Origin of the sequence: Chitinophaga fulva, from assembly GCF_012927205.1 — a bacterium.
GTDB classification, from domain to species: Bacteria; Bacteroidota; Bacteroidia; order Chitinophagales; family Chitinophagaceae; genus Chitinophaga; species Chitinophaga fulva.
On the sequence record NZ_JABBGC010000001.1, the window covers coordinates 3793824 to 3909166 of the forward strand.

Consider the following 115343-nt stretch of genomic DNA (forward strand, 5'->3'; position numbering starts at 1 on the left):
CCTGCATGTTATTGAAGGCCGGGAAAAACATATTACAGAAACAGAAGTGGTAAGGCAACCGCTGCCTTCTATGCAGTTCCGTTTTGCCAGTCCGTTTATTGTGCTGCACCATATGCCGGCAAAATACTACGAGCCGGGTGCTCCGGCGGAAAGGCTGCATCCGCATCCCCACCGCGGCTTTTCACCGGTAACTTTTATGCTGCAGGGACAGGGTTATCACCGCGACAATGCAGGTAATGCGATGACCGTTACCGCAGGTGACGTACAATGGATGTTTGCCGGCAAAGGTATCCTCCATAGTGAAGGCCCTTCTGAAGATTTTCTCCGTAAAGGCGGCAACTATGAATTGCTGCAGCTGTGGTTCAATGCTCCTGCTGCCCGTAAAGGCGACGACCCCTACTATCAATATGTAAAAGGCGAAGACATGCCTCCCGTGGCCCAGGCCGACGGAGTTCAGCTGACGCTCGTCAGCGGTAACTATGAAGGCAAAACCGGTCCGCTGCAAAACTTCACGCCCATTATTGCGGTCTGGGGCTCCATACAGGCCGGAAAATCCGCCACCCTCAAAGCTACGCCAGGCTACTGGACACTGCTATATGTGGTGGACGGACAACTAACGGTCAATGGTACTGCGGTCAACGGCTATCACCTCGTAATATTTGACAAAGACGATGCCGGGGAAGACATACAGATCACCTGCGGAGAAACAGCCCGCATACTTTATCTCTGCGCAGAACCGATCAATGAACCGGTAGCGGCCAAAGACAATTATGTCATGAATACCGCTACAGAAGTGGACCAGGCCATCGCGGACTACAAAAATGGTCTCTTCGGTACCCTGGAAGCGTAATGAACGTACAGTCATTCCTGTTACAACGTAAAGGAAATATCCTGGAGCGCATAAAAAAAGCCCTGACATCGTCAGGGCAAAAGGTCACATTACATGATCATGTCTTTTTTGCCGGAACTATCTTTTTGATGTTTCTTCATCTCTTTCTTTTCTTTCTTTGCTTTACGCGCAGGACTGATAGTGTCTCTCGCCTTCGGAGGGAATGTATCCTGTAATAGTTCCTGATAACCGGTCTGTTTCACCAGCTCATCCTGATTCGTGGGATTGGCCTGCACAGTATGGTCAGTGTTGCTCTGGAACAGAAAGAATGCAATCAATACGATCATGAGTCCGATTGTAGCAGGAAGATTCTTCATAAAACCTGTTTTTGTCAGCAAACAGATGACCAATATCATGCTGGAATTTTAAACGGTCCGTACAGAAAGACATAAGCCATTGAGAATAGCATCCTTGTGAAAAGGGTCTGTAATACGCTTGCAGCGGCTGATCCCGGCCATAGTGTGGATTTTGGCCGTCATTCAGGGGAAGGGTAGTGACAATGACGGAGCTGCTATATTGTTATCTGTGGGAAATCAGGCACTAAGGCACTGCATTTGTGGCACATTCTGTATTACTCACCTCAAAATACGGGTTATGAAAACTACAAGAAGTGAAAATACCCATCAGAGCAAGCAGATGCCTTTGAGCAATATGCCCAAACCTGAAATCAGAGATAACCTTGACAGCCGTAAAAATGAAGAACAGGATTTTAAAGGTTCAGATACAACCCACAATCGCAAGGAACATAAATCATCGAAACATAAAAGGTAGCTTATGAAATATATACAGTACCTGTTGACCGGCTTTTGTTTACTGTTGATGATGACTGCCTGCAATAACCTGAGAAAACAAAAGAAAGATCATGGCAGAGGTCCTGCTACAGCGCCTCCTGCGGAGAATAAAGTCAATTTCAGCATGGACACTGTCTTCCGGGATTATCGTTTCAGTGTTTTTACCCGGGGGGATGCTTCCATGCGTAATCTCTTCATCAGTATTGGGTCTGTGAAGGATACTATCCATGCTGATACTATCGTGGAAAAGGATGTGATTGGGTTTGTTTCCGGTGTGACGGTCTCTGATCTGGATGGTGACGGGCAACCGGAGCTATATGTATTCAGTACTTCTGCAGGCACCGATCAGTATGGAAAAGTGTATGGTTTTGCGATAGTACCAAAAGGAGCGGTGAAAATCAATACTGCTGCGCTGGACAGCCTGTCCGGCAATGACTATAAAGGCCGCGATTCTTTCTATGTGCAGGGCAAAGAACTGGTACGCTCTTATCCCGCCATGCAGGAGGGCCAGGAGGACGTGCTGGCAACAGATACCCGTAAAACGATCCGTTATCATCTGGTGAAATCCGGTAACGCCTATACGCTCAAAAGCCAATAAAAACTTGATTTACGGATTTTGGAATTTTTTGATTTTCAAATTTTGATAGAAATGATCAGTCAGCATAACATGATCTTCGAATGCAAATCCCTAAATCAGAAAATCCCAAAATCCGTAAAATGTTTAATTATCTGTGATAGAAGATACTGTTTTCGCTCCAGCGGGCATAAAAGTTTGCCAGCGCCTTCTCAAATTCACGGTAGTTCTTATTGGCAGGTAATGTCCAGCCGTCTTCTGCATAAGCGGCAAGGCGGGGATATACTTTTTCTTCCATGGACATTTCATCCGGTATCCATTCTCCCCACATCTGGCAACCGGTGCCCAGAATTTTGCTGTGGTATTTTGCATCCAGCCCTGCGGGGATGGGGTCGAAGGCATATGCCTTTTCCAGCGGTATCTGCTCGTAATTGTAGTCCAGGTAAGTAGCGGCATGGTAGGAATTGACAACATCATATCCTTTTGATACCGCATCGTTGATCAGTTTAAGTTCGCCTTTCCAGAAATGCACGATGGTGCCGGGGGCCAGCTGCGTAGTGCTGACGTCTTTATTGTCATTGTACTCATGCAGTTTGGCGCCCATGATCTCGTTCCAGCCCATCATGCGGCGTTGTTTGCCGGCAAGGTAGGCAGAGATGGCATTGGTGAAATAAATCTGAAGATCGGCTGGAGTAGCCAGTTGATTCGCTTTCATATATGCCTGTACACCGGCATCGGCTTTCCATTGGTCGTATTTCACTTCGTCGCCGCCGATATGGATCACTTTGGAAGGGAAGAGCTGCATTACTTCATCTAGTACATCATGCAGGAAGGTGACTACCTTGGGATCAGCTACGTTGTATACATCGTAGTGCACGCCAAATTTCCCTGGTACTTTGATAGGTGTATGTTGCGTGCCCAGCCAGGGATAGGAGGCGATGGCAGCTGCAGAGTGGCCAGGCATCTCTATTTCGGGAATAATGGTGATGTGACGGGCGGTGGCATAGGCAATGATGTCCCGGATCTGGTCCTGTGTATAAAAGCCATCATGCGGTTTGCCGTCATATACGGTGCTGTTCCAGCTGCCGGTCTGCGTAGAATCGCGGTGACCGCCTACTTTGGTCAGCAGGGGATATTTTTTGATCTCTATCCGCCAGCCCTGATCATCGGTCAGGTGCCAGTGGAAGGTATTCATTTTCAGTGCGGCCATCTCATCCAACAGCTTTTTAACGGCGGCAGCCCCTTTAAAGTGGCGTCCTTCGTCCAGCATAAAAGAGCGCCAGCCAAAGCGGGGCTTATCTTTTACTTCAACACCGGAAATAGTGAAACCGTTGGTCTCATTGTAGCGGATGAGCTGTTGCAGGGATTGTATACCATAAAATATTCCGGCATTGGAAGCTGCGGTGATGGTGGCGCCGGCAGGTGTCACTTTCAGGAGATAGCCTTCTTTACCAAGGGTAGAGTCCAGCTTTGCATTGAGTGATAAACGGATATAGTTGTTCTGGGCGGCAGGTTGTAACGGAAGCTTCAGGTGGATACGGTTGTTAAAAGCTTCCTGGAGGTATTTAGCCTCTCCGGCACTATTGCCACCTACGATGGCGGTAGTACCGGAGAGTTTGAAAACGCCGGTGGTAGCGGTTACCTGCGTTGGTTGCGGTATTAGGCGTTGTGCCTGCAACTTTTTGGCAGTCACGGCCAGCAGCAGGCAACTACTGATGACCATGGATTGAAATCTGAGCATATATGCATTTTATTGTTCACAAATCTAACGAACGATAAAATACAAAAAAAATCTCATATTTAAATACTTCAGGCCACTTCTACTTTTTCCCGGGAGATGGCGATATCGGTAATCGCCTCGGAATAGAATACCGGCGGTACATGGCCAAGTGGCATCAGGCAGTCATCGGTTTCTTTATCCGGGTTTCTGGACCAGCGTTGCCGCACCTTGGTTTTATCTACAAAATAAAGGGTGCCCAGCTTGTACCGGAAACCTTCTTCTTTATAAATGCTGCTCATTTCCACGATTACTTCCAGCTGATTTTCGTCATCTGTTTTGTGGTAGGTGTATACATATTTGCCTTCCGCGCCCTCCGTGAGTTTCCAGCCTTTTTGTTCCATGTGTTTATTGAGCAGCGTGCTTTCGAGGGCAATATCCTCAAAATCATGCACCAGCGTGGTATCGGCCTGCTGCGGTGGAATAGCTGCCACAGGCCTGTCCAGTTGCGGGAATACGGCTTCAATGCCGTCTTCGGCAAAGCGCTGTTTCCATTGGGAGATCGCTTCGCTGCTGAGATACAGCGGATGCAGCACCCGGATGGAAGCGCCGGCCGGAATGGTGACCGGCTGGCCCTGGAGGTCAGTCAGACTGCTATTGCCGTGGCACTGGAAACCGGTGATCAGCTGGTCCTGCGCGTCATACAGGGCCCACAGTAACCGGGTGGCATATACGAACATGATCGGGTGATGCAGAAAACACTGTTGCCATTGTGCCGGTTCCCATTTGCGTTGCACTACCAGGAAGTGTTCGAGCCTGGCGGTTTGCAACTTCACGGTTTCGGTTATTGCTTTGCCCAGTTGTTTGATCCCTTCTTTTGTTTCGGCCGAAATGGCGACCGGAACGGATTTCAGCTTCCGTTGCCTGTTATTGATAACGGCAAGTTTGAACTGCTGGTCGATATATAAATGATAGATATCGCCTTTTACATCAAAAGGCAGGAGCATGTCTTTAAAGCCAAAGTCAGGGATGATACGGTCGCCCAGTTCATGCATGCTGATGCCCAGTTCGGCTGCAGCCTGCTGCATGCCGGCTAACGCGGCCGCCCCTACGTTGGATTTACGGACACGGTATTTGCGGGACAGGAACTCTACCGTACGCAGTGCCTGTTTGCTGCCATGCATGGCCAGTGCGGCCACGCCATGTTCGGCCATGCGCAGTCTTTTTTCACCGATCCACTGGTAAACAGCCTGTTCGAGGGTCCTGGCCAGCTGATCGTCGCCGGTAAGGCCAGCCAGTGCCAGCAGGTATTTCGCTTTAGCGTCGCCATTGCGCGATAGATACAGTTGGAAAAGCTGCATCGCGAAATCGCCGCTGCGGGTACGGTCTATCAATCGCAATAGCGGCCTGGCCTCCATATCGGTGACCATTTCTTTCACGCGCGACATACGGTAAAGGAGAAAACGCGTCATGTCCTGCGTGAGGGCGGTACCGTTGAGCAGGTATGCAGGTGGCAGTATACTGTCGTCCAGCCATTTTTCGAGCGGGCGGTTAAGTTTGTTTCTCTTTTTGGCAAAGGTCACCAACTGTTGTGCAGTGGTGGTATCGTCTTCACCTTCAAAAGTATGGCCCAGTGTTTCCAGCATCAGGTCACGGGCGTCATCATTGATTTCCTGCTGAAGTGCCTGTTGCAACAGCCGTTTGGCTTCGGGTGTATCGAGCCTGCAAAGTATCTGCGCGGCGGTAAGCCTTTGTTCTGCTTTCTTATGCTGTAGCAGTTCTCCGGCGCGTTCGAGTGCCTGCGGATGATCTGCCAGGATAACAGCAACGAGCGTACGTACGGATTTCAGTTTGTGCAGGGTGAAGTCCCAAAGTCTTTCGGCATACAATGATGCGTCCAGCTGTGTGAGCAGCGGGAAAATATATTTGGCTTCGTAATCGTTGTCAATGGCTTTGAGCAGCAAGGGAACTGCCTGATTGCCCAGTTCCTGCTGTACCAGCTGAAACACTTCCGGATGCAGGTATTTCCTTTCGTCCAGGTGGGTGTCGAGATAGCGGAGCGCCTGTGGCCTCTCCTGGGAAAGTAACTGTCCCACTGCTATTACATCGGGTGCGGGCATCGTGGAGGCGCTTCCCATGGCCATCTGCTGCTGGCGGAATGCCTGGCTGGTCATACTGCTGTTGTATTCCTGCAGGTAGGCATAGGCGGCTTTCAATAACAGCGGTTGATATTGCGTTGGTTGATATTGGGTCAGCAGATAATACCCACACAGTTGCGCAGTGTAGTCGGGCAGCGTGGCCAGATGGGCCACTGATTTTTCTATCAGTGGCTGATATTTGTCGGTATTGATCTGTAGCAGTACCCGCGACAGTTCCACGTTGACAAAACCTTTGTCCGGTTGGGCGAGGACATACTCGAGGTATTCCATTTCGCGTTCCGGATGTCCTTTGGACAGGAGCCGGAAAAAGAGGGAGTTCCATCCCTGTTCTTTCCAGGTACGGAGGTAGGCATCAACAGTCTGCCATTCAGCGCTCTTGATCAGGTCCTGGAGGAACTTGCGCAGTGGTGTGAATTTCAGCGGCGTCAGGTCGAAGTTGTTACCGTCGCCGGAGTAGATGATCAGGATAGAACCAATGTCTTCAGTACTGCAGCCTCTCTGTTGCAGGTAGCTGGTAAAGTAACTGAAGCGCATGACGATGGCGGATGCGGAACCGGGTGTGTCCAGCATCGGCACTACTTGTTGAAGGAACCTGTCCCTGCACTGCTGCCAGACGAGGGGATCTGCGAGCAGTTGTAATACCAGCCGGTCATTGTCATCCCATTGGTCGGGCAGTTTCAGCAGCTGTACAAAGACGCCCATTTCGCGGGCGATCGTTGCATCGGTGCATACAGGTGGTTGAATGGTTTGTCCGGTAAGGAAAGCTACCCCATCCTGCAGCTGCGCATAATGGCCGCTGTCTTCATAAAGCTGTTGCTGTCGTTCGATAAAAGGTAGTATAGTTTCCTTAGTATATGGCATAAGGCTTAAATAGGTTCTTTATTTTTTCAGGACAATTTCCTCTCGGGCAGCCCATTGGGCGATGTCCTGTTTGCTCAGCGCCATGGCCATCATATCCGGGAATTTGTCTGGTGTGCAGGCAAATACCGGGATACCAAGACCGGCAAGGAACTGTGCATTTTCATGATCATATGAGGGGGCGCCTTCATCATTGAGGGCCAGTAATACCACTACCTGGACGCCACTGGCGGCCAGGTCGGTAAAGCGTTTGCGCATGCCGGCTTCATCGCCGCCTTCAAACAGGTCGGTGATGACTACCAGCACGGTATCTGCCGGTCTTGTGATCAGCTGCTGGCAATATTGCAGGGCGAGGTGAATATCGGTACCACCGCCCAGTTGTACGCCAAACAGCAGTTCCACAGGGTCCTGCAGTTCCTCCGTCAGATCGGCGACGGCGGTGTCAAAAACCACCATCTTCGTTTGTACGGCAGGGATAGAGGCCATCACCGCGCCGAAGATGCCGGAATACACTACAGAGGTGCCCATGGAGCCGCTCTGGTCCAGGCATAACACCACATCTTTCAGCGCCGACCTTTTACGGCCATATCCGATCAGTGTTTCCGGTATCACTGTTTTATACTGCGGTTGATAATGTTGTAAGTTTTTTCGGATGGTCAGGTCCCAGTTGATTTCCTGGTGACGGGGCCGCCGGTTGCGTATGCTCCTGTTCAAACTGCCGGTAATGGCCTGTTGCATGGGCTGCGACAGTTTTTTGAGCAGCTCGTCCACCACCTTTTTCACCACCTGTCTGGCGGTGTCTTTGGTTTTCTCCGGTATCACACGGCTGAGCGTCATCAGGGTGGCTACCAGATGTACATCGGGTTCCACGTTTTGCAGCATTTCCTTTTCCAGCAGCATGGAGGTGAGGTCCAGTCGTTTGAGGGCGTCTTTTTGCATCACCTGTACTACGGAAGAAGGGAAATAGCTGCGGATATCGCCCAGCCAACGGCTGACATTGGGCGATGATGCACCCAGTCCGCCTTTGCGGTTGCTGTCGTAAAGGGCTTCCAGCGTTTTGTCTACCTGAAGGTCGTTTTTGTTGAGGGTAAAACCTGTACCGTCATTGTTATCGCCTCCCAGGATCAGCCGCCACCGTCGTATGTTTTCTTCCATTATTCTGCCTGGTTTTCAGGGTGAAAAAATCCTAACATCCGCATCACCACCGGGATGCCGAGTGCCGCCCGCATATCGTCTATGCCGCTGGCCACGGTGGTTTGCACCGGACCATTGCTGGTACCTGTTCTCACTTTTTCCCCCAGTTTTTTCCTTTCCGGGGCGGTAAAGTTAGAAAAGGTGCGGCGTAATAATGGCAATATCTGCATGAAAATATCATTTTCCAACTGTCCTACCCAGCTGCACACCATATTCCAGAGGGTATCGTCGAGCAGCAGGAGGGTGCCGCTACCTTTGAGGAACCCTTCCAGCCAGGCTGCTGCTACGGCTGGTGCGTTGGCTACGGACATGGCTATGCTGAAGCGGCTGAAAAGAGTTTCGCTGTCCAGTATTTTAAAGTCAAACAGGAGGCGGGAGGCATAGCCGGCTATCACCGGGGCCGACTGACTATTGGCGGAAATAGCCTGCAAAGTGCCTGTCCACGCAGTGGTCAGGTCCGGATGCTGCAACAGGTTGATGGCATCGTTCATGGCCTGAAACTGCTGCAGGAGTTCCAGCGCGGCATCTTCTCCGACGGCGGTACAGGCGGCAGGTAGACTGATACATACCCGGCTGATCATGCTTTCCACGATGTTCATCACGAGGTCTGCATCTGTTTTGCGCACGTTGCCATAGCGGGTGATGTTCACCAGCGAAGGCACCACTTCCAGCAGTTGCAGTACGTCGCCGGCGGCAGCGGCGAGGTTGTTGATACGAAGTATCAGTGCGTCCACCACTTTGGGTAGTTCTGCCGGCAGGGCGGATTCCAGCATCTGGCAAACTTCCCGGAGGGTAGCTGTTTTGCCGGATACGTCCAGGATGTATTGGGTCACGGCTTCCAGGACGGTATTGCCCCAGCTGCCTTTTTCAATGATGTCTACAGAAAATGAGGGGTCCCATTGCAGGCGCCATTGTTCCTTAAAGGTGCCTTTGCCGGAAGTCTCCTGACGATCACCCCAGCGGATGCCCAGCAGTTCCAGCCTATGCAGGAAGATGCTGCGCTCCAGGTCCGTGTCTTTACGGAGGTCCAGTACATAATCTTTAAAGTCCGCCGTTTGCGGCAGCCGCAGTTTTTTCTGCAGCCGCTCAATATCGGCTTGCAGCGGCGGTTTGGGAATATCTGAAGGTACCTGCCCGATGCGGTTGCTTACGATCAGCTCATCCCGTATCAGCTGCATCAGCACCTCTTCGCCGTTGCATAAGATGCTGAGGGTGGCTTCGTTGAGCTCTTCGAGGCCGGGGCGGGAATACTGCCGCAGGGATGCCAGCGCATTGGCCAGCCGCACTGCTTCCAGCACGTGTGCCACGGAAGTGTCTTTCTGCTGTTCGCGGAATAGTTTGGCTACCAGCGCCATCCAGCGGGTGCCGTCATCGGCGGGGTGGTCCCAGACATGCTGGTACCATCCGGGCGAGGGCACACCGGCGCCATAACCGCTTTCGTAACTCAAACGGCTATACGTCCATGGTATCCAGGTACAATCTATTTTAACTTTAGGCAGCCCTTTCAACAGATCGTTGTCTGTTTTCTGGGTGGGCATGTTTTTAAGGGCGGGCGCATGCCAGGCGCCGCATATCACCGCTATGCGGGTGAACATTTCCTTCTCCGCCTGACGGATCATTTTACGCATCCAGGCTTCCCGCAGTTGTTCCATGCGGCTGTCGCGGGAGGGCAGTTCCTCACGCAAGGCTTCCATGGCGTCGCTCACGGCGTCGAATACCTGATCATCTTCCTGCCGGTATTCAAACATATGCTCCCACCATCTTTCACCATCGTCATGCCCTGCGGCTTGTGCGAGGTAGGCGATAGGATCGTGCCGGAAAGTGGCCTGCGTTAGCAGTTGGGCCGGAAGATCTTCATCCTCCTCGTCAGATACGGCCACGAGGTCGCCGGTTTCTTCAGGCAGGGGAGTAGCTTTGGCGGCGGACAGTTCCGGCACAGGGCCATCTGTTTCGATGGGGTGCTCTGCTGCTTCCTGTTGCCGGAGCGCTGCTTCAGCGGCGGCCCGCTTTTCCTTCTCGATGGCAAATACATGTGTCAGCGGCAGGTCCATAAACCGCACGGGGATATGCTGCCGTTGCGCATAACCGAGCGCCTGCCATTCGGGAGAGTATTCGGCGAACGGATAAAAGCAGGAGTGCTGCGGGTTATCGGGCTGGTACACCAGTATGGCCACTGGTGGTTTCAACGCTTCATGGCTGGCCCACGGAAGGATGCTATCAGCTTCCGGCGGGCCTTCCACCAGCACAATATCGGGTTGCAGTGCCTCCAGGAAATTTTTGACGTTCCTGGCGGAGCCGGGCCCATGGTGCCGGATTCCTAGTATATGAACAGACATGATTACATGGTTAGGTTATTGCAAATCGCGGCAGGCACGGTATACATCTTTCCACTCATCGCGGGTTTTGACAACGGTTTCCAGGTATTCCTGCCATACCAGTTTGTCCTGCACCGGGTCTTTCACCACTGCGCCGATGATGCCGGCGGCAAGATCGGCTGCTGTCAGCCGGCCGTCGCCGAAATAGGCGGCGAGGGTCAGGCCGCTGTTCACAACAGAAATGGCTTCTGCGGTGCTGAGGGTGCCTCCGGGTGATTTGATTTTGGTTTTGCCGTCTTCTGTAACGCCGTTGCGCAGTTCGCGGAAGATGGTCACGATGCGGCGTATTTCTTCCAGCGCCGGTTTTTCTGCCGGCAGCTCCATTACTTTCTCAAAGCTCTCCACTCTTCTTTTTACGATATCGATCTCTTCTTCCATGGTGCCGGGCACGGGCAGTATCACCGTGTTGAAACGGCGTTTCAGCGCGCTGGAGAGTTCATTAACGCCTTTGTCGCGGTTGTTGGCGGTGGCAATCACGTTAAAACCTTTGGCTGCTTGCACTTCGCTATTCAGTTCCGGAATAGGGAGTGTTTTTTCAGAAAGGATGGTGATCAGTGTGTCCTGTACGTCTGCACCGATACGGGTCAGCTCTTCAATACGGGCGATTTTGCCTTCCTGCATGGCGCGCATCACAGGTGTTTCCACCAGTGCTTGACGGGAAGGGCCTTCAGCCAGCAGGCGGGCATAGTTCCAGCCGTAACGGATGCTCTCTTCGCTGGTGCCGGCGGTGCCTTGCACGATACGGGTGGAATCGCCGCTGACAGCAGCAGCCAGATGCTCGCTCACCCAGCTTTTAGCGGTGCCGGGCAGGCCGTACAGCAACAGGGCGCGGTCTGTGGCCAGGGTGGCCACAGCGATCTCCATCAGCCTCTTACTGCCGATGTACTTAGGACTCACCTCAAATCCGTTTTTCAGTTTGCCGCCGATCAGGTAGGTGACTACGGTTTGTGGCGACAACAGCCAGTTGTGTGGCCGTTTGCCGCTGTCCTGCTTTTTCAGCTCTTCCAGTTCGGTGGCGTACAATGCCTCTGCGTGTTGGCGTAAGGTGTCAGACATGGTATATAATGATTTAGCTGTTTTTTGTGAATGATTGTTGTATAAATGTTTTGATCTGTAATAGTCCTACCAGGTGCATGGAAATAGATTTCCAGTAAGTCTGGTAATTTTCGTTCTCGGTGGAAATCCCGTCCAGCGCGGATTTCACGGAAGAGGGGATGAGCGTGATAAAATCGCCCATGGTGCGCTGTGAATAGGTGTAAGGATTTTTAGCGCAGAACCGGAATATCTTCATGGCCAGTTCTTCGCTCCATATCTGTTGCAGTTGCCCTACATAGTTCATCACCAGGCTGCTGTGGGCATCAAAGTGTTGCAGGATATAGGTGTCCTGCTGATCGGACGGTAACAATGGCAACAGCGTCATATGGAAGGTATCACTGTGCTGCACGAACGAAAGGGCGCGTTTTTCATCGGCAAACCAGCTGATAGCCTGTGCCAGCGCCGGTGCGAAGGGTTTGAGCGCTTTCTCGTGGTGGAAGAAGTCCACTACGTCTTCAAATGAAGCCTTAAAATGTTCTTCCCACATTCTTGGATGCACCAGCGCCACCAGTTGTGACAGGATGTATTCATCGTCCGAAACGCGCGCGTTGTTGCTGAGCTTATCGATGCCGGTTTTGAATATCTCTGCATCCGGTGGGATGGACGGCGTTACCGTTATTTTTCCTTTATGGTCTATGTTGATGGAACTTTCCAGCAGCTGCCAGTATTGTTCATGCAGACTGCTGCCGGGAATTTTTTTCAGCAAGGTGAGGGCTGCTTCTTTTACCTGTTTGCTTTTTTCCTGTAGCAGTGATTCCAGCCATGGTGCGTCGTTCATGCTGATGCCGGTGGAGAGGGCGCTGAGCAGTTCTGCTTTTACCGCGGCGCTTTCCTGTGGCCAGGTGGCTTGCAGCAGGGTGCGTGCTTCAGCCGGTTGAGTTCCGCGGATGCGGGAGAGTGCTTCCAGTCGCTGTGCCGTGGTGCCGTTCTCCCACATCTCTTCGGTGGAGTCTACGGCTACGGAGAAGTTCCATTCCCGGTTGAACTGGGCCAGCCATTCGCCGCGTTTGCCGCAGCAGGCTGCCGCCAGGTTACGCAGGGATTTATGGCGACTGGCGCTTTCCAATATGCGCGGCAGGTATTCGGGCGGAAGCACCTGGTTGTTGCGCATGCACAGCTCCAGCCAGAGGTGGAGCAGCGGAATATTTTCGCTGTCAAGTGTATGGTGGAGGGCCTGGATGGCGGTAGCGCTGCAATAGGGTTTTGTTTCCGGCGCGCATACCGTCATGGTGGATGGCCCGCCCGCCACGGCCATAGCGCCGCTTTGGCGGTAGTTGAAAACCAGGGACGCCAGTTGAAGGAACTGTTCTTCCCGGTCTGTTCCCGGAGCGGCTAACACCGTTCCCGCTGCTGCCTGCAAAGGGGCGGGGAGGCCGCCGGTATCCAGCTGCTTTTTGGAGGTGCCCAATAAGGCTATATTAATAATGTCGTTCCAGGACTGCATCGTCGTTTGCTTAAAAGTTGTTCATGGGCCGGGTTGTCTTAAAGTTTTTCTTTAGGCAGATCGCCGGGCCTTTAGCGGCAGGTGTTCTTTAAAGTCGGATCGCCTGCTGTTGTGCCGGGTTGTCTTAAAGTTTTTCTTTAGGTAGATGGCTGGGCCTTTTGTCCGCATCTGTACTTTATAACCGGCACGCCTATACCGGTATTTGTTACGGGTTACAGCACTTTATATTCCTGCTGGTACCAGACACCGATGGGCTCGTATTGTGTTTCGCGGCCGATGACAACCATGGGCAATGGTTGGCCGCCACTGAGAGCGAGCAGTTTCCAGAGGCTGCGGAAATCCGGCCGTAGCTGCATTTCCTGTTCCTGTTCGTCGCGCAGCCACCACTGGCCGTTGCGCTGTACCGGTGTGAGTGCCGCAATCGTATATACCTGGTCGTTATAGAGCGGCCACTGGCTGCTGACCTGTGTTTGAGCGGCCATTACGTCTGTCCAGCCGGCATGGCCGCGGAACTGATAGTCTGCCGGTGCGGCCTGCTGTGTTTTGATCAGTGCCCGCATCGGAGCGGCCGATGGGTAATAGACCAGTTCTGCCCGTACACAGCTGCCTGGTGCAGGCATCAGCTGTGTCTGCGGCTGATGGCGGATGGTAAATTGCAGCACCAGTGCCGGACGGCGCGTAGTAAGGCCGTATAGCCAATACCGTTCGGTGATGAGGCGGTCATCTTCGGTGCTTTGTTTACCGAGTACCAGCCAGGTGTCTGTTACGCCGATTTGTGTTTTAAGTTCTTCCTGTGACTGGGAGTAGCCGATAAGTGTCCGGATGTCTTGCTGGAGGGAAGGTTCCAGCTTGTCCAGATGACTATAAGCCTGCGCGGCCAGATACAGCCGCAGCAGCTGGTCCATAAAGGTCTGTTGCCAGCCTTCGCTGTAGTAGCTGATTTCAGCCATCTCCCGAAGTATGGCTGCCAGTCCGGATGCCTGTGCATCGACCATGCGCCGGGCCATGTTTTCGCACATGTCAGCGCCTTTGTCAGGCAGACCGATAATCCCGTTGCGGATGAGGTCTTTCGTCCAGCGTACCAGCTCTTCCAGGCCATCGCTCACTTTCCGGTGCCGGGCGTCCATTCTTTTGTTTTGGGCGGCTTCATCCACCGGTTTGGCTTCTGTGGTCTGTTGCGCTTTTTTCTCTGCCTTCTCTGTGCGCTTGCTGATCCATTCCGTTACCCAGGCGGGTTGTTCCTGTTGCACAAAGGAGGCTTTCTCCCTGGCATAATATAATAAGAGGCCAACGCCATGTTTACAGGGGAACTTACGGCTTGGGCAGCTACAGCGGAAAGCCATGGCGCCGGTGTCCACCTGTGTCTGATAGGGCTTACTGCCGCTGCCCTGGCATTCACCCCACAGGGCCGCCTCACTGAAGCCCGTACTGACCCACTTGGCCGGCTTGGCCAGCTCTTTCCCCGCTTTGCGGGACGATTCATCGGGTGCCATCGCCAGCACCTGTTCTTCCGTTAGGTCCAATTATTTAGTTATTTTATTATTGGTTATCTACTTATTTAATTTAACGGGTGGCATGCATCAAAATAGCCTAAAGTGGTTGTTGATGAACAATGCTACAAATTAAATAATTTCATAAAATAAAAGTCAAATATCGGTGAATACTACGCAATGTATATAGTAACCGCACATTTCCCGCTTAAAAATAGTCTTCTAAAGAAAAGGTCAACGGTGATACCAATAGTTTAGATAGTGTTTGCAATTTATTCATTATCAAATATATATGATTTGTATTTAAAGTTTAGCAGTAAGTGAAGTCTTAGCGCTAGGTTAGCAGGCATGAGCGTGCGGTAAAAATTTTCCTGTGAAAAGGAACCTGATGGCAGGAAAGCAAAAATGATGAACAGACCAGGGAGTCAAGGCTGAGAATCTAATAGCCGGGAATCTCTCCGCCCAGATGCCTGATCGTTGCATGCAGTAACTGTACACGCTTCAACAGATGGCTGATAGCCTCCAGTCCTTCCATATTAATCAGCAGATCGTAGTGTAAACGCATATATTTTTCAAGCAGGGGCAATTGGCCATAATCGAGGTAAGCCGTATTTTCCTCATGTGTCAACACAATCAGGCCGTGATCATCGAGGTCAAATAGGAAGGAAGTAGCTATATTGTAGTATTGACTACATTGTTCTACCGTTATTTTGTCATTGTTTTCCATACAGCATGATTTTATCGTTCTTCAGATAATTGCTGGAATAGTTCTTTTTCTTTCCCGGAAAGGTTGGTGGGCAGTTTGATTTGCCAGGTAATATATAAGTCGCCAAATGCTCCTTCTTGTTTGTATACGGGAAAGCCTTTTCCTTTAAGCCGTACCGTTACCTCATTCTGTGTTTCAGGGGCGATCTTCAGTTTTACTTTTCCACCAAGTGTCTCCACTACCTGCTCCCCGCCTAACATGGCCTTGTACAGGTCCAGTGGCACGTCGCAGTAGAGGTCATTTCCTTTGCGGGTAAAATTTGTATCGTTTTTGATCCCGATGGTGATATACAGGTCGCCTTTAGGCCCGCCATTCACGCCCGGCCCGCCATAATGGGCCAGTTTGATCTCCTGGCCGTTTTCGATGCCTGCCGGTAAGGTAATCCTGATGTTTTGCCCGTTTACGGTAAAGGTCTGTTTATGCGTTGAATACGCTTCCGTAAGCGTTACTTCAAGCTTCGCATGTATATCCTGTCCCCGGAACCGGCTTTGCCTTCCACCACCTCTGCCACCGAACATGGACGAAAAGAAATCGGAGAAATCATCACTATCCCCACTATAGGTATAGTGCTGCCCACCTCCAAACGGATTGCCCTCATACTGAGCGTGACTGCCATAAGCACTTTGCTGCCTTTTGGCTTCTTCAAACTGTTCTGCATGTTTCCAGTCCTTACCGTATTGGTCATATTTTTTACGGTTTTCCGGATCGCTGAGCACTTCGTTGGCTTCGTTGATTTGTTGAAAAATCCTGCCAGCCTCCGGATTATCCGGGTTCAGGTCAGGATGATGTTTTCGGGCGAGTTTCCGGTATGCCTTTTTTATCTCCTCTTCAGAAGCATCTTTGTCTACACCTAAAGTTTTGTAGTAATCAATGTATTCCATATCATCCCGTATTCATTTTTTAAGTTAATGGTGCTCTGTAAGCCGTGATCAGTCATGATGGTATTGAGCGGATATCTTTTTCTGTGTACTGCCGGCTTGCGATTAATAATTTACAGATAAAAATGAACTTAAGCAAAACAGATTGTCATCAATGGAAACAGTAACACGGTAACGGATCTCAATTGTTTTTGGTATTTTTATAGTACTTCAGAAAATACTCCCGAAAAGTATACTATGACCTACTTTCCGGAGACGAATGTGCTGGTTTCCGTTAATAATGTAGTCAGGGAAAGTAATATGCCGGCTTCAAAATGTGTAAAAATAAAAATCAGGAAACATCATCCTGATGTATAAATGCAAAGCAGTTTCTATGACAGCATCTCAAAATGTTCTTGACTATCAGGGTAATAATACAATATTTTTGGTATGGCTTTTTAAGCCGCAAGTGGAACCCAAAGAAGCGTTTATGCGCGTTTGCGCGCTGGTAGAAAATCTAAACAATTCGGGGCAGACCCGTTTTCCGGATTCCGGGGCTACCTGTGTAATGGCTATCGGACATGATGCCTGGCTGAGGCTTGGTTTGCCGAAGCCGCTTCCGAAAGAACTTGAAAATTTTCAGCCTATTGTCGGCGCCAAACACAGTGCAGTGGCCACTACCGGCGATCTTCATTTTCATATAAAAGGTAGTGGGCCGGCTATTTGCCTTGATATGACTGCGGCAATTACGGAAGTGCTTAGTACAGTTGCTGATTGCACGGAAGAGGTACACGGTTTCAGGTACTGGGACGGGCGGTCGATACTGGGTTTTGTAGATGGTACAGAAAACCCTCACGGTAAAGAGCGGGTTGAGTTTGGCTTAATCGGTGAGGAAGATGCTGCCTATGAAAATGGCAGTTACCTTTTTGTACAGAAGTATATACACAATCTAACGGCTTTTAAGTCTTTAACTGTTGAAGAGCAGGAGAGGGTGTTTGGCCGTTACAAGATGAGCGATATAGAAATGCCGGATAATATCAAGCCGGCCAATTCGCATATTGCGCTGGCCAATGTGGGGGATGATCTGAAAATTATCCGTGATAATATGCCGTTCGGCAATATGGCGACAAATGAAATGGGGACTTATTTTATTGCCTATGCGCGCACTTTTAGTACGGTAAAGAAGATGCTGGACAATATGTTTGTAGGACTGCCGCCGGGTAATTATGACCGGTTGCTGGACTTTAGCACCCCTCAGACGGGCACCTTGTTTTTTGCCCCATCAGCTACTTTTATTTCCGCTGTGGCAGCTGGGGATATATAAAAAAAGCATTTCCAGGGAGAATAATAAACTACCTGGAAATGCGTATGGATTTAAAGAAAACCAAGTTCCAGTTTGGCTTCTTCGCTCATCATTTCTTTGGACCATGGTGGATCAAAAGTAAGGTGTACATCCACCTCTGACACGCCTTCGATATTGCGTACTTTTTCATCCACTTCGCGGATGATATCACCGGCAACAGGGCATCCGGGAGCGGTGAGCGTCATATCAATGCCGATGCGGTTGTTCTCTTTGATCTTGATGGCGTATACCAGCCCCAGTTCCCAGATGTTGACAGGGATTTCCGGGTCGTATACGGTTTTCAGCTGTTCTTCTATCTTTTCCCTTAATGTTGCTTCTTCGCTCATGACTGGTTTGTTTTTGCCTGGTAGGCTACTGCATAAAGTTTCATCTGTTTGAGCATGCTCAGCAACCCGTTGGAGCGGGTGGGAGAGAGGTGGCTGCTCAGGCCGATGTCATTGATAAAGTAGATGTCCGCGGTGGCTATCTCTTTGGGAGTATGTCCGGAAAGCACATAAATCATCAGGCTTACAAGTCCTTTGGTGATCACGGCATCGCTATCGGCGGTGAACAACAGTTTTCCGTCCCTGAGCTCAGTGTGCAGCCACACGCGTGACTGACAGCCTTTGATCAGGTTTTCCGGTGTCTTGTATTCTTCTGCAATAAGCGGCAAATCCTTGCCCAGTTGGATAATATATTCATACTTATCCTCCCAGTTGCTCATTACTTCAAAGTCGGACTTTATTTCATCCTGTCTTTCATTGATCGTCATAATAATAGTCTCCTTTTACCGCAGCATGGACACAGCCCGATTGATACCGGCTACCAGCTTGTCAATGTCTTCCTTCGTATTATAGAAGGTGAGCGATGCACGAACAGTGCCGGGGATTTTAAACTCATCCATCAGCGGTTCGCAGCAGTGGTGCCCTGTTCTTACGGCTATCCCTTGCTGGTCCAGTAATTCACCGAGGTCAAACGGGTGAATGTCGTGTATCAGGAAGGAGATGGCGCCGCTTCTGCGGGCGGCATCGCCGATGAAGCGGATACCGTCTATCTGCCGCAGTTGCTCCAGTGCATAGGCCTGCAATTGTTCTTCCCATTGCTGGATTTTGTCGAGGCCTACCTGCTGCAAGTATCTGATTGCTGCCCCTAAACCGATGGCGCCTGCGATATGTGGTGTGCCGGCTTCAAATTTATAAGGCAGTTCGTTATAGGTAGTTTTGGCAAAAGTAACGGTCTTGATCATATCACCGCCACCCTGGTAGGGAGGCAGTTTGTTCAGCCATTCGGTGGTACCGTAGAGTACTCCGATGCCGGTGGGACCGTAAATTTTATGTCCGGAGAAAACGAGGAAATCCACCTGCAGGGCCTGCACGTCGATGCTCATATGCTGGATGGCCTGTGCGGCGTCCAGCAGTACGGGGATCTTACGGGCATGCGCCTGAGCAATGATTTCTTCTACCGGGTTGATGGTACCCATCGTATTGGAAACATACGTTACTGCTATCATTTTCACCGTGTCGTCGAGCAGGGCGGAGAACGCGTCCATTTTCAGTTCACCCTTTTCATTGATAGGGATCACTTTCAGGGTAGCGCCACTTTCCTCACAGGCCATCTGCCAGGGAACGATGTTGGAGTGGTGTTCCATGGCGGAGATGATCACACTGTCGCCTTCCTTCAGGAAACGGCGGCACATGGTATTGGCCACCAGGTTGATCCCGTCGGTAGTGCCTTTGGTGAAGATCACCTCATGGCTATGCGCTGCATTGATAAAGCCGGCAACAATTTCGCGGGCTTTCTCGTAGGCGTTGGTGGCTTCCTGGCTCAGATGGTGAACGCCGCGGTGCACATTGCTGTTATATTCTTCGTAATACCGGGCTTCTGTTTCTATAACCGTCAGCGGTTTCTGCGTGGTAGCTCCGTTATCGAGGTATACCAGCGGTTTGCCGTGCACCAGTTCCTGCAGGATGGGGAAGTCCCTCCTGACCTGCTTTACGTCCAGGGCTGTGGTTTCTATGTTAGCAATATGTTCCATTGGATCGGTAATTAGTTGTTCATGATGGCGGCAATCTGTTCCTGCAGGTAATGTTGCAGGGCAGGTACCTTCACTTCGTCTGTAATATCATGGGAGAAGGCATTTACCATCAGTGCTTTGGCAGCATCTTCTCCGATACCACGGGAGCGCAGGTAGAACATGGATTCTTCGCTGAACTGTCCGGCGGTGAAACCGTGGCTGCATTTTACGTCGTCCGCATAAATTTCCAGCTGCGGTTGAGAGTTGATATCTGCTTTGGCGCCCAGCAGCAGGTTGTTGTTCTGCTGGAAGGCGTTGGTTTTCTGCGCTTCCTGGTGTACAAGGATCCTGCCGGTGAAAACGCCGTCGGCGCTGTCGAGCAGTACACCTTTGTACAGTTCGTTGCTGTTGCAGTTAGGCATGATGTGGTCCATGAAAGTATGGTTGTCTACATGCTGACTGCCATTGGCAATGTACAGGCCGTTCAGGTTCGTTTCCGTATAGCTGCCATTGAGTGCCACGCTCAGGTTGTTGCGGGTGAACGGGGTACCGGGCAGGGTAAAGTTAAAATGATGGTAACGGCTGTTGGCCTGTTGCTGGGCGGCGGTAGTATGCACTTCACGGAAGTGCTGGTCGCCCTGCTGAATATTGTAATGCCACAGTTCCGCGTTGTCTTCCACTACTGTTTCCAGTACGCTGTTGGCGAAAGTCACCACGTTGGCGTCCGGATGAACGGAGCTTTCGATGATGGTAGCGGCAGCATTCCTGTTCAGCACCCACAGGTGGCGGGGCTGGATAAAGGCATGCTGTGCGGCAGTGTATACATGAACGATATGTACCGGTTTATCGATCACCGTGTTGGTTGCCAGTTCTATAAACAGACCGTCAGCGAAGAGGGCTGTATTAAGGGTGGCCAGTGATTCCTGGGCCAGGTGGTGTTGTTTGTTGAACCACTTGGTGAAACCGGGTGCTTGTGTGTGGGCGCTGAGGGCACCGATGGTAATACCTTTACCGGTGGGCAGTTCGGAATGATCTGCCTGCAGCTGGCCGTTTACCAGCACAATGCGGTAGCAGTCCAGCTCCGGGATGGCAGCCTGGGCTACCACGGAGGCAGGTACTGTAGTGGTGGCATACAACAGTTCATAAGGGAATTCCTTAAGATAACGTTGTATGTTGGAATAACGCCATGCTTCTGTTTTCAGTGTGGGAAGACCCAACACAGAGAAGCGTTCCAGAGCCTCCCGGCGGATGCCTTGCAGATCGTCCTGCGCCTGGCAGGTCGATAATGCGTTCACATCGGTGGTTAACGCCTGGTAAAAAGGCAATGTAATATCACTCGTCATAATGGTATGCTTCTTATACTGATTCTTTCAAATGTAACTCTTCCTTCAGCCAGTCGTAGCCTCTTTCTTCCAGTTCCAGGGCCAGTTCCTTGGTACCGGTTTTGATGATACGGCCGTTGTACAGTACGTGTACAAAGTCAGGCACGATGTACTCCAGCAAACGCTGGTAGTGGGTGATGACTACGAAAGATTTTTCTGCGTCGCGGAGTTTGTTCACGCCGTTGGAAACGATACGCAGCGCGTCGATATCCAGACCGGAGTCTGTTTCGTCCAGGATGGCCAGTTGAGGGTCCAGCATGGCCAGTTGGAATATTTCGTTGCGTTTCTTTTCACCGCCGCTGAAACCTTCATTCAGGGAGCGGTTCATCAGGTTGGCGTTAAAGTCTACCAGCTGTTGTTTCTCTTTGGTCAGTTTCAGGAAGTCACGGCCTTCAATGGCAGGCAGGCCTTTATAGGTCCTGATTTCATTGAGGGCTGTTTTCAGAAAGTTCAGGTTGGATACGCCCGGAATTTCAACAGGATATTGAAAAGCCAGGAATACGCCTTCACGGGCACGGTCTTCGGGAGACAGGTCCAGCAGGTTTTTACCATTGAACCATACTTCCCCTTCGGTAACGGTATAGTTTTCACGGCCTGCGAGCACGGAGGCCAGGGAACTTTTGCCGGAACCGTTAGGGCCCATGATGGCATGTGTTTCGCCTTTACCTATTTCGAGGTTAATGCCTTTCAGAATTTGTTTCCCTTCTACTTCTGCGTGCAGATTTTTAATCGTCAGCATGATTGTTTTATTTCGTTCTGTATGTAGTTAATTGGATAAGCGAATTATCCAACGCTTCCTTCAAGTGTGATAGATAATAATTTCTGTGCTTCCACGGCAAATTCCATGGGGAGCTGGTTCAGTACTTCCTTTACGTAGCCGTTTACGATCAGGGCTACGGCTTTTTCCGTATCGATGCCACGGGCGTTCAGATAGAAGATCTGATCTTCCCCGATTTTGGAGGTAGTGGCTTCGTGTTCGATCATCGCGGTTTTATTGCGTGATTCGATATATGGGAAAGTGTGGGAGCCGCACTCATTGCCAATCAGCAGGGAGTCGCACTGGGTAAAGTTACGGGCGTTATCGGCACGGGGGCCAACGGCCACCAGTCCGCGGTAGCTGTTATCGCCTCTGCCGGCAGAGATACCTTTGGAGATGATACGGCTTTTGGTGCCTTTACCGATGTGGTGGATTTTGGTACCGGTGTCTGCAATCTGTTTGTTGCGCACTACTGCTACGGAGTAGAATTCACCTTCGGAGTAATCGCCCTGCAGGATCACGCTGGGGTATTTCCAGGTGATAGCGGAACCGGTTTCCACTTGTGTCCAGGAGATTTTGCTGGCGTTGCCTTTGCAGATGCCTCTTTTGGTCACGAAGTTGTATATACCGCCTTTACCGTCTTTATCGCCGGGGTACCAGTTTTGTACGGTAGAGTATTTGATTTCCGCGTGGTCCAGGGCTACGAGTTCCACTACTGCGGCGTGCAGCTGGTTTTCGTCGCGCATGGGGGCGGTACAGCCTTCGAGGTAGCTCACATAGCTGCCTTCATCGGCGATGATGAGGGTACGTTCAAACTGGCCGGTGTTCTGGGCATTGATACGGAAGTAAGTGCTCAGTTCCATCGGGCAGCGTACGCCTTTAGGTATATAGGTGAAAGAGCCGTCAGAAAACACAGCGGAGTTCAGCGCGGCAAAAATGTTGTCAGAGTGGGGTACTACCGTGCCCAGGTATTTTTTTACCAGGTCAGGGTATTCCTGTACCGCTTCACCAAAAGAGCAGAAGATAACGCCCATCTCTTTCAGTTTGCCTTTAAAGGTAGTGGCTACGGACACGCTGTCAAATACGGCGTCTACGGCCACACCGGCGAGGGCCTTCTGTTCGTTGAGCGGAATGCCCAGCTTTTCGAAGGTGGCCAGCAATTCCGGATCTACTTCATCGAGGCTGTTGAGTTGTACTTTCTTTTTAGGAGCGGCATAATAGGAGAGCGCTTGCAGGTCCAGCTCCGGCATTTTGAAGTGTTGCCAGGAGGGGAACTGCATTTTCTTAAAGGCGGCAAAACCTTTCAGACGCCATTCCAGCAGCCATTCCGGTTCATTCTTTTTAGCGGAAATAAAGCGGATGATATCTTCATTCAGCCCCGGAGGAGCGATATCCATTTCAATATCGGTGGTAAAGCCAAACTCGTACTCCTTATTGGCTATATCATCTATTATTTCGTTACTGTTTATCATACGATTTTGATATTTATACTGCGAAGCTTTCGCCGCAGCTGCATGTTCTCGTTGCATTCGGGTTGTTGAAGAAAAGGCCTTTACCATTGAGGCCGTCGGAGTAGTCCAGCTCAGTACCATACAGGTAGAGCAGGCTCTTCATCTGTACGACTACCTTTACGCCTTTGTCTTCAAATACCTGGTCTCCTTCCTGTTCTTCGTTTTCAAACTTCATCACATATTCGAGGCCGGAGCAACCGCCGCCTTTCACCCCTACTCTTACAAAAGTGCCAGGAGCGTGATGTTCGGTCTCCATCAGTGTCTTAATATATACTCCAGCTTTTTCTGAAACGGTTATCATAATTCAGAATTTTTTAATTGGTAAAACTGAATGGGTGGCTCAGATTGCTGACCCTGCTGCCACGTGTGACTGGGCGGCAGAGAGCAGGGATACCATCATATCCAGCTTGGTTTTATAAAATGCAGTAAACCCGCTGGTTTGCGGGTCATAAAGATTATTTTTCAGGATAGGCAAAGAATAGGGCAGTACCCAGGCCCTCAATGCTTTGGCTACGGCATCCATGGCGTTTATTCCCTGCATGGCTTGTGTGCCGTCAGCCCAGGAGAGCAAAGCTACAACCTTTCCGGTTAAATATGGCCGTTGGTGCTTGCTCGTCAGCTCCAGCCAGTCCAGGCAGTTCTTCATGGCCCCTGTCATGCTGCCATGATATAAAGGCGTCATCCATATCTGAAGGTCCGCCTTACAGAACGACTCACACATGGCTGCTACACTCTCCGGCTTTTTGGCCGCTTCCGACATGGAAAAAAACGGGATCTGTTTTTCGGCCAGGCTGAAAATCTCGGTCGGTAACCCCTTTTCTGTTAAGGCTTCTGACAGGTATGCTGCCAGCCTGTTGGAGGTGGCTTCAGGGCGGGTGTCAGTAGCGCCGTTAAATATGAGTACGTTCATTAATACCTAAGATTTAGAGATTTAAAAGATTATGAGATTTAATGGTGACGAAAATGGTCTCAAAATCATCTAAATCCCAAATTTCTTTTTTTTAGCTCCCACAAAATTACGACATTTACAATAAAACAAGTAATAACTTGGAAAAATATCCAACACGAACCAAAAATGCTGCTGACAGGTTTTTGATGCTGATCAAGACCAAGGGCCCCCTGTCTGCTGCCGAACTGGCTGGTGAATTGGGTATCACCACGGAAGGCGCCCGCCTGCAGCTGGTAAAGCTGGCTGAAGAGGGCTTGTTGCAGTTTGAAAGTATATCCAAAGGCGTCGGCCGCCCCATGCAAATATGGAGCCTGACCCCGCTTGGCAATGCCCGCTTCCCGGACAGTCATACCGAACTGACGGTAGACATCATCCAGACCATTAAAACGGTGCTGGGTCCCGAAGCATTGGCCAATGTCATCCTGGCACGCGAAAAGAATCAACAGGAGAAATATAATACCGCCCTGGAGGGTGTTAACGGCATCGAAAACAGGTTGACTGCCTTTGCGGCCATCCGCACCGGCGAAGGATACCTGGCAGAATGGAGAAAAGAAGGAGATGTATTCCTCTTCATAGAAAACCACTGCCCGATCTGTTGCGCCGCCGCTACCTGCGACAATATCTGTACTTCAGAGATGAATACCTTTATCAGTGTTATTGGTGAAGAAGTACAAGTGACACGCCTGGACCATATCATCAATGGCGCCCGCCGCTGTGTCTATAAAATCAGACAAAACACTGTTCCTGCCATTTAATCAACCCGGCATTGAATGATTTGATATGTATTAGATAGCTGACTGAACAACCAGCTATTTAATGATCAATACCAGTGTGCCTGAAATTATCAGTAGGGCACCAATCGCCGTTTTCCACGTAAGCGCTTCATGCAGGAAAATAGCCGACAAAACAATAGTCAACGCCACGCTTAACTTGTCCACCGGCGCTACCTGCGACACCTTGCCTATCTGCAAAGCCTTAAAATAAAAGATCCACGAAAAACCAGTCGCCAGACCAGACAACACCAGAAACACCAGCGTATGCCTTGTCAACGTCACTCCTTTATATTCTCCTCTCGCCAGCACAATACCCCACGCAACCAGTAAAATGATAATGGTACGGATACCCGTAGCCAGATTGGAAGGCACGTCCGCCACGCCTATCTTGGCAAAAATTGCTGTCAGCGCCGCAAATGCAGCCGATAATAAAGCATATATCCACCACATAAAAACTACGAATTACGAATTAATGATGTCTACACTTTAAGGCCTAATATCTTCAACGTCCGGGCCTGCCCGTCCAGTATCGCTACATCGGGCAGATGGGCCCACTCCGCAAATCCTTTGGCATGAAACAATTTAAGGCTGGGAATGTTGTGCGCGAAAATAAAGCCTAACAGGGTATGTATCCCGTACTGCGGCGCCACATCGATGGCATGCTGCAGCACCACTTTGCCATAACCCCTGCCACGGACGCTTTCTGCCAGGTAAATGCTCACCTCCACCGTGCCATCATAGGCCGGCCTGCCATAAAAAGAGGAAAAACTGATCCAGCCTACCAGCTCCGCACCGTCATACACCATCCACAAAGGACGGCGCTCCGGATTGTGCGCCTGGAACCAGGCCAGCCGGCTTTCTACGGTCACCGGCGAAGTGTCTGCCGTCACCATCCTGCCCGCCACGGTGCTGTTGTAAATGCTGACAATCTGTGGTAAATCCTCCGGGACTGCATCCCGGTACTGCAAATGCATCATATGTCTGATAAAGAAAATTATTGCCAGATAGTCTCCCGGTCATATTCCCGGCGAAGTAAACTGTAGAGGTCCGCATCCACAAACTTCCCTTTTTCAAAGAAAGCATCCCGCAACATCCCTTCATGGCGGAACCCCAGCCGCCCCAGCAAACGCGAAGACGCTTCATTCAGCGGGTCTACGAAAGCCTCCACGCGGTTCAACTGCAACTCGTCATACACAAACTTCAGGGCCACGGGAATAACGGAAGTCATAATGCCCTTGCCCCAATAAGCGGGCAACAGGTCGTAACCCAGTTCTATCTTATAATGGGTTTTATTCCAGTGATGGAAACCACAGGTGCCCACCAGTTCATCTTTATCTTTAAAAGTAATCGCCCAGCGCATCCCTTCCTGTTTTTCCCAACGTTCACGGAAATACGTAATGATCTGGGTTGCCTCGGTAATATTGGAGAAAGCGTCAATGTCCATGTACCGTGTCACTTCTTCTTTGGAAAAGAGGGAGAACAAAGCAGCGGTATCTTTTTCTGTAATAGGACGGAGCACCAGTTGTTCTGTGCTGAGTATGGGTAGTTGCATGAAACGGTGCCTGTTTAGGTTGTCTGCAAAACTAATCCAATTTTAAAATTTTAAAATTTTAAAATTTCCCCATTTTCTATGTTTTAATCTCCCTTTAATGCCCGCCAACGTAAACATTCCTACTTTTGCATAGATCATAGTAGAATAATACCTCAAGTATGAAAATATTGGTTATAGAAGATGAGTCCAAAGTAGGTGCCTTTATTAAAAGAGGACTGGAAGAACATCACCATCAGGTGGACGTATATACTGACGGACTGCTGGGGCAACAGGCAGCACTGGAGCAGGACTATGATCTGATCATACTCGACATCATGCTGCCGGGGATCAACGGTCTGACCATCTGCAAAAACCTGCGTACCCGCGACATCACAGCGCCGGTGCTGATGCTCACGGCACTGAGCGCTACCCACGATATCGTGGACGGCCTCAATGCAGGCGCAGATGATTATCTCGCCAAACCTTTTCATTTCTCCGAACTGGTGGCCCGTGTCAATGCCCTGTCACGCCGTAAGAACAACTTCAAACAGGAAAAGGAAATACTCACCCTTGCGGACCTACGCCTGGACACCACCTCTAAAACCGCCAGCAGGGAAGGACAGGAGATCACCCTCACGGCCAAAGAGTACGCCTTGCTGGAGCTGCTGCTCAAAAACACCGGCAAAGTGTTGTCCCGCGCCCTTATCTCCGAAGCGGTATGGGGACTGGAGTTCGATACCGGCACCAACACCATCGATGTATACGTGAACTATCTCCGCAACAAAATCGAAAAAGGCTTCAGCGGCGAAAAGCTGATCCATACGGTAGTTGGGATGGGATACGTTATGAAAGTTAAAAGTACCTGGCAGCAACAATTATGAAGATAAGGCACCGTTTATCATTACAGTTTACCCTCATCACCGGTATTATTCTTGCCGGGGTGTTTGTATTGATATACCTGTTGTCTGCCCAATACATCCGCAACAGCTTCTATAAACTGCTGCAGGTAAGGGCGCTGGTCACCGCCCAGGTGTACCTCGAAAAAGATGAACTGACCAAAAAGAAATTTCTGGAGATCGAAAAGAGCTACCAGCAGAGCATCCCTGACGAGTCCAGCAATATTTATAATCAGGACAACCAACCTGTTTTCCTGGAAAAAGTAAAGTATAACTGGCCGCCATCATTGCTGAACACCATCCGTAAAAACAGTACCTACCGCTTTACGTTTGGAGAAAAGTATGGCATGGGCATGTTTTACCCTGACAACCAAGGCGACTTTGTGGTGATCGTGACGGCCCGCAATAAAGCCGGAGAACAACAGCTGCAATACCTCGCATTGATATTGGTCATCATACTTTGTATATCCCTGATCGTTACCTTCCTGCTGGGCCAATGGTTTGCCAGCAAAGCGTTACAGCCTATCCAGAGCATCAATAAACAGGTGAAGAAAATACGGTCCAACAATCTGCACACGCGGGTAGAACAGGGGCGCAACAAAGATGAGATTGCCGAACTGGCCGGAAATTTTAATGAGCTGTTGCAACACCTGGAGCAGGCTTTTGAAATGCAGCGCTCCTTTGTGTCCAACGCTTCTCATGAATTAAGGACGCCGCTGACCACCATCATCGGTGAGATAGAGGTCACCCTGCACCGCGAACGCAGCCAGGCCGAATATATCACTACGCTGGATACCGTGCTGGACGAATCGGAAAAGCTGAAAGTGATCACTGACGGACTCTTACAGCTCACCCGTGTAGAGGTGATCCTGACGCCTGCCAATACCGAAGCCGTGCGGCTCGACGAGCTGCTGTGGGAGATACAGGAACACTGGCAGTATAAAACACCACCCTGCCAGGTAGACGTGGTGCTGAGCGATCTCCCCGAAGAAGCCTCCCGGCTGGCCATCCGCGGCAACCGGCCCCTGTTGATGCTGGCCTTACAGAACATCGTCCGCAACGCTTTCAAGTTTTCACATCATCAGCCTATAGCCCTCCGTCTTACCTACAGCTCCAATTGCCTCGTTATCGCTGTCAGCGATAAGGGCATCGGTATCGCGCCGGGAGAACTGGATAAAATATTCCTGCCACTTTACCGGGCAGACAACGCTTATACGTTTGCCGGCTACGGCATCGGGCTGGCCATGGCCCAGCGTATCTTTCACCTCCATCAGGCTTCCGTTACGGTGAGCAGTGTCCTGGAACAGGGTACCACCTTTAACATTTTTTTCCCAACAGACATTAAAATCTAATTTTGTTTTAACTTCATTCTAATTAGTGCTTAATAGCCTATCGCCATCTTTGCAACGAAAAATCAGTTGTATGACGATTAGACTAGCATTACAAACCTTTCCTGTACTGTTGGGCATCCTATGGAGCTGTTGCGTACGTGCGCAACCGTTGGATACCCTGAAACTCACACTACCGGAGGCAGAACAGCAGCTTCTTCAGAAGAATATCCCGCTGCTGGCACAGAAATTCAATATCGACGCCGCCAAGGCGGAAGTGATCACCGCCCGGTTGTGGGACAATCCCCAGGTGACTTTCGAAAATGTATTGTACAGCCATACTGCCAAAAAGTGGTTTGATTTCTCCTATGATGGTGAAAACTCCCTCCAGGTACAACAGTTGTTCAAGATGGCCGGTAAGCGCAACAAAGCCGTGAAACTGGCCCAAAGCGGTGTAAAGATGACTGAATACCAGTTCTTCGATCTGCTGCGCACTCTCCGTTTCTCCCTGCACGACAACTTCTTCGATCTCTATTACAAACAACAATCGCTGCAAACATTTGGCCGCCAGATTACTTTTCTGCAACAGATCGTCAAAGTGTTTGAGCAGCAGAAAGTCATGGGGAATATCGCTCCCAAAGAGATCATCCGTATTAAATCACTGCTGTACGACCTGCAACACGATGCGCTGGAACTAGAAAAAGACATTCAACAAACACAGTCCGATCTGGCATTGCTGATTCGTGTGCCCGCTACCGTTAGCATACAGCCGCAACTGCCGGACTCGATGGCCACCATGCCCGCAGCAGCATTGTCTTTCCAGACATTACTGGATACCGCTAGGGCCAACCGGTACGATCTTAAAATTGCCCAGGAAAACGTACAGTATAATAATCTGAACCTGCGATTGCAACGTTCCCTCGCCGTACCCGATGTGCAGTTGGGCCTTTCCTATGACAAGCAGGGCAACTTCGAAAGAAACTACAACGGCCTTAATATCTCCATGCCGCTGCCTTTCTTTAACCGCAACCAGGGGAACATCAAAATAGCGAAAGCCGGACTGGAGAACAGCAAACTACAGCTCAACGGTACACAGGACCAGCTGGAGCATGATGTCATGAACAGCCTGCAGCAGGCGCTGAAGACGGAGAAGCTGCTGCAGGAATTTGATCCCGGATTTGAGCAGGAATATACGACCATGATGCGCGAAGTGGAAAAAAATTACGGGCTGCATAATATAGGACTGCTGGAATTTATTGACCTGTATGATGCTTACCGCAACAACGTGCTCAAAATGAACGAGCTTAAATACGACCGACTCAACGCACTGGAGCAAATCAACTTCGCTACCGGCGCTTCCATTTTCCATCTTTGATCAAACACGCCAGAATCATGCAAAACATTAAAAAGCTTTATATACCTGCAGCTGTTTTTATTATATCCATCCAGGGCATCATCCTCACCGGCTGCGGCAGCAAAACGGTTCCTGACAAAGCCGCCCAATGGGCGCTCAGCGACTCGCTGCTTCGTACGCTGGTGGTGGATACTGCCGTTACCGCGTCTGTGGACAATGAAATTATGCTGACCGGAAAAATCAGCGAAAACGAAGACAAAACGGCCCGTATCTTCCCGATGGTGAGTGGTATCGTGACCGAAGTGAAAGTGCATTCCGGCGATTTCGTCAAAAAAGGACAGGTGCTCGCTGTGATCAAAAGCCCTGAAATGGCGGGCTTCACGGCAGATCAACGTATAACCGCCAGCGATATGGCCACTGCCAAACGTAATATGGAGGTAGCGGAATCTTTCTACAAAAGCGGGTTGAACTCCCGGAAGGATTATGAAGAGGCTAAAAGCAATTACGATAAAGCGGTAGCAGCCTACAATAAGTCCAGCGCCGTACTGGAAATAAACGGCGGCGCGCATCAAACCAGCTACATGGTAAAAGCGCCGGTACCGGGATTTGTGATCAATAAAAGAGCTGCTGAAAGCATGCAATGGCGGCCCGATAATTCAGACCCCATCTTTGTAGTGGCCGATCTCAATAACGTATGGGCCATGATCAATGTGTTTGAATCTGATATATCCGGTATCCGTGAAGGAGACCAGGTACAGATGTCCACCTTGTCTTATCCCGACAAAACATTTACCGGTAAGATAGATAAGATTTATAATGTGCTGGACCCCGAGACGAAAGTGATGAAAGCCAGAGTAGTAGTGGACAACCCGGGCTTTTTCCTGAAGCCGGAAATGTTTGTGCGCGCCAAAGCCAAACGCCACGTAGATTCCAACCTGGTCAGCATCCCGTCACGCGGTATCATCTTCGACCATGATAAATACTATGTGCTGGTGCTGACAAATGCCAAACCGGGCGTGGCTATCCGGGAAATACACGTTGCCAAAACGGTGGAAGGCCGTACCTACATCGCCTCCGGGTTGAAAGAAGGGGAGCATATTATCGCTTCCCGTCAGGTATTCATTTATGACACACTGAGCGATCAGCAGTAAACCCTAAAGGCCAGCATTATGAACAGATTCATTAAGCAGATACTTGCTTTCTCCCTGAAGAATAAATATTTCATTTTTTTTGCCGCCGGCGTGATGGCCATTGCAGGCTATCTCAGCTTTAAACAGATAGGGGTGGACGCTTTCCCGGACGTGACCAATACCACGGTGACGATCATCACCCAATGGCAGGGGCGCAGCGCAGAAGAAGTCGAAAAATTCGTGACCCGTCCCATCGAAATAGCGATGAACCGGGCGCAGAAAAAAACACATATCCGTTCCTCCTCCCTGTTTGGGTTGTCGGTCGTGAAAGTGATCTTTGACGATGATGTGGACGATACTTTCGCCCGGCAACAGATCAACAACAACATCGCGTCGGCCAACCTTCCGGAAGGGGTGGACCCGGAGATAGAACCACCTTACGGGCCTACCGGCGAAATTTACCGTTACACGCTCGAAAGCAGCAAACTGAATATTGAGCAACTGAAAACCCTGCAGGACTGGGTGGTGGAACGCAACCTGCTGGCCGTGCCTGGCGTGGCGGATATTGTGAGCTTCGGTGGTGAAGTGAAAATTTACCAGGTGACAATGAACCCTGATAAGGCCGTGCAGTACGGCATCACCGCACAGGAAATGTTTCAGGCGCTTTCCAAAAGCAATATCAACGTAGGGGGCGACGTAATCGTCAAAAACGCGCAGGCATACGTGGTGCGCGGTATTGGGGTGCTCAATAATGTGGAGGAAATCAAAAATGTGATCGTAGACCATATTGGCGGCACGCCCATCCTCGTAAAAGATGTGGCCGATGTATCGGTGGCCGCGCTGCCACGTCTGGGGCAGGTGGGCCGCGATCGCGACAATGATATGGTGGAAGGCATTGTGGTGATGCGCAAAGGGGAGAACCCTGCCAACGTGATCGTGGAGCTGAAGAAAAAAATAGAAGAACTGAATACCCGCATCCTGCCCGACGATGTGAAAATTAAAACGTTCTACAACCGGGAAGACCTGATCGATTTCTCCACCCATACGGTGTTGCACAACATGATCGAGGGCATCATTTTCGTGACGGTGATTGTTTTCATTTTCATGGCCGACTGGCGCACAACGGTCATCGTGGCGGTAGTGATACCATTGGCATTGTTATTTGCCTTTATCTGCCTGAAGTTGAAAGGCATGAGTGCCAACCTGCTCTCTATGGGCGCTATCGACTTTGGTATCATCATAGATGGCGCCGTAGTGATGATGGAAGGGATTTTTGTGGTGCTGGACAGGAAAGCGCACCAGGTGGGCATGGAGCGGTTCAACCGGCTGAGCAAGCTGGGCATGATCCGCAAAGCCTGCATGGAAAACGGTAAAGGCATTTTCTTTGCCAAACTGATCATCATCACTGGGTTGCTGCCCATCTTTACTTTTGAGAAAGTGGAAGGGAAGATGTTCTCCCCGCTGGCGTGGACGTTGGGTTTTGCGCTGTTGGGCGCACTGATACTCACGTTTACGCTGGTACCAGCTATGGCTAGTGTGCTGCTGCGTAAAAACGTGAGAGAGAAAGAAAATTTCTTCCTGAAATTTGTAAACCGTACTACATCGCGCCTGTTTAATTATACCTTCCATCACCGCCGGCTGGTGTTCACCTTTTCGATGATTGTATTGATAATAGGACTGTACTGTTTCCGTTTTCTGGGGACGGAGTTCCTGCCGCAGCTCAATGAGGGCGCCATCTATATCAGGGCAACCGGCCCGCTGAGCACTTCCCTGGAGGAGTCGGTAAGAGTGGCCAATGAAATGCGCAAAAAAATATTGGTGTTCCCGGAAGTGAAACAGGTGATGTCGCAAACGGGCCGCCCCAATGACGGTACCGATGCTACTGGCTTTTATAATATTGAGTTTCATGTGGACATCTATCCGCAGGACGAATGGAAGAGCGGGATCTCCAAAGAAGAGCTCATTCGCAGGATGAATGCCAGGCTGGACGGGACGCCCGGCGTGACGCTCAATTTCTCGCAGCCTATTATGGACAACGTGGAAGAAGCGGTGTCCGGTGTAAAAGGTTCCATTGTGGTGAAGCTTTTTGGAGATGATTTTAAGACCGTCGAAAAACACGAAGAGCAGATCGAGAAAATCCTCAAAACCGTGAAGGGCATTGAAGATTTGGGTATCATGCGCAATATTGGCCAGCCGGAGCTGCGTATCAACCTGAACCAGCAAAAGATGGCGCTCTATGGCGTTACCACAGAAGACGCCAACTCAGTGATCGAAATGGCGATCGGTGGTAAGGCGGCCACCAAAATATATGAGGGCGAAAGGAACTTTGATCTGCGTATCCGTTACCCGGAAGGCTTCCGGGAAGATGAAGTGGCTATTGGCAATCTGTCCATTCCCACGCTGCGGGGCAACAAAATACCGTTGAAGGAGATTGCCGATATCAGTCATATTATTGGTCCGAGTATGATTTACCGCGACAAGCACCAGCGTTACGGGGCGATCAAGTTTTCCGTGCGTGGCCGCGACCTTGGCAGCACTATTGCCGAAGCCCGGCGGAAGGTGGACGAGCAGGTAACGTTGCCTAAAAATTACTTCCTGGAGTGGGCCGGTGACTTTGAAAACCAGCAGCGTGCCACCAAAAGGCTCACGCAGGTGGTACCTATCAGCCTGTTCCTGATTTTCCTGTTTCTCTTTATCCTGTTTGGACGGATGAAAGATGCCCTGCTGGTGCTGAATAACGTACCGTTTGCGATCATTGGTGGCATCTTCTCATTGTGGCTCACGGGCATTAACTTCAGCATTTCCGCTGGTATCGGGTTTATCGCTTTGTTTGGTATCTGTGTGCAGAATGGTGTGATCCTGCTTACCAAGTTCAAAACGAATATCAGAGGGATGCACCAGTATTCAGACAGCCTTTTGGCGCAGGCCATACATGATGGGGTAGAGTCGCGTATACGGCCTGTGATCATGACGGCCATGATGGCCGCCATTGGGTTGCTGCCGGCTGCGATGAGCCATGGTATTGGTTCAGAGACCGCGCGGCCATTGGCCCGTGTGGTGATCGGAGGTTTGATCACCGATACCTTGTTCAACCTGTTTATCTTCCCGATTGTGTTTTATTGGGTATATCGCAGGATGTTGAGAAAAGCAGAAGCGTAATAGTCTGGTTGGTTGTTTTATAAATGAGAAAAGCCGCGGAGCGTTCGTCTCTCGCGGCTTTTTTGTATATAGTATGTTTTGTTATTATTTTTTTTCGGGCGATTCAGGAGCCTTTGTGAGATCGTCCACGCCAGGCTGTCCTTTTTGTTCGGCTATCTGGTTCACCGTTTCAGTTTTCTCTTTTTGTTCATCTCCCAATAGGATAGCCCACGGGTTCATATAATCCACGCTTTCACATACTATTTTGATGATGGCGATGATCGGGATAGCGAGGAACATACCGGGGATGCCCCATAACATGTTGCCCATTACCACGCCGATGATGGTCACCAGTGCGTTGATCTTCACTTTGGAGCCTACGATGCGGGGGAGAAGCACGTTGCTGTCCAGCAGGTGAACGAGGAACAGGGAGATGCCTACCTGTAAAGCAGCTATAGGCGTGCCCGTAGTGAGGGTGACCAGCATGCTGATGATCAGGGCCGTAAAAATGCCGATATAGGGGATGATATTGAAGATGGCTGCCATTACCCCCAGCAGGATAGCGTATTTGATGCCGAGAATCAGGAATACGGTGGTGTTGAGAACGGCCACCACGACCATTTCTATCATCAGGCCGCCCACATAGCTTTTGATGATAAAGCGGGTACGGGCGAGCACGTCGAGCAGGGTGTCGCGGTGTTTGTCCTGGAACAGTCTTACGAGGAAGGTCACCAGCAGTTTGCGGTAAAACAGCATAAAGAAGGAATACAGCAGGACAAAAACCACGAAGATGATCAGGGAAGACACTGATAAAAAGGTCTGGCTGATGAAGCTGGTGGCTGTGCCCAGTGTTCCGAGGGCGGCCTTTTGCAGGTAGCTGAGCTGAGCGTTGGAACTGATATGGAATTTATGGTCAATCCATTCCTGCAGGGAGGTGACCGTGTCCAGCAGTTTCTTTTCGAGCTGCGGGAAGTCGGCGATGAATGCCTGCATCTGTGTGCCCATGGCGAGCATGATCAGGAGGATGACGATCACAAACAGCAGTACAGCGATCGCGGCGGCCAGTCCACGGGGAAATTTGTGTTTTTCCAGGAAGTAGGTTACCGGCAATAGCATAATGGAGATGAGGAATGCAAACAGCAGGGGGATAATGATCCCACTGGCTGTATGGGCGATATACACCAGTAAAATAAGCGATAAAAGGGTAAAGGTAAGCCTCGCGGTAAAAGGGAGCTTAAACTCGGTCATGGGTTTGCGTTTACTCAAATTTATTAAAAATCATATGTTTTTGCATGTGAAATTATCTAATGCCGGATTTCACTACCTAAAAAGCGATGCATTTGTTATTTTGTTGCAAACGCTGGAAAAAAATTGCCCTTTATGAAAAAACTATTGACCATGCTATTGCTGCTGTTAGGCAGCGCTGTACTGTTCCCGTCTTCTTCCACCGCCTTACCGAAAGATACGTTGCCTGTCCGTGGTTTTTGCATCGCTGCACCCACGGGGGCCGGACTGGCGCCATTCCTGAAATTTATCCGGGAAGAGCTGGCACCGCGGCATATCAACACGCTGGTGCTGCGGGTGGATTTCAACTATGAGTATACCTCTCACCCTGAGCTGCGCGACCCTGGCGCGCTGACGAAAGCCCAGGTAAAGGAGCTGGTGCAGGTATGCCGGCAGCACCAGATACAGCTGATCCCGCAGATCAACCTGTTGGGCCATCAGTCCTGGGCCGGTACCACGATGAACCTGTTAAAGGTGTATCCTGATTTTGATGAAACCCCCTGGGTGAAAATGCCGGCCAAATATGAATGGCCTAATGCCGATGGCCTGTATTGTAAGAGTTATTGCCCGTTGCATCCGGGTGTCCACAAAGTGGTATTTGAGCTGGTGGACGAAGTCCTGGACGTGTTTGAGGCTACCGCGTTCCATGCTGGCATGGACGAGGTGTTTTACATCGGGGAGGATAAATGTCCGCGTTGCGGCGGCCGCGACAAAGCAGAGCTGTATGCTGGTGAAGTATGGACCATCCGCAACCATCTGGCGCAGAAAGGCCGTACCTTATGGATTTGGGGCGACCGCCTGCTGGATGGCAAAACAACCGGTATGGGCATGTGGGAAGCCAGTATGAACAATACACACCGCGCCGTGGACCTGGTGCCTAAAGACATTATGATCTGTGACTGGCACTATGAGCGTCCTGACAAGTCGCCGGTTTATTTTGCGTCCAAAGGATTGCAGGTGATCACTTGTCCGTGGCGGATGCCGGATAATGCGGTAGCGCAACTGAAAGACATGTATGATTTCCGTAGTACCGCCACCAAGGAGATGAAACCCCGTTACCAGGGTATGATGCAGACCGTATGGTCAGATGCCGGCCATTTCCTGGATGAGTTCTATGGCCGTGGCAAACCGCAGAAAGATACAGTCAACACAAGCGCCAACTGCTTCCGTGCCATATTCACGAAATAAGGAAAACAAAATCATAAAAAGCTCAGGGCTGGTCAAAAGATCAGCCCTGTTGCATTTCAGTATCTTTGTCGCTGCTGAAGAAAACAGCATAAATACCTATTCGCAAATAAGCAACGAAAATCACAAGGCGGCCAAAAAAGCCGCCCCTGTTGCATTAATATCTTCTTTTGCCGTGATAGAAAACTGAACAATATCGTAGCCCAGGGCTTCAGCCCTGGGGACTAATAATGTTTGCGAAGCAACGGAATATAAATTTCGCAGGCGGAGGTGCCATTGAGCACCATAAAGAAGTGGTTGCCGCTCATTTTGAAATTTCCTTCCTTACAGTTCTGGTTAATGAAATTGTACATGGGGATGCCTGCTGTGGCAAAGTCCATGGGGACGGGGAGCCGCAGGTAGGTGCCGCCGGGGATGCGTTTGCGCATCAGGTAGCCGTAGTTGTCGTCCATGTATTGGTGTGCCACGGCAGCATGGAGCGGGATGCTAAGGCCGGCGTAGATGGATATTTTTTCGTAGTCGGTGACTGGTACTGAGTCCAGCGTGCCGGTGATGATTTTAGCGGTAGCTATTTCTATTTGTCCCAGTATTTTGTTGAAGGCGTTGTAGTACTGGTTCATTTTGGCGATCATTTCACCGATCGGGTTCTGGCCGCGGGACAGCAGGGAATAGTACAATACGGAGTCGGGGAGTTGTACCCTTTCGCCGCGGTCGTACCGGAAGAAGTTTCCGAATATGTCTGTACCTGCCGTGGTGGTGATGGTTTCAATGATCTGGATGGTCCTTTTTTCGTTGGGTAGTTCAGCGATGCGGCGGAACTCTTTGGGGCTTTCCTTAAAATGTTGTTTGAAAGCCTTGCTGAAAGCTGCCGTGGTAGCGTATCCGCAAAGGTCGCTGATGATGCCGATGGAGTGGCCGCTATGGCGCAGGAGGCCGGCGGACAGTTCCAGGCGGTGGCGTTTTACGTAGTGCCAGAAAGGTTCTCCCATGTAATCGGCGAAGTTGTGATAGAAATAGGAGTAGGAGATACCAAGGCGGTCGGACACATCTTTGATACTGAAAGTATCGCCTACGTGATCGTCCGCAAAGGACATCCCCTGCAGGGCAAGATGCTCCAGTTGTTGTTTGGTGATAACAGCAGTTTTTGACATACTCGATTTTTGGTTACTTCACGGGATGGGTGATTCGCTTACTTCCTTATTAAAAATGGGCACGGATGTATTAAAGTTATCTTCCAAGTTAATTTTTTTTGACCGTAACCCGTTTGTTTTTTTGAGAAAAAAAATTACAGGTTGATAACCAATATTGTATGATCTAAAAAGTGAAACTATTTTGATCATATGGAGATTTTCTGCTATTGATTTACCCCGATTTTACCCACTGGTTGATTCAAAAAAAGCCAGAATGGACAACTTTTTGTCCGGTTGATTTGATAATTTTAGGCATAGGGCTATATCCAGCTAACCACGATTAAAAGACATTGCAACGCTTTATTTCCATCCGATCTTCCTTCTTATCAATCCTGTTATCGGGTTGTGCCGGCCGTGACGCCATCCAGCAGGGTGCCGCGTCATCACAGACTGCCGGCAGCGGTACGTCATGGGCACTGTATATACTGGTGCCCTTGTTTGTATTGCTGGCAACTGTGTTGCTGATATGCTGGATGGTGATGGTACGCCAGCGCAAAGCCTTGTTGCTGGCGGAGGTGAACCTGCATCAGCAGGAGATACGTTCTGCCTCACTGGTATTTCAGCTACGGGAAGCCACCCGAAAGTGCAAAGCGTTAGAGCATAAAACGGCTACCTCTCAGCCACATAAAAATTCCGGCAGGTCCCAGCCGGAAGATGACGATGATTTCCCCGACATGTAATGACAGCCATCCATCTATTTTTTGGGGTATATTTACCTGTATTTCAGTAGGTTTGTTGCCATGCAAGTCATTTTCCAGATTACATCTGCTGCCCCGGATGCCCAGAAAGCTTTGTTGGGCCAGCTTAATAACCTGTTACAATATTATACCGACCGGCAATCCCGTATAACCGTGGAGGTAGCCGTGCACGGCGACGCTTATCCGTTATTGTTTACGGCTGATAATCCATTTGCAGATAAAGTAAAAGACCTGCATACCCGGTCAGTACGCTGGCTGATTTGCCAGAATACGATCAATGGCAAACAGCTGAAGATGGAGCAGTTGCTGCCTTTTGTGGAGGTAGTACCGGCGGCTGTAGCCCATCTGGTGGAGCGGCAGACAGAGGGTTGGTCCTATATCCGTTGCTGATGTTATTTTCCGGATTTGTTTTTCACAGCGTATTACTTAATTGGTTTATTAGTTTATTTTTACATCTTTAATAGTTTATTGGGAGAGAAGACTTTATTTTTGAGAACTGTTCACCAAATAAAACTGTTCATTAAAACGTTAAATAGATCAGGACTAACCTCTTAAAACCAAAATACTTTGAAATTCAGAAAATTTGCCGGAATACTGTTGTTATCCATGGCAGTACCCTTTTTTAGCTTTGCGCAGGATTGGCATATAGGTGCTTTTGCCGGTATTTCCAACTACAGTGGTGATCTTGTTCAACAGAAGGTAGACCTGAAATACACCCGGCCGTCACTGGGTCTGTTGGTAAGAAAAGATATTAACCGTTACCTGACATTAAGGGCCGGTTTCACATGGGGCATTGTTGCCGCCGCCGACAGTACCAATGCTGAGCCTAGTCTGGTAGCGCGTAACCTCAGCTTTAAAAGCAATGTTTTTGAAGGCAGCCTGATTGCTGAAATCAACTTTCTGGACCTCGATGAAAAAGGGTTTACGCCTTTTGTGTTTATCGGTGTAGGTGGCTTTGGATTTGATCCTACAGCCAAAGACATATCCGGTAACGTGGTACGTTTACGTCCGCTGGGCACAGAAGGGCAGGGCCTTCCCCAATATCCGCAACGCCAGCCTTATGATCTTTTTGCCTGGTCTTTCCCGATGGGCGCTGGTGTAAAAGCGATCCTCAACGACAAATGGACCCTCGGGTTTGAAATAGGGCTGCGTCCTACTACGACGGACTATCTCGATGACGTGAGCACCAATTACGTAGATCAGAACACCTTGCTGGCATACCGTGGCCAGAAGGCGGTTGATATGGCTTTCCGCGGTGATGAGCTGACCGGCAAACAAACACCGGGTGTGTATCCGCCGGATGGCACTAAACGTGGTTCCGCCAAATATAAAGACTGGTATGCTTTCTCTGGTCTCACCATTACCTATCGCCTGGGCGGTGGTAGCGGATGGGGTAAAGTAAAGGCAACAAGATGTCCGATATTACGATAACCGTAACTGTGATGGCCATGATTATTGCTGATTCACCTGATTCACGAAGACCTGAGCGATAACAAGATTTAGGATTAACGAATTTATTATACACTTGAAGCCTCTGTGATTTTTTATCACAGAGGCTTTTTTTATACAAAAAAAATAGCGGAGGAATACCTGTAGTTCGCTTATATCTTCGTGAATCAGGCGAATCAGCAATAATCATGGCCATCACAGTTATGTTATGGCATAGAGTTTGTCTTTGTTCTCCCGACTTTCAACCCCCAATAAAGTCCATTTATAAACTGTATCCCGGCCCTTCAAAGCCGGGATTTCTTTTGTGGTAAAGGGATTGGTATTATTGGCATAGTTGTTGAATTTAGTTGTTTAAACAGGTAAAGAATCGCAAATGCCAGCTTAAAGTAACAGCAGCATGGTTCAGAAATCGCGGAGAGAGTAACGAAACACCACACCGTAAAATAAGCTGGTCTGCATTCTCCTGTAAAGGTCAAATCGAAGTGTCATGAAGAAACTACTATATGCAGCGACCGTGGTAATGTTGGCAGGAACGATGAGCCTTTCTGCACAACACCGGCCACCGGCACCACCGTTTCCGCCGCCGCCTCCACGGCATCTTCCGCATCCGCCTTTACCACCAAGGCCGCCGTTTCCGCCAAGACCGCCGAGGCCTCCGTTTCCGCCGCATCATGTACACCGGCCACCAAGGCCACCGATGCCGCCTCACCGGAGACACTACAAAAAACACAAACATTATAAACACAGATACAGCTATGCCGGATATCCTGGCGCCCAATATGCCTCTAATTCCGTCGTTACACTGTATAGCTTGTAGTACACCGCAACATTTATTTACCAACCGATCTTAACAAAAACCGAGAAACATGAAAAAAGTACTGCTGATGATGCTGCTCCTGGGAGGTACCGTAGCTACCACCTACGCCCAGAGAGGCTGGGACCGCGGAAGAGGCTGGGGCCACGGCCATGAAAAACATTACGACAAATGGGAACGTAAACACTGGAAAGACAGGGATTGCCGCCGATGGGATGATGACGACTGCTATCGCCCGAGAAGAAGGGTAGTATACGCTGAACCGGCTTATTATCCTGTACCGGTGCCTGTTCCTCCACCACCGCCAAGACCTTACTACGCACCACGGCCCAGAGCAGTGTTCCATGCTGGCGTAACCATCGTCAATTGATAACTGAGATCAGATAAATGAGATGCCTCCCGGTATTATTCCGGGGGGCATTTTTTATTGCGGCGCGGTATGTTTACTTTTGTTGACTGGTTTATTTAGATAATTTAACAATGGCATATAAAAATCTCAGGCACTTTATAGAGAAGCTGGAACAGGAAGGAGAACTGCAGCGCATCAGCACATATGTGGACCCGAAGCTCGAAATAGCGGAAATCACCGACAGGGTAAGTAAAATGCCCGGTGGAGGTAAAGCCCTGCTATTTGAAAATACCGGTTATGATTTTCCGGTGCTGATCAACTCCATGGGCAGTTACAAACGTATGTGCATGGCATTGGGCGTACAGGAGCTCGACGATGTGGCCCGTGAAATAGAAGACCTGTTTAAAATGCTGTCCAAACCCAAGGAAAGCATCCTCGATAAACTGGCCATGCTGCCCAAACTGGGACAATTTGCTTCCTGGATGCCTAAGGTCGTAGGCGGAAAAGGCGCCTGCCAGGAAGTGGTCATGGCCAACCCGGACCTCGGCAAACTGCCGGTGCTTACCTGCTGGCCTAAAGACGGCGGCCCGTTTATCACCCTCCCCGTGATCCATACCAAAGACCCGGTTACCGGCAGCCGTAACGTAGGCATGTACCGGATGCAGGTGTTTGAAAAAGATATGACCGGTATGCACTGGCATAAACATAAAGTTTCCGCCAAACACTTCATGGAGTATAAAAAACTGAACAAACGTATGCCCGTGGCCGTAGTGCTGGGTGGCGACCCTGTTTATACCTACTCCGCCACCGCGCCGCTGCCGGAAAACGTGGACGAATACATGCTGGCAGGTTTCCTCCGCAAGAAAAAAGTGGAGCTGGTAAAATGTATCACCCAGCCGGAGATTGAAGTGCCCGCAGATGCCGATTTTGTTATTGAGGGATATGTAGACCCCGGTGAAGAACTGATCTGGGAAGGGCCTTTCGGGGACCATACCGGCTACTACTCATTGGCCGACTGGTACCCACGCTTCCATGTGACTGCCATTACCCACCGTAAAGATGCCGTTTATCCGTCGACGATAGTAGGCATCCCACCGCAGGAAGATGCCTGGATAGGTAAAGCCACCGAACGTATTTTCCTGGCGCCCATCAAAATGACGCTGGTGCCGGAAATCATTAATATGGAAATGCCGGTGGAAGGCGTGTTCCACAACCTTGTGATCTCACAGATCAAAAAAGACTACGCCGGACAGGCACAGAAAGTGATGAACGCCATGTGGGGCGCCGGTCAGATGATGTTCAACAAGATTCTTGTTGTCAGTGATGAAGGTGAAAGTATCACCGACTATAAAAAACTGGCGCAGTACGTGTTCCGCAACCTCAATCCGGCTACGGACATTTACCTGAGCCAGGGCCCTATGGACGTGCTGGACCACTCCTGCTCCAAAATGGGCTTCGGTGGTAAAATGTGTATCGACGGTACCCGGAAGTATGAAGAAGAAACTGATAACGCTTACCAGCAGGCGCCAGCACCGAAAACGCTGGATGTTGCCCTCATCATGCAGCAGTTCCCCGAGATAAAAGGTATCAACAGCAGCCTGCTGGCAATAGATATTCCTTGTATTCTGGTATCTGTACAAAAGAACCGTCCTTTCCATGTAAGGGAACTGAATGAGCAGCTGTATACTTTGCCGGCGCTGGCAGGTATCAAGATGGTGCTGTATGTGGAGCATACGGTGGATGTAACGGACCTGGCCTCTGCCTTGTGGCGTTTCTGCAATAACATGGACCCTAAGCGTGACAGCTTTGTGATCCGCCAGCCTGCCGGCAATGGCCGCTATATTGGCGCCATCGGTATGGACGGTACGCTGAAGACCAGACTGCTGGATAACTTTGAGCGGGACTGGCCCAATATCATCGTGGCCGACGACGATACGATCCGTAAAGTGGACGCTCTCTGGAAAGACCTGCAAATAGGGCCTTTCGTGGCTTCTCCCTCTCTTAAATACAAACATCAGATCTATGGCGAAGAAGCTGTGGTGGAGCAATAGCATGGTGCTATTGTTGCTGCTGGCAGGCGGTTTGTCCGCTGCCGCGCAGGTACGCCCTGCCGATTTCAGGATGCTCGACAAACTGGCCGGCACCTGGAAAATGAGGACCAAACTGGGCGCTGTGGTGGAGACGTGGTCACGCACCAACGACTCTACCTGGACAGGCAGGACCTGGCGTGTAGCCGGCGCCGATAGTACGCTGCAACAGTCGGTGGAGCTGGTGCGCCGCGGCAACGAAATCTTTTTCATTCCCGTTTATGAAGGTCGTACGGCTACCACGCCTATCCGGCTTAAGCTGCGGGTGCTGAAGGAGATCGGCTTTGTAGCGGAGGACCTGGCGAATGATTTCCCGCGGAAAGTGACGTACCGTTTTAAAGATGCCGAACACCTGGACGCCCGGGTGGAAGGTAAGCGGGACGGAACAACGGAGGAGTATATATTCCCGTATCAGCGGGCAGATTGAAGATAACAACCTGGCATAAACGAAAAAAGCGAAGAACCGGAAAGGTCTTCGCTTTTTTCGTTTATGATAATGTGCTTATTTATGGATTTCGGACGTGAAGTTGAACTGTATGTCCGGGTTGTTGGTCCTTTCGGTGTTGAGGTACCATTCGGACTGGGCCAGGTATACGAGGTGACCGTCTTTGTCTTCCACGATGTTGGCGGATTTGAAGCGGATGAAATCTTCGATTTTGTCTTTGGGACCGGTGATCCAGCAGGCCTTGTAGAAAGGCAGTGAGTTGAACTGGGCGGCGGCGCCGTATTCCTGCAGGAGGCGGTATTGGATTACTTCGAACTGGAGATCGCCTACGCAGCCGATGATTTTGCGGTTGCCGCCGTGCTGGGTAAACAGCTGGGCCACCCCTTCATCTGTCAGCTGGCGAATGCCTTTTTCGAGCTGTTTGGTCTTCATCGGGTCTTTATTGACCAGTTCCTTGAACAGTTCAGGAGAGAAGCTGGGGATACCGGTGATGAAGAAGTTTTCGCCTTCGGTGAGGGTATCACCGATTTTGAAGTTGCCGGTATCGAACAGACCTACCACGTCGCCGGGGAAGGCATCGTCCACGATATTTTTTTCACGCGCCAGGAAGCTGTAAGGGTTGCTGAAGCGCACATCCTTATCGAGGCGAACGTGATGATAGAATTTGTTTCTTTCGAATTTACCCGAGCATACGCGCAGGAAGGCGATACGGTCGCGGTGGCGGGGATCGAGGTTGGCGTGGATTTTAAAGATGAAGCCGCTGAATTTATCTTCATGCACATCGATTTCGCGGGAACTGGCTTCACGGTTGCGCGGTGTGGGGGCTATTTCCACGAAGGTGTCCAGCAGGTCTTTCACCCCGAAGTTATTGACAGCGCTGCCGAAGAAGACCGGTGCGAGTTTACCTTGCAGGTATTCTTCTTTATTGAAGGTATCGTATACGCCTTCGATCAGTTCCACGTCGCCACGCAGCTGCGCTGCATCGTTTTTGTCGAAGTGTCCGTCCACGAAGCTGCTGGTGAGATCGGGGAGGGCCACTACGTCCTCATCGGTCGCTTTTTTATTGGGCTGGAAGGCTACGAAGCTTTTGTCGTACAGGTTGTATACCCCTTTGAAGTCCTTACCCATGTTGATGGGCCAGCTGAGGGGTCTTACGCGGATGTTCAGTTTTTCTTCCAGTTCATCGAGCAGGTCGAAGGGATACTTACCGTCGCGGTCCATTTTGTTAACGAAGATGATCACGGGCGTATCACGCATGCGGCATACTTCCATGAGTCTTTCCGTTTGTGCTTCCACCCCTTTTACGCAGTCGATCACCAGTACCACGCTGTCCACCGCGGTGAGGGTGCGGTAGGTGTCTTCCGCAAAGTCCTTGTGACCGGGGGTATCGAGGAGGTTGACCAGGATATCGCGGTATTCAAAGGTCATAACCGAAGTAGCTACGGAGATACCTCTTTGCCGTTCAATTTCCATGAAGTCGGAAGTAGTGTGCTTCTTAATTTTATTGGACTTCACCGCGCCGGCCGTCTGGATAGCGCCGCCGAACAGGAGGAATTTCTCTGTAAGCGTGGTTTTACCGGCATCCGGGTGGGCGATGATAGCAAAGGATTTTCTTTTATTTATTTCGTTGACGTACTTCATATAGAACCAAAAAATGGCTGCAAAGGTAACTAATTTTTTTTTCCGGCTATATTTCGTGTTTATTGGCGAGGTGTGTGCCTATAAATCCGTTAAATTTGGAATATGATAGCTACCCTTAAAATATTACTGAGCAGTTTGATGATGGCTGTAGATGAGCTGCGGGTGAATAAGCTGCGTACCTTTTTGTCGTTGTTGGGCATCACCATCGGCATTTTCTGCATTATTACGGTTTTTACGCTCACCAACAGCCTGGAGCGGAACGTCCGTAGTGACCTTGCCGCGCTGGGCGACGATGTTATTTACGTCCAGAAATGGCCGTGGGGAGGTAATGGGGAGTATCCCTGGTGGAAATACATGAACCGGCCAGTACCGGAGTATAAAGATTTCCGGACTATCCAGGACAAGGTGCAGAGTGCCAGTTACGTAGCTTTCAATTTCGATGTTTCCTCCAAAAAGGTGGAGTATGGGGATGATTATATGGAAGGTGTGACGATGATGGCTGTCAGCAATGATTTTGACAAAATACAGCAGATGCAGATTGTGCAGGGGCGTTTCTTTGCCAATACGGAGAGTAACAGCGGCACTAATGTGGCCATTTTGGGGGCTACCGTATGGGATGGGCTTTTCAGTTCACCGGAGCAGGCCCTGGGTAAGAGTGTACGGATCATGGGGCGGGAAGTAAAGATCATTGGGTTGCTGAAGAAAAAGGGGGAGAGCATGATAGGCGGGCCCAATTTTGATAATGCGATCGTGTTGCCTTACCGGTTTGCGCGCACGTTGGTAGACGAGCGGCGTTATGCAGACCCTTACATACAGGTAAAGGCCAGGGCAAACGTGTCTATGAGCCAGCTGAAGGACGAGCTGCGGGGTACCCTGCGGGCATCGCACCGGCTGAAACCCAGGGAGGAGGATGATTTTGCCCTGAATGAGATCAGTTCCGCCAGCGAGAGCCTGAACTCTATCTTTGGCGCCATCAATGTGGGCGGCTTTTTCATCGCTATTTTTGCCCTGATTGTAGGGGCCTTCGGGATTGCCAATATTATGTTTGTAACGGTGAAGGAGCGGACCAGTATTATCGGTCTGAAGAAAGCCGTTGGGGCCAGAAGGGGCATTATTTTGGCGGAATTTCTCATGGAAGCCGTTGTTTTATGCCTGATTGGGGGATCTTTAGGGCTGGTGCTGGTATATCTCTGTACAGTTGTCATAAATTTGGCAAGTACCTTCCAGATGTATTTGTCCCTGAACAATGTTGTCCTGGGGCTGTCCATTTCTGCGGGGGTAGGTATCCTGGCCGGCTTTATACCTGCATATTTTGCCAGCAAACTGGACCCGGTAGTGGCGATCAGGAGCAATTAATGATCATCCCTCAAATAATCTGGTATGAAAACAGTGTCCCTATGCGCGGTTCTGTTTATATTTGCAGCGTGCAAGACGTCGCCGCCGGCTAGTAGTTGCCGGTATTCCGGTGTAGTAAAGGATTTGAGCGGTATAGACGGCTGCGGGCTGGTGATTGAAATGAAAGATGGCACCACCCTGTTACCGGTTGAGTTTGCCGTACCGGGGTTTACCCTGAAAGCGGGGGAGGCTGTGAAATTTGACTTTATGGAGCTGAAAGACCGGGTTTCCACCTGTATGGGCGGCCGGATAGTGCGCATAGAATGCATTGAAGAGACGAAATAATGGATAGTAAGTATATGCGAAGAGGCGGGAGTATTCCCGCCTTTTTTGTTTATTTTTGCCGCTTATGTCAGTGAAAATACTAGCGATAGAATCTTCCTGTGATGATACCGGCGCAGCGGTGCTGGAAGATGGAAAGGTCCTGTCCAATCATATAGCGAACCAGAAAATACACGAACAATACGGCGGCGTGATCCCGGAGCTGGCCTCCCGTGCGCACCAGGAGAACATTGTGCCGGTGGTGGACATTGCCCTGCGGACAGCGGGGGTGAAACCGGAGGAACTGAGCGCCATTGCCTTTACCCAGTCACCCGGCCTGATAGGCTCTTTGCTGGTAGGCAGTTGTTTCGCCAAATCCATGGCCATGGCCCTCAACAAGCCATTGATCGGTGTACATCATATGCAGGCGCACGTATTGGCCAATTTCATTGACGATCCCAAGCCTGATTTTCCTTTTCTCTGTCTGACTGTTTCCGGAGGGCATACGCAAATTGTGCTGTGTGAAAGCCCGCTGAGCATGCGTGTTATTGGCGAAACGCTGGACGATGCTGCCGGCGAAGCTTTTGACAAAAGCGCCAAGATATTGGGACTGCCTTATCCCGGAGGCCCGTTGATTGATAAACATGCCCAAACGGGCGACCCTGGCCGGTTCAAATTCCCCGAACCGCGCATTCCCGAGCTGAATTTCAGTTTCAGCGGCCTGAAGACGGCCATTCTTTACTTCTTACAGGAAAACCAGCAGCAGGACCCGGCTTTTATTGAAAAGAACCTGCCGGACATCTGTGCTTCCATCCAACAGCGTATTATCAGCATCCTGCTCAATAAAGTACTGAAAGCAACCCAGGAAACGGGTATCCGCGACGTGGCCATTGCCGGCGGCGTTAGCGCCAACAGCGGCCTGCGGAAAGCCTTGCAGGAGTACGGCGAAAAATATGGCTGGCGGACTTTTATTCCCAAGTTTGAATATTGCACCGACAATGCCGGTATGATCGCTATTGCCGCGTACTACAAGTACCTGGCCGGCGCATTTACCGCACTGGACGCAGTGCCTACTGCAAGGGCTGCCTTTTAGCATCCAATGTCCGTTGACCGGATATGCCTTGCCAGCACGTACTATGCTGGTGCATACAGCTGTGCAGTACAGGGACACGATGTTTATTTACCACTATAAAAAGAGAAGATGGTATCCCTTTATGTAAGTTAAACGATTTAGCTTTAAGCATGTGTGAAGGGGAGGAGAGAAAAGATGTGTGATGGGGAGGCGGGAAAGAAAAGCAAAAAGGAAACAGAAAGTACACGTTAGTTATATGAAGAAGATCAGCATTTTTTTGTGGGCATTATCCCTGACTGTTGCCGGTTATGCGCAGGATACCACCTTGCAGCATAGCTGGAAGAACCAGAAGTATTCTATGTTTATTCACTGGGGAGCCATTTATTCCACGCTGGGAGGCGTATGGGAAGGCAAGCCGGTGACCCGTGGGTATAGTGAGCAAATACAATCACATGCCGGTATTTACAGCGATGTATATGGCGATGTGGCCAGACGTTTTAATCCTGCGTACTGGAATGCAGATTCCATTGTGTTGCTGGCAAAAGCGGCGGGCATGAAATCGGTGGTGATGACCTCCAAACATCATGATGGTTTTTGTATGTTCCATTCCCGTTATACCGATTATAATGTGGTAGACGCTACGCCCTTTCACCGGGACGTGCTGAAGGAGCTGGCAGAAGCGTGCCACCGGCATGGACTGAAGTTCGGATTGTATTTTTCGTTGATTGACTGGCATTATCCGCAGGCTTATCCTATCTCCAGCAGCAACAGTGATCCCATTACCCCGGAGCACCATCAATTCAATAAAAAGCAGGTGACAGAGCTGATGACCGATTATGGTCCGGTGTCGGAAATCTGGTTTGACATGGGCTCTCTGACAGCAGATCAGAGCCGGGAGCTGGCAGATATCGTACACCGGTTGCAGCCCGGTTGTATGGTCAGTGGCCGCCTGGGCAACGATGCCGGCGATTTTTGTGTGATGGGCGACAATCAATATCCTGATTATAAGATAGCCTCTGCGTGGCAAACGCCCGCATCTGTATATGATGAAACGTGGGGTTACCGTTCCTGGCAGCAGCATGGTCCTGCTGAAGACAAGGCACATGAAAAGCTATTGGGGCTGATCAAAGTGGTCAGCCGCGGAGGTAACTACCTGTTGAACATCGGGCCGCGCGGCGATGGTTCCGTGGTGGATTTTGAAAGAGACGTGCTGCTGCGTAACGGTCAGTGGCTGGAACGCAACGGCGAAGCTATTTACAGTGCGCAGGCCAATCCTTTTGACACCACTTTCGCCTGGGGCGAGGTGACCACCAAACCTGGCAAGCTGTATCTGCACCTGTTGCAGATGCCTGCCGGCGGCACTATCGTACTGCCCGGGCTGACCAGCCCCGTAACGCAGGTGCAGTTGCTGGACGGCAATAAAAAGCTGTCCTGTAAAGTGACTACGCGTGATGGCGCCACCACTATCCAGCTGCCCGCAGGGTTCCGGTTGCCCGATCAATCCGTGCAGGTACTGGCGCTCACTTGTAAAGGCGGGGTGCGCATTACGCCATTGCACCTGCTGAAAAATCCGGCTGTGCTGAACAGGCATAATGCCATTCCCTTGTATAGTTTTTCCGGTATCGATTATGACAGTTATTACCGCAGCCAGGTGGGCGATCGCTGGGCCTTTACCAGCGCGCGTCCGGCGCATATGAGCGTAGTGTACAGTGCAGCAGAGCGGGGCAAGACCATGCAGCTCACGCTTAACGGCGTAGCGCAGGAAGTGGTGCTTAACGGCGGTACCGTGAAAGCGCTCAACAACCAGGCAGCACAGCTGCAATGGAGCCCGATGTATTATTCCGGTCCTTATTGGTCGGGTATTAACGGTGCACATGGAGACCTGAAAAATATTGACCTGACCAAACCTTTGTCAGCCAAAGCGGGCAAGCCATGGGAGCTGCGTGCCGACTGGAAGAATGATACCGTTCACACCATGCCTGGCGACCGTAACCTGGGATGGTATGTATTACAGGAAATTACTGCGCCTGCCGCCGGCGACTACCTGGTAGGATTTACCAGTGGCGACGGGATTGCCGTATATTTGAACGGAGAAGAGCAGGTGGTATATAACAATCCTGAGCGGGGCGGCACACAGCAGGAAGTGCTGCTGTTGCCCCTGAAAGCCGGGAAAAACCAGCTGGTGGTGAAGTTTTACAGCCGTTTTGCCAAAACATCGACCTGGGGCATCCATCGTCAGGTACCGCAGGAGATGTATGTGCAGCAGCTGCCGCAGCAGTTGACCGGCAGTAACAGGGAGCAGGCTGTAGAGGTAAGGCAGGCGAAGCCGGTGTCTGTACACCGTAATCTCCGGATGCCGAATTTATCAATAGTGATGGAGTAATAACAGCATGGGGAATAGCTATTTCCGATTTAAGCAATTTAACATAGACCAGGAGCACTGCGCCATGAAGGTGTGTACAGATGCCTGTATACAAGGCGCCTTCACGGTGCAGTACCTGGCTTCCGGCGACCTAACTGTGTCGGCTATACTGGATATTGGCGCCGGCACGGGGTTGTTGAGCCTCATGATAGCGCAGCAGGTAGCCGTTCCCATTACCGCTGTGGAGCTGGACCCGGGCGCCGCCATGCAGGCAGCCGCCAATTTCCAGGCTTCGCCGTGGGCCGACCGGCTGCTACTAACACAGCAGGATATACGAAAAATGACGACAGTCGCCCCGTTTGATTTTATCATTACCAATCCGCCTTTTTATGAAACGGCTTTAAAGAGCGGTCATGCGCAGAAGGACCAGGCCATGCATGCCACCAACCTGGGGTATGAAGAGCTATTGGCAGCGATAGACCGGCAGCTGGCGCCGGGAGGGGAGTGTTCCGTGCTGTTGCCCTATGTGCAGTTTGAACTGTTCCGCGAACTGGCGGCAGCAAAAGGTTATCATCTCCGGAAAGTATTATTGGTAAAGCAGAGCGTCAAACACGGATATTTCCGCGCAGTAGGCATTTTCAGCAGGGCAGTGGGAGAAACACAAACCTCCGAGCTGTCTGTTTATGACGAAAACAATCGTTACACCCCGGCCTTTGAAAACTTGTTAAAGCCCTACTACCTGAAGTTATAGCGGCGGGTGCACATAATCATCCAGATAAGCAAAGTGATGGGTGAGCAAGCCGTTGGCCGCGATGGTCGCATTTTCGACCATGGTGCTGTGAGACTTCAATAATTCCTCAAAGACATATTTCATGATCTGGTCACCGAAATACTGGGAGGCATCCCGGGGTAGTTCGTTGGGCAGGTTGCTGACGCACATCATGTCTACCGTATCCGGGAGATAGGGGGCTGTTTGTTCCATCGTTTCCTTTATCACGCCGTATACAGGGTCTTCGATGGTACTGTCGCCCAGATTGCAGGGAACGGAGCCATTGGTATCGTCCGTAATGTCTGCGATCACTTTGATGTGGAAGTTTTCCTTTTTGAGGTCCGCCGCGTTGAACAGGGGAGGGATATTATGGTCCCAATAGATGCCGTTCATCAGCACATCGCTGACGGTGACATAAGGCAGGAAGCGGCATTCGTAGGCCTCCGGGTGTGCATGGAAATCGGCCCGGCCGTATGTTTTATCATTTTTCCGCAGGTACAGTTCGCCCGCTTTCAGTTGTGTATAGACGGGGTAGGCATATTGGTTGACCAGGTACTCTTCCGGCGGGATATATTTGATGCCCAGCAGTCCCATGATCTCGAGCACGCCTGCTGCCACACGTCCGGAGCCGGTGACCACGATTTTCATCGGCGGCAGTTTAACGCCGAAATAATGGGTGATCAGTTCCTGGAAATCATGGCAGGTATGTACCGGTTTGAATGCAAAGGTGCCTGTCTTCCTGCCGAGGGTCAGCAGGCCGTTGTGGGCGCCTACCACGCCGGCGAAGAAGCCGAAGCCCAGAATCCGTTGTCCATCGGGGTGTACGAGGCATTCATAATCAACCAGGGTGATGTCCTTTTCCAGGACCACCTGCAGCATATGCCGGTTGTGCGGTTGTTTTTTCTTGGTATGGCTGAAGAAAAGGTAGGTCTTTCCCGCGATCAGGTATTCCGGGGGCACTTCCTTGATGCCGAGCAGCAGCTCGCAATGGCTGAGGTCTTCCTGCAGCGTGATGCCAGCCTTCCGGTATTCCTCGTCCCGGAAGCAGCGGTGAGGGGAGGGCTGCACCAGTACTTGCACCTGCGGGTAATGCTCCATGATCCACTGGCATTGCCGGGGAGTAAAGGCCACGCGGTTGTCGTGTGGTTGTTTTTCTTCCCGGATGAGTCCTATAGCAATCCTTTTTTCCATCTTTGAATTTACTGTAATTTTTAATGCCGTTGTAACCGGGAAGATTACACGAATATTTTTTTGAAAATATATTTTGCGGATTAATAAAAGTTTTTCTACATTTGCATCCCGCTTGACGCGGAAAGGTCTTGTAAAAGATTGCCCAGATGGCGGAATTGGTAGACGCGCTAGACTCAAAATCTTGTTTCGGCAACGGAGTGCAGGTTCGATTCCTGTTCTGGGCACAGAAACTACCAAAAAGAAAAGGCTCTCGGAAGAGGGCCTTTTTTATTTCCCATAATTTATATCTTACCGCTGCAATTGTTTTATGTGATCAGGAGTATCGGTCATATTTAAACCTATTCGAATTAAGATTACCACAGTTTTAAATATAAGTTTCGAGTAAATGCCACCGGCAACGGCGCAAAGCTGGAGATATTTGAAGAAGTGGATTTCCCGGACTCCCTGGGACTGCTGTACAGTACTATCACCAGCTACCTCGGTTTTGGTGTGAACGATGGCGAATATAAAGTGATGGGTCTTGCGCCCTATGGCAACCCCCTTTACACCGATAAGATCAGAGCGCTCATTACAGAAGAAGGTAAAGGCCAGTTCAGGCTGGATATGAAATATTTTGACTTCCTTGCAGGAAAGCGCATGTATTCAGATTATCTGAGCGAGTTGTTCGGTCGCCCGCCCAGGGAGGAAGATGCGGCTATGGACCAGTTTTATATAGATGTAGCCCGCAGTATGCAGAAAGTACTGGAAGAAATACTGATTGCCAAAGCTTCCTATCTCTACGAAACTACCGGAGAAGAAAACCTGTGTATGGCAGGAGGTGTGGCGCTCAACTGCGTAGCTAACGGGCAGGTGTTGCGTAACACCCCTTTCAGACAGCTGTTTGTTCAGCCGGCAGCCAACGATGCCGGCGGTGCAATCGGCGCAGCCGCGCTGGCGCATGTAGAACTGACCGGCAGCAGGCCCCGCAAAGAGAAATTACAGCATGTATATCTTGGCCCCGCATTTTCTGCCGGCGAAATAAACAAGCTGTTGAAGGCTACTTCCATTCAGTATACAGATTATCGGGGTAACCGAAGCGGCCTGCTGGAACATACCGCTTCCAAACTCAATGAAGGAAAGGTGATCGGCTGGTTCCAGGGCCGCATGGAATTCGGGCCCCGCTCCCTCGGTTCCAGGTCTATCCTCGCAGACCCGAGAAGTCCGCTGATGCGCGACCGTATCAATGCTATGGTGAAGAAAAGGGAGGGATTCCGTCCTTTTGCTCCCGCCATCCTCGATAAAAGAGCAACAGAACATTTCGATCTGGACCACCCTTCGCCTTTTATGCTCGAAACCTGCCAGGTGGTATCTCCGCTTGATCTGCCGGCTATCACGCATGTAGACGGCTCTGCCAGGGTACAGACCGTACACCGCGAAACCAATGAACGCTTTTATGAATTACTGCGCGCATTCGACCGGCTTACCGGTTGCCCGATATTGCTGAATACTTCTTTCAACATCAAGGGGGAACCTATCGTATGTACCCCGGAAGACGCTGTCAGATGTTTTATCACCACGGATATAGACTGCCTCATACTCGGCGACTTTATCCTCGACCGTGAAGAGAATAACCTGGAACTGCTGAAACTGTTGCTGATGCACGATGTTGTCAGACAAAGCGGCATTACCCACGACGTATACACTTTTGTTTAATCCTCAATCGACCACTCCGTATGTCATACAGACCATCCGCTTCATTGAAATCAGTAGCCTCCACGCTGGCAGAACTTATCAGCAACGGCAGCCGTGATGAGAAGGCAATAGAACAGCTGCTGGGACAGCTCGCAGCCAACGAAAATGTTACCCCTGCAGAAGAATATCGTGAAATGACAGCAGCTGCTGCCGGTAACACAGATATCGGCATCTGGCAGCGCACAGATGAAGATGGAAAAGTATATTACAGAAGAAATGTGCACAAGCAGCTGGAATGGGGACTCTGGGCCAGCGTGCACGAAATTCCTCCCAAAGGGAACAAACGACGCATATTACTCTTCGGCGAATCGGCCGCCAGGACCGTATTCTATGATCCCGGCTTCAACCTCGCCATGGAGCTGGAAAGTATCTTTGCCGGCATAACGGATATGGCTGATGTGGAAATCATCGACCTCGCCAGGACCAGTATGCTGATGCGCGACCTGCTGCCGTTAATGAAAGCGTCTATAGCGCTGGAACCGGATGCAGTGCTGGTATTCGCAGGAAACAACTGGGTATTTCAGTTGCACGAACAGGGCTACGACTACCAGCAGCTGCTGGAAATATATCAACAGCAGGAAATGGAAGGCATCAAAGCCTTTATGGAAGCTGAAATGAAAAAGATCGTGATAGAAGGGTTGTCGCAGATCAACACCACTTTTATTGCACAACAGACGCCTGTAGTATTTATTATCCCTGAGTTTAACCTGGTAGACTGGAAAAGCCATGAACTGGAAAGAATATTGCCCGCATTGCCGGATACCCGTACCGCTGCATGGCTGGCCGCACGCGAGGTAGCGGAGCAAACAGACCTGCAGTGTAATCCGGTTGCATTCGCCGCCGCTGCCCGGGAAATGGTAGCCGCAGACCCCTCAAATCCTTATGGCTATGAGCTGCTGGCAGATTACTACGTGAGCGTCAACCAACTGGAGGAAGCCAGAAAATGCCTTGAAACAGCCCGGGACACCATTCTGTTCAACAGAAGCAGCAAAAGTATGCCGCGCCGGCTGAAAGTTATCAGGGAAACAATACTTTCCCACGCACAGGACTACGGTATTACTACGCTCGATATGGAAGAGGTGTTTAAATCCGCTTACGACGGGCAGCTGCCCGACAGACGCCTGTTCCTGGATAACTGCCATCTGACGTTAGATGGTGTGAAAGCAGTAGCCAGACATGCAGCGGCCGCACTGACCCGCACGCTTACCGGTAAAGACTTTCAGGCCGCCGGTATCACCACCGCCGGTATCATCCCCGGACATGAAGTCCTCGCGCATGCCCACTTTGGCGCTGCCATCTACAACATGCATTACGGTCAGCCCCAGGAAATCATCCTGTACCACTGTGCCCGCGCCTACGCGCTGTTTCCTGAAATCAGGCAGATAATGATGAAGTATATCGACTTCTCCACACGCATGGCCAGCACACTGTTGTGTAAATCTTTCGAAGAACTTATTGCAGAAGAAAATCTGAAGCAATACATGGGAGGTTACACGCTCCGGCATCCCCGCAATAACAAACTGATGGATGTGCCGTTGATCAATGCCATCACAGCTGTTTTACAGGAAAATGGTATTGACATAGAACCGGAAGTGACCGCATTGAGAGTACAGGAACATGCCGTCGGTGAAACAAAAACCGACCTGCTGACATCCTGCTATAGCCAGAATTCTTATCATAACTTCTTTGTAAAAAGCAAACCTGCTTTCTTTGAAGCCCGTCATACCAAAAGCAGTTTTTATTTTGTGGGCGATGGCAGCCGGCATCTATCTTTTGAACTGGTGTACCGTACCCGGAACAACAGCGAGCAGGCCACACCTGTCCGCATTTTTGTGAACGGCCGGGAAACGCCCGTGGCAGAACTGCCGGCAACGGACACCTGGACGCCATTTACGTTCGTGATAGATCAGCCGCTGATAAACAAAGGACTGAATGAGCTGAGGATCTCCTGGCCTTATACGCCGCAGCCGTTGACTATCGAAGGGCAGATGACGGCAGACGCTTTCCTGAATGCATTATTTCCTGCCATCGGTGAAATCAGTAATCTGAACGTGATGTCCGCATCTTTGCAATAGCTTTACCCTTTCAGATAAATACACGATAAAAGCCTTCAGACTCTAGTCTGAAGGCTTTTTTATGCATGGTATAAAGTGCTGGGACTGCTGAAGTTTGCCGGGGAGAATAATATCTGACGATAAATTATTTACTTTTAGTAAATTGCGAGATAATCGTTATGGAATAGTTCAGATGCAGTAAGTATTTTATCCCCTATTCAATTTCTTTCCAAAAATATGGAGCAAAGCACTAAGAATGTTGCACTGGTCATTGCGCATCCTGGTCATGAGTTAAGAGTCTTCCGGTTTGTAGAACTATACAAACCAAGAGTATATGTATTAACAGATGGAGGCGGGGCTGCCGGAAAGTCCCGGTTGCACAACACGAAGGCCATCCTGGAGAAATGTGGCGCTACCTTGTCCCCTGTGATGGGCTATTATACAGACAAAGAAATCTATCGTGTCATCCTGGAGAAAGATTATGCATCCCTGCTCAACCTGGGGAAGAAGATATTGCAGGATTTTGAGGCGAATAATATTCAAATGGTGGCCGGAGATGCGATAGAGGGATATAATCCTTCGCATGACCTTTGCCGCTATCTGATTAATAGAATAGTGTTATTAAAAGAAAAGGAAGGTGTAAAATTATCCAATTTTGATTTCCTGCTGGATGGACTAATGGACAAAAGCAATGGAGATTTAACTATTCAGTTGGATGATCTCGATTTTGAGCGTAAACGAAAGGCGGCGGAAGGGTATGCGGAGCTTGCCTTCGAGTTGGAGTCTGCTATCCGGAGATATGGAGCGCAGCCGTTTATGACAGAATATCTGAGAAAGGTTGAAGACCCTTATGTGCTTACGTCCTGGGAAAATAGTGTCCCATTTTATGAGCAGTATGCCATGGAGAAAGTGAAAAAAGGCGTGTACGGTAAGGCTATTTCATTTCATGAGCATTTGCTCCCCATGGCGCAATACCTGATTACTGATTTATACGGTGTACCGACATGAATATACTGATAACGAATATAGAACTTAACAGGCGAAGCGGTACTGTTGTGTATGTTTACGAGTTAGCCAGTGCATTAAACGCCAACGGATACAATGTTGAGGTATATACACATGTAGCTGGCGAAACAGCTCAGGAGTTGATAAGACAGGGAATAAATGTAGTGACCAAATTAAATCAGCTCAAATTCGTCCCTGATATTGTTCATGCACATCATAATTTGACAACAATAGATGTGCTGAGAAGGTTTAAAGATATTCCCATCGTTTATTTCCTTCACGACCGGACAAGCTTTTATGATATACCCATTAGGCACAGCCGGATCCTTAAATATATAGCCGTTGACTATAACTGCCTTGATAGATTACATATTGAAGGCCGTATCCCTGAGGAATATACAGCTGTAATTTATAATTGGGTAAATGTTGACAGGTTCAGGTTAAGGTCTGAATTCGCCGAAAAGCCTTCCCGTGCACTGGTGTTCAGTAACTATGCAAAAAAGAATAATCATTATAAAGTGATTGCAGAAGCGTGTGCATCATACGGTCTGCAATTGGATGTGATCGGAGAGGGAACAGGCAGTGCAGTCAAAAATCCCGAAGATTTCCTTGCGCAGTATGACCTTGTGTTTGCCAAGGCTAAAGCAGCGATTGAGGCCCTATCCACCGGGGCTGCTGTTGTATTGTGCGATTTTCGTGGCTTGGGAGAAATGGTCAATCCCGAAAACCGGTCTTACCTGAGGAAATTTAATTTCGGAATGAAGACGCTTACCCGGCCTTTTGATGCAGCATTGATGATAGCAGAAATTGATAAGTATAACGCGCTCCATAACCAGGGGAATGCAATATGGATCAGAGAAAAATCTTCCTTTACCAGGGTTCTTGCGGAAATCACGCAACTATATGAGCAAACCATCAGGAATTACGAGAAAGGAGAAAGAGGGATTCGGGATAATCGGTTGCATACCTTATGGGTGCGATGTTTTGTGAAGACGCGTATTTCCTTGCCGGTAAGGGCAATATTAAAGCTGGTGAGAATTACAAAGGAGATGTTGCAGCGCTAATCATGAAGGACGGCCTTAGATGGCCGTAAGCGATGTTTGGCCATATGAAACAATTCTTTTCCAAGCTTACGGTTCAACACCAGGAATATTATGATGGCCAGAAAGACAGACGTATAATAAAAGAGGGTGTCCGCAAAGAATAAACATATTACTATACAGGCGAAAGACAGGGATAATAGTAATACCGGTTGAATCTTTATTGCTATTGAAATACGGTTTTTATAATAAAAATATCTTACCAGGAAAATAGCCAGGAAACCGCCCAGCATTCCCAGAGAGGGGCCGTATAATCCTACGCCATTAATCAGCAGGATGCTGATCAGTATGTTTGTAATGCTCCCCAGCAAAGAGGTGGTAAAGATGCGGTAAGTATTTTTTTCCAGCATCAGCAGCGTGCCGATAAAAGAGGTGAGCGCAAGCAGGGCATTCCCTGTCAGCAGAATGGGTATGTACTTCCAGGCTTCTCCATACTGTGGGTCAATGACATATGCCGTAAATATTTTGGAGAGCGCTGTAAACAAAATAACCAGACTGAATAACAGGGTTATGTAAAGATTCAGCATTTGGGTGAACTGTGATGATATATTCAGACCACTGCTTTTTTTCAGGACCATATCCTGCCAGGCCGGCAGGAAAAAGGAATTGATCAATATTATCACTGCAGCGTACTTAACGGAAATGGCATATAATCCATTTGCTTCCAGCCCCAGAAACCCGGCAATAAGATATCTGTCAAACCCGCCCATCAACCACCAGCTGACTGCATTATACACCAATGGTAACGAATATTTCATCATATCTTTTATAAAGATCCTGTTTACCGCATGTAGGTTGAAAAATTGCCAGAGACGGAGGCGATAGGTGATATAGAGTATACATATTGTATTGGAGATAATCAATGAGCATATAACACCCTGCACTCCCTCATGGAATATTTTTAATAGAACAATATTGCAAAGTAATAATGAAAGTCCATTGCAAATGGACACATAAGCATATTCTTTGACCAGCCTGAATCCACGCAACAGCTGAAATAAATGGGTCAACAGAATGGTGGATATAATGAGAGCACAGATTAGATGCTGGTACATCAGCTTTCCGGGTAAAGGAACCGTATAATGGATGATCAGTATAAATAATATACTGCCAAGGACTACCAGGAAGCTACTACTGATAGCAGCTGTTCGATAATGGGGGTCGTCGTTGTGGTCTATCAGCCATCGGTATAAACCATCTGAAATCTTGAGGGTTGCTACAGCAGCTATCAATTGCGTACTGGTTAAAATGAGATCATAATAACCCAACTCAGATGCCAGCAGGCAATAAGAATATAAAGGAATCAGGACAAAGGTAATAAGTTTGTTAAAAATCGAACCAGTTGCATAAAGCAACGTATCTTGAATCAGCTTTTTGTTGATGGACATTTAGTGCGCTTTTATGCAGTGCCTTGATCTCACAGTTATCTGTGCGGAAATTTAACGATTTTATTTAAATAGATATCCACTAAAAACAATAGCCGAAATGTCTTATTTTTATCCGGAAAGCAATGATTTTCAGTGATTAACCTTATTTTCGCGGGATAGTTAATATCGGAGACCACCGGATTTAATATTTAATAAAACATTTCGAGCATGTCCGTGACAGAAGTTTTGATCACTGTTAAAAGTTACCCCATCGTATCATCACATTATGATGAACAGGTTAGTATCGCTGGTTTCAGAAAAGATGGCAGCTTTATCAGAATATATCCCATCCCGTTTTCCAAAAAAACTTACGATGAACAATACCAGCTCTACGATTGGGTGGAGCTTGATCTCGTGCGCAACACCAGGGATTTCAGGCTGGAAAGCTTCAGCCCCGTTACTCCAGATGCCCCGGTAAAGATAATAGGGCACATCGGTACAGAAGATTATTGGAGCGAGCGAAAAGCAATGGTGCTGAAAAATGTATACCGGGATATGGAGCCCCTGATCGTAGAAGCAAAGCATGAGGCGTTCTATACATCATTGGTGGTATTTAAACCATTGCGGATACTTGATTTTATAGCAGAAGAAACTGACCGGGAATGGGATACAAAGCGAATGGAGAAGCTTTTGGGAGAGAAAGACAGTGGAAGAGTTTTTAAACAACCCGAGGATTCGTTTGCCGTGATGAAGAAACTACCGTACAAATTTTCCTATCGGTTTATTGATATAAAAAACCAGGAGATGACCCTGCCTGTGGAAGACTGGCAGCTGGCATCCCTGTACTGGAAATTGGTAAAAAAACACCGTGGCCCTCAGGGCGAGCTGAAAGCCGTTAGTGAGATAAGAAAGAAATACCTGCATGAATATGCCAGGAACAGCGATCTGCATTTTTTCCTCGGCACTGCGCAACAGGTACATGCCAGCAGCAAGCAGCCATTCACCATTGTTGGCTTGTTTCAGCCTACTATGCCGCCGGCAGTGATACAAGGGAGCTTGTTTTAGTTGATTACTCAGGACGCAATCCCAGTAATTGGTCTGCATTTCCACTGGCTATCCGGGCTACCTGGTCCGCGGGCAGGGGAATATTTTCCAGGAAACTTTTACCGGCTTCATTGGTGCTGAAAGGATAATCAACCGAGAACATGATATTATCGATGCCAAAAGTTGCCAGCGCAGCCATAAGCGGAGGCAGGGTGAAAATACCGCTGGTGGTGATATGTACCTGCTCCCGTAATGTTTGGCTGACAGGCCGCGGAAGCCCTATGCTATTGCCGGCATTTTCTGTCCGCGCCATCATCATGGGTATCATTTCACCCATATGGCCAATGATAATTTTTAAACGGGGATAACGATCGAGGGTACCGGAAAAGACTAAACGCAGTACGTGCAGGGCTGTTTCCGAATGCCATCCCCAACCGAAAGCGGAGAGGACGGTGCCTGCCGATCCGGGCAGATCGCTATAATAGGCTTTTGCCACTGCTTCCGGCGGCAGGCCAGGATGCAGGTACAGTGGTAGCTGTAAGTGTTCCGCTCTTTCCAGCAGCGGCGCAAACGATGGATGGTCCAGGAATCTGTCGTTGATAAGCCCGTTGACCAGCGCACCGCAGAAACCATGTTCCACATGCGTGCGTTCCAGTTCATCAGCCGCCGCCTGTGGGGAGGCCATCGGTAAATGGGCAAATGCTTTAAAACGGTCCGGATAGGGCGCTATCCGGGACGCAATAGCATCGTTATACCGGGCTGCGAACGCCAGGTCCTTTCCCGGTGGCAGCATTTCTGCTCCTTTTCCTACTACAGACAACACTTGCATATCAATCCCGTTTGCATTCATAGACGCTAAACGGGCATCTGTAATGTCTGCCAGCAGCGCTTCCATTCTTTTAATGGCGGATAGCTGTCCCGCTTCGGCTATCTCCCGGACCAATTCGGGAAAGACAATGTGTTCTTCCAATGTTACAATACGCATACACGAAATATTTGACCACAAAAGTCCCATTATCTCGGGTAGTAAACTTTGATCCGGATCAATAAATCAGATATCAGATTTTATTCTGCTAAGTGCTTCCTGGGTGATGTTCAAATAATTCGCTACCAGTTTATTAGGCAAACGGAGCACTACTTCAGGGTTTTCTTCCAGTAACAAACGATAACGCTCCCGGGCGCTCAGGGTGATAAAATCCTCCAGGCGTCTGGTATTGGTCACATAGGCGTATTCAAGGCAGTACCGGTAAAATAAATCCCAGCCAGGCACGGTATCTACGAGCCCATAAAAATCAAGGCGGTCAATATATAACAGCTCAGATAGCTCCACCGCCTGGGTGGCCTCTTTCAGTATTGTACCTCCGATGAACGAAGTCAGGGAAGAGGAAAATGAATTTTCGAAAGCAAAGCGCCGGGTGACTTCTCTTCCATCCGGCTTGATAAAATACACCCGCAAACACCCGGTGTTGATAAAAAACATGCGCCTGGAGGGCTCTCCAATCCTCGACAGGAGCGTATTCTTTTTCACCCGCAGGGGTTTAAAGTAAGACAACACCTGCTGCAGGTGCTCTTCCTTTAATGGACTGTGATCTGTAATATATTTGGTTAGTTGTTCATGCATGCTGGAAATAAGTCGTTGCTCAAAAATACAGTTTGTTGTTTTTCAGGCACAAAAAAATTAATAAACCAAACGCTGGTAAAATTTGTAATTACTCCTGACGATATGATGGCCGCGTCAACAACTTTTAGTAAATTAGATGATCATGAGCAACGGCGTAGCTAAATACGCAGGTTAACCGGCCCCGGATTCCACGTTCAACCCGCCACCGGATAGTGAATAATGACAAACAACGATGGTTCCCATTGCAGCCCTCATCTTTCAGATTTCAGCAAGTGTATCTATCCTTTATGGATACGTGCGCGAAATATATTTTTTATAAAACCAAATCTGAACAACATGAAAATTTCAAATCCTGTGCAAACAGCCATGGCTGCTGCCTTGCTGTTTTCATCCTGCCTGCTGATGAATGCCTGCACTAAAAACCTGGCTAACGACACGCTCTCCAAACAAGCCACAGATGCGGCGAAAGTCGCCGTTACCGCTGGCGCTATTGCCGACAGCAACCTGATTGCCTACAAAAAGAGCCCGCATGAGATTTACGCCGGCTTTTACCGGTTCCAGGGGCCTTGTTACGGCGCCGCGCCCAATGGCTCCAACTTTTCACAGGTGCCCGACAGCCTTGATGTGCTGATCCTGTTTTGTTTCAGCCCCAGCTCCCCGATTGCAGACAGTGTTCCCCAATGGATCAACGCTTTACATGCTAAAGGAACTAAAGTCATCGTTACCGGAAACCTGGACCTGGCGCCCGGCGCTCCGGATAATAATACCGGTTACGCCACAACGGCGAAGCGCATCATGGACAGTATCGTTAACCGCTATGGATTTGACGGCTATGACATTGATATCGAAAGTAATCCCTCCGGTACGCAGTTAACCAGGATGGCAGGAGTTTACACTGCCTTGTCCAAATTCCTGGGCCCTAAATCCGGCACCGGTAAACTGTTGACATTTGATACCAATCAGAGCGGCAGTAACAGCCTGTTCAAAAAAGTGTATACCATGGTGGATTATGTATGGCTGCAGGCGTATGGCCGGGGAGCATCCACGCTTCAGTCAACATGGAACACATTTTCTCCCTATATCAAATCCACACAGTTCGTGCCCGGTTTCTCCTTCTACGAAGAAAGAGGGTATCCAGGCAATGTATGGTATGATGTGACTTACCCTGTAAATGGTACAGGCCGTGCTTTTGACTACGCGCGGTGGGAGCCTTCCGGCGGTAAAAAAGGCGGGGTATTTGGCTATGCTATAGACCGGGATGCACCACTAACGTCTTCTACTGACAATACGCTTTATACACCTAATTACATCGTAAGCAAAAGATTGATACGGATTATGAATCCCTAGGGTTTTACTTTATTATGGCTGACCCAAAGGTGTCATACAATAAGATCATCTATCGGTAAATAAAATAGTCACGACCTCATCTAATTATAAGAGATGAAGTCGTGACTATCTATATTGGGCCTTGCTATTGGTGCAGTCCCTTTTTCCTCAAATAACGAAGCAGTTGCTCCGGTAAATCAGTCTGGATAACATTGGCCTGCCTGAATTTTGACAGCAGCTGATCAAATCCGGTATTTTCGGCCGCTCTTTCCATCTCGTCAAAGTCTCCCAATGCGTTGATCCATACCCGTGGTCCTGCGGTGCGGATGGTGGTTATCACGCTGTCAGAAAAGGAGTCATCGATATGAATGACAGGGAACTTACCCATTCCCAGGATGGCAGCTGTTTCCGCAGCGTTATGTGATCTGGGCATGATGGGTATTTGTTTATCGATACTTTGCAGGAATGGCGCTTGTTGGTGATCATAGATAAAAAACAGGACCTGTTTGGTAGTGCCGGTAGATTTTATCTCCGCACATGTCTGCCGGGCCGCTTCCTGACTGTCGGCCTTGAAGTCTATATCGATGATGATATGTCCTTTGGCCAGCAATAATGCTTCTTTGAAAGTGGGTATTCTTTCGGTAGTGGGCTGCCCGTTGTGCAGCAAAGGAAATTGTTGCAACTCCGCGTAAGTGTAGCTGCTTACTTTCCCTTTTTTTCCTGTGGTGCGGGTGATGGTTTTATCATGCATGAGCACCAGCACGCTGTCTTTGGTCATCCGTACATCCAGTTCCGCGATGTCGATCCCTTGTCTGATCGCTTCTTTAATAGCGCCCAAAGAGTTTTCCGGGTAATGGGTATGTGCCGACCGGTGGGCAGCCACCAGGATGCGGTCCGGGCGTTGGTGAAAATCTTCTAGTATGGAATCAATCTTTTCTCTGGCAGGTGGCGTTGTTTGTGCGTGGACGGCGCTCCAGGTGCCACACCATGCCAGTACAATAAAAAAACAGCGTTTCATTCATTTGTTTTTTTGATTTAAAAATATCCGTTGTTCTGTGGGAATTTAACGGTAGACAGATCTATTTGTGCCTGCGGAATGGGACGTAAGACGTGGTATGCCTTTATGTTCACCGCGTTGGGATTGTATTTCTTCACTCTTTCTATCAGCTTGCCGGTACGGACAAGGTCCATCCACCGCATACCTTCGCCACCCAGTTCCCGTGCACGTTCATCGAGGAGCTGGTCTATATCCAGCTGGGCAACGGTGACATCAGGCAGCTGTTTTCCTGGTTTGGCCGCCCTGGCCCTGACTGTATTGAAGTAGGGCAGGGCCTCGTTGGGTTTTCCAGCCATTATCAAAGCTTCAGCAGCCAGCAGGTAGGTTTCTGAAAAGCGGTACACAAAAAAATCACGGAACCCGTTGAGGGCTTGCACACTGGCGCGGGTAGGATCATCATGTTTTTTGATGCCCCAGTGCATGTTGTCATTATTCGGCGCAATCAGCGAGGTAACACCCGGTGATATTTGCCATACTACGGTGTCGCCTATCTTTTTTCCTGCCGGCAGGGTAGCGGTATTATTGTAGGTCCAGGTATAGCGGAAGGTGACGTCAAAACGTGCATCGTTTTGATCAAACAGTTCTCTGAAGAAGGTGGTGGGCCTGAACCGGGTATAGGGACGGCCGCCTTGTTCCAGGTCACGTTTTAAACCGGCAAACTGATCATAGGCAGGCGTAAAGAACGCATGTCCCTGATTACCGTCGTCATTAAACAGGGCATTGTTAAGGTATTGCACGGCAAATACGATCTCCGTATTTCGCTGGTTGTTATATTCAAATATGCCACCGTAGGTTTTTACCAGCTGATAAGGCCCTTCTTTGATCACTTTAATGGCAGCGGCAGCCGCGCCGTCGTAATCTTTCAGCAACAGCCTGATTTTTGCCAGTTGATGAAGGGCAGCGCCTTTGGTGATCCGTCCATAATCAGGAGAAGTCCAGCTCAGTTGATCGGCCGCAAACTGCGTATCTTCCAGCATGCTTTTCCATATTTCCTCCTTCGCCGTTCTGCCGGCATCTGTTACCACCCCTTTGGTTTCATGCGCGGTATATACCACATCTCCAAACTGAAGGGTCAACCAGTAATAGTAATGTGCCCGTAAAAAACGGGTTTCCGCTTTATACTGGTTTTTGATTTTGTCATCCATAGTTACCAGGTCTATCTTGTCAAGGACTGTATTGGCGGCGTTGATACCGGCGTAACAATCGTTCCAGACAGCATTCAGGTAATCATCAGCGGGATTGAGGGCGGCGGAGTAGTCGTCCATGTATTTATAGCCACCATCTTTTCCGTGCTGGAAGAGGTCCGTGCCCATGGTGGTGACGGTAAATCCTTTCTGAGAGCCGTATAGCCCTCTCAGTTTGCTATATACGCCGGTAACACCATTGGAGATGCCGGCAGGCGTACTGTATATGGCTTCCGGCACTGGTTTGTACAGATCTTTTTCATCCAGGCTGCAGGACGTGAAAACCACGCAGCAAAGAGATATGGCAGTCAGTATAGGAAGATGTTTATTAAATATCATAACCTGTTTTTTAATCATTAAAAAGCTGCATTGAGGCCGATGGCATACATTTTTACGGTAGGGTACATAGCGCGGGTACCGTCTGATTCGAATTCGGGGTCTTGTCCTTTATACCCTGTAATGGTAAATGGATTTTCGGCACTCAGTGTAATTTTTAAAGTTTTAATGGCGGCGCGTTGCAACCATAATGATGGCAGCGAGTAAGCCAATGCCAGATTTTTTACCCTCACGAAGCTGGCATCTTTGTAGGCTAGTGTAGAACCGAGGTATACGCTTTCCTGGTTCTTATCGGGACGTGGGTTGTCATTGGTAGGATTTTCCGGTGTCCAGTAATTTACATTGATGTTGTTGTACCTGCCGGCCAAACGGTTATTGTTTTCGAACCACCTGGAATTGATCAGGTAGTGCTGGCGGGTGTTTATGACAACAGCCAGCTCCAGGCCTTTATAGGAGAAACGGTTGGTCATACCGCCGATCCAGCCCGGGAACTCTGACCCCAGGATGATGCGGTCCTGGTCACTGTATTGTTTGTCTCCATTTCTGTCCAGCAGCTTTATCTGTCCGGGTTTGGCGCCATAATTCTTCGCTGTTTCCAGCTCACTGGTTTGCCAGATGCCTGTTTTCTGGTAGTCATAGAATACTTTGATCGGCTGGCCAATAAACCACTGGTTGCCCACATCGTCTTTCCCATCTCCATACAATTGCACAATTTCATTTTTGTTGGTGGAGAAGTTCAGATCAGTGCTCCATTGAAAACCATTTTCGTTATGGATGTTGACGGTAGACAGGGTCACTTCCCATCCCTTATTACGGGTGGCGCCAACGTTTTGCAATACTTCTGTATAGCCAGTGCTGCCGGGTATACTTCTTCTTAACAGGATATTTTTAGTATTGGCAATATAGTGCTCTACCGTGCCTGTAATACGATTGTTAAACAAAGCAAAATCGATCCCGGCATTCAGCGAGGTAGTGGATTCCCATTTAAGGTTAGGGTTGGCGATGGTAGCGGGCTGGAAGCCATTCATCCCTGTTTCCCCAAAAGCATAGCTGCTCTTTTTGAGCGTGCTGAAGGTGCCATAAGGCAGAATTCCGTTAAAACCGGTGCTTCCATAACTGAGGCGCAGTTTTAAGGCGTTTACCTGGCGCAGGGATTGCATAAATGGTTCTGCGTCTACACGCCATGCAACAGCGGCAGAAGGGAAGTATCCCCATTTATGTCCGGCAGCAAAAACCGAGGAACCATCTGCTCTCCCGGTAATGGTAAGGAGATAGCGGTTTTTGTAATCGTAGTTTACACGGGCCATGTAAGACAGCAACAGTGATTTGCGGTAGTCGCTGGTGATGCCGGTGACTTCGCCTGCTGTTTCCAGGTTGTGGTAGCTTTGGGTCTCATAGGGCAGTTTATTTGCCCGGATACCGGAGCTGTTGACGGTCTGCTGTTGGGAGCTTTGCAGTAAGGTAACGCCCAGCCGTTGCGACTTCGACAGTTGTTTGGTATATTTTAGTATATTCTCTACCGTTATAGAGAATATATCTGCATTGCTCAGGCCTGCAGTCGCATTCCCTCCCTGGTTATCGTCTGTTTCGCTGCCTTTGAAATAACCGTCTTTTGACGCTTCCATTTCCGGTCCTATATTCAGGCGGTAGGTGAGGTCTTTGAAGATATCCCACTCGCCGTACATGCTGGCAAATACACGTGTCTTATAGCGTTGAATGATGGTGTTTTTGATAATGGTCAGCGGGTTTACCCGTTGTCCTTCATCATTATTAGGGCGGAACAGCAGTTTCCCGGTGCTGTCGTAGGGAATGCCGAGTGGATTTAAGCGTAAGGCATTATCAAATACCGTATTGTCTGTTACATTCTGAACAGACATGCTGGCCAGTGTGGACATGCCCATCCGGATATGGCTGTTGACCTGGTGGTCGAGGTTGATACGCAAGGCTCCCCGGGTAAAATCTGTTTTATCGATGATCCCTTTTTCCTTGAAGTAGTTAAAGGAAACAGCGAATTGTGTTTTTTCCTTGCCACCGGTCAAAGACAATTGATGGTTTTGTTTGGCGCCATGATGGTAAATAAGGTCCTGCCAATCGGTAGACCTGCCTTGTGCCAGCGATCGCAGGGCGATATCATCGAAAAGGGTGGGATCAGCAGGGTAGTTGTTATTTGGATCGGCTGTTCTGGCGGCTTCCCGGCGCAGCTGTGCGAACTGCTCACCATTCATCAGGTCCAGTTTTTTAGTGATCGCCGTAATACCATAATAAGCATCGTAGGCAACGTTTGTTTTTCCTGCTTTTCCTCTTTTGGTCGTAATGATCAATACGCCGTTCGCAGCGCGGGATCCGTAGATGGCAGTAGAAGAAGCATCTTTTAAAACTTCAACAGAAGCAATATCATTAGGATTGATTTCATTGAAGCCGCCTACCATGGGAATGCCATCCAATACGATCAGCGGGCTGTTGTCGTTTTTGATGGACCGTTGCCCGCGCAGGAGGATATTGGCGCCCGCGCCCGGCTCATTGCCGCTGCTGAACACATCCAGGCCTGCCACCTTTCCTTTTAATGCCTGTGCAGCATTGGTGGTTGGTTGTTCTGCGATGTCGTTTCCTTTTACCGAAGAGATGGAGCCGGTGATATCGCGTTTCTTTTGCGTGCCGTATCCCACCACCACGACTTCTTCCAGTCCTTTTACATCTTCCTGCAGTACTGTAACAGGCAGCTGCCGGGCAGAAACGGTTACTTCGCGGCGCATATAGCCAGACATGGAAAAGAGCAGGATATCGCCCACGGCGGCGTCTACAGAGAAAATACCTTCGCTGTTGGTGATGTCGCCGCGGTTGACATTTTTTACAGCCACTGTTACACCTGGCAGCGGCATGCCTTTTTCATCGGTGACTTTGCCGCTTACTTTTTCCACTGGTGTGGCGGGGCGGGCGGGAAGGGCAGGAGCGGCGGGTTCTTTTTCCAGGATGATTATTTTGTTGTTTTGTATTTTATAGGTCAGCCTGGTGTTACGCAGTAATTCATGGACCGTCCATGCCACCGTTTTCTGTCTGGCATGCAGTTCCACCGTTTTGAAGGGTGCTATTAGTTGTTCATTGTAAACAAAGAGGTAGTTTGTTTTTTGTTGAATGATGGCAAATGCTTCTTTGAGTGATTGCCCGGAAAACGTATAGTCGATGGTTTCAGTACCGGCATGCGACTGTCCATTGGAAACGGCTCCCAGCAATAGCTGAGCGCTTACCATCATAAGGATAAATAGCCTGCATCCTGTTTTCCTGATCTGTTGAAGTAAGGACACAACAATTCTGGTATAAATTTTCATACCTTTATACGGGTTTTAATAATTGATTTAATCGTTAATAAAATCCAGTGGGAAGGATCAATAAGTGATTGGCGTTACGCATTGATCTTTTCTTTTACACGGGCCGGTGGGGTAACCCTTGCCGGCTTTTTACTGACCTTATGTGACAGGCATAGGCGATATATTTTAAGGTGTTTGTTTACGAAAAATAATGTGCTGGCCATTCATGGAATAGCTTAGTTTGTTAGCCAGGCAAAGCATGTCCAGTACATCTGATAAGGAATCAGCTGTTTCAATGCCAGCGGTAATGCGATAGGCCCCAAGGCTGGTGTCGGCAAAAGAAATTTTCCTGTTGTATTTGTTTTCCAGCATCAATGCTATCACATCCAGTCTTTCATTATTAAAAAGCAGTTTACCGGTTGTCCATGCGTTTACCGCCGTTCCGTCTACGCTGGTTTTGCTGAATGTCTGTGATCCGGTGTTGACAGTCAGTTGTTCATCAGGCAGTACCACTACTTCCTTTCCCGCCATGGGCTGCAGGGTAGCATCGCCCTGAACGGCCACTTTTCCTTGTTGCACCGTTACCTGAAGGAAGGCCAGCCGGGGGTACATCCGCACATTAAATACCGTACCCAGTACCCGGGTATTGACATGGCCCGACTTTACGATAAAGGGGCGTGCCGGGTCCTGTTTTACATCGAGGTACATTTCCCCGGACAGCAGTTCTATCTTTCTGGCGTCGCCGGTGAAATGAGCAGGGTACCGCAAGCCGCTGCCTGCGTTTAGCCATACCCGTGTGCCATCGTCGAGGATTAGCTGCAGCGGTTTTGTTTTTGACGCAAATACTTCCTGCAGGTTTTCTTTAGCCGGCCAGCGCAGCCACATAAGCATACCAGCGCCTATTATCAGTAACAGGGACGCTGCTATTTTCGGCAGGGTATAACGTTGCATCGTTACCCGTTTGGCAGACGGGGATGTTTGTTGTTGTATCTGTTGCCATATAGTGCTTTCCAGCTGCTCAAACCGGAGGCCGGAAGTATCTGCTTTACTATTGTCGCTTTCCTGCTGGTACCATTGTTCTACCAACAGCTGTTCTTCCGGTGTGCAGTTACCGGCTACATATTTTTTCAGTAGCTTTTTGATGTCATGCATGGGCATATTAAAAGGGATGTACCTTTTCTATATGACAGCTGAAAATGAAAAGGGGGGTAGATGCCGGCAGATTATTTTAAAATTAACAGGGTGGGCTCAACAGAAAAAGGAGAAATGGGCCATTTTATGACGGAGGGTGCGGATGGCATTGCTGATTTGTTTCTTGACAGTTTCCTGTGAAAGCTGCAGCTGGTGGGCTATTTCTTTATGAGTAAGGGCCGTTTTCCGGCTTAGCTCAAATACTTCCCTCATTTTAGCCGGCAGGGCACGTATTTCCCGCTCCATACGGGCTGTCATTTCTTTTTCCGTAATGTATTGGAGGGAGTTATTATCAGTATCGGAGAGCGACTGTTTCAGGGAAGACAGATGGTGCCGGTACGTACGTTTGGATGCCAGCATATTCAATACCCTGTTGCGCGTAGCAGCATATAAATAACCGGCCAGCGAACCGGAAAGCGTTATGTTAGCTGCTTTGGTCCAAAGGGCGGTGAACACTTCCTGTACAATGTCCTGTGCATCTTCTTCGTGTATTAGTATACGGTATGCCTGGAGGTAAAGGACTCCCCAGAATCTTTTGTATAATTCTTCAAACGCAAGGGTATTGCCCTGCCGGAATTGTTCCAGCAGTGCTTCATCATTCAACTTATCGAGCGGGCTGGTATAAGTGGATTGCTGCATACAGGCCTTTTTAAGGCAGACAGGTGTCTGACATATCGCTCAAAAGTAATACGCGCGGCAGACATTGCATATTAAATAATTGTGAGCAGCTTGCGTGGCAGATTAATGTATTGTTACTATTGGGGGGAATTAATCTTTTAGCGTAAACTCAAGAATTCCTGCAGGCAAATGTGTTGATCTATTATAATTTGCCGGTATTCTTTTTCCAGGGTCCGGAATTTCTCTACGGACGCAATAATTTGTATCGGGTCCTCCTGCATTCTGTATAAATATTCAATCTCAACTGCTGGTTTTTCCAGGTCTGTCAGGCCCACGCTTCGTATTTTAGTTAACAGCGTATGGGAAACGATCTTTCCTGTTGGGTAACCACCTGTGCTTGCTGCTTCTATCAAAGAATTGAGATAGTTATCCATATTTTCCACATAGTCGGAGAATATGGCTTCGGCATGTGAAACGGCTGATATATCTGCGGCGTTGGTGCCATAAAGATGGTTCAGTACATCTTTGTCTAATCGATCGTCAAAGGGAATTGGGAGCATGATGTTTTGGTGTGTTATTGCATCAATACAGTGAATAGTAAAATCCTGCTAAAGATAAGAATTTAGCCAACTATATGTAAGGATATCTTCCTAAATAAGATGATCTGGATAACTGGTGAATAAAAAAACTGAAATGGACAAGTACCTTTTGCGTTCTAAAACGTTGTCAGTATCAGATCATGAAAGGGTTTTAGATTGACGAATTAGTATAAATTTTAAACTGTCTGTGTTCAACTGACGGTTTAAGCAGGACCAATACAGTTTTTTGCCTCTATCGGGGTAGCCTATATACTTTTTTTTGTTTCAGGCAAAATACTTAAATTATCCTACAAGATAGATGTTTAAACGCTTAGTATTGCTCCTGCATTAACGCCCAAATGATAGAATATAACCTACAACAGAAATCCTCAAAATTTAATTTGGTATGAAATCCATGAGAATTGACATTGTTACATTTGTTAAATCGATTATTGATATTGGAACATCCAGAGCTCCTGTAGAAGATAGAAAAGCAATTCAGATTATTAATGTCCTGGGAATTGTAACCGGGTTAATGGTGTATGCTGTTGGATTCATTTTTTACAGTATACTCCCTAATAGGTTGTTGCTTTATGGGGTGCTGTTTGAGGGCAGTAGCTTCATTGCCTTAGTAGTACTGAATTACTTTGGAAAAAGCCAGATCTCAAAATATGCTGTGTTGGGTATACATTGCTTCGGTGCTGTTTACTTTGGAGCTTTATTGGGGATGGTACTACCTACTATGCTGGTTGCTGCTTTTTTATTTGTGTTTTTGGTTGGTGGCACAACCCTGATATTTCGTAATAGTCTTAACAAGTGGTGCTCAATTGGTGTTGTTGCCATTGTAATGTGTATAACTGAATTGAACAATTATTACGACGTGATAAAACCATTGCCGCTTGGTAATCATCATAACTATTATATATTCAGATGGTTAAGTAATGCTGGTATTTTGGCGCTGATGCTTGGCGTAATTTGGTTACTGGCAAGAGCTGTTGAAGGATATGACAAGGCTAGGAGAAAGTTTTTGGCGGATACAACACATGAAATAGGGAATGCTTTAAATCCGATTTCTCAGAGTATTCAAAGGCTTGAAAGGTACATTAAGCAATTGGATTCCCCTGAACATATGGCCATATTTGAACAGTATATTAAGAGGGCTAAGCCTGCCATGAGTTATGCGAAGCTGATGATTGACAGTGTGATTTCATTAGCAAAAATTGAGAATGGAATTTATGAGCTGGAATGTAAGCCGTTTCTTGTCTTGCCGTGGGTTGGGTCTGTGATCGACATGCTATCTCCCAATGCTGAAGAAAAAGGCCAAATTATCCGTCTAAAATATCATGATTTGCGTCCCATTATCAATGCAGACAGATTGATGCTGACACAGATTTTGGGCAATTTGATTTCTAACGCATCAAAGTACGGAGCTAATAATACGGCTATCACTGTTACGTTATCTAATATTGATAGATGGGGACTTAAAATAGCAGTACATAATTTGGGCTATATACCTCCAGAAGTACGTGTGAACTTGTTTGAACGCTATGTGACGACCAAAGGAGGCTATGAAAGAGGCAGCGGAACGGAGGGGAATGGTATTGGGCTGGATATAGTAAGAACGGCGGTAGGCAGGCTTGGAGGAAAAATTGAAGTAGCAAGTACAATGGAGAATGGAACAACCTTCAGTGTCCAAATATTTGATGTTGTTGATCAGCGACAGGAGCTCCTTGTAACTTTAGATGATGAAAAACCAGTTACGCATTCTTTTGATGATAAAACGATATTGATAATTGATGATAATTTAGATACCTACAATTCAGTTCGGATACTAACACGCGGGTGTAAACTGTACAAGGCTATAGACGGTGAGGCAGGCCTGGCTAAAGCACAGGAATTAGTTCCGGACCTGATTTTAATAGATAAAACAATGGAGAAAATGGATGGGATGGAGGTTCTTCAGCACATCAAAAACGATAGTAAATTAAAGTCTATTCCAGTTGTTGTTGTAACTGGTTCGGTCTATGAAAAAGATAAATTTCTTTCTGCGGGTTGCAAGGACTTTTTAAGCAAGCCGTTAGATCATAAACAATTAGAATTGATATTATTAAAAAATTTAAAATAATGATATGCAGAGATAGAAGGGTGGCAGGTACACTGTAGTAAAATTGCGGCATAAATCGTTAACTTAGGACACATACAATATGTGCCCCATGAATGTTCTTTGCCGTAAAAGGAGGCGTTACCGCAACTTTTACTGTTGCCGTTTCGCTTTAAGGGAGATTGTCGTTATATGGCGGTTTATCAGCAATGATATTAAGGATACAATTGTACCCTCCGTCATCGCTTTTTTTAATGGATGGATATATGTTCGTCCCCCCATCCGCTACTTGCCAGGACAGCTATTATTTAGCCTTATCTATGCGAGCTTATATATCTACACCTTCTGCATAAGTAATCAACTACACAGTATAGCCGAGGATGCAATTAATAAACCTTACCGGCCCCTACCTACAGGATTTGTCACACAGAAAGAAACTAAGATTCGTTTTTTGATATATAATGCTCTCTTCCTCATTGTTGCCTTCTATTTACACATTTTTTTTATAAGCATCGCTTGGATTGTCGTCACAGCAGGATTGAATCAATGGGGGTGGTCATCACATTGGTTGACTAAAAACCACCTGGGAATGTCATTAGGAACGTTTATTTTATTTACAGCACAATGGGTTATTGCATCACCAGAAGGAAAAATCAGCGGAAATGTTTATTGGTATTTCGCATTGTTAAGCATTTGGGCCGGCTCTAGTTTGCCTCTCCAGGATTTTCGTGATGTTGAGGGTGATCGTTTGATGGGACGTAAAACCTTAACAATTTCACTTGGGGAGGAAAAGGGGCGTCTGGTGATGATATTTCAATATTTAATTATGTCACCTGCTTTGGTATTAATGGCCATGCTCACGCAGGTAACAATGGTTCACTTATTGGATACTATCTTGCTGAGATGCTTATTGTTTGCACAAATTGGGGTTCACTGGTACATCGCTTATCGCATATGGTATTTTAGAAGTCCCAAGGAGGACGATTTTACCTATCATTTGTATGTCTTTCTGTTTTGCGCACTGGTACCAATGTTGAACCTCCTTTGTGAAAGTAGGTAGTTTGATTTCTATGAAAACCCCATTTTTTAGACTGGACTGACAACCAATATGTTATTGCGATTTTTTATTTTATGCTGACAATCATTTTTGTCGTTTCTTTGTTACTTGGTAATATTGTTTTCCTCTAATGATAACCTGTTAACATGTCTCTTATTTCCAGCCCGACTAGTGAATCTGTTTTCCGTAGGATTTGTTATTTGATCTCCGCTTTGTCCCTGACCCTGGGTCTTTATGTTTATAGTATACTTGAATATGAGCCGATAAAATATATTGAGATTACATTTGGCGTATTTTTTTTGTTATTGCCTTATCTCACGAAGAAGATAGGACTATACCTAAATATAAGTATCTTCTTTGTAGTGCTACATGGAGCCCTGTGTTTTTATGGGATTCTACTGGGACCAAGCAGTGAAATATCTACGCTGGTTGCTTTCCTGTTAGGAGTCGCTGTTTTTTTATTACGAGGAAAGAAATTGGTGATTTTCCCTGTAGTATTGGCTATTGGGATGCTCGTTTTTTTAGAATTAAACTATTACCACAGTTGGTTTACCCCACTTCCAATGGCCTATAAGACCGCAATCAAGGTGAGATGGGTAGTAATTTTTACTGCTGCAGGCCTTTCGGGTGTTACCATTTTCTATTTTGTCAAAAGGTGGGTCGCCGAAATTGAGAAAAACAAAAAGATGGCTCAACAGTTATTTGAGGCGAATGTATACAAAACAAATTTTCTGAGAGAAACGTCGCATGAGTTAAGAACCCCGTTAAGCAATATTATGGGGATAGCTGAGTTTTTTAATTTACATAAAAACAACTTTTCTGATGAAGTGAAGCAGGAAGTTGACAATCTTCTTGAGTCGGCACACCTGGCAGCAGAATTGGTGAATAATCATTTAGACCTGGCACGCATTGAGGCTGGTAAATACAATGATCTTCATCCCCCTGAAACTGTAAATTTGAAGTTTGTTTTCGATAACTGCATAGGCATGCAACGTGTTATTGCCAATGCAAGAAAAGTAAAGCTGGAAATCTCCTATGATAAAACATTGCCGGATTATATTTCAATTGATAAACTGGCATTATATACGATCATCAATAATTTAAGTTCCAACGTTGTCAAACATACAGGGCAAAATAATATAGCCCAGGTGAAAATTTACCAGGAATGCGAGCGCCTGATCATCGAGACGAAGAACGCTGGTTATATTGCCCCTGACAAACTCAATGATATATTCAAACCTTTTGTGTCCACCAATCAAAAAAATAGCACCGGGCTGGGGTTGCCTATTATTAAACATATTGCCAGGTTAATGGACGGGGACGTTTATGCTTATGTGTTAGGTGAGTTTGTCATATTCCGTTTTGAAATGCCGTTGATAGTCGCAGAAGCCCCCATCGTGAAACAAGGCCTTCAGGAGATAAAAGGTGCTTTGCAAGGGTATAAAATTTTGTGTATCGACGATGACCATATGTCCAGGAGCCGGCTCGAAAGAAATATTAAACATACCGGGGCGAAATGCATCATGTTGGAAGACGCACTTTCTGCTATAGAAGTTGTTAGGACGGAAATGCCCAATGTCATTATCTGTGATATGACGTTGCCGCAATTATCCGGTGTTGATTTCGCTACGCAACTGAAACAAAGTCCTTACACGGCCCAACTTCGGGTCCCGATAATTTTCTTAAGTGCCGACGTTTTTTCAAATGTTGGTAGTATAAAACAAGAAACCGGACTAGACGAAATTGAGTTTCTTCGGAAACCCTATTCGGATTTGGACTTATATTCTCTTTTGACAAAATACCTGGTCCCGGTAAGGATAATCGTGAGGGACTTCGCGTAAGTCATCTTCCGGAATTATCATGATGAAAAAATAAAATACAACATTATTTCGGTTAATTATATTTGTATGCGCAGCCATACGATAAAATCCCTCAGTGATCAACCCGTTTGTGCCCGTTTGTTGATGTTTTGGAAACCCGTTTGTCTGTAGTGATAACCCATAGTTAAAATCCTTCGAACTCAAAATTATACCTATTACATTTTCTCACTAAACCATGACCCTTTATGACCAGAAAACAGCCCGCAATGCTGCCGGCGATCCTACCAAAGGGCTTTTTGGTACCATTGTGCTGGGCGACAACCCCGGTTCGACTGTTCCCAAGATCGATATCTCCGGCTGGCAATACCACGCAGGTGCCCGGCAGCCAGCCCGTGCATGCGTTCTATAATCAACAGATAAATAACCACACCTATACGATCAACAGGAACGACTATCCTTATGAGCAGGTCGGCTATCGCTATCTTGGCGTAGCGTTCTATGCTTTCAAGACACCGTTTGTACGATAAATGTTACTAAACGACAAGAGGTTGTAACCTGTGCGTTACAACCTCTTGCCATTTCACCGGATGATGATTTTCCGTCATAGCCCCTGGGCAGAAACCCTGTACCGCTGCAAACGCAGCCACAACAACGCACCCAATATAAAAAACACGCTTTCAATGACCAGCCATTGGGTGCCAAAAGCTCCCAGTGGACCTTCTACCGTCCAGGTGATGATCCTCGACAGGGCATAGAGCCCCCACAGCCAGCATAGAAAAACAACCCCCTGCTGTATGTCCTTTAGCGCCCAACGCACCAGCATGACCGTAATCGTTAGCCCTACGCCACCATATACACCTCTGATAGAACTGAATGCATCACTGTTGGGCAGCTTCACCTGTACCAGGTCCATTACCGCCTGCGGACTAAAAAAGCCCATCATGCTTACCATAAAAAAACTTCCCGCAGACAGGTAGAGGTAGATGCGGGATAAAACTTTGATTGTTCGGGATGGATTCATATTTACACATTTATAACACAAATTTGGAAGTAGGGCACTAATAAAATCTTTGTGCGCATCAAGATTTTTATACGGATAATTTGCATGGGCGTTTGTAAAAGGCTACCCTCACGTCCCATTAGCTGGAAATTCTTTGCCAGAGCAGGTGCCACCTTATCTGGTGAACCGTTTGGGCGCTGGCTCTTTGATAGTTTTGCTCACGGAATGGCCGTGTCTTCGGCCGCATTATTGATCTTAAAATCGCGAAACAGATGAAACTGTGCAGTACCTGGTGGCTGGCCGGATGTTTGGGCCTGACACTGATTTTTTCGGCTTGCAGCAAGGAAACATTTGAGAAAAGCCGTCTGAAAGAGTTTAACCTCACCTCCACTGCCAACGGTGGCAACTATGACATTAAAGTGGCCTTGCCGGAAAATTACTCCCCGGCCAAAGGATACCGTACCCTTTATGTGTTGGATGCAAAACTGGATTTTGAGTTTACCGCGCTGGAATGTGAAAAGCAGGCCCGGGACCGTCACCGGGATGGGGTGTTAGTGGTGGGCATTGGCTGGGGCCATGATCGGTTGGACGACTATACGCCAACTCCCAGTAACATTGGCAGCGGGGGAGCTGATAAATTCGTTGAGTTTATTGAAGCAGAACTGATTCCCCGGATAGAGTCGGAGTTCCATGCCGTTCCCTCCCGCGCGGGAAGAGGCATACTGGGACATTCAGCAGGAGGTCTGCTGGTGGGGCACAGCTTCACGAACCACAATAGCGTGTTTGGTCACTACCTGTGCCTGAGCCCTTCCTTCTGGTATGACGATGCTATTGTACTAAGGAACGAAATGGCCTACCGGGAGCGAAACAGGGAGGGGAGCGGCAGTTTCTTCCTGGCCCTTGGAGAGTTGGAGGAAAAGATGCGTCCGCCTTTTGTTGGTTTTCGCGGCACCCTCCAGGCATACTATCCCCATTATATTCTCCGGGATTATATAACACCCGGAAAAGGCCACCTCGATTCCAAAAAGACGAACATCAAAAGAGCGCTCTCCTTTTTCTTTGAAAACATTTAAAACGGCTTATGCGAAACATTTTTTTTACTTGCCTGATATTATTGGCGACCAGCGTACATGGGCAAGACCATCCTGCAACATCCCCATTGTCCCACCTCACTATCAAACCTGCCATAGGCATACTGCCGTGGAGTCTGCCGGTGAAAGCCCTCACCTCCGTTGTCCTGGAATATCCGTTAAAAGGGAATTGGGTGGTAGGCTCTCATACAATGCTGGCCAGTGCTGTGGCCAGAAATACCTATAACATCGAAACGAACTATAGCCTGCAGTTCTCCCAAAAATTCGGAGTGGGGTATTCGATGACCGGCCCCCGGAAATTTATCCGGCTTACTTTACTGGCTATGGGTGGTGTGCGGCGTATCGCGTTCAAAGAAACGCTGGATTATCCCGGCCTGGAAAAGATTACCACGAAAACCAGCACCACCATGCCAGATGTAGGACTGCTGGTGGACTGGTCACTCGGAAGAAAACGGTATACTTTCAATGCGAGGACCTACCTGCCTTTTTATCCCTTTGAAGGTTACCCTGTCAGCACTTTCCAAAACATCAGCATAGAAATGGGCATGGGCATGCGGCTGAAACGCTGAAATATTCAGGGTTAGTCTGGTAAATACATTTGTATACAAGAGGGAACTCATTATATTTGGTATTTACTACACAAGACTAACAACTGATATGTTATCGGATTGGCGTGTTATATATATGGGCGGTGTTTTTATCTCGCTTTTCCTGTTTGTTATCCTGATCAGCAAGCCGAAAAAAAGTACTGCAGATAAAATATTGAGTGCGTGGTTCTTTTTTGCGATCATTCACCAGGCGCTGATGGGCTGGTATGCGTCCAACAAAATGAGCGACATGCCGGCGCTCATCGGATGGGAGCTGCCATTTCCGTTCCTGCACGGCCCCTTCCTGTATCTGTATATTTTGTTTCTCACCGGTCAGCAACGTCACGGATGGCGTAACCTATTCCACTTCATCCCGTCGGTGCTGGCCGTAGTTATACTTGTACCTGTACTGGGGTCTATGTCTGTGCAGGAGAAAATGGGGATGGCAGGGCCATCGGGTTTTGAGCCGTTATTCCGGGGGATGGTCGGCAGCATCATCGTTTCAGGAATAGTATATGTGCTGTTGTCTTTACGCCTGCTTCGCAGGCACCGCCGGAATGTAGCTGTTCAGTTTTCCAATACGGATAAGATCACACTTAACTGGCTGCGTTACCTCATCGGGGGAATGGGGGCTATATGGATCGTTGTCATCATCTCCCCATCAGCACAGTCGTTGTATATAGTTGTGGCCCTGTTTATTTTCTTTATCGGCTATTTTGGTATCCGCCAGGTAGGTATCTTCTCCCATCAACTGCCTGCTCACGCAGTATATCTTCCTGCGGTGGTGCAGTTGCCGGAGAAAACGCCGGAACCTGCCGTGGTGGAAGATATGGCAGACATAGCCAGTAAAAAAGTAAAGTACGAAAAAAGCGGGCTCACTGATACCGAAGCCGCCAGGATTCACGCGGCGCTTATTTCACTCATGGAGCAACAGCACTGTTACAAAGATTCCGGCTTGACCCTCGGCGACCTGGCCAAACCCCTGGACGTACATCCTGCCATCCTTTCCCAGGTTATTAATTCAAAAGAGGGAAAAAGTTTTTATGACTACATTAATGTCCTCCGGGTGGAAGCTTTTAAACAGCTGTTGCAGCAACCGGAGAACCAGCAATATACCCTGCTGGCGCTGGCGTTTGAATGTGGATTCAATTCCAAGACCAGTTTTAACCGGAACTTTAAAAAGATCACACAGCTTTCTCCCAGTAGTTATGTTAAGGAGATGAATATTAGTATACAGGAGGGAGAGTAAGATATTATTTTTCTCATGCCGGCAAACTAGCTGTTTGTACCATCTCCTTACCCGTTTGTTCAATTCTTTTGTACAGCCTATCCCTCCCGGATACTTTTGAGCCGCCAACATGATATTGAAGCCATGAGCCTTCAAACCCTGGTGTGGCAGCGACCCCGTTAAAAGTTTTTATATGTCCAACAAATGTTTATTATTTCTTCCATCCGGGCTTTTAGCCTGGATAATATGGCCTCTTAGCATGCTGAGTGTGTTATGCTGTGCCGCCACCGCCAGCGGCCAGCAAACACCAGCATTGCCGGCCACCGTCGGGCCTTCCGGAGGGCGGCCTGATACTTCCTGGCTGCAAGGCGCAAGAATTTCTTTCCAACCCGTCGCCTCAGGGACCAACAGAACGGGAACAACCGCCTACCTGTTGCACAAGACGTCCTTTATGGATGCTGACCTGGAGGTTTATGATACACACACCTGGAAAAAGCTCCGGAAGAAGAAGCTGACAGCTGTTGCTCACCGCTTCTCGCTCAATAGTAATGACTCGCTGATCGCTTTTACCACATTGGGAAAGATCAAAGTGCTGCATACCAAAAACCTGAAAACGGCACGGATGCTGTGGGAACGCACACCACAAAAACTGGTGGTGTTCAATCCGGCTGCACCAACGGTATTTGCCAGCGTTACGCTTAAAGTGATCATACAGGTAAGGGACTTGCGCAACGATAGTATTCTCCTCCAGATCTTAAAGCACGATGCCCCCATCCAGGCGCTGAGTTATAGTCCCGATGGTAAATATCTCTTCAGCCTGGATAAAAAAGGCAGACTATGTGTATGGTCTCCGGCTGAAAAAGGTCTTGTGGCCGACATGGAACATGTACAGGGAGTCCCTTACTGGGACAAGGATGGAGCGCTTTATATCCAGGATAGTATGGCGCCACAAACGTCACAGCCGGTGGTCCTGGAACCTAAGCCCGGTGGCGAGCACCACTTTTTCCCATACAAAGCACCCAGGCGGGAGGTATTTCCTGCACCTATTATAGGATATGCGCCGGAAGCGGGCTTTATATTGGGATTGGGCCTGACGGTCATCGACCAGCCAGCCAGCGATAGCAGATATTACCGGCCCTCGTTGTTCACCATATCGGCTTCCCACGGATTTAACGGAAACCAGTGGCTGCTGGGATTCTCTGTCAGCAGATACCTGAGTGAGCACTGGTACCTGGCGGCCGACCTGCAGTATAATATACATGCCAGGAATTTTTACTTCGGTATCGGTAAAGACGCTGACCGCGAGAACAAGCAGCCTTATATGTCCACTAATTTTTCCTTTAACGGCGGCATGTACTGGTTATTGGGCCAGCAGCTTGGACTGGGCCTGGTATACGATGTCCGGCATAATAAAGGCATCCGTTTTGAACACGACATTACTGAGCTGCCGGCACATACAGAAGGCGGGCTGACCGCAGGTGTGGGCGGAGGGCTCAGACTGGATAACCGCGACAATGTGTTTCTGCCTTCCCGTGGCGCGTTCCTTCAACTGGCTTATCTACGCTATGGTATAGCAGATGTAGGGGATTATCCGCACCATGAGATAAAAGCTGATCTCCGTAAATATTTCCCTTTAGGCAATCCGGCAGATGGCCGCCAGCTGGCCATACAGGGAGCGACGAATATTACCTGGGGTGGACAGGTGCCTTTTTACCTGCTGCCCTATTTTACGGGCGACAAAGCATTTCGTGGCATATACAGAAATCTTTATCTTGATAACCAGGTGGCCTTTGTGCAGGCGGAATACAGGTCCTGGTTTACGACAGCAGACCCCAGGTATGGATATGCTATATTTGCAGGAGTGGCCGATGGAGCCAATGACTTTTTTCATGGATACAAACCTGATATCAAGGCAGTATATGGATTGGGGCTCCGTCAACGGGTGTATCCAAAGAATCATTTGTTGTTGCGGATGGATGCCGCCTGGACCAGTAAAGGTGATTTTGGTTTCTTCGCCGGACTGGGGACTTCCTTTTAATAACCGCCTGAAAAAACATATAAACTAATGAGATTGACCGGAGGTGACTTTTCTTTTCCCCATAAATATAAAGTAAGATGGCTTGCCATCTTGCTTTGTTATACGGTCTATGCAGCGTTTGTGTTCTGCATTCTATATATGACGCAAAAAGAGGCGCTTTACAGAGACTACGGCCCTCCGGGCAGATGGGGACTTAATTTCCTGCACGATGTTATCAAGTGTACGGCCATCTACTATTTTCTGATCTACTGCATATTCCTGCCCATCATACAAACCAGGAAGATCTCCTTCCGGGTGATCTTACCTAAGCTGGGGCAGCTGATACTTTTCGCCACGGTATTGACTACCTACGAGTTTTACTGGACATTTGTCATCAAGGGGGGAGCGGCCAGCATGTATGACTATGCTTTTTGGGAAGTCTCCATCGGGTTGCTCATGCTGTTGATAAGCCTGATAGTGTCCATATTTATTGAATTACGCGCCAGATCGGTACGTTTGCAGGAATCGGAAAAGGGTAAGCTGATGGCGGAGCTGTCGGCTATTAAATACCAGATCAATCCCCATTTTCTGTTTAATTGCCTTAATTTCATTTATACCAAATCAGTCCGGCATAATGCAGAAGTGGCGCATGCCGTGAACCTGTTGTCGGAAATTATGCGTTATGCCCTGGAACAGAATGACGATAAGGAAGGGATGGTATTGCTGGCCGCAGAAATGGAGCATCTGAAAAACGTGATTGAGATCAACCAGATGCGCTTTAACCATAACCTGAAAATTCGGTTCTCTGAAAAAATTGACAACCTGAATATGCGTATTCCACCACTGGTGCTGATTACATTGGTGGAGAATGCATTTAAACACGGCGATCTGAATGATGAACATAATCCCCTCGACATAAAAATCGAAGTAGACAGGGAGAAATTATGGTTCTATACCCAGAACAAAAAAAAGAAAAGCGTGAAAGAACTATCCAGTGGTATTGGCCTGGCAAATGTCAGGCAACGGTTACAGCTGGTATACGGGCCCAGGCATCATTTTCAGACAATGGAGGATGAACAGTATTATGTGGCCGAACTAACTATAAATCCATAAATGATGATCCGGTGTATTATTGTAGATGATGAAACCCATGCGATCGAGCTATTGACCATGCATATTGAACAAACCAGTTACCTGGAGCTGGTGGGTACCGCCACCAGCCCTGTGAAAGCGCTGCAAATGGCCTTTGACCAAAAGGTAGATGTGGTTTTCCTGGATGTGCAAATGCCGGAAATGTCAGGGATCGAATTTATGCAATTGCTGAACGGAAAATGTAAAGTGATATTGGTCACCGCTTATAAAGACTATGCTATAGAGGGTTTTGACCATGATGTGGTGGATTATCTGCTGAAACCGGTAACATTGGCCCGCTTTCTTAAAAGCACCCGTAAGTTGCTGGACCTCCGGGAAAGTGCCGCCGGGCCGGATGACGATTATATTTTCGTGAGTGCCGATTCAAAAGGAAAACTGCTGCGGATCAATATAGAAGATATCATTTACGTAGAGGGGCAGAAACAATATGTTTGTTTTTTTACCCGTGCGGGGAAAAAGCATCTCTCCAGGCTGTCGTTGAAGGAATTGGAAGCCCGCATGCCAGCGGGTAAATTCATCAGGGTACATAAATCCTATGTGCTTGCCATCCGGTATATTACCATGATCCACTACAACGTGGTGTACATGGCACATACCACAGAGATGATCCCCATCGGCTCCAGCTACAAGGATGCCTTTATGAACAGGATGAAGGATAAGATCATTACCTGAAATTGGAATCCGCGGAAAACAGCGTAGTGGAACAGCCGGCATAGCACCGGCTGTTTCACCTTTACATTGTTCACGCTTCTGCCAGCTGTTCTGCTTCATGGACGGCCCAAAGGGTTTTGACGAGGGCATCCGGCGTAACAGAAATACTGTCTATTCCGTGCTGCACCAGGAACCTGGTGAGCTCCGGGAAATCAGACGGCCCCTGTCCGCATATGCCTACTTTTACTTTATGTTCTTTGGCTACTATAATCAGTCGGGATATCATACGCAGTACGGCCGGACTCAGTTCATTATAAAGACCGGACACCAGTTCCGAGTCCCTGTCCAGCCCTAGAGTGAGCTGTGTAAGATCGTTGGACCCGATGGAGAAACCGTCGATATGCGGAGCAAATTCTTCCGCCATCATAATATTGGAAGGCAGTTCGGCCATCAGGTATACTTCCAGCCCGTTGCGGCCCCTGGCCAGTCCTGCTTCTTCCATCACTGCCAGTACCTGCCTGAGTTCTTCCACCGTGCGGCAAAAAGGGATCATCACCACAATGTTGTTCAGTCCCATGGTTTCCCTGGCCTTGCGGATGGCGGCGCATTCCAGCATAAAAGCAGTTTTATATTTTTCTGAGTAGTAACGGGAAGCACCACGCCAGCCTATCATAGGGTTTTCTTCCTTCGGCTCGAAATATTTTCCGCCCGGCAGGTTGTAATATTCGTTGCTTTTAAAATCGGAGAAACGTACAATAGCTTTGTCGGGGTAACAGGAAGCGGCGATCTTGCCCACGCCTGACGCCAGTTTACTGATAAAGTAGTCTGCTTCGTTGTCGTAACCATAGATGAGTTTTTCTATTTCGGCAGACAGTGCCTCGTCCTGTAGCTCCCGATGGCGCAGCAGTGCAAGGGGGTGGACTTTGATGTAGTTATTGATGATGAACTCTTCCCTGGCCAGCCCGATACCTTTTCCGGGGAGGTGCGTAAACTGGAAAGCCATGGAAGGTGATCCTACATTGAGCATCAGTGGCGTGTTTACAACAGGAAGGCTGGAAAGTTCCAACAGTCCTTCCGTTACCGGCAGTATGCCTTCGTATACTACGCCTTCCGTGCCTTCGGCGCAACTAACCGTGATGGGCTGTCCGCTGTTCAGTTTCTCCGTAGCGTCTTCACAGCCCACAATGGCAGGGATGCCCATTTCCCGTGCTACGATGGCGGCGTGGCAGGTGCGACCACCTTTGTTGGTAACAATCGCGGAAGCCATTTTCATGATAGGTTCCCAGTCGGGGTCTGTCATGTCGGTCACCAGTACATCTCCGGGTTGGAAGGTGGTGCCCGTGGTGACGCGGTTGTCGAGCGAGAAAAGTATGTTCACCTTGCCGGCGGCGATACCGTCTCCCACGGCGATTCCTTTTAACAGCTCCCGTGGTGTGCTGCCGCCTGTATCGAGTGAGCGGGTGATGATCCTGGTCCTGTCTCTGCGTGAATGAATGGTCTCGGGACGCGCCTGTACGATGTATAATTCGTGGCTAAGGCCGTCGAGCGCCCATTCCACATCCATGGGGCACCAATGTCCTTTTTTATCGGAATAGTACGATTCAATACGTTGTACCGAGCCGGCCAGCTCCATGATCTGGTCATCAGTGAGACAGAAACTGTGCTGTTGCTGTTTAGTAGCCGGGATTACACGTGTTCGTTCGTCACTGCTTTCTCCATAGATCATCTGCTTGTCTTTGACGCCCATCTTTTTTTCAAGGATAGGTTTGTACTGTGACTGGAGGAGGGGTTTGAAGACAATAAATTCGTCCGGGGAAACAGCCCCCTGCACCACCAGTTCTCCCAGTCCCCATGAGCCGTTGATCAGGATAACATCCCGGAAACCTGATTCCGTATCAAGCGAAAAGGCCACGCCGGAGGCGCCGAGGTCGGAACGTACCATTTTCTGTACGCATACGGAAAGCCCGATGCTGAAATGATCATAACCGAAGTTCTCACGGTAGCTGATAGCACGGTCTGTAAACAGGGAGGCGAAACAGTTCCGTACTGCGTCTATTAAAGCTACCGGTCCGCGTACATTCAGAAAGGTTTCCTGCTGTCCGGCAAAGGATGCATCCGGCAGATCTTCTGCTGTGGCGGAAGAACGTACGGCCACATCGGTCTGCTCCTGGCCATACAGTCCGGATAGCGCATGGTAGGCAGCTATGATCTCATGACTGAGGTCATGAGGGAATCTTGAGTTGCTGATCTCCTGCCTGATCCGTTGGCCCGCCCTGCGTAAAGAGCTGATGTTGTTAAAGTCGATCTGCGCTATCTGGTCTCTTATAAACTGGTCCAAGCCGCTGTTTTGCATAAACTGGTAATAGGCCTTCGTGGTGATAGCGAATCCGCCCGGCACTTTTACGCCGGCTTTCGACAGTCCGGAGATCATTTCACCCAGGGAGGCAGATTTTCCTCCCACTAAGGCAATAGCGTCCAGTCCCACCTCTTCCAGAGGGAGTACAATGCTTTCTTTCATGAAATATTTTTGTTTAATGTTGACGGGCAGGCGCTATATATCAGCCTTCCATACGTGGTAAATTGTTTCTCCTGAAAGTTATTGCAATTGCTATTCCGTCTGACGTACCGGGGAGAATGCCGAAAACAAAACAGTAAACTGTTACCGTGACCGATTTTTTTTCGGCAATATGTACCCATATCCCTATTTTTGATCAAAAACCAACCATGAGTTTCACACCGGATATGACAGACCTATGCATTCTGGACATACTTCAGACGGATGCCAGGACCACCAACAAAGAAATCGCATCCAGGTTAGGTAAATCAGTAACATCTATTTTTGACAGGGTGAAACGATTGGAAGCAGAAGGATATATTACCGGGTACGTGGCGGTACTCAATCCCGGCAAACTGGGGAGCACACTGATCGCTTATACAAGTGTAACCCTCGAAGGGCACGGTCATGACAAGCTGTCGAGCTTTGAGCAAAAGATCAATTCTTTTCCTGAAGTATTGGAGAGTTATAAAATGAGCGGACAGTTTGACTACCTGCTGAAAATCGTGATCGCCGATATGGAAGCTTATGAGCTGTTTTATTCCAACAAACTATCCAAACTGGAAAATATATCCAAGATCAGGAGTTTGTTTGTGTTGTCTGAAACGAAGAAAGAGACGGGCCTGAGCCTTAAAACAGCGCAGCATCAGAAGGACCGGCAAAAGAAAGGCCCCGGATTGGAGATGTAACGTTGCTCCGTAGAATTTTCAGCTTCCCCCTTCTTGTTTATCTCCCTTTGAAAGCTTAGTTTTGAATGGATAACAACCGCGAAAAAAATCAACCAGAAAGTCCTGAACAATTACCGGCAATAGCAGTGTTACACATATTAAGATGATGACAGACTACACCTTCTATGCTGATGAAGAGCTGGTTCACCTGATGGCCGCCGACGACCATGCCGCGTTTACAGAAATCTATAACCGGTATTGGAAGCGCCTGTATGTACTGGCCTATGATCGCCTGCATTCCCGGGAGCTGGCTGAAGATGTGGTGCAGGACGTATTTACCGGTTTGTGGCAACGCAGAAGCCAGTCTGTTATCCGGTCGTTGCCCGCTTATCTCGCTACCGCCAACCGTTATGCTGTATTTGCCCAGCTCTCCAAAACGGCCCGTGTGACCACGGTGGAGACACTCCCCGAATCCCTGCAGGCGGTGACAGATGAAACGGCTCAACTGCATTTCCTGCAACAATCCATGGAACACCAACTAAAGCAGTTGCCCGAAAAATGCCGTCTTGTTTTTAACTACAGCCGCAACGCAGGTCTTACCAACCGCGAAATAGCCGACCAGCTCCAGATCTCCGAGAAAGCAGTGGAGAAACATATTACCAAAGCATTGCAGCGGCTCCGTATTCAGTTCAGGAATTATTTCCACGCTATTTTCCTGTATTAAAAAAAAAATTTCTTCCTGGGGTAGGGTAAGCCCTCCGTTTCCATACTTACATTATATAACACCTGTAAATTCAAAAATGAATGGACAAGAAAGAACTGGCTGTACTATCAGAAAAGTATCTGGCCGGTACCGCCAGTGAAGAGGAAGTGGGACGTTTGTTGCAATGGTACAATGCCTACGATGAACAGGAACTGACGGCTCATGTGACGGTGGAAGGAGAGGAGACGGAAGACAGCCTGAAGGACCGGATGTACCGTCGCCTGCAGGAGGTCACACAGCCTCAGGAGCACAGGCCGGTAGTCCGGATGCAAAGCTCGTACAGGAAGGTGGCCGCTGCCGTGCTGATCCTGATCATGGCAGGTGGCGGGTACTATTTCTTTAACAAGGTACGGAAACGTGATCTTGTTGCGGAGACTACACCGTTGCCTGTACATCCCGGAGGCGATAAAGCAACGCTTACATTGGCCGATGGCTCCGTGGTAAACCTCGACAGTATTGGTACCGGATTGGTGACATTACAGGGCGTAAAAGTGGAGAAGACCAAACACGGACAGATCGTTTATAAGAACAATGGGAACGCTGCGGTCAACAACGTATTGCGTACGCCCAGAGGTGGGCAGTTTAAGGTAACGCTGCCGGATGGCACCGATGTGTGGCTGAACGCTTCTTCCTCCATCAGCTATCCCACGGCGTTTACCGGCGATAGCAGGAACGTGTCTGTTACCGGGGAAGTGTATTTTGAAGTGGCTGCGGATGCTGCCCGTCCGTTTGAAGTAAAAGTGAACGATATCAGTGTACTGGTGTTGGGGACACATTTTAATATCAATGCTTATGACGATGAGCAAACGATCAAAACCACGCTGCTGGAAGGGGCTGTACTGGTAAGGACTCCCGGTGCATTCAAACACCTGGAGCCCGGTCAGCAGGCGAAAGTAAAGCCAGGCAATAACCATATCGAATGGCTGAAACACGTGGATGTGAACAGCGCTGTGGCCTGGAAGAACGGTTATTTTTCTTTTGATGACGCAGACATCCCTACGGTGATGAGGCAATTGGCAAGGTGGTATAACATTGATGTCGTTTATGCCGGGAATGTGCCGGAAGGTACTTTCACCGGCGAGATTGGGAGAAACCTGACACAGGACCAGTTGATGAAGATATTGAAACAGGCGAGGATTAATTTTAAACTGGAAGAGGAGAGAAGACTTGTTATTTATCCGTAAGTAAACATCTATCAGAATCCATAACCAACCATTACCAAACAACCGGTATCGTAAAACCGGGGAACCATTTAACCTGGCCTGTACAAGGGCCTGAGTGATAGCTATCCAATAACACATGTTATGAAGTGAACGTAGCCCACCGGGTATAGGGGGCCTATGTCTCATCCATAAAAAAACCTGGTGTCAAGATTGGCGTCCGCACCAGGTTTGATCGTTGGTTAACCCTTTTTCTGAACCCTTCCTGCTACCCCTTACGGGGTGGATGGGAAACATTTGTCAACCAAAAACCAACCTAAGGTATGAAAATTAATGTTGTCTGCAACAGGCACCAAACTTTTGTATCAACCGCGGGGGATAGGCCCCCGGTGTCCGAAAATCACCGAATGACCAAAATCTGGAGAGCAATGAAATTGACCGTATTTTTATTAACGGTGGTAGCGCTACATATCTATGCCACCGGGAATTCCCAGACCGTTACCGTGGCATGTAAAAACATGCCGTTACAGCAGGTGTTCAGTGTAATCAAGCAACAAACAGGATTCGTATTTTTTTACAGGAACCAGGATTTGTCAGATGTCCGCCCCGTATCTGCGGACATACGCGAACAGCCATTGAAAACAGCGCTGGCAAGGATACTGCAGGATAAACCCCTCATATTTGACATCGAAGGCAATACGATTGTCATTTCCCGGAAACTACCTGCTGAAGCCAAACCGGAACAACCGGGTCTCCTTCCTCCGCAGGTAGTGCAGGGAAAGGTAGTGGACAAACATGGCAATCCGGTGCCCGGTGTAACCATCCGGGTGAAAGGGAGCAATGTGGCTGCCATTACCAACCAGGCAGGCTTTTTTGTGCTGAACAATGCCGACCCGAAAGCAGAACTGTTGATCTCCTGCGTGGGATTTGAATCCCGGACCATTTCGCTTGATGGAAGAACAAGGATGGAGATACAGCTCTCCGCGAAAGTAGATGACCTGAACCAGTACGTGGTAGTAGGTTACGGCAGTACCAGGAGGAAAGACCTGACCGGTTCTGTGGCTTCCGTGAATGTGGAAGAAGTAAAGAATGTTCCCTTTGCCAGCGTGGACCAGGCGCTGTCCGGCAAGGCGGCCGGCGTGCAGGTCACCCAGGCTGACGGTTCTCCCGGCGGCGTGGCCAAAATCCGTATCCGTGGCGGTACCTCCCTGCTGGGTGGCAACGATCCGCTTTATATCATCGATGGTGTACAGGTGACGATTCAGAACCGGTACATCCAGAACCAGGCGGAAGTGGTGAATCCTATAGAAAGGGCAGGCAGCGATAACCCCAATAGCTCGGTGAACGGTTCATTTACCCGTGGCCTCAACAGCCTGGCGGGCCTTAATATCACCGATATTGAATCCATCGATATTTTGAAAGATGCTTCTGCCACGGCTATCTATGGGTCCAAGGCAGCCAACGGTGTGATCATCATCACCACCAAAAAAGGTAAGCTGAATCAAAAGCCTGTGCTGGAGGCCAATTATTACGCCGGTGTAAGTCAGCCTATCAAAGAAAAGCTGTTGAATGCGCAGCAGTATGTGGATCTTTTACAAGAGGCCGCCCGTAATGCAAATGCTGTCAGGGCTGCCGCCGGTGAAGCTGCGGACCCTAAGGCCACCGCCATCATCAATGATCCCAGAAGCCTTGGGACCGCCAACACAGACTGGCTAAAGCTGGTGCTGCGGAATGCTGTTACCCATAATGCGGACATTTCTGTACGTGGAGGCGGCTCCGGTTCCCGCTACTATACCTCGCTCGCCTATACGAAACAGGACGGAGTATTGAAAGGCACCGATTTCTCCCGTATTGCTGGTAAGATAAGTCTCGATAACGAAATCACCAGCCGTCTTCGTGTCATTACCAACCTGGATTATGGATTCACCAAAAACAATATCACCAATGGTATTTATCCTGCTGCCATGTATGCACCACCCACCTTACCGGCGTATAACCCTGATGGATCGCCCTACCAGTTCCTGGGGGAGCAGATCGGTGGCTACAATTATCAGGGATTCCAAAACCCCATGGTATTGCTGGATGGCATCAACACAGGGAAAATGGCCTCGCTCATCGGTTCGCTTTCCGGTGAATATGATGTGTTGAAAGAGCTGAAATTCAGAAGTATCTTATCTGTTAACTATAATAACTTCCATCAGCAGAACTATGTGCCCAGTACAGCAGTCATCGCATCTGCCAATGGGGTGAGCAGCTCCAACGGTGGTACGGCTTCCCAGGGGCAGACGGAAGATGTGAACCTCTTCGTGGAAAACACCCTTACCTGGGAGAAGCAGTTCAATGAAAACCACCGGTTGAACCTCCTGGGCGGTACCTCCTGGCAGAAATTCCGTTTCAACTCCTTCTCCGCCAGTGGTCAGGGTTTTCCTGACGACAAATACCTGAACAACATTTCCTCTGCGGCTATAACCTTACCTGCTACCGGCAGCTCCGGGCAAAATTCATTGCTCAGTTTTTACATGCGTGCCAATTATGCGCTGAAAGAAAAATACCTGCTCACCTTCACCGGCCGCTCTGATGCCTCCTCCAAGTTTCCGGTCCACAACCGGGTAGGGTACTTTCCATCCGGTGGTGCCGCATGGCGTATTTCGGAGGAGCCTTTCATGAAAAAAGCTGCCTGGGTCAATGAACTGAAACTTCGTGTCAGCGCTGGTTATACCGGCACCCAAAATTTTGGGGACAACCTTTATTACACGTTGTATACGCCAGGCTCCTATGGAGGTGTAAACGCCCTGGTACCTTCACAGCTGGGTAATAGCCGGATCAAGTGGGAGTCTACCTTGCAGAAAGACCTGGGGCTGGATTTTGAGTTGTTTGGCTCCCGTTTGCGCGGGGTGATCGGGTATTACGAAAAAATCACCACCGGTCTGTTATTGTCCAAACAGCTGGCGCCCAGTTCATCCTATGGCAGTGTAATATCCAATGTCGCTACTATCAGCAATAAAGGGCTGGAAATAGATCTCCGCACGGATTTCATTAAACACAAATTTTTTCAATGGACAGGCGCCTTGAATGTTTCCGGTAACCGCTCCAGGGTGGAGGATATTAACAATGATTTTTCCGATCCGAATGATGCTGGGGCCACTTACCTGGATGCCAACGCCGTGGTGAGAAAAGGCGAGCCGCTGGGGCTTTTTTACGGGTATAAACAAACCGGCATTATCCGCGATCAGCAACAGCTGGAAGCGTATAAAAAAGTGTTTACCTATGCCCGGTACATGGCGCCTTACCTGGGTATCGGAGATGCGATGTATGAAATCGGCAGTAATGGATTCTATAAACGGGATGTTATCGGTCAGGCGCAGGCTAAGTTCTATGGCGGATTTACGAATACTTTCACCTTTAAGAACATCAGCCTGATCACCCTGCTTACTTTTTCCTACGGAGGTCAGATGTTGTACCTCGCAGATATACAGAACAAAAATTTTGAAAGTTTCGCTAACCGCGGTACCAGGATCCTGCAGCGGTGGACACCGGAAAATCCGGGAGCTGACAGGCCCCGGCTTATATTGGGTGAGTATGGCGCCAATACCAGCAGCGCTGAAGTATACGATGCTTCCTACCTGAGACTGAAATCCGTTACTATCACTTATCAGTTGCCCGCACGCACTGCCGGGAAAATGCATATCCGCGACGCTTCCGTATACGCATCTGCCACTAACCTGTTCACCATCACGAAATATCCCGGCCCCGATCCGGAAGTGAGCAACAATCCCTACAGCCTGATCAACGGCAGTACTGATGTAAGCACGTTCCCTACCGTAAAGCAGTTTAACCTGGGCCTGCGTTTCGGATTTTAAAACAATTAAACCAGCTAATCATGATGAAAAGGATCATATATACGTTTACGTTGCTCGGCACCGTGGTGATTACAAGTGTGTCCTGCAAAAAAGAACTGGGAAAATTACCGGAAAATGCCAAGGTGGATGGTAATACCATCATCGACCAGCGAACGGCTGAAATAGCCCTGAATGGCGCATATTACCGGTTTGCAGCGGTGAATGGAGAGAATATTACCAAATGGTTTGAGCACGAAGTACCTCCCGCCATGTTTGCCGGGTATATGGGATATGGTTATGGCGCTGATCAGGCGGAGACTGGTAATAACTACGCCAAATCCAGCTATGCCAATATTTACTGGACATCATCCTACCAGCTGATCAATGCTGCGAATGGTGTCATCAAAGGTGTCACCACGGTGGAGGATAAACGTTTCACCGGCAACCGTAAAAAAGAGGTGTTGGCCGAAGCCCGCTTCCTGCGGGCATATGCCCACTTTAAGCTGCTCAGTTTCTTCGGGCAGTGGTTTGATCTCAGCAGTCCGTATGGTGCATTGGTCCGTGAAGATTTTGCGGAAGTAGACGCGCTGCCGAAAGCCCGCAGCACGGTGAAAGACAGTTATGCTTTTATCCTCGCCGACGTGGACGATGCCATTGCTAACGCCCCTGCGGAAAACAAGGTCTGGTATGCTACCCGCTGGGCGGCCATGGCGCTGAAAATGCGGGTTCTGATGAGCCATGGGCAGCCGGAAGACTACAAGCAGGTAACTGACCTGGCAGATTCCATTATCCTGCGCAGCAAGTACACGCCGGAGCCGCAAACGAAAGATATCTTTTATGTAAAAGGCCTGAGCAGCCCTGAAGTAATATTAGGCATCAAACCGCAACAGAACCAGGAAAGTTACTACTACACCCTCAGCCGGCAATATTGGCCGGGCGCGTCTTCGCTGTATGTGGCTAAAACAGCGTTGAAAGATGTGTTGCAGAACGATCCCCGTGGCGCCTGGATGATCGGCACCGAGAACCGTTATGCCAAGGGTACCTATTACTTCCTGAAATATATTAAACAGGGAGATGAGCCTTCCATATTGTCTGAAACTTCCTACGCTTTCCGGCTCACAGAAGTGTACCTGTTAAAAGCGGAGGCCATTGTCCGCTCCGGTGGCAGTTTACAGGCTGCGCGCAATATCCTGAAAGAGGTGATGGGCCGAGCTGGTGTGACCGATTTCAGCGCGGTAGATAATGCAGCCTCTGTTAACGACCTGCAGAAACAACTGTACCTGGAAATCGTCAGAAACCTTGTGGCAGAAGACGGGCAGGAGTGGATGGCGTTGTTACGCCTGCCATCTTCGTTGATCCAGGAATTAAGGCCGACGGCCAATGATAAGGTTAAATATATTTTGCCGATACCACATAGCGAGTTTCTTTACAACCCTGCTATTGGTCCGCAGAACCCCGGCTATCAGGAATAATTCACTTTTAATATTTACCGATGCATACCCACACTAAAATTTTCCTGGCTGCCGTACTACTGGCAACTGGCTGTAAACAGGCCGCCACGCCGCATGCCACGCTTACCGCAGACCTGAAAGGACTGAAAGACACGGTTGTTTTCATCTCCATACCAGTAGCCGACTCCGCTAAAACCGATACTGTGCCGGTAAAGGATGGCCGGTTCACCTGGACAGGGGATATTACCGAACCACAGAAAATCTTTATCGGTACCTCCTCCCGTTATATCGATCTGTTCATGGAGAATGCCACCGTGAGCCTCAAAGGAAATATGGACTCACTGGACCAGGTGAAAATCACAGGTTCTGCCACACAGGAGGCTTATGAGGCTTACCGGAATTCAATCCTGGACATCACTGAGAGACAAGACTCCCTGTATCAGCAGTATGATGTGGTGAAGGATAACGATACCGCCAAAGCTGCACTGGAAGCCAAACTGGAGTCACTGCGCCTGCAACGGCAGGAGCGCTCCAAACAGTACATTGCCGCCCATCCCGAAAGCCCGGTGAGTGTAGACCTGATTGCAGATATGGCTGTTATAGGCGAATATGACCCGCTGGAAAAGCTGTACCGGCAACTGGCGCCTGCGGCACAACAAACTGCTGCCGGTTCCCGCCTGGCCAAACGGCTGGAAGTGCTGAAGAGGAGCGCTATCGGCCAACCGATGATCGACTTTACCCAGGCTGATGTAAACGGCAAGCCTGTACGCCTTTCCGACTTCAAAGGCAAATACGTGCTGCTCGATTTTTGGGCCAGCTGGTGCGGCCCCTGCAGAGCCGAAAATCCCAATGTATTAAAAGCTTACAACACTTTTAAAGATAAAAACTTCACTGTCGTAGGTGTATCGCTGGATGATAAAGCCGATAAATGGAAAAAGGCCATAGGGGAGGATAAAATGCCCTGGATGCAGGTGTCGGACCTGAAAGGGTTCCGCAACGAAGTGGCGCAACAATACGGCATACAGGCCATACCCTGCTCTTTTCTCATCGATCCGCAGGGTATCATTATTGCCAAAGATCTGAGAGGGGCCGTCCTGCATACGAAACTGGCAGCTACGCTTAAATAAATTGATGAATCATTTTTTGATAAAATAACAGCATATGAAAAATAATTGGGTACTTTTTTCACTCTTACTGCCCGCTTTACAGGCAGGAGCACAAAACAAACAGGCCTTTACCCTGAAGGGAGACGTTAAAGGACTGCCTGACCGCTACATCTACCTCAGCTATGCCGAAGGTGCCAACCAATACAAGACCGATAGCGTGATCACCCGTGGCGGCAAATTCACATTCACGGGTATGGTGGAACAGCCGGTGCAGGCCAGGTTGTATACAGACAAACAGAAAGCCATGTATGGTGAAGGTGATGCGGCCTCCTTTTTTATAGAGGCTGCGCCGATGCAATTGAAGTCCGCCACCGGCAAGCTGAAAGGCGCCAAACTCAGCGGATCAAAAGTACAGCTGGAGCAGGATGAGCTGGAGGTCATGAGAGCACCGGTGATGAAGCAGCTCGGCCCTTTGTCGGCCGCTTATAACAAGTTGAACACTGAGTACAGTGCTGGTATGCGGGCCAAGAAGACAGAGGCAGCACTGAAACCACTGAAAGACAAACTCGAAAAACTGAAAGACCAGATGGAGCCGCATTATGAGGCCATGGAGAAAGTTGACAAGGCGTTCATAGATAAATATCCTGACTCCTATGTCAGCGCCCAGCTGTTGCGTTTTCGTGTAAGTGGTATCCCGCTGGCGGAAGGCGAGGCCTGCTATGCACGCATGTCGCCGGAAATACAGCAGAGTATGGATGGTAGGGATATCAAAAAAACACTGGATGAACTGCGTGCCGGTTCACCGGGAAGCATCGCGCATGTTTTCACTAAAACGGATATTGATGGCAAAACACTGAACCTGGCTGATTTCAAGGGTAAATACGTGATGCTTGATTTCTGGGCCAGCTGGTGCGGCCCTTGCCGCAAAGGTAATCCGCATCTGAAAGAACTCTATGGCAAGTACAAAGACAAAGGCTTTGAGATCATCGGTATTTCAGACGATGATTCCAATGAGGATGCCTGGAAAAAGGCGGTGGCACAGGATGGTATCGGTATCTGGCGCCATGTGCGGCGTGGCCTCGACTGGGAAAAACGGAAGAAAAATCTGCCTAATCCTGAAGATGTCAGCGATGACTACGGTATCCATTCCCTGCCCACTAAAATCCTGATTGACCCGCAAGGCATGATCATCGGCCGCTATGGTGGTGGCGGAGAGGATGATGACGCGATGAATAAAAAGCTGAAAGAGATATTCGGTGCATAACTAAAAGCCCTGTAAATTCGTTTTACAGGGCTTTTTTAATGAGTATCTTTAGAGAATAAAATAAATGGTATGGACAAATCCGGCACACATGATGAGCGCATCGCCAGAATGACTTTTGCTGGCGTCTATCCGCTATATCTCACCAAAGTAGAGAAGAAGGGGAGGACCAAAGAAGAACTGCATCAGGTGATCACCTGGCTCACCGGCTTCGACGACAAGCAGCTGCAGGAGCTGATAAACGAGAAAGTGACTTTTGAGACGTTCTTTCAGCGTGCTTCACTCAATCCCCATGCGGGCCTCATTACCGGCGTCATTTGCGGCTATCGGGTAGAGGATATCGAAAATCCGCTGACGCAGCAGGTGCGTTACCTGGACAAGCTGGTGGATGAGTTGGCGAAGGGGAGGAAGATGGAAAAGATTTTGCGCGGATAATACATACATCATATCAGCCGTATATCACTGCTGTGAAGCGGATATACGGCTGATAATAAATTTAATACCCCGGATTCTGTGTTAATCCCGGTTCAATTTTCAAACTACCGGAGTGGAATGGCCAGAGGTAATTGCGTGATTGAAACGAGCGGTCTTCTATCTTCAGGGAAACGATGCTCCCGTTCACCAGCCGGGTATGGCCCAGCGCGGGTTTGGTCATTACCTGGTCGCCGATCTTCCATCTCAGGATGTCGTCATATCTTACGCCTTCCCCCGCCAGTTCTATTCTCCGTTCATTCCTGATCAGGTCGGTCCATTGCTGCTGCGTATAGGCGCCATATTTAGCCAGTGTAACATCCGCTTCCGTCATATCGAGGCCGGCCCTGGCCCTGAGTTGGTTGATACAGCTTTTCGTGAGGTTGTCGATTTTGTTCTGCATAATAGTAGCTTCTGCATAGGTCAACAGCACTTCTGCATATCGCAGAATCGGGAAATGCATGTTGCCATTGTCCCTGAAGGCATCTGTTTCGTCTACGAATTTTCTGAACCAGTAGCCGGAACGGCTGGCGCGTTCTTTTTCATAGAACATAGGGCTGTTCTGATCGTATATGTTGATCGGTTCGTTGACAAACATATCGCCCTGCCCCATGATGCTGGCGGCATAACGAGGGTCCCGGTTCAGTTTGGGGTCCAGTTCATAGTCCTGTTTGCTATGATAGGGGCACTCGTCTATTTTATTACCCTGCAATGTCCAGTAGGCATCTACCAGCGATTTTAAGGGTACGGCGTAAGACTGTCCTTTGCCGGTACGGAAATGTGGGCCCAGGTGCTCAAAAGAATTGGTGCCGCTGTTGCCATGGCTTGGCATGTCCATTTTGATGATAAACTCTTTGTTGGTCTTATCTCCCTTATAATTGAACAAATCTCTGTACACAGGGTACAGGGAATAATTACCACTGTCCATGATTTCTTTGGCCAACCGTGCTGCCAGCTCATAACGGCCGTTGTACAACGCATAGCGCATGATCAGGGCTTTGAGGGAGTACTTGTTAAACATATAGCCGTCGGAGTTATATTCCTTGTCCGGCAGGCTATTGGCGGTGGCTTCCGCCATCGGGAAAAGGGTGTTGAGTATTTCCTCTTTTGATTTGGCTGGTTGCGTCACCTTGGAGATATCTACCGGTTCGAGATAAAAAGGAACATTGCCCCAGCGGGAAACGATTCTGAAATAGTGCCAGCAGCGAAGTCCTTCCAATATGCCCTTGTATTTTGTGCGGATGGCTTCATCTTCCACATAAGGCGTATTGATACTTTTCAGATAAGTATTCAAACGACCTATGTGTTTCATGTGTATGGTGTAGTAATATTCAAAAGCGCGGGTGTTAGCATCGTAGCTGCCGTTGGCAATACGTTGATGGTTATCGCCTTCCACCCTGCTATAGGCATTGTCCGATTTACTGTCTTCCATGTAGAAAAGCAATCGTCTGTCGCCCTGGTTGGTAAATACGTCCAGGTAGGTGCTGTATACCACGCGCCGCAGGTCTTCTTCTGTATTAAAGAATTCATCAAATTTGGTGGCGGTGGGGTCCGGCTTGTCCAGGAACTTCTGGCATGACGGCATGATAGCAGAAAGTAAAACAAGTAGGATCAGTCTCTTTTTCATCGTATGCATATTTTGCAGTGGATTGAAATAAATTTTCTGTGGTGCAACGTCTATGATTAAAACAAGGTAGCCCTGACGCCCAGGCTGTAAACGGCCATACGGGGATAGTTGCCATTGCCGCCGTCCCGTTCGGGTTCCAGTCCTTCCCACCTGGTGAAGGTGATAGCATCCTGTGCGTTCACGTATACGCGTACGTTCCGGATGGTTTTACCCTGTAACGGGAACGTATACCCCAGTTGCAATACTTTCACCCGGAAAAATGCGGCGTTGCTCAACCATACATCGCTGAGGTAGGCATTGGTGCTGGAGCCGGTCCATACTCTGGGGAACCTGCTGTCAGGTGTTTGCGGCGTCCACCGGTTGTCGGCATAGTACTGTTGTGGCTTTCCTAGTGCATTGCTGCTGCCGTCCACCAATATGGGGTAGCCTTCCATGCCGCCCAGGCGTCCGGTCCTTTTTCCTACGCCCTGGCCCAACAGGTTAAAGTCCCAGTTCTTGTATTGTAAGGCCAGCGTAACAGAATAGTTCAGATGGGGAAAAGGGTCTCCGAGGTTGATCCTGTCGGCATCGTTGATGATACCGTCACCATTCTGATCTATGTATTTGATGTCGCCGGGAAGGGTATTGGGGAGTCTGGCGGGAGTATTGTCCACATCGCGCTGATCGCGGAAGAAGCCATTGGCTTTATAGCCATAGTAGTTATCAATCGCGATTCCCTTGTACCAGATTTTGTCGTTGTCATCTTTGAAGATCAGGGTGTCTCCATCGCGGTAACCGGCTTTCAGTACTTTGTTGCGATTGTCAAACAGCATGGCGCCGATGCTATAACCAAGATTACCGATTTTATCCTGCCACTGTACCGAAAGCTCGTATCCGTTATTTTCTACTTCTCCGATATTAAAGGCTGCTTCGAGGGAGCTGGAGCCGGTGATGGGCGGTACCGGGAACCTGGAATAGATAAGATCATAGGAGTTCTTTTTGTACACTTCTGCTGTCAGGCTAAGCCTGTTGTCCAATACCGTCAGTTCCAGCCCGATGTTTCCCTGTTTTTGTTTTTCCCAGGTGAAGTTCATGTTGGGCACACGCATGAGCCAGCCCCATTCGTTGACGTTCTCCTCCCACAGATAAGGATCTACGTTTTCGTTGCCGATGAGGCCATAGGAAGCCCGTAGTTTGATGTTGCTGATAATTCTGTTGTTCACCAGTCCCTTCATGAATTTTTCGTTGGTGACATTCCAGGCAACAGCTCCTGCGGGGAAAAAGCCCCACTGCTTGCCAGGAGCAAATTTGCTGCTGCCATCGCCGCGGGCGGTGAATTCAAGGATGTACCTGTTGTCAAAGGAGTAGTTCAGTTTACCGAAAAAGGAAGCCTTGGCAATTTCCTTGTAGTCGGTAAAATTGAAGGTCATCACCTCTGAACCTGCGGTGACATATATCTTATCAGCCTGATGACGCAGGCTGCCGGTGTAGTTCAACAGTCCACGGGCGGTCAGTTGGCTCTGGCTCACATCCTGGTCGGCGCCCACTTCATTTTTCCATATTTTCACGGGTTTACCGTTGCCATCGTAGAATTTAAAAGTTTCGCGCTGACGCTTATTCGCCGATTTGCTGATCTGGTAAGACACATTTCCTTCCAGGCTGAGGTGCCTGCTGATATTGTATCTTGGCCGGAGGTTCACGGAGCTGAAATCGTACAGGTTGTTCCGTGAGCCGCCCCGGTTGATGGAAGCTATCGGGTTCATGTCATTGTACAGTATATAATGCTCGGGGATATCACCGGTAGGGTAGTATATCTGCTGGGCGGGATTCATTTTCCAGAGATTTTCATACAAACCTGTTCCGTCGTCATTTTCTTTCAACCGGTTAATTTGCAGGCGATGTGCATAGAAGTCCGCCAGCAGCACGAACTTGTCGGCAATATTTACATTGGTGTTAAACCGGGCGGAGTATTTGCCGGACCCTTCGTAGGAGTTGAGGCCATTTTCTTTGAGGTATCCCATCATCAGGTTGAAGGAGCCGATACCACCGCCGCCGGACACGCTCATGGTCACGTTTTGTGAGTTGGCTTTGCGTGGCATGCCTTCTTTCAGCCAGTCTACCGAAGGTGTTTCACCGGATTCCATTTTGCGGATGTCCTGATCGGTGTAGAGGGGTGTTTGTCCCTGGATATTCCGGGCTTCATTGTTGAGCCGCATGTAATCCACGCCATTCACGAATTTTGGAAGATCGATCGGCTGTTGCAAGGCGGCCCATGTGTTCACATCCACTTTGAACCGTCCCATTTGTCCGCGTTCTGTTTCTATGATGATTACGCCGTTGGCGCCGCGTGAGCCATACATGGAGGCTGATGCCGCATCTTTCAGTACGGTGATGCTTTTCACCTGGTTGGGGTCTATATCATTGAGACTTTGTTCCATTCCATCTACGATCACGAGGGGACTGGCATTCTGCAACGTGCTGATGCCTCTGATGGTGATGCCGGGCACACTGCCGGGCAGGTTGGTGGTTTGTTGGACGGTCACGCCCGGAACGGTGCCGGTAAAGGCTTCCTGTAGTTTAGCGATAGGCCTGGTTTTGGTGAGTTTCACGTCCACCTGGGCAACGGAGGAGGCCACGTGCCGGCGCTCTACTTCGGAGAAACCCATCACCACTATTTCAGACAGGTTTTTGGTACCTGTTTTTAACCGGATTTCCATATTGGTCCTCGGTTGAGCGCTGACTTCCGTCGGCTGAAAGCCAACAGCGCTGATGATCAGGGTAGCGGCTTCTTTCGGGATTTTAATCTCGAACCTGCCGTCATTGCCGGAGGCCGTACCGATGTTGGTGCCTTTGATGAGGACACTGGCGCCGGGTATTGGTTCACCTTTTTCATTGGTGACCCTGCCGGTGGCCACCAATGAGGAATCTGCGGCAGCCGCGCTGCGGCTGTTGAGCAGGATGCGGCCATTGTTGATGGTGTAACGCACCGGCTGGTCCCGGAGTGCTATTTCCAGCACACGCTCCACGGAAGCGTTTTTTACGTCAATGGTGACGGGCCGGGTGGCAGACATCAGGCTTTCGCTATAGGCCACCGACATGCCGGTCTGACTGGCCATTTCCTTCAGCACCTTTTTCAGCGGTGCATTTTTTTCCGATAGCGTGATCTGCTGCGATAAGGCTACGGCACTGCATTGCAGGCAGACCGCAAGCAGGAGAAAAGCGGTAAATCTCATAACGTAGAACATTTTGGTTGAACAGAGCGGTTTTAAACCACAACCCGTTTGGTTGCAGTCGTGTTAGGTTTTTTCATTGTGATTTATCGATACTTTACAAGGTTACATGGGCTGGCATTTTACCGGGTTAATATTACTTTGATGGTCCTGCCTTCCAGCTTCAGTTTTACGCTGTCGTTTTCCAACATGGGTAATAACTGCTGTAGTGGCAGATTTCGGTTGATGTAACCGCCGAGGCGGTTGTCTGTTGGTATGGACTGATAATCGGCTTCCACATCATACCATCTCGACAGCTGCCTGAGTATGCTGCCTAAGCTGGCATTTTCAAAGTTGAAGAAGCCTGTTCTCCAGGCGGTTGTTTCCCAGAGGTCCGCTGGTTGTACAGAGAGAGACCCGGTGCCGTTGTTTACTACGGCGGCTTGTCCGGGGCGCAGGTAGCCTTCATTGTCGCCTGATTTAACTTTCACTGCTCCCTGTATCAGCGTGGTGCGGGTTACCGGTTCGTCGGCATAGGCCATAATGTCGAAGCTGGTCCCTAATACCTGTACTTCCGTATTGTTCACTTTTACGATAAAGGGTTGTCCCGGAATAGGCTTGATTTCAAAATAGGCCTGGCCTTTTATTTCCACAGTACGGTTGTCAGCCGGGAAGGCCGTAGGATAGCGGAGGCTGGACGCGGCGTTTAGCCATACCCGGCTTCCGTCGGGCAGTACTACGTTGAACTGTCCGCCACGCGGCACTGCCAGCAGGTTGTAATTTACAATGGATGAAGGGCCGGCGGTAATGGGGTATAACAATTGCCCGTTATGTTGCTGTACGGTAATATCTCCTTGCCGGAACACCTGGTTGCCGGTGCTGTCCAGCGTCACCACGGAGCCGTCTGACAGGGTGAGCTGCGCTTTGTTGCTGCCCGGAGAGCCTACCTGTATCGTATGCTGCTGCGCCAGCTGAGGGGCAACCGGTCTGCGGGAAATATAAAAGACAGCGGCTGTTGACAGCAGTATGGCCACGGCTGCGGCAGCGCTCCACTTTCCGTAACGGAAGCGGCGCATAGGTACCACCTTGTTCCGGCTGATATCTTGCAGCAGTCTTGTTTCAATACGGTTGCTGATGGCTTCGGGCACATCATGGTCTTCGGTCATAACGCGCTCAAATTCCTGTTGCATCGCCGTTAGCAGGGAACGCTTTGATCCGGAGGTGTCCAGGTATGCGAACAGCTCATCCAGCTCTTCCCGGCTGCATTGACCATCCAGGTATCGCTGTAACAGTTGTTCGTGATAATTTTCGGGTTGCGGCATATTGGTTTTCCCCATTGAAAACAAAGGGGTACTATATACTATCCGAAAATGTAAGTGGAGGGTACCCCTGTGAAGAATTTTTTTTTAATAAAAAGTGGAGACCACCCAGATGGCCATAAAGATGTCACCATGACGGTATACATAATCTTCGATGAAACGCATGCCCAGTACCATGTGTTTTTTTACCGCATTGCGTGAAATGCCCAGTAAGGCGGCCGCTTCGTCGTAACTTTTTCCTTCCTGGCGGCAGAGGCGGAATACTTTCAGCCGTTGAACGGTCAGTTTTGACAGTGCTTCCTCGAAAAGGCGCTCATATTCCTTTGTCCGTACTATTTCGTCGGAATTGCCCGGGTCAATGCCGGCCAGTTGCTGGTATAACTGTTCCCGCATCTGTCCGTCGGTGGCCAGTTTGGTGATCGTTTTAAAGACATGGTTGCGGGCAATGCGGTAAAGGTACCCGCTGAAAGAAAGTTGAGGGTTAATACGGTCCCTGATCTCCCAGATTTTGAGAAATACGTCATGCACAAGGTCTTCTGCCAGGGAAGGGACCTTGCAGAAACGCAGCAGATAGATGTATAAAGAAGGATGGTAATGCCGGTAGATACTCGAAAAAGCCGATTCATCTCCCTGAATCATCCGCAACAGCACTTCTTCTTCCATGGACATACGCTCCATACCTTTTTGAAAATATTTTTATACCGCGGTTTATCAATCGGTAGCAAGTAACAAAAATTATCTTGTATAAGATGTCTGTAAAGATAGAAAACAGGTAAGGGAAATAAAAGCCGGCGGTGGTCAGTGGGGGAAAATGAAAAGTCCTGCATCACGGCCCGTATGTTTATCAGGGTTCGGATGCAGGACAGTAAGTTGTATATGGATGTTATCGGGACTATTTGTCACTTTTACGGGCAACAGCAGCGCCTATGGCGGATGCGATCACTCCACAGATCACGCTAAAGAACAATCCTCCCACTATGACGAAAATCATGAAAAACTTTTTAGTAAAGCCAATGGCCTGTTCAATCTGTTCTTCAGACATGTTTTTCTTTTCCAGTTCCAACCGGGATACTTCCAGTGCCTTGTCGCGTATGTCCGGAAATATCATCAGCATGATGGCGGAGAAGGCAATTGTAATGACGGAGATGATCAGCGAAGCTTTGAAGCCATTTCCGAAAACATTTCCGAACGTTACATGCCCATCATTGATTTTGGAGAAGTTGATACTGGCAAGGATAATACCGACACCCATTACCAGAACGCCCACCCACTGGGCCCATTTTTCCTGGTTAAGGTTGAGGATGTAGAAGAGAACAGACAGTACCACCATGATTGCGCTGGTGATCAGACCGTACTGTACATAATTTTTGTTCATGAGGTGATTGTTTTATAAGGATGATAGAATGTGCTCTGTATGAAGATTAACCACGCTGCGCTCTTTTGCTTGTCTCTAATATACGTTGAAAGTAGTATTGATCAAATTGTTTTTTTGTTAGATGGTTAATTATATGATAATCAGTTATTTGTATAAATGTCTTCGTTGAGAAGATATTTTGCTATGGTAACATATAGCTTTCAAACGGTTGGTGTATTTCATTAAAAAGTTGTTCTCGGAGTGACTTTCTTGTAGAACTGAAGGTCGCTTGCGTCGTAAGAAATCGTTCGAAATATGTTGCGGGAAAAGAGTGACGATGTTTTTCCAACCAGGTTTGGAAACGTTCAAAGGCATATTGGGTTCTGATAACACCCTTTTCAAAGTAGGTCAGGCATGTATCTGCAGTTTGAATGATATCCGTTTTTTTCTTTGGAAGCTCGGTCAGTACATAAATATCTTCCTGAAGATACTTTGCCATGGCTTCATTTAATTCCTCTGACATATTGCTTAATATCTCAATTTCGGAGAAGAGCTGTATGTAGTTCATTATGTTTGCTACAAAGCTATCTTTATTTGCAGGATTTAAAGCAGTAAAAAAGTCGGACAATTTAACTACGGCGTGGTGGCTGCTTGACCATTCGCTGAAATACAGTATTGCTGCAGCCGTCCAGTTTTTAATTTCGTCAGGACTATTCGTGTAGATCTCAATGATGGTCTGGAGGATGTTGGGCCATTTTAATCTCGGTCTGTTGTCTCCTTCCAGCACAAACGTTTTTGCGAGTTGGTAGATAGCTAACTGATGAGCCGGGGTTTTCGTGTCATTAATGTAATGGTGAAGAACATTATTCCAGAAACGATAATCTGTATAGTCCAGATGATAATAGTTGCTTTCTATATATATTATCGTTAGGCAATGTAAGAGAAAACTTTCACTGATGATGGATAATATTTCCGCTATATTTTCCTTGTCAAGGGGATGGCCGCAAATTGCAATCTGTATGTTTGGGTTAGAGTAACCAGTCAAAGCAATTGCCTGTATTGCTTTGATTTCCGTCTTTACTTTATGGCACAATAAGTCTTGCTCAGCGGGTGTGAGGTTTTCCCATTGAGGGAGTAAGTATCTGAATGCCACACCCCGAAAAAATGGGACCTTACTCGATGTAAGGCTATCGATGATTGTGAGTCTCTCGTTGAAGGATAGCTGTAACATAAATGAGCAAAAAAAGATCATTAGATCCTCAAAGACTTCCTCCCGGCCTTCATACTGATCCGGGAATCTCTTTATCCAGCGCAACCATGACTGTGTTATTTTCAGATTATCGAGTGGTGGAAGCTTTTCAATTGCGGTTTTTAACGTTACAGCAAATCTGGGTGAATGGTAGCGGACATTAATCGGTAGTTGGGGTAAGATGACTGGCATCACCTTGGCCCAGACATCCCACATGTCGGAACACACTTCTTCTTCAATTTCATTCTCCCAGTCGAATGAGTTGTGAGAGTAGCCAATATCGAATTGAGTTATAAAGTCGAGACTTCTAAGAGGTATCCACTTTTTCGAGAATGCCTCAATTATCCATTGACTAACTTTGGTTTTGTTGGCAGGCAGGGAGAAATAAGGATAGGCCCTCCAGGCACCCTTTACTACATGGAACAAGACCTCTGGAGAATCTTCAAAAAAAAGCATTTCCAGTAATGCAATATTACTATCGGAGGCACTTGCAGCCAGCAGATAGGCAGCGGATTCTTTAATGAATGATTCGTTGAACAATAGGGCCTTTTGTAACGATGCAATATCAGCTGTTACACGAGATTTTGTGTGTCGGGCTTTATTCTCCATATAATCCAGGTATTGCCAGGCCTGCTGTGGAGATACTGATACCCCTTTGGCCAGTTTTTGGCGAATCCGGTTTGCATCTGTTTCTGGAATAGTTTTCCAGTCTTTCATGCGCCAGATCAGGGAGCCTTTTCTCACAGGAAAGTATGGTATTCCACCGTGCCATTTCATCGCATGAGTGTTATTGCCGGGATCTTCGATTCTCTTCCGAATAGTTTTCCTGAGTTCGGTATTAAGTTGGTCGTAATAGGACAGTAGTATATAGAACGATTGATCCTGTATACTTGGAAATATGGAGCGAAGGCCCGTTTCTGCTACTTCCAGCAGATGGCGCAGATAACTACTCTGTCGTTGGGAAGCGGCTTGTTGCAGTACCCAACTGATAGCATTGATCGCATGTGTAGCCACATTATAGTTTACGGTCGAAAGGCAGCGGATCAGCATTCGCCTGATTTCCTGATGGCCCGGATCGGGGCAAGGAACCAGGCATTGCCTAGCTGCCTGCAGATAGATAGGATGACGAAACCGGTAATGCTCATCTTCTCTTGTGATATATCCACGGTCTTCGAAATTATCCAGGGTATTCTGCAATGTGGGTGACAGCTTATAAGTCAGTTTAAACGAAGGGAAAGGGGCCGTATCGTTTTTCCACTTTATTTCTGGTGGGATGTTCCCATATTCTGGCAGTAGGCCGGGTTGTTCTTCAGCGGTATCATCTGACACAAAAGCGATCTCTTCGACTGAACAACCCGTGATTGTATCTGCCAGGCAGGAAAGCATGGCAAAGTCCTTTTTTAGCTTAGAAGGGATTTCCAGCATAATCCGTTCCGCATCTATATAGGCATAAGTCCTGACGGCAATTGGGTCTGATAGCCTCACCTCCGCCGCATTCCTGGCCAGATGGTCCAGGTGCCCTGGTTGCAGTAAGGTGCCTGTTGGTTCCTGCTTCAAAAGATTCGTTACCGTTTCAGACAACACAGAATTTATTTTCCCGCTGCCGTCAACCATCTTCATCCAGATCTGTTGCAGGAAACTGCGGTCAGTCACAGTGAGGTCATTCCAGGACAGCATCGGTCCGGAGGCGGTGCGTAACACTCTTTCGTTGCTGGTAACGATCAGGTACCGGCGGGTATGCTGTGGCAGGTTTTTAATGAGCTTTTGAAGCTTTAACAACTGATTGGTAACCGGAGTCTCGGGAAGATGTCCGAAAGGGTCGTCCAACAGATACAGCCTCTCTTCGTTACCGGAACTAAGGAGAAATGACTCGGCAGCATCTATGGAATGAGAGTAGCCGGATGTCATTTCAGATGATAATAGTAAAGACCAGCAGATACTTTTGGCGGTATCTGACTTTCCGCAGAGAGAAGGCCCTGTGAGCAGCAGGTAGCTATCTGACTGTAATAATTGCTTCAGCCGGGTTTCATCTGGCCTGGGGATATACGAAGAAGGGAGGAAGGGTAGATGTATCTGCGGCCTGCGTAAGATGTTTTTGAAGGCAGGAATAAAACTGTCAGCCCCACCTTTTGACCGGTTGATAAGTTTAATAAGCTGATCAGCGATGATGGGCCTGGAAGAGGAGGCAATCTTATGTTGGTTTGCCAGTAACAGGTCTACTCTATGGAGTAGGTCCGGCTCTGTCATCCCCTCAATAATAAAGCATCTGGCCATCAGATTTTTCAGCTGGTCAATGTCCGCAGAGAACAGGGCAGAAAGTTGCTGACAGGTTTGGTTTCGTGCAGGGGCCAGCACTTTGCGCTTGTCCTGAACGGAGCCCAGTTTAGACGCAAGTTGCCTGAGTATGGTTTGTGTTGGTTTGAACTGAATATGTTCGAAAGAGTCTTTGTCAGACAGAATGGATAACTTCCCTACGTCATCCGTGACAGTGGTATTAATGACAAAATATGCCCGCAATTGCGGATCGTTGATCATTCGTGTGATCAGGCAGCTGGTAGTCGACTGTTCCTCAAAATGGCACAGCATTTCAGCCAGGTCATGGAGGTCGAGGCGAGCCTTACGTCTCTTAACCTGCAATTCCACCGGAATCAGAGTGTCGCTGACCTGTAGTTGAAAAAAGGCATCCTCCCGGCCCACTGCTTCTGTCCAGCCGGAGCTGACGTTGTCAATTAACTGAAGTGCGAAGAAGGTGGTGACGATATATTGATAATCGTATCCTTTCTGTCCATCGACGGTTGCAGGCATGCTACTTTCACAAATTAAAACAATGAAATATAAGCTACTAATTTAAGGTTTTTAGCAATTGGGAATATTCGTTTATTTTATTTGAGTTTTAAACCCGGTAAATTGCAACCGATTTAAAAAAACACACAACCGTTCAAGATGAATGCAACCTTTCTCCGTTACCTCGTTTTACCCGAAGAAGAAAAACTACTCAGCACCGCTACCGATGATGAACAACTGCTCGACGCGCTGTTGAAACAACAATACCTGACCGTCACCGACTGGAAAGGGGAGGATACACCCAGGCAGATCGGGAATTTCCTGCAGGCAAGGCTACACGCCCTCAAGCCAGGCTTTCATTTGGATATTGACAGCGTTTATACGTCTATGGAGGCGGAAGCTTCCGGCTTTGAAGCCGGCGACGGTATTCCTTTCCTGTTGACATCATTTCAGACTTTATTGGAAGAAGAAGGTTTTATCATTGTCTTGCTGGACCGTGGCAACGATAGCTATTATATCGGCCTGATACCAGGTAACAATAAAAAGAACCTCAAAAAACAATCCACCCCATTGGGAAAGTGGCGGGCCTTTGGAGAGCTCTCCGGGGAGGTACTGTATACCGTCTACTGTTCTTGTGGCTCGATGAACGTATGGCAGGTGAAGCGGGGAGAACTAATAGACGAGGAAGGTACCTGTGAACGCTGCGGCCAGGAGATTTTTGATAAGAAAGGCAAAACCTCTTTCCCGGTCATCACCGAATACATCTAGTGTATGGATACTGATTGCCACGCTATATGACAATTTTTAGCGATTTTTCCTGATTGCGAAAATCAATTTCCGGATGGCGTAACTATACCGGGATGAGCAGCCCCTACTTTTGCACGCAAAATGTAAAAGATATCATGGAGCCATACTATCTGCGAATCCCGGTGAAACGCTTGACTATACTGTTAGTATTCCTGTTCGCTTTGTGCGGACAGGCCGCAGCAGACGATATATTGTCTGCCATCAAAGGAAAAGTGCTTACCTCAGACGGGTTGCCCGCACCATACGTTACCGTTAGAATACAACATTCCAATCACGGCGCCCTCACAGACGCCAATGGCGAATTTGTTATCAAAAGGGTTAAACCCGGTAAATATACCCTGGTGATATCCCTGATCGGATATGAAAATGTATCGCAGGAAGTAGAGGTGGAAACGGATAAGATATCCCAGGCCACTATTACATTAGGTGCTTCCGGTCAACAGATGAAGGAAGTGACCGTTGTAGGAGAGTATAACAAATATACCGTCCTCACCCCTTCCAATTCTCTCCGCCTCAATGCACCGTTAGTAGAGATACCACAAAGTATTTCTGAAGTCTCCAAAGAAGTGCTGGCAGACCAACAGATATTCAACATGCATGAGGGCGTTACCCGCAACGTGAGCGGCGCCTCCCGGCTGGGCCACTGGGACATGTATTCCAATATCCAGGTCCGTGGCTCCCGCGCCAGCTCGCTGCGCAACGGCATGAACGTTTATATCAGCTCCTGGAGCCCGCTCACGGAAGATATGAGCATGGTGGACAGGATCGAATTCGTGAAAGGCCCCGCCGGCTTTATGATGTCCAACGGAGAGCCCGGCGGCATGTACAACGTAGTGACCAAAAAACCTACCGGCATCGATCAGGGAGAAGTAACGTTGTCCCTTGGCAGTTATGACAACTACCGCACCACGCTGGACCTCGACGGCAAGCTGTCTAAAAACGGCAAACTGCTGTACCGCCTTAATTTCGCCGGTGAACTGAAAAACGGCTGGCGCGATTTCGATTATACCAACCGCTACAGCATCGCTCCGGTAGTGAAATACCTGATAGACGAGAAGAATTCCGTCACACTGGAATACAACCTCCAGTACATGCAGTTGCCTGTTATAGGTGGTAACTACTCCTTCTCTAAACGTGGCTATGGCGATCTGCCGATGAATTTCACCACGATAGAAGGTAATATGGACCCTACCAAAATCAGCGATAACAGCCTGATGGCTTTTTATGAGCACAAGTTCAACCCCGACTGGAAACTGACCGCGCAGTTTGGTTATTTCCATTACAAACAGACCGGTCAAAGTATGTGGCCCTCCGGTTTCTCCACAAAAGGAAATGACAGCCTGTTACAACGGAACATGAATATCTGGGACGCGTTGGGGCTCAATAAAACCGCACAGGTATTTGTGAACGGCACCTTTCGTACCGGTGCGCTGACGCATAACATCCTCGGCGGCGTAGACATGAAATACAGCAACTATTACGCTGACTGGGCGCAGGGCGCTGCTTTTGGCGATTCTACCTTCAATATCTATAAACCTAAACACGGAGGCGTAACGCAGCCCAAATGGGACCGCTCTGCGGATATCCGTACCCGTGGGGTGCAATATAATTATGGCTACAGCGCCTTTTATTTGCAGGACCAGATCGGCTTCTTTGAAGACCGCCTGCGCGTAACACTGGCCGGCCGCTACACTACCAACAACGTGATAAGTCCTTATGACGGCACCAATAAAGACAGCAAATTCACGCCCCGCTTCGGTGTCAGCTACTCCTTCGACAGAAACAGCTCTATATATGGCGTATATGACGTCAGCTTTATCCAGAATCCCGGCCTGGACTGGGAGAGAAAAGCATTTGGTCCCATGACCGGTGACAATATTGAGTTTGGTATCAAACGCGACTGGTTCAAAGGCCGCTTTACCTCCACACTGGCGGTATACCAGATCACTAAAAACAATGTGCTGACTACCGATCTGGACCACCCTGATCCGGTCACCAAAAATTTCATCTACAGTCGTCAGAGTGGCCAGCAGCGTATTAAGGGACTGGAAGTAGACCTCCAGGGAGAAGTGGTGAAAGGCCTGAACATGGTCGTGAATTACGCCTACACCGATGGCGTTGTGTCCAAAGACGCGAAGCCTGAATTACAAGGTAATTATGTGCCCGGCATCGCCAAACATATTCAAAACACATGGCTGACTTACACCATAGGCAACGGTGTCCTGAAAGGGCTTCGTGCTAATGTGGGCTATCAGTACCAGGCTGGCCGTGTAGCTGGGCAGGTATATGACAAAAGTGAAAACTTCCTGCCCGACTATTTCCGGATGGACGCAGGCCTCGGATATACGGTCAACAAATTCAGCGTGAATGTGCTGGTCAATAATGTGCTGAACAAATACCTGTTCACCGGTGCGCCTTCTGCGGATGGTTATGGCAATAAAATCTACTACTGGCAAACAGAACCCGGACGTAACGTACGGATGAACGTTGGCTATCGTTTTTAAACTTAAACCTGGATATAAATATGAAAAAGTTATTATTCTCAGCCTTATTATGCTGCTGCATGGCGACAGCGTTTGGACATGCTCTCTGGATAGAAACAATTGTAAACGGTAAGAAAGGACAGGCACAGGAAGTGAAAGTGTTCCTCGGCGAGTATGCTGAGAACGAACGCGACTCCACCCAGAACTGGTTCAGCAACATGCGGGATTTTAAACTCTATCTCATTGATCCTTCCGGTAAAAAACAGCAACTGGAATGCACGCCGGCCGGCAACCATTTCAAAGCTACTTTTACGCCACAAACAGATGGGGCTTATGTGCTGTACATCGATCATACCGTGCAGGAAGTGTATAGCGGCAGCAAAATCCGCTACTATGCGCAGGGTATCGTGCAGGTGAATCATGCCAAAGGTTTGGATAACCTGAAACAGAATGATTTTGTGTTGCTGACAGGTGGCGCTGCTCCCAAAAAAATAAACGTGCCGGAAAAAGTTTCCCTGCTGCATAAAACGAAAACCACGCTGCCTAAGGCTGAACTGGTGGTGCAGTCTCCTGATGGCTGGACCAAAAAAGTAAAAAGCACCCAGGATGCTTTCTCCTATGTACCGGTTTGGAACGGCAGATATCTGTTGGAAGGCACTTTCACCGAAGATGAAAAAGGAGATCATGAAGGGAAACCTTATGAGCGTGTATGGCATTGCGTTACCTATTGCAAGGATGTAACTAAATAATCCATATGCCCTTAAAAAAGACTATCCTTAAAATACATCGCTGGCTCGGACTTACGTCCGGGCTGGTTGTTTTTATACTGGGCATCACCGGGTGTATCTACGCATTCATTGATGAGCTGAAACCGGTGGTGTACCGGCAGCGGATGTTTGTAGAGGCGCCCGTCGGTGCTCAACGTTTGCCCATGAACGTTATCATGGAAAAAGCCCAGGCGGCGGTAGGGAGCGAGTACAAGCTGCAACTGGCAGAAGTGCCGTTAGGGGCAGACAGGAGCGTGTCGTTCCGGACACTGAAAGTAAATCCGGAAGGGCTGACATACGCTGCCTACATGGAATATTTCTACCGGGTATACGTGGACCCCTACACGGGAAAAGTATTGAAGATAGAAAATACCAAATGGGAATTTTTTAATACGGTGGTCAATCTCCATATTAATCTTTTACTCGGGCCAAAGGTCGGTGGGACTATCGTGAACTGGTCCGTGATTATTTTTGTGGTGATGCTGATCTCCGGGATTGTCCTCTGGTGGCCGGCCAACAAAGCTGCCGCCAAACAGCGCTTCCGTTTCAAATGGAAAGATTCTACCAAATGGAAACGCAAAAATTATGATCTGCACAATATCCTGGGCTTCTATGCCATGATCGTACTGCTGGTCATCTCCGTTACAGGATTGGTGATCTCTTATCAGTGGGTCAGCAACGGTATACAGTGGATTGCCAACGGCGGCAAACCGACGGTATTACCCGCCCCGGTGTTTTCAGACACAACTAACGTGAACGTATACTCGCTGGAGAAAATACTGGCAGATGCCGTGGTGAAGGCCCCGGAGGGGACTACTTTTTTTGTGAGTGTTCCGAAGAATGACAAAGCGGCCGTATCCGTGTTTGCCCGCAAAGACGGCAAACCTTTGTACAAAGCTACGCGCATGCAGTACGACCAGCATGCGGGGACCATGCTTACCCGCCGCACCTTCGCGGATATGGGTAATGGTGAACGGATCAATGCCATGAATTACGACATACATGTGGGCGCCGTGCTGGGCATACCAGGAAAGATATTGGCCTTCCTGGCCTCTCTTATCGCAGCTTCACTGCCGGTCACCGGGTTTTATATCTGGTGGGGAAGAAGGAATAAAAAACAGGTGGTGCCGCATGTGAACAAAAACAGTCATCCTAAAAAAGTCCGGCAGCAAGAACCGGTAACCCTGAAGTAACATTAACCATATATCTTCTGCGTCCAAACAGGTCATTGTAAAGTGTTATCAGCATAATGAACAGTACAGTAACGACCCGTATTATACTGGCGGATGCGCAACCTGTTTACAGAGAAGGGATCAAAAGTTTGTTAGCAGATCATCAAAATAACTACCAGATTGAAGAGGCAGGCAACAGCGAAGAGCTGCGGCCTGCTTTACTCACCTTTCAGCCGGAGATCCTGATACTGGACTATGACCCGGCGTATTTTGATGCCGATGAACTGCTGCATACCTTGTCTGTTATCCCGGAATGCAAGGTGATACTCATTTCCAGCCAGAAAAAGAAAGTGGATATCTTTAAGCTGCTGGACAGTAACATATACTGTGTACTTACCAAGGACTGCAAAAAGAAAGATATCCATCAGGCTGTCTGTTGTGCCTTAAGAGGGGAGAAGTTTTTCTGCACTTTTGCCCTTGATTTATTACTGGCCGACAGAAAAAAGTCCCCTTCCGTTGCCTGTTGCCCGCCGGAAGGCTTGTCCGCCAGGGAAACAGAAGTCATCCGTCAGATAGTAACCGGAAAGTCCAAC

General features: G+C 48.7%; 95 protein-coding genes, 1 tRNA gene and 1 pseudogene (2 of these 97 cut by a window edge). 55 read left to right on the forward strand and 42 right to left on the reverse strand.

Annotated elements, in window-relative coordinates; translation table 11 throughout:
- Nucleotides 1-850, forward strand: the 3' portion of a protein-coding gene (locus HHL17_RS15420; RefSeq protein ID WP_169225581.1) for a pirin family protein. The gene continues 14 nt to the left of window position 1, outside the view; 850 of the gene's 864 nt are visible here — the last part of the coding sequence; the start codon falls outside the window, past its left edge; the stop codon is at nucleotides 848-850.
- Between the two features lie 89 nt (nucleotides 851-939).
- Here HHL17_RS15420 and HHL17_RS15425 read toward each other — a convergent pair whose 3' ends face one another.
- Complete coding sequence (locus tag HHL17_RS15425; RefSeq protein ID WP_169225582.1) at nucleotides 940-1206, reverse strand: hypothetical protein; 267 nt, start codon at nucleotides 1204-1206, stop codon at nucleotides 940-942.
- Nucleotides 1207-1483: 277 nt separating this feature from the next.
- On the opposite strand from HHL17_RS15425, the gene HHL17_RS15430 reads away from it, so the two are divergent.
- Together HHL17_RS15430 and HHL17_RS15435 are read left to right on the forward strand one after the other, a co-directional pair.
- Complete coding sequence (locus tag HHL17_RS15430; RefSeq protein WP_169222782.1) at nucleotides 1484-1660, forward strand: hypothetical protein; 177 nt, start codon at nucleotides 1484-1486, stop codon at nucleotides 1658-1660.
- A gap of 3 nt (nucleotides 1661-1663) precedes the next feature.
- Entirely contained in the window at nucleotides 1664-2278 is a 615-nt protein-coding gene (locus tag HHL17_RS15435; RefSeq protein WP_169225583.1) for an FG-GAP repeat protein, read from the forward strand.
- 127 nt (nucleotides 2279-2405) lie between these two features.
- On the opposite strand, the gene HHL17_RS15440 is transcribed toward HHL17_RS15435, so the two are convergent.
- The 9 genes from HHL17_RS15440 to HHL17_RS15480 form a co-directional block, all read right to left on the reverse strand.
- Nucleotides 2406-3995 carry a beta-N-acetylhexosaminidase gene (locus tag HHL17_RS15440; RefSeq protein WP_169225584.1) on the reverse strand — a complete coding sequence of 530 codons (1590 nt, stop codon included), beginning with the start codon at nucleotides 3993-3995 and terminating at the stop codon, nucleotides 2406-2408.
- Between the two features lie 68 nt (nucleotides 3996-4063).
- Nucleotides 4064-6991 carry a DUF4132 domain-containing protein gene (locus HHL17_RS15445; RefSeq protein ID WP_169225585.1) on the reverse strand — a complete coding sequence of 976 codons (2928 nt, stop codon included), beginning with the start codon at nucleotides 6989-6991 and terminating at the stop codon, nucleotides 4064-4066.
- A gap of 18 nt (nucleotides 6992-7009) precedes the next feature.
- Nucleotides 7010-8143, reverse strand: coding sequence for a VWA domain-containing protein (locus tag HHL17_RS15450; protein WP_169225586.1), 1134 nt, complete (start codon nucleotides 8141-8143; stop codon nucleotides 7010-7012).
- Nucleotides 8143-10518, reverse strand: a complete 2376-nt coding sequence (locus HHL17_RS15455; RefSeq protein WP_169225587.1) for a DUF5682 family protein — start codon at nucleotides 10516-10518, stop codon at nucleotides 8143-8145. The genes HHL17_RS15450 and HHL17_RS15455 overlap by 1 nt, the downstream gene beginning before the upstream one ends.
- Before the next feature lie 15 nt (nucleotides 10519-10533).
- Nucleotides 10534-11613, reverse strand: coding sequence for an ATP-binding protein (locus HHL17_RS15460; protein ID WP_169225588.1), 1080 nt, complete (start codon nucleotides 11611-11613; stop codon nucleotides 10534-10536).
- 13 nt (nucleotides 11614-11626) lie between these two features.
- Entirely contained in the window at nucleotides 11627-13096 is a 1470-nt protein-coding gene (locus tag HHL17_RS15465; protein WP_169225589.1) for a DUF5691 domain-containing protein, read from the reverse strand.
- A gap of 212 nt (nucleotides 13097-13308) precedes the next feature.
- On the reverse strand, nucleotides 13309-14619 hold the full coding sequence (locus tag HHL17_RS15470; RefSeq protein WP_169225590.1) for an SWIM zinc finger family protein: 1311 nt from the start codon (nucleotides 14617-14619) through the stop codon (nucleotides 13309-13311).
- A gap of 406 nt (nucleotides 14620-15025) precedes the next feature.
- On the reverse strand, nucleotides 15026-15313 hold the full coding sequence (locus tag HHL17_RS15475; protein ID WP_169225591.1) for a chaperone modulator CbpM: 288 nt from the start codon (nucleotides 15311-15313) through the stop codon (nucleotides 15026-15028).
- Nucleotides 15314-15324: 11 nt separating this feature from the next.
- A complete protein-coding gene (locus tag HHL17_RS15480; protein ID WP_169225592.1) occupies nucleotides 15325-16233 on the reverse strand; it encodes a DnaJ C-terminal domain-containing protein in 909 nt (302 codons plus the stop codon).
- Between the two features lie 370 nt (nucleotides 16234-16603).
- Between HHL17_RS15480 and HHL17_RS15485 the strand changes: the two genes are divergently transcribed.
- Nucleotides 16604-17533 carry a Dyp-type peroxidase gene (locus HHL17_RS15485; RefSeq protein ID WP_169225593.1) on the forward strand — a complete coding sequence of 310 codons (930 nt, stop codon included), beginning with the start codon at nucleotides 16604-16606 and terminating at the stop codon, nucleotides 17531-17533.
- A 50-nt stretch (nucleotides 17534-17583) separates the two neighbouring features.
- Here HHL17_RS15485 and HHL17_RS15490 read toward each other — a convergent pair whose 3' ends face one another.
- The 8 genes from HHL17_RS15490 to HHL17_RS15525 are packed head-to-tail and all read right to left on the reverse strand — an operon-like array spanning nucleotide 17584 to nucleotide 24125.
- Nucleotides 17584-17898 carry a DUF59 domain-containing protein gene (locus HHL17_RS15490; RefSeq protein WP_169225594.1) on the reverse strand — a complete coding sequence of 105 codons (315 nt, stop codon included), beginning with the start codon at nucleotides 17896-17898 and terminating at the stop codon, nucleotides 17584-17586.
- Nucleotides 17895-18323: a SufE family protein gene (locus HHL17_RS15495; RefSeq protein ID WP_169225595.1), complete on the reverse strand. Its 429-nt coding sequence runs from the start codon at nucleotides 18321-18323 to the stop codon at nucleotides 17895-17897. The genes HHL17_RS15490 and HHL17_RS15495 overlap by 4 nt, the downstream gene beginning before the upstream one ends.
- Nucleotides 18324-18338: 15 nt before the next feature.
- A complete protein-coding gene (locus tag HHL17_RS15500) occupies nucleotides 18339-19586 on the reverse strand; it encodes an aminotransferase class V-fold PLP-dependent enzyme (RefSeq protein WP_317166560.1) in 1248 nt (415 codons plus the stop codon).
- Between the two features lie 11 nt (nucleotides 19587-19597).
- The gene (gene sufD, locus HHL17_RS15505; RefSeq protein WP_169225596.1) at nucleotides 19598-20908 is read right to left on the reverse strand and encodes a Fe-S cluster assembly protein SufD; all 1311 of its coding nucleotides are present in this window, start codon (nucleotides 20906-20908) and stop codon (nucleotides 19598-19600) included.
- 13 nt (nucleotides 20909-20921) lie between these two features.
- A complete protein-coding gene (gene sufC, locus HHL17_RS15510; protein ID WP_169225597.1) occupies nucleotides 20922-21686 on the reverse strand; it encodes a Fe-S cluster assembly ATPase SufC in 765 nt (254 codons plus the stop codon).
- 44 nt (nucleotides 21687-21730) lie between these two features.
- Nucleotides 21731-23176, reverse strand: coding sequence for a Fe-S cluster assembly protein SufB (gene sufB / locus HHL17_RS15515; RefSeq protein ID WP_169225598.1), 1446 nt, complete (start codon nucleotides 23174-23176; stop codon nucleotides 21731-21733).
- Between the two features lie 13 nt (nucleotides 23177-23189).
- Nucleotides 23190-23516, reverse strand: coding sequence for a HesB/IscA family protein (locus HHL17_RS15520; RefSeq protein ID WP_169225599.1), 327 nt, complete (start codon nucleotides 23514-23516; stop codon nucleotides 23190-23192).
- 39 nt (nucleotides 23517-23555) lie between these two features.
- Complete coding sequence (locus HHL17_RS15525) at nucleotides 23556-24125, reverse strand: NADPH-dependent FMN reductase (protein WP_169225600.1); 570 nt, start codon at nucleotides 24123-24125, stop codon at nucleotides 23556-23558.
- A gap of 137 nt (nucleotides 24126-24262) precedes the next feature.
- On the opposite strand from HHL17_RS15525, the gene HHL17_RS15530 reads away from it, so the two are divergent.
- Nucleotides 24263-24919 (forward strand): helix-turn-helix transcriptional regulator, encoded by a 657-nt coding sequence (locus tag HHL17_RS15530; RefSeq protein WP_240975343.1) that lies wholly within the window; start codon nucleotides 24263-24265, stop codon nucleotides 24917-24919.
- Between the two features lie 54 nt (nucleotides 24920-24973).
- Here HHL17_RS15530 and HHL17_RS15535 read toward each other — a convergent pair whose 3' ends face one another.
- The 3 genes from HHL17_RS15535 to HHL17_RS15545 are packed head-to-tail and all read right to left on the reverse strand — an operon-like array spanning nucleotide 24974 to nucleotide 26489.
- Nucleotides 24974-25387, reverse strand: coding sequence for an EamA family transporter (locus tag HHL17_RS15535; protein WP_169225601.1), 414 nt, complete (start codon nucleotides 25385-25387; stop codon nucleotides 24974-24976).
- 29 nt (nucleotides 25388-25416) lie between these two features.
- Nucleotides 25417-25914 carry a GNAT family N-acetyltransferase gene (locus HHL17_RS15540; protein WP_240975357.1) on the reverse strand — a complete coding sequence of 166 codons (498 nt, stop codon included), beginning with the start codon at nucleotides 25912-25914 and terminating at the stop codon, nucleotides 25417-25419.
- Nucleotides 25915-25931: 17 nt separating this feature from the next.
- Nucleotides 25932-26489, reverse strand: a complete 558-nt coding sequence (locus tag HHL17_RS15545) for a GNAT family N-acetyltransferase (protein ID WP_169225602.1) — start codon at nucleotides 26487-26489, stop codon at nucleotides 25932-25934.
- A 158-nt stretch (nucleotides 26490-26647) separates the two neighbouring features.
- Here HHL17_RS15545 and HHL17_RS15550 point away from each other — a divergent pair, with 158 nt between their 5' ends.
- The 5 genes from HHL17_RS15550 (at nucleotide 26648) to HHL17_RS15570 (ending at nucleotide 34335) form a co-directional block, all read left to right on the forward strand.
- Nucleotides 26648-27349 (forward strand): response regulator transcription factor, encoded by a 702-nt coding sequence (locus HHL17_RS15550; RefSeq protein WP_168874562.1) that lies wholly within the window; start codon nucleotides 26648-26650, stop codon nucleotides 27347-27349.
- Nucleotides 27346-28716 (forward strand): sensor histidine kinase, encoded by a 1371-nt coding sequence (locus tag HHL17_RS15555; RefSeq protein ID WP_169225603.1) that lies wholly within the window; start codon nucleotides 27346-27348, stop codon nucleotides 28714-28716. The genes HHL17_RS15550 and HHL17_RS15555 overlap by 4 nt, the downstream gene beginning before the upstream one ends.
- Nucleotides 28717-28786: 70 nt before the next feature.
- Nucleotides 28787-30067, forward strand: a complete 1281-nt coding sequence (locus HHL17_RS15560) for a TolC family protein (RefSeq protein ID WP_169225604.1) — start codon at nucleotides 28787-28789, stop codon at nucleotides 30065-30067.
- A 17-nt stretch (nucleotides 30068-30084) separates the two neighbouring features.
- Nucleotides 30085-31197 (forward strand): efflux RND transporter periplasmic adaptor subunit, encoded by a 1113-nt coding sequence (locus HHL17_RS15565; protein ID WP_169225605.1) that lies wholly within the window; start codon nucleotides 30085-30087, stop codon nucleotides 31195-31197.
- A gap of 18 nt (nucleotides 31198-31215) precedes the next feature.
- Nucleotides 31216-34335, forward strand: a complete 3120-nt coding sequence (locus tag HHL17_RS15570; protein ID WP_169225606.1) for an efflux RND transporter permease subunit — start codon at nucleotides 31216-31218, stop codon at nucleotides 34333-34335.
- A gap of 84 nt (nucleotides 34336-34419) precedes the next feature.
- On the opposite strand, the gene HHL17_RS15575 is transcribed toward HHL17_RS15570, so the two are convergent.
- A complete protein-coding gene (locus HHL17_RS15575; RefSeq protein WP_169225607.1) occupies nucleotides 34420-35562 on the reverse strand; it encodes an AI-2E family transporter in 1143 nt (380 codons plus the stop codon).
- Between the two features lie 132 nt (nucleotides 35563-35694).
- Here HHL17_RS15575 and HHL17_RS15580 point away from each other — a divergent pair, with 132 nt between their 5' ends.
- The gene (locus HHL17_RS15580; RefSeq protein ID WP_169225608.1) at nucleotides 35695-36786 is read left to right on the forward strand and encodes a family 20 glycosylhydrolase; all 1092 of its coding nucleotides are present in this window, start codon (nucleotides 35695-35697) and stop codon (nucleotides 36784-36786) included.
- Nucleotides 36787-37007: 221 nt separating this feature from the next.
- Here HHL17_RS15580 and HHL17_RS15585 read toward each other — a convergent pair whose 3' ends face one another.
- The gene (locus HHL17_RS15585; RefSeq protein ID WP_169225609.1) at nucleotides 37008-37934 is read right to left on the reverse strand and encodes a helix-turn-helix transcriptional regulator; all 927 of its coding nucleotides are present in this window, start codon (nucleotides 37932-37934) and stop codon (nucleotides 37008-37010) included.
- 329 nt (nucleotides 37935-38263) lie between these two features.
- On the opposite strand from HHL17_RS15585, the gene HHL17_RS15590 reads away from it, so the two are divergent.
- The 7 genes from HHL17_RS15590 (at nucleotide 38264) to HHL17_RS15620 (ending at nucleotide 43797) form a co-directional block, all read left to right on the forward strand.
- Entirely contained in the window at nucleotides 38264-38653 is a 390-nt protein-coding gene (locus tag HHL17_RS15590) for a hypothetical protein (protein ID WP_169225610.1), read from the forward strand.
- A gap of 60 nt (nucleotides 38654-38713) precedes the next feature.
- Nucleotides 38714-39061 carry a DsrE family protein gene (locus HHL17_RS15595; RefSeq protein ID WP_169225611.1) on the forward strand — a complete coding sequence of 116 codons (348 nt, stop codon included), beginning with the start codon at nucleotides 38714-38716 and terminating at the stop codon, nucleotides 39059-39061.
- Nucleotides 39062-39238: 177 nt separating this feature from the next.
- On the forward strand, nucleotides 39239-40102 hold the full coding sequence (gene porG, locus HHL17_RS15600) for a type IX secretion system protein PorG (RefSeq protein ID WP_169225612.1): 864 nt from the start codon (nucleotides 39239-39241) through the stop codon (nucleotides 40100-40102).
- 505 nt (nucleotides 40103-40607) lie between these two features.
- Nucleotides 40608-40937: a hypothetical protein gene (locus HHL17_RS15605; RefSeq protein ID WP_169222783.1), complete on the forward strand. Its 330-nt coding sequence runs from the start codon at nucleotides 40608-40610 to the stop codon at nucleotides 40935-40937.
- A gap of 49 nt (nucleotides 40938-40986) precedes the next feature.
- Nucleotides 40987-41304, forward strand: coding sequence for a hypothetical protein (locus tag HHL17_RS15610; protein ID WP_169225613.1), 318 nt, complete (start codon nucleotides 40987-40989; stop codon nucleotides 41302-41304).
- A 110-nt stretch (nucleotides 41305-41414) separates the two neighbouring features.
- Nucleotides 41415-43334 carry a menaquinone biosynthesis decarboxylase gene (locus HHL17_RS15615; RefSeq protein ID WP_169225614.1) on the forward strand — a complete coding sequence of 640 codons (1920 nt, stop codon included), beginning with the start codon at nucleotides 41415-41417 and terminating at the stop codon, nucleotides 43332-43334.
- Nucleotides 43306-43797 (forward strand): DUF6265 family protein, encoded by a 492-nt coding sequence (locus tag HHL17_RS15620; protein WP_169225615.1) that lies wholly within the window; start codon nucleotides 43306-43308, stop codon nucleotides 43795-43797. The genes HHL17_RS15615 and HHL17_RS15620 overlap by 29 nt, the downstream gene beginning before the upstream one ends.
- Before the next feature lie 75 nt (nucleotides 43798-43872).
- On the opposite strand, the gene HHL17_RS15625 is transcribed toward HHL17_RS15620, so the two are convergent.
- Entirely contained in the window at nucleotides 43873-45456 is a 1584-nt protein-coding gene (locus HHL17_RS15625; protein ID WP_169225616.1) for a peptide chain release factor 3, read from the reverse strand.
- 102 nt (nucleotides 45457-45558) lie between these two features.
- Between HHL17_RS15625 and HHL17_RS15630 the strand changes: the two genes are divergently transcribed.
- The 5 genes from HHL17_RS15630 to HHL17_RS15650 all read left to right on the forward strand — a co-directional run bounded on the left by HHL17_RS15630 (nucleotide 45559) and on the right by HHL17_RS15650 (nucleotide 51297).
- Nucleotides 45559-46812: an ABC transporter permease gene (locus HHL17_RS15630; protein ID WP_169225617.1), complete on the forward strand. Its 1254-nt coding sequence runs from the start codon at nucleotides 45559-45561 to the stop codon at nucleotides 46810-46812.
- A 24-nt stretch (nucleotides 46813-46836) separates the two neighbouring features.
- The gene (locus tag HHL17_RS15635; protein ID WP_169225618.1) at nucleotides 46837-47136 is read left to right on the forward strand and encodes a hypothetical protein; all 300 of its coding nucleotides are present in this window, start codon (nucleotides 46837-46839) and stop codon (nucleotides 47134-47136) included.
- A 64-nt stretch (nucleotides 47137-47200) separates the two neighbouring features.
- Nucleotides 47201-48205 carry a tRNA (adenosine(37)-N6)-threonylcarbamoyltransferase complex transferase subunit TsaD gene (gene tsaD / locus HHL17_RS15640; RefSeq protein ID WP_169225619.1) on the forward strand — a complete coding sequence of 335 codons (1005 nt, stop codon included), beginning with the start codon at nucleotides 47201-47203 and terminating at the stop codon, nucleotides 48203-48205.
- Between the two features lie 235 nt (nucleotides 48206-48440).
- On the forward strand, nucleotides 48441-50567 hold the full coding sequence (locus HHL17_RS15645) for an alpha-L-fucosidase (protein ID WP_169225620.1): 2127 nt from the start codon (nucleotides 48441-48443) through the stop codon (nucleotides 50565-50567).
- A gap of 64 nt (nucleotides 50568-50631) precedes the next feature.
- Nucleotides 50632-51297 carry a tRNA1(Val) (adenine(37)-N6)-methyltransferase gene (locus tag HHL17_RS15650; protein ID WP_169225621.1) on the forward strand — a complete coding sequence of 222 codons (666 nt, stop codon included), beginning with the start codon at nucleotides 50632-50634 and terminating at the stop codon, nucleotides 51295-51297.
- On the opposite strand, the gene HHL17_RS15655 is transcribed toward HHL17_RS15650, so the two are convergent.
- Nucleotides 51292-52506 carry an NAD(P)-dependent oxidoreductase gene (locus tag HHL17_RS15655; RefSeq protein ID WP_169225622.1) on the reverse strand — a complete coding sequence of 405 codons (1215 nt, stop codon included), beginning with the start codon at nucleotides 52504-52506 and terminating at the stop codon, nucleotides 51292-51294. The genes HHL17_RS15650 and HHL17_RS15655 overlap by 6 nt on opposite strands.
- Before the next feature lie 140 nt (nucleotides 52507-52646).
- Between HHL17_RS15655 and HHL17_RS15660 the strand changes: the two genes are divergently transcribed.
- From HHL17_RS15660 to HHL17_RS15680, 6 genes and pseudogenes are all read left to right on the forward strand, one after another.
- Nucleotides 52647-52730, forward strand: a tRNA-Leu gene (locus HHL17_RS15660).
- A 178-nt stretch (nucleotides 52731-52908) separates the two neighbouring features.
- Nucleotides 52909-53421 (forward strand): annotated as a pseudogene (locus tag HHL17_RS33735) (carbamoyltransferase N-terminal domain-containing protein); the annotation flags it as partial.
- Nucleotides 53422-53535: 114 nt separating this feature from the next.
- A complete protein-coding gene (locus HHL17_RS33740; protein ID WP_262889071.1) occupies nucleotides 53536-54198 on the forward strand; it encodes a carbamoyltransferase C-terminal domain-containing protein in 663 nt (220 codons plus the stop codon).
- Between the two features lie 20 nt (nucleotides 54199-54218).
- Nucleotides 54219-56312 carry a hypothetical protein gene (locus tag HHL17_RS15670; protein ID WP_169225623.1) on the forward strand — a complete coding sequence of 698 codons (2094 nt, stop codon included), beginning with the start codon at nucleotides 54219-54221 and terminating at the stop codon, nucleotides 56310-56312.
- Between the two features lie 216 nt (nucleotides 56313-56528).
- On the forward strand, nucleotides 56529-57299 hold the full coding sequence (locus HHL17_RS15675; RefSeq protein ID WP_169225624.1) for a hypothetical protein: 771 nt from the start codon (nucleotides 56529-56531) through the stop codon (nucleotides 57297-57299).
- Nucleotides 57296-58360 carry a glycosyltransferase gene (locus HHL17_RS15680; protein ID WP_169225625.1) on the forward strand — a complete coding sequence of 355 codons (1065 nt, stop codon included), beginning with the start codon at nucleotides 57296-57298 and terminating at the stop codon, nucleotides 58358-58360. The genes HHL17_RS15675 and HHL17_RS15680 overlap by 4 nt, the downstream gene beginning before the upstream one ends.
- On the opposite strand, the gene HHL17_RS15685 is transcribed toward HHL17_RS15680, so the two are convergent.
- Nucleotides 58357-59784: a lipopolysaccharide biosynthesis protein gene (locus HHL17_RS15685; protein WP_169225626.1), complete on the reverse strand. Its 1428-nt coding sequence runs from the start codon at nucleotides 59782-59784 to the stop codon at nucleotides 58357-58359. The two genes, HHL17_RS15680 and HHL17_RS15685, sit on opposite strands and share 4 nt — an antisense overlap.
- Before the next feature lie 207 nt (nucleotides 59785-59991).
- Here HHL17_RS15685 and HHL17_RS15690 point away from each other — a divergent pair, with 207 nt between their 5' ends.
- Nucleotides 59992-60828: a hypothetical protein gene (locus tag HHL17_RS15690; protein WP_169225627.1), complete on the forward strand. Its 837-nt coding sequence runs from the start codon at nucleotides 59992-59994 to the stop codon at nucleotides 60826-60828.
- 4 nt (nucleotides 60829-60832) lie between these two features.
- Here HHL17_RS15690 and HHL17_RS15695 read toward each other — a convergent pair whose 3' ends face one another.
- Together HHL17_RS15695 and HHL17_RS15700 are read right to left on the reverse strand one after the other, a co-directional pair.
- The gene (locus tag HHL17_RS15695) at nucleotides 60833-61792 is read right to left on the reverse strand and encodes an amidohydrolase family protein (protein WP_169225628.1); all 960 of its coding nucleotides are present in this window, start codon (nucleotides 61790-61792) and stop codon (nucleotides 60833-60835) included.
- Between the two features lie 66 nt (nucleotides 61793-61858).
- Nucleotides 61859-62428, reverse strand: a complete 570-nt coding sequence (locus tag HHL17_RS15700) for a Crp/Fnr family transcriptional regulator (RefSeq protein WP_169225629.1) — start codon at nucleotides 62426-62428, stop codon at nucleotides 61859-61861.
- Between the two features lie 336 nt (nucleotides 62429-62764).
- Here HHL17_RS15700 and HHL17_RS15705 point away from each other — a divergent pair, with 336 nt between their 5' ends.
- Complete coding sequence (locus HHL17_RS15705) at nucleotides 62765-63775, forward strand: EndoS/ChiA family endoglycosidase (RefSeq protein WP_169225630.1); 1011 nt, start codon at nucleotides 62765-62767, stop codon at nucleotides 63773-63775.
- A 124-nt stretch (nucleotides 63776-63899) separates the two neighbouring features.
- Here the strand turns inward: HHL17_RS15705 and HHL17_RS15710 are convergent, their stop codons facing one another.
- From HHL17_RS15710 to HHL17_RS15735, 6 genes are all read right to left on the reverse strand, one after another.
- The gene (locus HHL17_RS15710; RefSeq protein WP_169225631.1) at nucleotides 63900-64772 is read right to left on the reverse strand and encodes a glycerophosphodiester phosphodiesterase family protein; all 873 of its coding nucleotides are present in this window, start codon (nucleotides 64770-64772) and stop codon (nucleotides 63900-63902) included.
- 17 nt (nucleotides 64773-64789) lie between these two features.
- Complete coding sequence (locus HHL17_RS15715; protein ID WP_169225632.1) at nucleotides 64790-66334, reverse strand: RagB/SusD family nutrient uptake outer membrane protein; 1545 nt, start codon at nucleotides 66332-66334, stop codon at nucleotides 64790-64792.
- A gap of 17 nt (nucleotides 66335-66351) precedes the next feature.
- Nucleotides 66352-69582 carry a TonB-dependent receptor gene (locus tag HHL17_RS15720; RefSeq protein WP_169225633.1) on the reverse strand — a complete coding sequence of 1077 codons (3231 nt, stop codon included), beginning with the start codon at nucleotides 69580-69582 and terminating at the stop codon, nucleotides 66352-66354.
- A 240-nt stretch (nucleotides 69583-69822) separates the two neighbouring features.
- Nucleotides 69823-70788 (reverse strand): FecR family protein, encoded by a 966-nt coding sequence (locus HHL17_RS15725; RefSeq protein WP_206155996.1) that lies wholly within the window; start codon nucleotides 70786-70788, stop codon nucleotides 69823-69825.
- 96 nt (nucleotides 70789-70884) lie between these two features.
- Entirely contained in the window at nucleotides 70885-71466 is a 582-nt protein-coding gene (locus HHL17_RS15730; protein ID WP_169225635.1) for an RNA polymerase sigma factor, read from the reverse strand.
- Between the two features lie 137 nt (nucleotides 71467-71603).
- On the reverse strand, nucleotides 71604-72005 hold the full coding sequence (locus tag HHL17_RS15735) for a hypothetical protein (protein ID WP_169225636.1): 402 nt from the start codon (nucleotides 72003-72005) through the stop codon (nucleotides 71604-71606).
- Nucleotides 72006-72429: 424 nt separating this feature from the next.
- Here HHL17_RS15735 and HHL17_RS15740 point away from each other — a divergent pair, with 424 nt between their 5' ends.
- From HHL17_RS15740 to HHL17_RS34030, 5 genes are all read left to right on the forward strand, one after another.
- Nucleotides 72430-74148 (forward strand): ATP-binding response regulator, encoded by a 1719-nt coding sequence (locus HHL17_RS15740; RefSeq protein ID WP_169225637.1) that lies wholly within the window; start codon nucleotides 72430-72432, stop codon nucleotides 74146-74148.
- Nucleotides 74149-74236: 88 nt separating this feature from the next.
- The gene (locus tag HHL17_RS15745; protein WP_169225638.1) at nucleotides 74237-75184 is read left to right on the forward strand and encodes a UbiA family prenyltransferase; all 948 of its coding nucleotides are present in this window, start codon (nucleotides 74237-74239) and stop codon (nucleotides 75182-75184) included.
- A gap of 143 nt (nucleotides 75185-75327) precedes the next feature.
- Nucleotides 75328-77022: an ATP-binding response regulator gene (locus HHL17_RS15750; RefSeq protein ID WP_169225639.1), complete on the forward strand. Its 1695-nt coding sequence runs from the start codon at nucleotides 75328-75330 to the stop codon at nucleotides 77020-77022.
- 214 nt (nucleotides 77023-77236) lie between these two features.
- Nucleotides 77237-77410, forward strand: a complete 174-nt coding sequence (locus tag HHL17_RS15755; RefSeq protein WP_169225640.1) for a hypothetical protein — start codon at nucleotides 77237-77239, stop codon at nucleotides 77408-77410.
- Nucleotides 77394-77528, forward strand: a complete 135-nt coding sequence (locus tag HHL17_RS34030) for a hypothetical protein (RefSeq protein ID WP_449384932.1) — start codon at nucleotides 77394-77396, stop codon at nucleotides 77526-77528. Before HHL17_RS15755 ends, HHL17_RS34030 begins: the two co-directional genes overlap by 17 nt.
- Before the next feature lie 74 nt (nucleotides 77529-77602).
- On the opposite strand, the gene HHL17_RS15760 is transcribed toward HHL17_RS34030, so the two are convergent.
- The gene (locus HHL17_RS15760; RefSeq protein ID WP_169225641.1) at nucleotides 77603-78022 is read right to left on the reverse strand and encodes a DUF4345 domain-containing protein; all 420 of its coding nucleotides are present in this window, start codon (nucleotides 78020-78022) and stop codon (nucleotides 77603-77605) included.
- 251 nt (nucleotides 78023-78273) lie between these two features.
- On the opposite strand from HHL17_RS15760, the gene HHL17_RS15765 reads away from it, so the two are divergent.
- The 6 genes from HHL17_RS15765 (at nucleotide 78274) to HHL17_RS15790 (ending at nucleotide 84748) form a co-directional block, all read left to right on the forward strand.
- The gene (locus HHL17_RS15765; protein WP_169225642.1) at nucleotides 78274-79074 is read left to right on the forward strand and encodes an alpha/beta hydrolase; all 801 of its coding nucleotides are present in this window, start codon (nucleotides 78274-78276) and stop codon (nucleotides 79072-79074) included.
- Between the two features lie 8 nt (nucleotides 79075-79082).
- Nucleotides 79083-79661 carry a hypothetical protein gene (locus HHL17_RS15770; RefSeq protein ID WP_169225643.1) on the forward strand — a complete coding sequence of 193 codons (579 nt, stop codon included), beginning with the start codon at nucleotides 79083-79085 and terminating at the stop codon, nucleotides 79659-79661.
- Nucleotides 79662-79749: 88 nt separating this feature from the next.
- Nucleotides 79750-80928 (forward strand): helix-turn-helix domain-containing protein, encoded by a 1179-nt coding sequence (locus HHL17_RS15775; RefSeq protein WP_169225644.1) that lies wholly within the window; start codon nucleotides 79750-79752, stop codon nucleotides 80926-80928.
- Between the two features lie 238 nt (nucleotides 80929-81166).
- Nucleotides 81167-82945, forward strand: coding sequence for a WD40 repeat domain-containing protein (locus HHL17_RS15780; protein WP_169225645.1), 1779 nt, complete (start codon nucleotides 81167-81169; stop codon nucleotides 82943-82945).
- Between the two features lie 138 nt (nucleotides 82946-83083).
- Nucleotides 83084-84037 (forward strand): sensor histidine kinase, encoded by a 954-nt coding sequence (locus HHL17_RS15785; protein ID WP_169225646.1) that lies wholly within the window; start codon nucleotides 83084-83086, stop codon nucleotides 84035-84037.
- Nucleotides 84038-84748 carry a LytR/AlgR family response regulator transcription factor gene (locus HHL17_RS15790; protein WP_169225647.1) on the forward strand — a complete coding sequence of 237 codons (711 nt, stop codon included), beginning with the start codon at nucleotides 84038-84040 and terminating at the stop codon, nucleotides 84746-84748.
- A 70-nt stretch (nucleotides 84749-84818) separates the two neighbouring features.
- Here HHL17_RS15790 and ppsA read toward each other — a convergent pair whose 3' ends face one another.
- Nucleotides 84819-87245: a phosphoenolpyruvate synthase gene (gene ppsA / locus HHL17_RS15795; protein WP_169225648.1), complete on the reverse strand. Its 2427-nt coding sequence runs from the start codon at nucleotides 87243-87245 to the stop codon at nucleotides 84819-84821.
- Nucleotides 87246-87451: 206 nt separating this feature from the next.
- Here ppsA and HHL17_RS15800 point away from each other — a divergent pair, with 206 nt between their 5' ends.
- From HHL17_RS15800 to HHL17_RS15835, 8 genes are all read left to right on the forward strand, one after another.
- Complete coding sequence (locus HHL17_RS15800; RefSeq protein ID WP_169225649.1) at nucleotides 87452-87970, forward strand: Lrp/AsnC family transcriptional regulator; 519 nt, start codon at nucleotides 87452-87454, stop codon at nucleotides 87968-87970.
- 142 nt (nucleotides 87971-88112) lie between these two features.
- Nucleotides 88113-88673, forward strand: coding sequence for a sigma-70 family RNA polymerase sigma factor (locus HHL17_RS15805; RefSeq protein WP_169225650.1), 561 nt, complete (start codon nucleotides 88113-88115; stop codon nucleotides 88671-88673).
- A gap of 80 nt (nucleotides 88674-88753) precedes the next feature.
- Entirely contained in the window at nucleotides 88754-89896 is a 1143-nt protein-coding gene (locus HHL17_RS15810) for a FecR family protein (RefSeq protein ID WP_169225651.1), read from the forward strand.
- A gap of 404 nt (nucleotides 89897-90300) precedes the next feature.
- The gene (locus HHL17_RS15815) at nucleotides 90301-93732 is read left to right on the forward strand and encodes a TonB-dependent receptor (protein WP_169225652.1); all 3432 of its coding nucleotides are present in this window, start codon (nucleotides 90301-90303) and stop codon (nucleotides 93730-93732) included.
- 20 nt (nucleotides 93733-93752) lie between these two features.
- The gene (locus HHL17_RS15820; protein WP_169225653.1) at nucleotides 93753-95183 is read left to right on the forward strand and encodes a RagB/SusD family nutrient uptake outer membrane protein; all 1431 of its coding nucleotides are present in this window, start codon (nucleotides 93753-93755) and stop codon (nucleotides 95181-95183) included.
- Nucleotides 95184-95203: 20 nt separating this feature from the next.
- Nucleotides 95204-96289 (forward strand): TlpA disulfide reductase family protein, encoded by a 1086-nt coding sequence (locus HHL17_RS15825; RefSeq protein ID WP_240975370.1) that lies wholly within the window; start codon nucleotides 95204-95206, stop codon nucleotides 96287-96289.
- 34 nt (nucleotides 96290-96323) lie between these two features.
- Nucleotides 96324-97532, forward strand: coding sequence for a TlpA disulfide reductase family protein (locus HHL17_RS15830; RefSeq protein ID WP_169225654.1), 1209 nt, complete (start codon nucleotides 96324-96326; stop codon nucleotides 97530-97532).
- 108 nt (nucleotides 97533-97640) lie between these two features.
- Nucleotides 97641-97964 carry a DUF2200 domain-containing protein gene (locus HHL17_RS15835; RefSeq protein WP_240975378.1) on the forward strand — a complete coding sequence of 108 codons (324 nt, stop codon included), beginning with the start codon at nucleotides 97641-97643 and terminating at the stop codon, nucleotides 97962-97964.
- 61 nt (nucleotides 97965-98025) lie between these two features.
- Here HHL17_RS15835 and HHL17_RS15840 read toward each other — a convergent pair whose 3' ends face one another.
- The 6 genes from HHL17_RS15840 to HHL17_RS15865 all read right to left on the reverse strand — a co-directional run bounded on the left by HHL17_RS15840 (nucleotide 98026) and on the right by HHL17_RS15865 (nucleotide 109542).
- Nucleotides 98026-99627, reverse strand: a complete 1602-nt coding sequence (locus tag HHL17_RS15840) for a RagB/SusD family nutrient uptake outer membrane protein (RefSeq protein WP_169225656.1) — start codon at nucleotides 99625-99627, stop codon at nucleotides 98026-98028.
- A 56-nt stretch (nucleotides 99628-99683) separates the two neighbouring features.
- A complete protein-coding gene (locus tag HHL17_RS15845) occupies nucleotides 99684-102839 on the reverse strand; it encodes a SusC/RagA family TonB-linked outer membrane protein (RefSeq protein ID WP_206155997.1) in 3156 nt (1051 codons plus the stop codon).
- Nucleotides 102840-102958: 119 nt separating this feature from the next.
- Nucleotides 102959-104137 (reverse strand): FecR family protein, encoded by a 1179-nt coding sequence (locus HHL17_RS15850; protein WP_169225658.1) that lies wholly within the window; start codon nucleotides 104135-104137, stop codon nucleotides 102959-102961.
- An 84-nt stretch (nucleotides 104138-104221) separates the two neighbouring features.
- Nucleotides 104222-104812 (reverse strand): RNA polymerase sigma factor, encoded by a 591-nt coding sequence (locus HHL17_RS15855; protein WP_169225659.1) that lies wholly within the window; start codon nucleotides 104810-104812, stop codon nucleotides 104222-104224.
- Between the two features lie 214 nt (nucleotides 104813-105026).
- Nucleotides 105027-105509: a DUF4199 domain-containing protein gene (locus HHL17_RS15860; RefSeq protein ID WP_169225660.1), complete on the reverse strand. Its 483-nt coding sequence runs from the start codon at nucleotides 105507-105509 to the stop codon at nucleotides 105027-105029.
- Between the two features lie 181 nt (nucleotides 105510-105690).
- Nucleotides 105691-109542 carry an nSTAND3 domain-containing NTPase gene (locus tag HHL17_RS15865; protein ID WP_169225661.1) on the reverse strand — a complete coding sequence of 1284 codons (3852 nt, stop codon included), beginning with the start codon at nucleotides 109540-109542 and terminating at the stop codon, nucleotides 105691-105693.
- Nucleotides 109543-109680: 138 nt separating this feature from the next.
- On the opposite strand from HHL17_RS15865, the gene HHL17_RS15870 reads away from it, so the two are divergent.
- The 5 genes from HHL17_RS15870 to HHL17_RS15890 all read left to right on the forward strand — a co-directional run.
- Nucleotides 109681-110289 (forward strand): DUF6630 family protein, encoded by a 609-nt coding sequence (locus tag HHL17_RS15870; protein WP_169225662.1) that lies wholly within the window; start codon nucleotides 109681-109683, stop codon nucleotides 110287-110289.
- Nucleotides 110290-110459: 170 nt separating this feature from the next.
- On the forward strand, nucleotides 110460-112832 hold the full coding sequence (locus HHL17_RS15875) for a TonB-dependent receptor (protein WP_169225663.1): 2373 nt from the start codon (nucleotides 110460-110462) through the stop codon (nucleotides 112830-112832).
- Between the two features lie 20 nt (nucleotides 112833-112852).
- On the forward strand, nucleotides 112853-113560 hold the full coding sequence (locus HHL17_RS15880; protein ID WP_169225664.1) for a hypothetical protein: 708 nt from the start codon (nucleotides 112853-112855) through the stop codon (nucleotides 113558-113560).
- Nucleotides 113561-113565: 5 nt separating this feature from the next.
- On the forward strand, nucleotides 113566-114771 hold the full coding sequence (locus HHL17_RS15885; RefSeq protein WP_169225665.1) for a PepSY-associated TM helix domain-containing protein: 1206 nt from the start codon (nucleotides 113566-113568) through the stop codon (nucleotides 114769-114771).
- A 56-nt stretch (nucleotides 114772-114827) separates the two neighbouring features.
- A protein-coding gene (locus HHL17_RS15890) for a response regulator transcription factor (protein ID WP_169225666.1) crosses the window boundary here: on the forward strand, nucleotides 114828-115343 show its 5' portion. It continues 144 nt past the right edge of the window; the window shows 516 of its 660 coding nt (coding positions 1-516); it begins with the start codon at nucleotides 114828-114830; its stop codon lies off the right edge, out of view.

Excerpts from the sequence above, each read along its gene's own strand:
- HHL17_RS15525 (WP_169225600.1), bottom strand. The coding sequence starts at position 24,125 with ATGAACGTACTCATATTTAACGGCGCTACTGACACCCGCCCTGAAGCC.
- HHL17_RS15680 (WP_169225625.1), top strand. The coding sequence starts at position 57,296 with ATGAATATACTGATAACGAATATAGAACTTAACAGGCGAAGCGGTACT.
- HHL17_RS15675 (WP_169225624.1), top strand. The coding sequence starts at position 56,529 with ATGGAGCAAAGCACTAAGAATGTTGCACTGGTCATTGCGCATCCTGGT.
- HHL17_RS15425 (WP_169225582.1), bottom strand. The coding sequence starts at position 1,206 with ATGAAGAATCTTCCTGCTACAATCGGACTCATGATCGTATTGATTGCA.
- HHL17_RS15865 (WP_169225661.1), bottom strand. The coding sequence starts at position 109,542 with ATGCCTGCAACCGTCGATGGACAGAAAGGATACGATTATCAATATATC.
- HHL17_RS15570 (WP_169225606.1), top strand. The coding sequence starts at position 31,216 with ATGAACAGATTCATTAAGCAGATACTTGCTTTCTCCCTGAAGAATAAA.
- HHL17_RS15695 (WP_169225628.1), bottom strand. The coding sequence starts at position 61,792 with ATGCGTATTGTAACATTGGAAGAACACATTGTCTTTCCCGAATTGGTC.
- HHL17_RS15450 (WP_169225586.1), bottom strand. The coding sequence starts at position 8,143 with ATGGAAGAAAACATACGACGGTGGCGGCTGATCCTGGGAGGCGATAAC.
- HHL17_RS15690 (WP_169225627.1), top strand. The coding sequence starts at position 59,992 with ATGTCCGTGACAGAAGTTTTGATCACTGTTAAAAGTTACCCCATCGTA.
- HHL17_RS15885 (WP_169225665.1), top strand. The coding sequence starts at position 113,566 with ATGCCCTTAAAAAAGACTATCCTTAAAATACATCGCTGGCTCGGACTT.
- tsaD (WP_169225619.1), top strand. The coding sequence starts at position 47,201 with ATGTCAGTGAAAATACTAGCGATAGAATCTTCCTGTGATGATACCGGC.
- HHL17_RS15575 (WP_169225607.1), bottom strand. The coding sequence starts at position 35,562 with ATGACCGAGTTTAAGCTCCCTTTTACCGCGAGGCTTACCTTTACCCTT.
- HHL17_RS15610 (WP_169225613.1), top strand. The coding sequence starts at position 40,987 with ATGAAAAAAGTACTGCTGATGATGCTGCTCCTGGGAGGTACCGTAGCT.
- HHL17_RS15750 (WP_169225639.1), top strand. The coding sequence starts at position 75,328 with ATGTCTCTTATTTCCAGCCCGACTAGTGAATCTGTTTTCCGTAGGATT.
- HHL17_RS15485 (WP_169225593.1), top strand. The coding sequence starts at position 16,604 with ATGACAGCATCTCAAAATGTTCTTGACTATCAGGGTAATAATACAATA.
- HHL17_RS15755 (WP_169225640.1), top strand. The coding sequence starts at position 77,237 with ATGACCCTTTATGACCAGAAAACAGCCCGCAATGCTGCCGGCGATCCT.
- HHL17_RS15700 (WP_169225629.1), bottom strand. The coding sequence starts at position 62,428 with ATGCATGAACAACTAACCAAATATATTACAGATCACAGTCCATTAAAG.
- HHL17_RS15500 (WP_317166560.1), bottom strand. The coding sequence starts at position 19,586 with ATGGAACATATTGCTAACATAGAAACCACAGCCCTGGACGTAAAGCAG.
- HHL17_RS15430 (WP_169222782.1), top strand. The coding sequence starts at position 1,484 with ATGAAAACTACAAGAAGTGAAAATACCCATCAGAGCAAGCAGATGCCT.
- sufD (WP_169225596.1), bottom strand. The coding sequence starts at position 20,908 with ATGACGAGTGATATTACATTGCCTTTTTACCAGGCGTTAACCACCGAT.
- HHL17_RS15545 (WP_169225602.1), bottom strand. The coding sequence starts at position 26,489 with ATGCAACTACCCATACTCAGCACAGAACAACTGGTGCTCCGTCCTATT.
- HHL17_RS15870 (WP_169225662.1), top strand. The coding sequence starts at position 109,681 with ATGAATGCAACCTTTCTCCGTTACCTCGTTTTACCCGAAGAAGAAAAA.
- HHL17_RS15730 (WP_169225635.1), bottom strand. The coding sequence starts at position 71,466 with ATGCAGCAATCCACTTATACCAGCCCGCTCGATAAGTTGAATGATGAA.
- HHL17_RS15550 (WP_168874562.1), top strand. The coding sequence starts at position 26,648 with ATGAAAATATTGGTTATAGAAGATGAGTCCAAAGTAGGTGCCTTTATT.
- HHL17_RS15745 (WP_169225638.1), top strand. The coding sequence starts at position 74,237 with ATGAATGTTCTTTGCCGTAAAAGGAGGCGTTACCGCAACTTTTACTGT.
- HHL17_RS15830 (WP_169225654.1), top strand. The coding sequence starts at position 96,324 with ATGAAAAATAATTGGGTACTTTTTTCACTCTTACTGCCCGCTTTACAG.
- HHL17_RS15835 (WP_240975378.1), top strand. The coding sequence starts at position 97,641 with ATGACTTTTGCTGGCGTCTATCCGCTATATCTCACCAAAGTAGAGAAG.
- HHL17_RS15760 (WP_169225641.1), bottom strand. The coding sequence starts at position 78,022 with ATGAATCCATCCCGAACAATCAAAGTTTTATCCCGCATCTACCTCTAC.
- HHL17_RS15860 (WP_169225660.1), bottom strand. The coding sequence starts at position 105,509 with ATGAACAAAAATTATGTACAGTACGGTCTGATCACCAGCGCAATCATG.
- HHL17_RS15655 (WP_169225622.1), bottom strand. The coding sequence starts at position 52,506 with ATGGAAAAAAGGATTGCTATAGGACTCATCCGGGAAGAAAAACAACCA.
- HHL17_RS15580 (WP_169225608.1), top strand. The coding sequence starts at position 35,695 with ATGAAAAAACTATTGACCATGCTATTGCTGCTGTTAGGCAGCGCTGTA.
- HHL17_RS15650 (WP_169225621.1), top strand. The coding sequence starts at position 50,632 with ATGAAGGTGTGTACAGATGCCTGTATACAAGGCGCCTTCACGGTGCAG.
- HHL17_RS15785 (WP_169225646.1), top strand. The coding sequence starts at position 83,084 with ATGACGCAAAAAGAGGCGCTTTACAGAGACTACGGCCCTCCGGGCAGA.
- HHL17_RS15740 (WP_169225637.1), top strand. The coding sequence starts at position 72,430 with ATGAAATCCATGAGAATTGACATTGTTACATTTGTTAAATCGATTATT.
- HHL17_RS15595 (WP_169225611.1), top strand. The coding sequence starts at position 38,714 with ATGCAAGTCATTTTCCAGATTACATCTGCTGCCCCGGATGCCCAGAAA.
- HHL17_RS15605 (WP_169222783.1), top strand. The coding sequence starts at position 40,608 with ATGAAGAAACTACTATATGCAGCGACCGTGGTAATGTTGGCAGGAACG.
- HHL17_RS15780 (WP_169225645.1), top strand. The coding sequence starts at position 81,167 with ATGCTGAGTGTGTTATGCTGTGCCGCCACCGCCAGCGGCCAGCAAACA.
- HHL17_RS15790 (WP_169225647.1), top strand. The coding sequence starts at position 84,038 with ATGATGATCCGGTGTATTATTGTAGATGATGAAACCCATGCGATCGAG.
- HHL17_RS15625 (WP_169225616.1), bottom strand. The coding sequence starts at position 45,456 with ATGAAGTACGTCAACGAAATAAATAAAAGAAAATCCTTTGCTATCATC.
- HHL17_RS15715 (WP_169225632.1), bottom strand. The coding sequence starts at position 66,334 with ATGATATTTAATAAACATCTTCCTATACTGACTGCCATATCTCTTTGC.
- HHL17_RS15440 (WP_169225584.1), bottom strand. The coding sequence starts at position 3,995 with ATGCTCAGATTTCAATCCATGGTCATCAGTAGTTGCCTGCTGCTGGCC.
- HHL17_RS15855 (WP_169225659.1), bottom strand. The coding sequence starts at position 104,812 with ATGGAGCGTATGTCCATGGAAGAAGAAGTGCTGTTGCGGATGATTCAG.
- HHL17_RS15815 (WP_169225652.1), top strand. The coding sequence starts at position 90,301 with ATGAAATTGACCGTATTTTTATTAACGGTGGTAGCGCTACATATCTAT.
- HHL17_RS15555 (WP_169225603.1), top strand. The coding sequence starts at position 27,346 with ATGAAGATAAGGCACCGTTTATCATTACAGTTTACCCTCATCACCGGT.
- HHL17_RS15770 (WP_169225643.1), top strand. The coding sequence starts at position 79,083 with ATGCGAAACATTTTTTTTACTTGCCTGATATTATTGGCGACCAGCGTA.
- HHL17_RS15455 (WP_169225587.1), bottom strand. The coding sequence starts at position 10,518 with ATGTCTGTTCATATACTAGGAATCCGGCACCATGGGCCCGGCTCCGCC.
- HHL17_RS15820 (WP_169225653.1), top strand. The coding sequence starts at position 93,753 with ATGATGAAAAGGATCATATATACGTTTACGTTGCTCGGCACCGTGGTG.
- HHL17_RS15540 (WP_240975357.1), bottom strand. The coding sequence starts at position 25,914 with ATGATGCATTTGCAGTACCGGGATGCAGTCCCGGAGGATTTACCACAG.
- HHL17_RS15635 (WP_169225618.1), top strand. The coding sequence starts at position 46,837 with ATGAAAACAGTGTCCCTATGCGCGGTTCTGTTTATATTTGCAGCGTGC.
- HHL17_RS15585 (WP_169225609.1), bottom strand. The coding sequence starts at position 37,934 with ATGTCAAAAACTGCTGTTATCACCAAACAACAACTGGAGCATCTTGCC.
- HHL17_RS15435 (WP_169225583.1), top strand. The coding sequence starts at position 1,664 with ATGAAATATATACAGTACCTGTTGACCGGCTTTTGTTTACTGTTGATG.
- HHL17_RS15845 (WP_206155997.1), bottom strand. The coding sequence starts at position 102,839 with ATGAGATTTACCGCTTTTCTCCTGCTTGCGGTCTGCCTGCAATGCAGT.
- HHL17_RS15565 (WP_169225605.1), top strand. The coding sequence starts at position 30,085 with ATGCAAAACATTAAAAAGCTTTATATACCTGCAGCTGTTTTTATTATA.
- HHL17_RS15810 (WP_169225651.1), top strand. The coding sequence starts at position 88,754 with ATGGACAAGAAAGAACTGGCTGTACTATCAGAAAAGTATCTGGCCGGT.
- HHL17_RS15765 (WP_169225642.1), top strand. The coding sequence starts at position 78,274 with ATGAAACTGTGCAGTACCTGGTGGCTGGCCGGATGTTTGGGCCTGACA.
- HHL17_RS15880 (WP_169225664.1), top strand. The coding sequence starts at position 112,853 with ATGAAAAAGTTATTATTCTCAGCCTTATTATGCTGCTGCATGGCGACA.
- HHL17_RS15480 (WP_169225592.1), bottom strand. The coding sequence starts at position 16,233 with ATGGAATACATTGATTACTACAAAACTTTAGGTGTAGACAAAGATGCT.
- HHL17_RS15775 (WP_169225644.1), top strand. The coding sequence starts at position 79,750 with ATGTTATCGGATTGGCGTGTTATATATATGGGCGGTGTTTTTATCTCG.
- HHL17_RS15670 (WP_169225623.1), top strand. The coding sequence starts at position 54,219 with ATGTCATACAGACCATCCGCTTCATTGAAATCAGTAGCCTCCACGCTG.
- HHL17_RS15720 (WP_169225633.1), bottom strand. The coding sequence starts at position 69,582 with ATGATGGTAAGCGCTCAGCTATTGCTGGGAGCCGTTTCCAATGGACAG.
- HHL17_RS15465 (WP_169225589.1), bottom strand. The coding sequence starts at position 13,096 with ATGCAGTCCTGGAACGACATTATTAATATAGCCTTATTGGGCACCTCC.
- HHL17_RS15725 (WP_206155996.1), bottom strand. The coding sequence starts at position 70,788 with ATGCATGACATCAAAAAGCTACTGAAAAAATATGTAGCCGGTAACTGC.
- HHL17_RS15460 (WP_169225588.1), bottom strand. The coding sequence starts at position 11,613 with ATGTCTGACACCTTACGCCAACACGCAGAGGCATTGTACGCCACCGAA.
- HHL17_RS15805 (WP_169225650.1), top strand. The coding sequence starts at position 88,113 with ATGATGACAGACTACACCTTCTATGCTGATGAAGAGCTGGTTCACCTG.
- HHL17_RS15630 (WP_169225617.1), top strand. The coding sequence starts at position 45,559 with ATGATAGCTACCCTTAAAATATTACTGAGCAGTTTGATGATGGCTGTA.
- HHL17_RS15840 (WP_169225656.1), bottom strand. The coding sequence starts at position 99,627 with ATGAAAAAGAGACTGATCCTACTTGTTTTACTTTCTGCTATCATGCCG.
- sufB (WP_169225598.1), bottom strand. The coding sequence starts at position 23,176 with ATGATAAACAGTAACGAAATAATAGATGATATAGCCAATAAGGAGTAC.
- ppsA (WP_169225648.1), bottom strand. The coding sequence starts at position 87,245 with ATGAAAGAAAGCATTGTACTCCCTCTGGAAGAGGTGGGACTGGACGCT.
- HHL17_RS15620 (WP_169225615.1), top strand. The coding sequence starts at position 43,306 with ATGGCGAAGAAGCTGTGGTGGAGCAATAGCATGGTGCTATTGTTGCTG.
- HHL17_RS15735 (WP_169225636.1), bottom strand. The coding sequence starts at position 72,005 with ATGCTCCCAATTCCCTTTGACGATCGATTAGACAAAGATGTACTGAAC.
- HHL17_RS15475 (WP_169225591.1), bottom strand. The coding sequence starts at position 15,313 with ATGGAAAACAATGACAAAATAACGGTAGAACAATGTAGTCAATACTAC.
- HHL17_RS15825 (WP_240975370.1), top strand. The coding sequence starts at position 95,204 with ATGCATACCCACACTAAAATTTTCCTGGCTGCCGTACTACTGGCAACT.
- HHL17_RS15520 (WP_169225599.1), bottom strand. The coding sequence starts at position 23,516 with ATGATAACCGTTTCAGAAAAAGCTGGAGTATATATTAAGACACTGATG.
- HHL17_RS15850 (WP_169225658.1), bottom strand. The coding sequence starts at position 104,137 with ATGCCGCAACCCGAAAATTATCACGAACAACTGTTACAGCGATACCTG.
- HHL17_RS15560 (WP_169225604.1), top strand. The coding sequence starts at position 28,787 with ATGACGATTAGACTAGCATTACAAACCTTTCCTGTACTGTTGGGCATC.
- sufC (WP_169225597.1), bottom strand. The coding sequence starts at position 21,686 with ATGCTGACGATTAAAAATCTGCACGCAGAAGTAGAAGGGAAACAAATT.
- HHL17_RS15445 (WP_169225585.1), bottom strand. The coding sequence starts at position 6,991 with ATGCCATATACTAAGGAAACTATACTACCTTTTATCGAACGACAGCAA.
- HHL17_RS15710 (WP_169225631.1), bottom strand. The coding sequence starts at position 64,772 with ATGAAACGCTGTTTTTTTATTGTACTGGCATGGTGTGGCACCTGGAGC.
- HHL17_RS15705 (WP_169225630.1), top strand. The coding sequence starts at position 62,765 with ATGAAAATTTCAAATCCTGTGCAAACAGCCATGGCTGCTGCCTTGCTG.
- HHL17_RS15495 (WP_169225595.1), bottom strand. The coding sequence starts at position 18,323 with ATGACGATCAATGAAAGACAGGATGAAATAAAGTCCGACTTTGAAGTA.
- HHL17_RS15615 (WP_169225614.1), top strand. The coding sequence starts at position 41,415 with ATGGCATATAAAAATCTCAGGCACTTTATAGAGAAGCTGGAACAGGAA.
- HHL17_RS15490 (WP_169225594.1), bottom strand. The coding sequence starts at position 17,898 with ATGAGCGAAGAAGCAACATTAAGGGAAAAGATAGAAGAACAGCTGAAA.
- HHL17_RS15685 (WP_169225626.1), bottom strand. The coding sequence starts at position 59,784 with ATGTCCATCAACAAAAAGCTGATTCAAGATACGTTGCTTTATGCAACT.
- HHL17_RS15535 (WP_169225601.1), bottom strand. The coding sequence starts at position 25,387 with ATGTGGTGGATATATGCTTTATTATCGGCTGCATTTGCGGCGCTGACA.
- HHL17_RS15800 (WP_169225649.1), top strand. The coding sequence starts at position 87,452 with ATGAGTTTCACACCGGATATGACAGACCTATGCATTCTGGACATACTT.
- HHL17_RS15645 (WP_169225620.1), top strand. The coding sequence starts at position 48,441 with ATGAAGAAGATCAGCATTTTTTTGTGGGCATTATCCCTGACTGTTGCC.